The sequence below is a fragment of the Streptomyces sp. Y7 genome (genome assembly GCF_043195415.1).
Taxonomy (GTDB): Bacteria; Actinomycetota; Actinomycetes; order Streptomycetales; family Streptomycetaceae; genus Streptomyces.
Genome location: NZ_JBIDDQ010000029.1, coordinates 1 through 105,444 on the forward strand (window position 1 = coordinate 1; position 105,444 = coordinate 105,444).

93 protein-coding genes, 2 tRNA genes and 2 pseudogenes are annotated in these 105,444 nt (G+C 71.6%); 48 read left to right on the forward strand and 49 right to left on the reverse strand.

What is annotated here, in order from left to right:
• Positions 1–298 precede the first annotated feature (298 nt).
• The 7 genes from ACGFW6_RS38540 to ACGFW6_RS38570 all read left to right on the forward strand — a co-directional run bounded on the left by ACGFW6_RS38540 (position 299) and on the right by ACGFW6_RS38570 (position 11,372).
• Entirely contained in the window at positions 299–1,780 is a 1,482-nt protein-coding gene (locus ACGFW6_RS38540; protein ID WP_393520850.1) for a hypothetical protein, read from the forward strand.
• A gap of 128 nt (positions 1,781–1,908) precedes the next feature.
• On the forward strand, positions 1,909–2,889 hold the full coding sequence (locus ACGFW6_RS38545) for a glutamate ABC transporter substrate-binding protein (RefSeq protein WP_393521020.1): 981 nt from the start codon (positions 1,909–1,911) through the stop codon (positions 2,887–2,889).
• Between the two features lie 64 nt (positions 2,890–2,953).
• The gene (locus ACGFW6_RS38550) at positions 2,954–4,279 is read left to right on the forward strand and encodes a hypothetical protein (protein WP_393520852.1); all 1,326 of its coding nucleotides are present in this window, start codon (positions 2,954–2,956) and stop codon (positions 4,277–4,279) included.
• Between the two features lie 22 nt (positions 4,280–4,301).
• Positions 4,302–6,848, forward strand: coding sequence for a tetratricopeptide repeat protein (locus tag ACGFW6_RS38555; protein WP_393520854.1), 2,547 nt, complete (start codon positions 4,302–4,304; stop codon positions 6,846–6,848).
• Between the two features lie 3 nt (positions 6,849–6,851).
• Positions 6,852–8,330 (forward strand): PP2C family serine/threonine-protein phosphatase, encoded by a 1,479-nt coding sequence (locus tag ACGFW6_RS38560; RefSeq protein ID WP_393520856.1) that lies wholly within the window; start codon positions 6,852–6,854, stop codon positions 8,328–8,330.
• 97 nt (positions 8,331–8,427) lie between these two features.
• Positions 8,428–9,777 (forward strand): VWA domain-containing protein, encoded by a 1,350-nt coding sequence (locus tag ACGFW6_RS38565; protein WP_393520858.1) that lies wholly within the window; start codon positions 8,428–8,430, stop codon positions 9,775–9,777.
• A gap of 92 nt (positions 9,778–9,869) precedes the next feature.
• Positions 9,870–11,372 (forward strand): FHA domain-containing protein, encoded by a 1,503-nt coding sequence (locus ACGFW6_RS38570; protein ID WP_393520860.1) that lies wholly within the window; start codon positions 9,870–9,872, stop codon positions 11,370–11,372.
• A gap of 69 nt (positions 11,373–11,441) precedes the next feature.
• Here ACGFW6_RS38570 and ACGFW6_RS38575 read toward each other — a convergent pair whose 3' ends face one another.
• The gene (locus tag ACGFW6_RS38575; RefSeq protein WP_393520862.1) at positions 11,442–12,428 is read right to left on the reverse strand and encodes a methyltransferase domain-containing protein; all 987 of its coding nucleotides are present in this window, start codon (positions 12,426–12,428) and stop codon (positions 11,442–11,444) included.
• Between the two features lie 183 nt (positions 12,429–12,611).
• On the opposite strand from ACGFW6_RS38575, the gene ACGFW6_RS38580 reads away from it, so the two are divergent.
• Entirely contained in the window at positions 12,612–13,025 is a 414-nt protein-coding gene (locus tag ACGFW6_RS38580; RefSeq protein ID WP_393520864.1) for a globin, read from the forward strand.
• 67 nt (positions 13,026–13,092) lie between these two features.
• On the opposite strand, the gene ACGFW6_RS38585 is transcribed toward ACGFW6_RS38580, so the two are convergent.
• The 3 genes from ACGFW6_RS38585 to ettA are packed head-to-tail and all read right to left on the reverse strand — an operon-like array spanning position 13,093 to position 15,875.
• Positions 13,093–13,761 (reverse strand): hypothetical protein, encoded by a 669-nt coding sequence (locus tag ACGFW6_RS38585; protein ID WP_393520866.1) that lies wholly within the window; start codon positions 13,759–13,761, stop codon positions 13,093–13,095.
• Positions 13,758–14,204, reverse strand: coding sequence for an acyl-CoA thioesterase (locus ACGFW6_RS38590; protein ID WP_393520868.1), 447 nt, complete (start codon positions 14,202–14,204; stop codon positions 13,758–13,760). The genes ACGFW6_RS38585 and ACGFW6_RS38590 overlap by 4 nt, the downstream gene beginning before the upstream one ends.
• 6 nt (positions 14,205–14,210) lie before the next feature.
• On the reverse strand, positions 14,211–15,875 hold the full coding sequence (gene ettA, locus ACGFW6_RS38595) for an energy-dependent translational throttle protein EttA (protein WP_393520870.1): 1,665 nt from the start codon (positions 15,873–15,875) through the stop codon (positions 14,211–14,213).
• A 346-nt stretch (positions 15,876–16,221) separates the two neighbouring features.
• Here ettA and ACGFW6_RS38600 point away from each other — a divergent pair, with 346 nt between their 5' ends.
• Together ACGFW6_RS38600 and ACGFW6_RS38605 are read left to right on the forward strand one after the other, a co-directional pair.
• Positions 16,222–16,662 carry a VOC family protein gene (locus tag ACGFW6_RS38600; protein ID WP_393520872.1) on the forward strand — a complete coding sequence of 147 codons (441 nt, stop codon included), beginning with the start codon at positions 16,222–16,224 and terminating at the stop codon, positions 16,660–16,662.
• A gap of 267 nt (positions 16,663–16,929) precedes the next feature.
• Positions 16,930–17,223 (forward strand): hypothetical protein, encoded by a 294-nt coding sequence (locus tag ACGFW6_RS38605; RefSeq protein WP_393520874.1) that lies wholly within the window; start codon positions 16,930–16,932, stop codon positions 17,221–17,223.
• A 244-nt stretch (positions 17,224–17,467) separates the two neighbouring features.
• On the opposite strand, the gene ACGFW6_RS38610 is transcribed toward ACGFW6_RS38605, so the two are convergent.
• From ACGFW6_RS38610 to ACGFW6_RS38625, 4 genes are all read right to left on the reverse strand, one after another.
• Entirely contained in the window at positions 17,468–18,892 is a 1,425-nt protein-coding gene (locus ACGFW6_RS38610) for a Cys-Gln thioester bond-forming surface protein (protein WP_393520876.1), read from the reverse strand.
• A gap of 259 nt (positions 18,893–19,151) precedes the next feature.
• Positions 19,152–19,619: a single-stranded DNA-binding protein gene (locus tag ACGFW6_RS38615; protein WP_393520878.1), complete on the reverse strand. Its 468-nt coding sequence runs from the start codon at positions 19,617–19,619 to the stop codon at positions 19,152–19,154.
• Positions 19,620–19,894: 275 nt separating this feature from the next.
• The gene (locus tag ACGFW6_RS38620; RefSeq protein ID WP_393521022.1) at positions 19,895–22,048 is read right to left on the reverse strand and encodes a GTPase; all 2,154 of its coding nucleotides are present in this window, start codon (positions 22,046–22,048) and stop codon (positions 19,895–19,897) included.
• A gap of 363 nt (positions 22,049–22,411) precedes the next feature.
• Positions 22,412–24,019 (reverse strand): dynamin family protein, encoded by a 1,608-nt coding sequence (locus ACGFW6_RS38625; RefSeq protein WP_393520880.1) that lies wholly within the window; start codon positions 24,017–24,019, stop codon positions 22,412–22,414.
• A gap of 321 nt (positions 24,020–24,340) precedes the next feature.
• On the opposite strand from ACGFW6_RS38625, the gene ACGFW6_RS38630 reads away from it, so the two are divergent.
• Positions 24,341–24,413: transfer RNA gene (locus ACGFW6_RS38630), tRNA-Arg, on the forward strand.
• Positions 24,414–24,594: 181 nt separating this feature from the next.
• On the opposite strand, the gene ACGFW6_RS38635 is transcribed toward ACGFW6_RS38630, so the two are convergent.
• Both ACGFW6_RS38635 and ACGFW6_RS38640 read right to left on the reverse strand, forming a co-directional pair.
• On the reverse strand, positions 24,595–24,921 hold the full coding sequence (locus ACGFW6_RS38635) for a hypothetical protein (protein ID WP_393520882.1): 327 nt from the start codon (positions 24,919–24,921) through the stop codon (positions 24,595–24,597).
• A 169-nt stretch (positions 24,922–25,090) separates the two neighbouring features.
• Complete coding sequence (locus ACGFW6_RS38640; RefSeq protein WP_393520884.1) at positions 25,091–25,696, reverse strand: hypothetical protein; 606 nt, start codon at positions 25,694–25,696, stop codon at positions 25,091–25,093.
• Between the two features lie 768 nt (positions 25,697–26,464).
• Here ACGFW6_RS38640 and ACGFW6_RS38645 point away from each other — a divergent pair.
• Positions 26,465–27,358 (forward strand): hypothetical protein, encoded by an 894-nt coding sequence (locus ACGFW6_RS38645; RefSeq protein ID WP_393520886.1) that lies wholly within the window; start codon positions 26,465–26,467, stop codon positions 27,356–27,358.
• A gap of 183 nt (positions 27,359–27,541) precedes the next feature.
• On the opposite strand, the gene ACGFW6_RS38650 is transcribed toward ACGFW6_RS38645, so the two are convergent.
• The 4 genes and pseudogenes from ACGFW6_RS38650 to ACGFW6_RS38665 form a co-directional block, all read right to left on the reverse strand.
• On the reverse strand, positions 27,542–27,844 hold the full coding sequence (locus ACGFW6_RS38650; RefSeq protein ID WP_393520888.1) for a hypothetical protein: 303 nt from the start codon (positions 27,842–27,844) through the stop codon (positions 27,542–27,544).
• Positions 27,841–28,125 (reverse strand): annotated as a pseudogene (locus ACGFW6_RS38655) (UTRA domain-containing protein); the annotation flags it as partial. The gene ACGFW6_RS38650 and the pseudogene ACGFW6_RS38655, both read right to left, overlap by 4 nt.
• Entirely contained in the window at positions 28,071–28,280 is a 210-nt protein-coding gene (locus ACGFW6_RS38660; RefSeq protein WP_393520890.1) for a hypothetical protein, read from the reverse strand. The gene ACGFW6_RS38660 and the pseudogene ACGFW6_RS38655, both read right to left, overlap by 55 nt.
• A gap of 523 nt (positions 28,281–28,803) precedes the next feature.
• Positions 28,804–29,082 (reverse strand): hypothetical protein, encoded by a 279-nt coding sequence (locus tag ACGFW6_RS38665; protein WP_393520892.1) that lies wholly within the window; start codon positions 29,080–29,082, stop codon positions 28,804–28,806.
• 79 nt (positions 29,083–29,161) lie between these two features.
• Here ACGFW6_RS38665 and ACGFW6_RS38670 point away from each other — a divergent pair, with 79 nt between their 5' ends.
• Positions 29,162–29,917 (forward strand): GntR family transcriptional regulator, encoded by a 756-nt coding sequence (locus ACGFW6_RS38670; RefSeq protein WP_393520894.1) that lies wholly within the window; start codon positions 29,162–29,164, stop codon positions 29,915–29,917.
• Positions 29,918–29,968: 51 nt separating this feature from the next.
• Here the strand turns inward: ACGFW6_RS38670 and ACGFW6_RS38675 are convergent, their stop codons facing one another.
• Complete coding sequence (locus ACGFW6_RS38675; protein ID WP_393520896.1) at positions 29,969–30,247, reverse strand: hypothetical protein; 279 nt, start codon at positions 30,245–30,247, stop codon at positions 29,969–29,971.
• A 345-nt stretch (positions 30,248–30,592) separates the two neighbouring features.
• On the opposite strand from ACGFW6_RS38675, the gene ACGFW6_RS38680 reads away from it, so the two are divergent.
• From ACGFW6_RS38680 to ACGFW6_RS38690, 3 genes are all read left to right on the forward strand, one after another.
• Complete coding sequence (locus ACGFW6_RS38680; RefSeq protein WP_393520898.1) at positions 30,593–31,045, forward strand: hypothetical protein; 453 nt, start codon at positions 30,593–30,595, stop codon at positions 31,043–31,045.
• A 513-nt stretch (positions 31,046–31,558) separates the two neighbouring features.
• Positions 31,559–31,634, forward strand: a tRNA-Gly gene (locus tag ACGFW6_RS38685).
• 96 nt (positions 31,635–31,730) lie between these two features.
• On the forward strand, positions 31,731–32,588 hold the full coding sequence (locus tag ACGFW6_RS38690) for a hypothetical protein (RefSeq protein ID WP_393520900.1): 858 nt from the start codon (positions 31,731–31,733) through the stop codon (positions 32,586–32,588).
• Between the two features lie 14 nt (positions 32,589–32,602).
• Here ACGFW6_RS38690 and ACGFW6_RS38695 read toward each other — a convergent pair whose 3' ends face one another.
• The gene (locus tag ACGFW6_RS38695) at positions 32,603–33,391 is read right to left on the reverse strand and encodes an SDR family oxidoreductase (RefSeq protein WP_393520902.1); all 789 of its coding nucleotides are present in this window, start codon (positions 33,389–33,391) and stop codon (positions 32,603–32,605) included.
• 86 nt (positions 33,392–33,477) lie between these two features.
• Positions 33,478–34,443 carry an NAD-dependent epimerase/dehydratase family protein gene (locus tag ACGFW6_RS38700; RefSeq protein ID WP_393520904.1) on the reverse strand — a complete coding sequence of 322 codons (966 nt, stop codon included), beginning with the start codon at positions 34,441–34,443 and terminating at the stop codon, positions 33,478–33,480.
• A 439-nt stretch (positions 34,444–34,882) separates the two neighbouring features.
• On the opposite strand from ACGFW6_RS38700, the gene ACGFW6_RS38705 reads away from it, so the two are divergent.
• A complete protein-coding gene (locus ACGFW6_RS38705) occupies positions 34,883–35,842 on the forward strand; it encodes a D-2-hydroxyacid dehydrogenase family protein (protein WP_393520905.1) in 960 nt (319 codons plus the stop codon).
• A gap of 8 nt (positions 35,843–35,850) precedes the next feature.
• On the opposite strand, the gene ACGFW6_RS38710 is transcribed toward ACGFW6_RS38705, so the two are convergent.
• The 5 genes from ACGFW6_RS38710 to ACGFW6_RS38730 all read right to left on the reverse strand — a co-directional run bounded on the left by ACGFW6_RS38710 (position 35,851) and on the right by ACGFW6_RS38730 (position 39,371).
• A complete protein-coding gene (locus tag ACGFW6_RS38710) occupies positions 35,851–36,438 on the reverse strand; it encodes a DUF2087 domain-containing protein (RefSeq protein WP_393520907.1) in 588 nt (195 codons plus the stop codon).
• Between the two features lie 48 nt (positions 36,439–36,486).
• Entirely contained in the window at positions 36,487–37,347 is an 861-nt protein-coding gene (locus ACGFW6_RS38715) for a tyrosinase family protein (protein WP_393520909.1), read from the reverse strand.
• Positions 37,331–37,822, reverse strand: a complete 492-nt coding sequence (locus ACGFW6_RS38720; protein ID WP_393520911.1) for a tyrosinase family oxidase copper chaperone — start codon at positions 37,820–37,822, stop codon at positions 37,331–37,333. The genes ACGFW6_RS38715 and ACGFW6_RS38720 overlap by 17 nt, the downstream gene beginning before the upstream one ends.
• A gap of 107 nt (positions 37,823–37,929) precedes the next feature.
• Positions 37,930–38,520, reverse strand: a complete 591-nt coding sequence (locus ACGFW6_RS38725; RefSeq protein ID WP_393520912.1) for a vitamin K epoxide reductase family protein — start codon at positions 38,518–38,520, stop codon at positions 37,930–37,932.
• Positions 38,521–38,624: 104 nt separating this feature from the next.
• Positions 38,625–39,371: a beta-glucanase gene (locus ACGFW6_RS38730; RefSeq protein ID WP_393520914.1), complete on the reverse strand. Its 747-nt coding sequence runs from the start codon at positions 39,369–39,371 to the stop codon at positions 38,625–38,627.
• 215 nt (positions 39,372–39,586) lie between these two features.
• On the opposite strand from ACGFW6_RS38730, the gene ACGFW6_RS38735 reads away from it, so the two are divergent.
• The 4 genes from ACGFW6_RS38735 to ACGFW6_RS38750 all read left to right on the forward strand — a co-directional run bounded on the left by ACGFW6_RS38735 (position 39,587) and on the right by ACGFW6_RS38750 (position 41,542).
• On the forward strand, positions 39,587–39,979 hold the full coding sequence (locus ACGFW6_RS38735) for a hypothetical protein (RefSeq protein WP_393520916.1): 393 nt from the start codon (positions 39,587–39,589) through the stop codon (positions 39,977–39,979).
• Positions 39,980–40,422: 443 nt separating this feature from the next.
• Positions 40,423–40,779, forward strand: a complete 357-nt coding sequence (locus ACGFW6_RS38740; protein ID WP_393520918.1) for a hypothetical protein — start codon at positions 40,423–40,425, stop codon at positions 40,777–40,779.
• Between the two features lie 58 nt (positions 40,780–40,837).
• The gene (locus ACGFW6_RS38745; protein WP_393520920.1) at positions 40,838–41,158 is read left to right on the forward strand and encodes a hypothetical protein; all 321 of its coding nucleotides are present in this window, start codon (positions 40,838–40,840) and stop codon (positions 41,156–41,158) included.
• Between the two features lie 63 nt (positions 41,159–41,221).
• The gene (locus ACGFW6_RS38750) at positions 41,222–41,542 is read left to right on the forward strand and encodes a hypothetical protein (RefSeq protein WP_393520922.1); all 321 of its coding nucleotides are present in this window, start codon (positions 41,222–41,224) and stop codon (positions 41,540–41,542) included.
• 346 nt (positions 41,543–41,888) lie between these two features.
• On the opposite strand, the gene ACGFW6_RS38755 is transcribed toward ACGFW6_RS38750, so the two are convergent.
• Entirely contained in the window at positions 41,889–42,194 is a 306-nt protein-coding gene (locus ACGFW6_RS38755) for a hypothetical protein (protein WP_393520924.1), read from the reverse strand.
• Between the two features lie 146 nt (positions 42,195–42,340).
• Positions 42,341–43,045 (reverse strand): hypothetical protein, encoded by a 705-nt coding sequence (locus ACGFW6_RS38760; protein WP_393520926.1) that lies wholly within the window; start codon positions 43,043–43,045, stop codon positions 42,341–42,343.
• 350 nt (positions 43,046–43,395) lie between these two features.
• On the opposite strand from ACGFW6_RS38760, the gene ACGFW6_RS38765 reads away from it, so the two are divergent.
• The 8 genes from ACGFW6_RS38765 to ACGFW6_RS38800 are packed head-to-tail and all read left to right on the forward strand — an operon-like array spanning position 43,396 to position 53,105.
• A complete protein-coding gene (locus ACGFW6_RS38765; protein ID WP_393520928.1) occupies positions 43,396–44,535 on the forward strand; it encodes a glycosyltransferase in 1,140 nt (379 codons plus the stop codon).
• The gene (locus tag ACGFW6_RS38770; RefSeq protein ID WP_393520930.1) at positions 44,532–46,004 is read left to right on the forward strand and encodes an exopolysaccharide biosynthesis polyprenyl glycosylphosphotransferase; all 1,473 of its coding nucleotides are present in this window, start codon (positions 44,532–44,534) and stop codon (positions 46,002–46,004) included. The genes ACGFW6_RS38765 and ACGFW6_RS38770 overlap by 4 nt, the downstream gene beginning before the upstream one ends.
• Before the next feature lie 6 nt (positions 46,005–46,010).
• A complete protein-coding gene (locus tag ACGFW6_RS38775; RefSeq protein WP_393520932.1) occupies positions 46,011–47,408 on the forward strand; it encodes an O-antigen ligase family protein in 1,398 nt (465 codons plus the stop codon).
• Complete coding sequence (locus ACGFW6_RS38780; protein WP_393520934.1) at positions 47,405–49,390, forward strand: lipid II flippase MurJ; 1,986 nt, start codon at positions 47,405–47,407, stop codon at positions 49,388–49,390. The genes ACGFW6_RS38775 and ACGFW6_RS38780 overlap by 4 nt, the downstream gene beginning before the upstream one ends.
• A complete protein-coding gene (locus ACGFW6_RS38785; protein WP_393520936.1) occupies positions 49,380–50,171 on the forward strand; it encodes a polysaccharide deacetylase family protein in 792 nt (263 codons plus the stop codon). Before ACGFW6_RS38780 ends, ACGFW6_RS38785 begins: the two co-directional genes overlap by 11 nt.
• Complete coding sequence (locus tag ACGFW6_RS38790; protein ID WP_393520938.1) at positions 50,168–51,310, forward strand: glycosyltransferase; 1,143 nt, start codon at positions 50,168–50,170, stop codon at positions 51,308–51,310. The genes ACGFW6_RS38785 and ACGFW6_RS38790 overlap by 4 nt, the downstream gene beginning before the upstream one ends.
• A complete protein-coding gene (locus tag ACGFW6_RS38795; RefSeq protein WP_393520940.1) occupies positions 51,307–51,972 on the forward strand; it encodes a lipopolysaccharide biosynthesis protein in 666 nt (221 codons plus the stop codon). Before ACGFW6_RS38790 ends, ACGFW6_RS38795 begins: the two co-directional genes overlap by 4 nt.
• Complete coding sequence (locus ACGFW6_RS38800; protein ID WP_393520942.1) at positions 51,969–53,105, forward strand: GNAT family N-acetyltransferase; 1,137 nt, start codon at positions 51,969–51,971, stop codon at positions 53,103–53,105. The genes ACGFW6_RS38795 and ACGFW6_RS38800 overlap by 4 nt, the downstream gene beginning before the upstream one ends.
• Here the strand turns inward: ACGFW6_RS38800 and ACGFW6_RS38805 are convergent.
• The 5 genes from ACGFW6_RS38805 to ACGFW6_RS38825 form a co-directional block, all read right to left on the reverse strand.
• On the reverse strand, positions 53,068–54,336 hold the full coding sequence (locus tag ACGFW6_RS38805; protein ID WP_393520944.1) for a glycoside hydrolase family 26 protein: 1,269 nt from the start codon (positions 54,334–54,336) through the stop codon (positions 53,068–53,070). The two genes, ACGFW6_RS38800 and ACGFW6_RS38805, sit on opposite strands and share 38 nt — an antisense overlap.
• A gap of 106 nt (positions 54,337–54,442) precedes the next feature.
• Positions 54,443–56,365, reverse strand: a complete 1,923-nt coding sequence (locus ACGFW6_RS38810) for an AMP-dependent synthetase/ligase (protein ID WP_393520946.1) — start codon at positions 56,363–56,365, stop codon at positions 54,443–54,445.
• 80 nt (positions 56,366–56,445) lie between these two features.
• Positions 56,446–58,011 (reverse strand): von Willebrand factor type A domain-containing protein, encoded by a 1,566-nt coding sequence (locus ACGFW6_RS38815; RefSeq protein WP_393520948.1) that lies wholly within the window; start codon positions 58,009–58,011, stop codon positions 56,446–56,448.
• 148 nt (positions 58,012–58,159) lie between these two features.
• Positions 58,160–59,023 (reverse strand): ABC transporter permease, encoded by an 864-nt coding sequence (locus ACGFW6_RS38820; RefSeq protein WP_393520950.1) that lies wholly within the window; start codon positions 59,021–59,023, stop codon positions 58,160–58,162.
• Entirely contained in the window at positions 59,020–61,671 is a 2,652-nt protein-coding gene (locus ACGFW6_RS38825; RefSeq protein WP_393520952.1) for a CocE/NonD family hydrolase, read from the reverse strand. The genes ACGFW6_RS38820 and ACGFW6_RS38825 overlap by 4 nt, the downstream gene beginning before the upstream one ends.
• A gap of 35 nt (positions 61,672–61,706) precedes the next feature.
• Here ACGFW6_RS38825 and ACGFW6_RS38830 point away from each other — a divergent pair, with 35 nt between their 5' ends.
• Complete coding sequence (locus tag ACGFW6_RS38830) at positions 61,707–62,198, forward strand: GNAT family N-acetyltransferase (protein WP_393521024.1); 492 nt, start codon at positions 61,707–61,709, stop codon at positions 62,196–62,198.
• A gap of 3 nt (positions 62,199–62,201) precedes the next feature.
• Here the strand turns inward: ACGFW6_RS38830 and ACGFW6_RS38835 are convergent, their stop codons facing one another.
• The 6 genes and pseudogenes from ACGFW6_RS38835 to iolC form a co-directional block, all read right to left on the reverse strand.
• Positions 62,202–63,599, reverse strand: a complete 1,398-nt coding sequence (locus tag ACGFW6_RS38835; RefSeq protein WP_393520954.1) for an APC family permease — start codon at positions 63,597–63,599, stop codon at positions 62,202–62,204.
• Between the two features lie 199 nt (positions 63,600–63,798).
• Complete coding sequence (gene mmsA, locus ACGFW6_RS38840; protein ID WP_393520956.1) at positions 63,799–65,301, reverse strand: CoA-acylating methylmalonate-semialdehyde dehydrogenase; 1,503 nt, start codon at positions 65,299–65,301, stop codon at positions 63,799–63,801.
• A gap of 102 nt (positions 65,302–65,403) precedes the next feature.
• A complete protein-coding gene (gene iolD, locus ACGFW6_RS38845; RefSeq protein WP_393520958.1) occupies positions 65,404–67,290 on the reverse strand; it encodes a 3D-(3,5/4)-trihydroxycyclohexane-1,2-dione acylhydrolase (decyclizing) in 1,887 nt (628 codons plus the stop codon).
• Between the two features lie 26 nt (positions 67,291–67,316).
• Positions 67,317–67,628, reverse strand: a pseudogene (locus tag ACGFW6_RS38850) (5-deoxy-glucuronate isomerase); the annotation flags it as partial.
• 64 nt (positions 67,629–67,692) lie between these two features.
• Positions 67,693–68,616 carry a deoxyribose-phosphate aldolase gene (locus ACGFW6_RS38855; protein WP_393520960.1) on the reverse strand — a complete coding sequence of 308 codons (924 nt, stop codon included), beginning with the start codon at positions 68,614–68,616 and terminating at the stop codon, positions 67,693–67,695.
• Positions 68,613–69,563, reverse strand: coding sequence for a 5-dehydro-2-deoxygluconokinase (gene iolC, locus ACGFW6_RS38860; protein WP_393520962.1), 951 nt, complete (start codon positions 69,561–69,563; stop codon positions 68,613–68,615). Before iolC ends, ACGFW6_RS38855 begins: the two co-directional genes overlap by 4 nt.
• 484 nt (positions 69,564–70,047) lie before the next feature.
• On the opposite strand from iolC, the gene ACGFW6_RS38865 reads away from it, so the two are divergent.
• Entirely contained in the window at positions 70,048–70,248 is a 201-nt protein-coding gene (locus ACGFW6_RS38865; RefSeq protein ID WP_030959066.1) for an AlpA family transcriptional regulator, read from the forward strand.
• Between the two features lie 52 nt (positions 70,249–70,300).
• Positions 70,301–70,897: a GNAT family N-acetyltransferase gene (locus tag ACGFW6_RS38870; RefSeq protein WP_393520964.1), complete on the forward strand. Its 597-nt coding sequence runs from the start codon at positions 70,301–70,303 to the stop codon at positions 70,895–70,897.
• Here ACGFW6_RS38870 and ACGFW6_RS38875 read toward each other — a convergent pair.
• A complete protein-coding gene (locus ACGFW6_RS38875) occupies positions 70,878–71,921 on the reverse strand; it encodes a zinc-dependent alcohol dehydrogenase family protein (protein WP_393520966.1) in 1,044 nt (347 codons plus the stop codon). The genes ACGFW6_RS38870 and ACGFW6_RS38875 overlap by 20 nt on opposite strands.
• A gap of 104 nt (positions 71,922–72,025) precedes the next feature.
• Positions 72,026–74,281, reverse strand: a complete 2,256-nt coding sequence (locus ACGFW6_RS38880; RefSeq protein ID WP_393520968.1) for an MMPL family transporter — start codon at positions 74,279–74,281, stop codon at positions 72,026–72,028.
• A gap of 160 nt (positions 74,282–74,441) precedes the next feature.
• On the opposite strand from ACGFW6_RS38880, the gene ACGFW6_RS38885 reads away from it, so the two are divergent.
• From ACGFW6_RS38885 to ACGFW6_RS38895, 3 genes are all read left to right on the forward strand, one after another.
• Positions 74,442–75,125: a TetR/AcrR family transcriptional regulator gene (locus tag ACGFW6_RS38885; protein WP_393520970.1), complete on the forward strand. Its 684-nt coding sequence runs from the start codon at positions 74,442–74,444 to the stop codon at positions 75,123–75,125.
• Positions 75,126–75,367: 242 nt separating this feature from the next.
• Positions 75,368–75,607 carry a heavy-metal-associated domain-containing protein gene (locus ACGFW6_RS38890; protein WP_393520972.1) on the forward strand — a complete coding sequence of 80 codons (240 nt, stop codon included), beginning with the start codon at positions 75,368–75,370 and terminating at the stop codon, positions 75,605–75,607.
• 8 nt (positions 75,608–75,615) lie between these two features.
• On the forward strand, positions 75,616–77,934 hold the full coding sequence (locus ACGFW6_RS38895; protein WP_393520974.1) for a heavy metal translocating P-type ATPase: 2,319 nt from the start codon (positions 75,616–75,618) through the stop codon (positions 77,932–77,934).
• A 637-nt stretch (positions 77,935–78,571) separates the two neighbouring features.
• Here ACGFW6_RS38895 and ACGFW6_RS38900 read toward each other — a convergent pair.
• The 3 genes from ACGFW6_RS38900 to ACGFW6_RS38910 all read right to left on the reverse strand — a co-directional run bounded on the left by ACGFW6_RS38900 (position 78,572) and on the right by ACGFW6_RS38910 (position 82,814).
• Positions 78,572–79,861, reverse strand: a complete 1,290-nt coding sequence (locus tag ACGFW6_RS38900; RefSeq protein ID WP_393520976.1) for a citrate synthase — start codon at positions 79,859–79,861, stop codon at positions 78,572–78,574.
• A gap of 265 nt (positions 79,862–80,126) precedes the next feature.
• The gene (locus tag ACGFW6_RS38905; protein WP_393520978.1) at positions 80,127–82,382 is read right to left on the reverse strand and encodes an ATP-dependent RecD-like DNA helicase; all 2,256 of its coding nucleotides are present in this window, start codon (positions 82,380–82,382) and stop codon (positions 80,127–80,129) included.
• Positions 82,383–82,448: 66 nt separating this feature from the next.
• Positions 82,449–82,814 (reverse strand): hypothetical protein, encoded by a 366-nt coding sequence (locus ACGFW6_RS38910; RefSeq protein WP_393520980.1) that lies wholly within the window; start codon positions 82,812–82,814, stop codon positions 82,449–82,451.
• Positions 82,815–83,019: 205 nt separating this feature from the next.
• On the opposite strand from ACGFW6_RS38910, the gene ACGFW6_RS38915 reads away from it, so the two are divergent.
• From ACGFW6_RS38915 to rbsD, 5 genes are all read left to right on the forward strand, one after another.
• On the forward strand, positions 83,020–84,039 hold the full coding sequence (locus ACGFW6_RS38915) for a LacI family DNA-binding transcriptional regulator (protein WP_393520982.1): 1,020 nt from the start codon (positions 83,020–83,022) through the stop codon (positions 84,037–84,039).
• On the forward strand, positions 84,036–85,556 hold the full coding sequence (locus tag ACGFW6_RS38920) for a sugar ABC transporter ATP-binding protein (RefSeq protein ID WP_393520984.1): 1,521 nt from the start codon (positions 84,036–84,038) through the stop codon (positions 85,554–85,556). Before ACGFW6_RS38915 ends, ACGFW6_RS38920 begins: the two co-directional genes overlap by 4 nt.
• Complete coding sequence (locus tag ACGFW6_RS38925; protein WP_393520986.1) at positions 85,546–87,501, forward strand: substrate-binding domain-containing protein; 1,956 nt, start codon at positions 85,546–85,548, stop codon at positions 87,499–87,501. Before ACGFW6_RS38920 ends, ACGFW6_RS38925 begins: the two co-directional genes overlap by 11 nt.
• Positions 87,502–87,606: 105 nt before the next feature.
• Positions 87,607–88,509: a ribokinase gene (gene rbsK / locus ACGFW6_RS38930; RefSeq protein ID WP_393520988.1), complete on the forward strand. Its 903-nt coding sequence runs from the start codon at positions 87,607–87,609 to the stop codon at positions 88,507–88,509.
• Positions 88,506–88,895 (forward strand): D-ribose pyranase, encoded by a 390-nt coding sequence (gene rbsD, locus ACGFW6_RS38935; protein ID WP_393520990.1) that lies wholly within the window; start codon positions 88,506–88,508, stop codon positions 88,893–88,895. The genes rbsK and rbsD overlap by 4 nt, the downstream gene beginning before the upstream one ends.
• A gap of 178 nt (positions 88,896–89,073) precedes the next feature.
• Here the strand turns inward: rbsD and ACGFW6_RS38940 are convergent, their stop codons facing one another.
• Genes ACGFW6_RS38940 through ACGFW6_RS38950 form a run of 3 tightly spaced genes read right to left on the reverse strand, consistent with a single transcriptional unit; the run spans position 89,074 to position 92,215 of the window.
• On the reverse strand, positions 89,074–89,913 hold the full coding sequence (locus ACGFW6_RS38940) for a sugar phosphate isomerase/epimerase family protein (RefSeq protein WP_393520992.1): 840 nt from the start codon (positions 89,911–89,913) through the stop codon (positions 89,074–89,076).
• Entirely contained in the window at positions 89,910–91,061 is a 1,152-nt protein-coding gene (locus ACGFW6_RS38945; RefSeq protein WP_393520994.1) for a dihydrodipicolinate synthase family protein, read from the reverse strand. Before ACGFW6_RS38945 ends, ACGFW6_RS38940 begins: the two co-directional genes overlap by 4 nt.
• A complete protein-coding gene (locus ACGFW6_RS38950) occupies positions 91,058–92,215 on the reverse strand; it encodes a Gfo/Idh/MocA family protein (protein WP_393520996.1) in 1,158 nt (385 codons plus the stop codon). The genes ACGFW6_RS38945 and ACGFW6_RS38950 overlap by 4 nt, the downstream gene beginning before the upstream one ends.
• A gap of 335 nt (positions 92,216–92,550) precedes the next feature.
• Between ACGFW6_RS38950 and ACGFW6_RS38955 the strand changes: the two genes are divergently transcribed.
• From ACGFW6_RS38955 to ACGFW6_RS38970, 4 genes are all read left to right on the forward strand, one after another.
• The gene (locus tag ACGFW6_RS38955; protein ID WP_393520998.1) at positions 92,551–93,597 is read left to right on the forward strand and encodes a LacI family DNA-binding transcriptional regulator; all 1,047 of its coding nucleotides are present in this window, start codon (positions 92,551–92,553) and stop codon (positions 93,595–93,597) included.
• Between the two features lie 301 nt (positions 93,598–93,898).
• Positions 93,899–94,495 (forward strand): dihydrofolate reductase family protein, encoded by a 597-nt coding sequence (locus ACGFW6_RS38960; RefSeq protein WP_393521000.1) that lies wholly within the window; start codon positions 93,899–93,901, stop codon positions 94,493–94,495.
• Positions 94,496–94,647: 152 nt separating this feature from the next.
• Positions 94,648–95,580: a GNAT family N-acetyltransferase gene (locus ACGFW6_RS38965; RefSeq protein WP_393521002.1), complete on the forward strand. Its 933-nt coding sequence runs from the start codon at positions 94,648–94,650 to the stop codon at positions 95,578–95,580.
• A gap of 77 nt (positions 95,581–95,657) precedes the next feature.
• Positions 95,658–96,458 (forward strand): sugar phosphate isomerase/epimerase family protein, encoded by an 801-nt coding sequence (locus tag ACGFW6_RS38970; protein WP_393521004.1) that lies wholly within the window; start codon positions 95,658–95,660, stop codon positions 96,456–96,458.
• 69 nt (positions 96,459–96,527) lie between these two features.
• On the opposite strand, the gene ACGFW6_RS38975 is transcribed toward ACGFW6_RS38970, so the two are convergent.
• Complete coding sequence (locus tag ACGFW6_RS38975; RefSeq protein ID WP_393521006.1) at positions 96,528–96,929, reverse strand: hypothetical protein; 402 nt, start codon at positions 96,927–96,929, stop codon at positions 96,528–96,530.
• Positions 96,919–97,386, reverse strand: coding sequence for a copper-binding protein (locus ACGFW6_RS38980; RefSeq protein ID WP_393521008.1), 468 nt, complete (start codon positions 97,384–97,386; stop codon positions 96,919–96,921). The genes ACGFW6_RS38975 and ACGFW6_RS38980 overlap by 11 nt, the downstream gene beginning before the upstream one ends.
• A gap of 118 nt (positions 97,387–97,504) precedes the next feature.
• Here ACGFW6_RS38980 and ACGFW6_RS38985 point away from each other — a divergent pair, with 118 nt between their 5' ends.
• Together ACGFW6_RS38985 and ACGFW6_RS38990 are read left to right on the forward strand one after the other, a co-directional pair.
• The gene (locus ACGFW6_RS38985) at positions 97,505–98,080 is read left to right on the forward strand and encodes an RNA polymerase sigma factor (protein WP_393521010.1); all 576 of its coding nucleotides are present in this window, start codon (positions 97,505–97,507) and stop codon (positions 98,078–98,080) included.
• Between the two features lie 5 nt (positions 98,081–98,085).
• Entirely contained in the window at positions 98,086–98,748 is a 663-nt protein-coding gene (locus ACGFW6_RS38990) for an anti-sigma factor family protein (protein WP_393521026.1), read from the forward strand.
• Here ACGFW6_RS38990 and aroA read toward each other — a convergent pair.
• The gene (gene aroA / locus ACGFW6_RS38995) at positions 98,745–99,992 is read right to left on the reverse strand and encodes a 3-phosphoshikimate 1-carboxyvinyltransferase (RefSeq protein ID WP_393521012.1); all 1,248 of its coding nucleotides are present in this window, start codon (positions 99,990–99,992) and stop codon (positions 98,745–98,747) included. The genes ACGFW6_RS38990 and aroA overlap by 4 nt on opposite strands.
• Positions 99,993–100,430: 438 nt before the next feature.
• On the opposite strand from aroA, the gene ACGFW6_RS39000 reads away from it, so the two are divergent.
• On the forward strand, positions 100,431–102,284 hold the full coding sequence (locus ACGFW6_RS39000) for a glycoside hydrolase family 3 protein (RefSeq protein WP_393521014.1): 1,854 nt from the start codon (positions 100,431–100,433) through the stop codon (positions 102,282–102,284).
• Positions 102,285–102,426: 142 nt separating this feature from the next.
• Complete coding sequence (locus ACGFW6_RS39005; RefSeq protein WP_393521016.1) at positions 102,427–103,086, forward strand: hypothetical protein; 660 nt, start codon at positions 102,427–102,429, stop codon at positions 103,084–103,086.
• A 4-nt stretch (positions 103,087–103,090) separates the two neighbouring features.
• On the opposite strand, the gene ACGFW6_RS39010 is transcribed toward ACGFW6_RS39005, so the two are convergent.
• The 3 genes from ACGFW6_RS39010 to ACGFW6_RS39020 form a co-directional block, all read right to left on the reverse strand.
• Positions 103,091–104,503 carry an aminopeptidase gene (locus ACGFW6_RS39010; protein ID WP_393521018.1) on the reverse strand — a complete coding sequence of 471 codons (1,413 nt, stop codon included), beginning with the start codon at positions 104,501–104,503 and terminating at the stop codon, positions 103,091–103,093.
• Between the two features lie 115 nt (positions 104,504–104,618).
• On the reverse strand, positions 104,619–105,008 hold the full coding sequence (locus ACGFW6_RS39015) for a hypothetical protein (RefSeq protein WP_393521028.1): 390 nt from the start codon (positions 105,006–105,008) through the stop codon (positions 104,619–104,621).
• 102 nt (positions 105,009–105,110) lie between these two features.
• A complete protein-coding gene (locus ACGFW6_RS39020; RefSeq protein WP_393521030.1) occupies positions 105,111–105,299 on the reverse strand; it encodes a hypothetical protein in 189 nt (62 codons plus the stop codon).
• Positions 105,300–105,444: the final 145 nt, after the last annotated feature.

Here is a 105,444-nt window from a genome sequence, read left to right on the forward strand (position 1 = left end):
CCCCCCCCCCCCCCCCCCCCCCCCCCCGACCCACCCCCCACCCCGCAGGCGCTACACAAGCCCCCACCGCCCCCGCACAGGCGCCGCAGGCAAAGACGCACACCCCCGAACCCCGAACCTGGAACCGAACAGATTCCCACGGCGTATTCATGGGCAGGGGGTGGTGCGGGGCGTGCTTCAGGGGTGCCGACGTCCCGCACCCACACTGCGATCCGATCAAGATCCAGCCAAGCCCGGTGCGAATGTCAGCCCCGGCAGCGATACTTGCGGCGACGGATGACCACGGGGGAGGTCAGCAGTGACACAGACGCCGAACAGCAGCGCACCACCGGGAAACACCCCGGCACCAGGCGCACCCACCATGCCGTCCGTCCCCCCACAACAGCACCACCCCACACACTCCCCCACGCCCACACCACCCGCAACACCCACACCACCCCCGGCACCCCCCACCACCCCCCGCCGCACCGCCTTCGCCGAGGGCTTCGACCAACTCCGCGCCGCCGCCACCACCGAACCCGGCCGCCTGCGCATCATCGGCGCCCTCCTCGCCCTCCTCGTCGTGGCCTTCGGCTCCATCGCCGCCTGGCAGATGACCGATCGCGCCGCCGCCGCCGACGACGTCCTCAACCGCAGCCAGCCCCTCACCTCCGACGCGGCCGACATCTACCGCTCCCTGGCGGACGCCAACACCGCGGCGGCCAGCGGCTACCTCGCCGGCCTCCAGGAGAAGCCGGCCATGCGCGAGGGCTACGAGCGCGACATCCGCACGGCCGCCGCCAAACTCGTCACCGCGGCGGCCAACTCCGAGTCCGGCTCCACCTCGGCGAAGACGATCGCCGAACTGAGCAGACTCCTCCCGGAGTACAAGGGCCTGGTGGAGACGGCACGGGCCAACAACCGCCAGGGCTTCCCCGTCGGCGGCGCCTACCTGCGCGCCGCGAACGAGATGATGCAGCAGCGCATGCTCCCGGCGGCGCAGAAGCTCCACGAGACGGAGAACGAACGCCTGCGCGAGGACTACGCGGACGCGAAGTCCTTCCCGTGGGCGGCGGCCGGCCTGGGCGTCCTGGCCCTCGCGGCGCTCGTCTGGGCCCAGCGCCGCAACTACCGCCGTACGAACAGGGTCCTGAACCACGGCCTGGTCACCGCCACGGCCGCCTCCACGATCGTCCTGCTGTGGCTCGCCGTGGGACACGTCGTCGCCCGCTCGGGACTGACCGACTCCTACGACCACGGCGTCCGCTCCCTGAACGTCCTGCACGAGGCCCGTATCGCCTCCCTCACGGCCCGCAGCGACGAGAACCTCACGCTGGTCCGCCGCGGCGCGGACACCAGGACGCTCCCCGACGACAAGGTCGTCGACGCGTACGAGTGGGGTTACGACAAGGAGATCGACGCCCTCGCCAAGGCACTCGTCCGGGCCGAGGACCTGGCCGACGACACGGCGGGCAGGAAGCCGGTGCGGGACGCGAACGGCTTCATGAAGGTCTGGAAGGACCGCCACGGCCTGGCCCGCGAGGACAACGACTCGGGCAACTACCAGGCCGCCCGCGACCGCGTCATCGGCGCCGCGAAGGAGCCGACGAGCGTGTGCTTCGACAACGTGGACAAGGCCCTGGCGACGGCGCTCACGCACGAGCAGACCGAGTTCAGACAGGCCGCGAGCGACGGTCGTGACTCGCTGACCGGCCTGCCGACCGGCGCGGCGGTCCTCGCGGTCCTGGGCGCGGCCGGCGCGGTCCTCGGCATCGGCCGCAGGCTTTCGGAGTACCGGTGAGAGGGGGCACGACGATGAACGCACGCGGCACGACGAACGCAGGCGGCACCCCGGTCCACCCCCGGGGCGCGGCCGGCGTATGGCGCCGTCTGCGGGCCGGCGTGCGCGGCTGGGGCGGAGTGGGCGCGATGGCCGTCGTCTGCGCGCTGGCGCTGGCCTTCGCGCTGCTGCTCCCGCTGTCCCAGCAGCAGGGCGGCCCCGGGGGCGCCTCGGGCGCGGGCCGGGGCCTCGCCCACGGCAGCCAGGTGAGGGCCGAGGAGTGCGAGAACCCCGAGGACCAGTCCCTGTCACCGTCGGGCGGCGACGGCAAGTCCCCGGTCCTGGACGCCATCAAGGACCGCGAGGACCGGCGTCTGATCGTCGGCGTCGACACCAACAGCTACCGCTGGGGCTACCTCGACCCGAACAACCCCTCCGGCGAGCTGGAGGGCTTCGACATCGACCTGGTCCACCGCATCGCCGAGGACATCCTCGGCGACCGTGACGCCGTGCAGTTCAAGGCGATCCCGACCAGCCGCCGTATCGAGGCGATCCAGAAGGGCGAGGTCGACATGGTGGTGCGCACCATGACGATCAACTGCGACCGCATCGGCCAAGTCGCCTTCTCCGCCCCGTACTTCGTCACCGGCCAGCAGGTCCTGGCCCCCAAGACCTCGACGATCACCGGGTTCGACAAGTCCCTGGCGGGCCGCGAGGTGTGCTCGGCGGAGGGCTCCACCGCGTACGACAACCTCGAGGCGGGCCGGAAGAACGGCGATCTTCCGGCGTCCACCGACATCAGCACCACCGTCCCCAACCAGCTCGACTGCCTGGTGAAGTTGCAGCTCGGCGACGTCGACGCGGTCGTCACGGACGGCGCGCTCGCGGCGAGTCAGGCGGCACAGGATCCGACGGTGGAGCTCAAGGGCAGCCTGTTCACGGACGAGTACTACGGCGTGGCGATGAAACTGGGCTCGGACGATCTGGTACGCCAGGTCAACCGGACCCTGGAGAACTACGTCAAGGACGGTGGCTGGGAGGCGTCGTACGAGAAGTGGCTCCACCCGACCATGGACCAGGGCGACAAGAAGTCGGCGTCGGCGACCCCTCCCGAGGCGGAGTACAAGTAGCCGATCATCAACTGACGGACATACGGCAGCAGACGACGAACCACAACGCAGCGAGAGGTGATCGATGGGCGTCACGGACCCCGCCGGGCCGGTGATGGACCGGGACGAGGTGGACCGTGCGCTGGCGCGGCTCGGCGCGGAGCACGAGGCGATCGAGACCTCGCTGCTCGCCCTTCAGGACCACGCGGGCCGCAGACTTCTGGAGGGCGCCGAACTCACGGGCGTGACCAGGGAGCGCTGGAGCGCGGCGGAGGCGTCGATCACGCTGCTGTGGGCGTACTTCGACGCGTACACCGACGCGTTGCGCTCCGCCCGCGACATCCGCTCCCGTCGCCGCTGGTCCAGCCGGGAGGACCTGGTGGAGCTGACGGAGCTGCTGCGGGGCGAGTCGGTGACCGTCGCGGGTTCGGCGGCGGCGACGGCGGCCGCCCCGACGCTCCAGGGTTCCGCGAGCAAGCTCAGCGAGCAGTTCTCGCTGGTCACGCTGGTGGACCGGATGAACGAGCTGTACGCGACCTCGCTGGACATGGTGGTCGCGGCGGACGCGGTGTGGTCGGCGCTGCCGGCCCGGATCGATTTACTCGCCGCGGAGCTCCAGCGCACCCGCCGGCTCGCCCACTCCGTGGGGGTGCGGCCGGGCGAGCACCCGGCGGGCGACGACCTGGAACGCATCACGCGCACGCTCACCCATCTGCGCGCGCAGGTGGTGTCCGACCCGCTCGCGTACTGGGTCCGGGCGCAGGGGAGTTCGGCGCCGGGCGGCGGCAGGCCGGACACCACGGTCTACGACCGCGAGGCGCGAGCCCTGGAGGACGTACGGCGTGAGATCGACGCCGTACTGACGGTCCGCCAGGATGCCGAGCAGCGGCTGGTCAAGCTGCGCGACGTGCTCTCGCGCGCGGACCGTACGCTCGCCGAGGCCCGCACCGCGCGCGGCGAGGTGCTGGCGAAGATCGCCGCCACGGAGGTGCCGGTCGTCAGCGGCCCGCCGACCGTGCTCCAGGAGCAGCTGGCGACGGCCGCCGAGTACCGCAGACAGGCCCAGTGGCACCGCCTGTCCCCGCTCCTGGAGTCCCTGGAGCAGAAGGCGGAGGACGAACTGCTGCGCGCCCGCGAGTCGTTGACCGCGGTCACCGCGCCCCTGGCGGTCCGCGCGGAACTGCGCGGCCGCCTCGACGCGTACAAGGCGAAGGTCGCCCGGCACGGCCTCGCGGAGGACCCGTTCCTCATCGAGCGGTACGACGCGGCCCGCCGCATGCTGTGGAGCGCCCCCTGCGACCTGCGGGTCGCGGAACAGGCGGTCCTGCGCTACCAGCACGCGGCGGCCGACCTGCTCGGCGGCGGCCGGGTACCGGGACCGCGCGAGCCCGAGGATCGCGGGGGGTCATGAAGGACAGGGGGGAGTCGTCGTCATGAGTCAGGCACAGCGCAGCTGTCAGCGGCCGGACTGCGACGGTACGTACGAGGACATGGGCGGCGGCGAGCTGTACTGCGACACCTGCGGCCTGGCCCCGGTCGTGTCCGCGTCCGGCATGGTCGGTTCGCCGCCCACCGGGATGACCGGCGGCAAGGGGGCGCGCGGCTCGGCGGGCAGCGGCAGCTCCCGCTCCACCGGCCGCGGCAGTTCCCGTACGTCGTCGCAGTCGTCGAAGTCCCGGCGCTCGGTGTCGGGACGGCTGTCGCGCTCGCTGTCGGGCCGTTCCACGGGCCGCTCGGTGTCGGTGCGCAGCTCCGGTTCGAGCACGGGCTCCAGCGGGCGCGGCCGGCTCGGCGTCGGCCTGGTCCAGGTCCCCGACGTGCCGCGGCCCGATCCGCGCGCGATGGTGCTGGAGAACCCGGAGGTGCCCGAGCGCAAGCGGTTCTGCTCGCGTTCGGACTGCGGCGGGCCCGTCGGCAGGGCCCGCGGGGAACGCCCGGGGCGCACCGAGGGCTTCTGCACGAAGTGCGGGCACCCGTATTCGTTCGTCCCGAAGCTGAAGTCCGGCGACATCGTGCACGGCCAGTACGAGGTCGTGGGCTGTCTGGCGCACGGCGGGCTCGGCTGGGTCTATCTCGCCGTGGACCGCGCGGTCTCCGACCGCTGGGTGGTCCTCAAGGGCCTGCTGGACACCGGCGACCAGGACGCGATGGCGGCGGCGATCTCCGAGCGGCGCTTCCTCGCGGAGATCGAGCACGCCAACATCGTGCGGATCTACAACTTCGTCGAGCACCTGGACCAGCGCACCGGCTCCCTGGACGGCTACATCGTCATGGAGTACGTCGGCGGCAAGTCCCTGAAGGAGATCGCGAACGCCCGCCGCACGGAGACGGGCCGGCGTGATCCGCTGCCCGTGGAGCAGGCGTGCGCGTACGGCATCGAGGCCCTGGAGGCGCTCGGCCATCTGCACAACCGCAACCTCCTGTACTGCGACTTCAAGGTCGACAACGCCATCCAGACCGAGGACCAGCTCAAGCTCATAGACATGGGCGCGGTGCGCAGGATGGACGACGACGAGTCGGCCATCTACGGCACGGTGGGCTACCAGGCTCCGGAGGTCGCCGACGTCGGCCCCTCGGTCGCCTCCGACCTCTACACGGTCGCGCGCACCCTGGCCGTGCTGTCCTTCGACTTCCAGGGCTACACGAACGTCTACGTCGACTCGCTGCCCGACCCCGACCACATCGAGGTCTTCCGCCAGTACGAGTCCTTCTACCGCCTCCTGGTCCGTGCCACCGACCCCGACCCGGCCCGCCGTTTCGCGTCCGCGCAGGAGATGACGGAGCAGCTGACGGGCGTGCTGCGCGAGGTCGTGTCGTTGCAGACGGGCCGGGCGAGGCCGTCGCTGTCGACGCTGTTCGGGCCCGAAGTGCGGGTGACGGACACGGAGTTGTTCCCGAAGCTGGACGGGGAGGTCTCGCGGCTCGGGGCACGTGTGGCGCCCGCCGGCGAGGAGCTCACGGCCGGCTCGTCCGCGGTGGCGGGCAACGGACGGCCGGGGGCCGCGAGCGCCGTGCACACTGCCGGTTCCTCCGGCATCGTCAAGCCCGTCGGCGCTCCCGTGGCGGCCCTCGCGCTGCCCGTCCCGCACGTCGACGCCTCCGATCCCAACGCCGGTTTCCTCGCGGGTCTGATGACCACCGCGGCGGCCGAGCTGCTGGGTGCCCTCGCCGCCGCCCCCGCGCCGTCGACCGAGACCCGGCTGAGGCAGGTGCGGGCCTGGCTGGAGAACGGCGACACCGGCACGGCGCACGAGGCACTGCTGAAGCTGGAGGACGAGCGGCCCGACGACTGGCGGGTGGTCTGGTACCGGGGCGTGGCCGCCCTCGTCACCGGCGACCACGAGGGCGCCGCGCTCGCCTTCGACGCGATCTACGACGCCTTCCCCGGCGAGCCCGCCCCGAAGCTGGCCCTCGGCCTGTGCGCGGAGGTGCTGGGCCAGCTGGACAACGCCGCCGAGTACTACCGCCTGGTGTGGTCCACCGACCCCAGCTATGTGAGCGCCGCCTTCGGTCTGGCGCGCGTCCAGCTGGCGACCGGTGACCGCCGCAGCGCCGTGCGGACTCTGGAGTCGGTGCCGGAGAGTTCCATCCACTACACGGCCGCACGGGTGGCGGCGGTCCGCGCCCGGCTGCGTCAACGCACGGCGGTCGCCTCCGACGTACCGTTCCTGGACGACCTGACCGCCGCCGCGGGGCAGGTCGAGGCGCTCGACGCGTACGGCCTGGACCCGGCGCGCCGGGAGCAGTTGTCGACGGAAGTCCTCGGCTGCGCGCTGGACTGGATACTCTCCGGGGGCCAGGGTTCCGCCCCTGGCGCCGCCGGAGGACGGACGCTGCTCGGCAGCGGCCTGGACGAGCGGGGACTGCGTTTCGGTCTGGAGCGTTCGTACCGCATGCTGGCCCGTCTCGCGCGGGGCGGCGAGGAGAGGATCGACCTGGTGGAACGTGCCAACCGTTACCGCCCCCGGACGTGGGTGTAGTTGATGTCGCAGATGCCCCAGTTGTCCGCCTGCCCGAGCTGCGAATGGCCGCTCGAGTCGGGTGACCGTTTCTGCGGTGCGTGTGGATACGACCTGTCCACCGTGCCCGTACGGCCGGACGACCACCCCACCATCGCCCTGAACGGCTCGGTGCCGCCCCCCGCGCCGGGTGCGGCCGGCGCGGACTGGCCCGCGGCTCCCGCCCCGGAGGGCCCCGCCGTCCCGGCGCCCGCGCATCTGCCGGCGGACCCGACGGGCACGGACCACGGCGGCCCCGCGCTGCCCCCGGGCACTCCCCCGCCCCCGCAGGCACCGCCGCCGCCCGGACCGGTGCCGCCACCCGCGAGCGCTCCCGAGGCGCCGCAGGGCCACCCCGGCATCCCTGCCCCGGGCGGCCACGCGGGACCGTTGCCCCCGCAGGCCCCCGCCGCCGTCCCCGCCCCGACCGGCTCCCCCGTGTCCACGGCCTCCGGCGTGCGGTTCGACCGGCCGCCGGAGCCCGACGACTACCCCTTGCAGGCGCCCGACCCGCGGGTCTCGGCCGACCTGCCGACCCCGCCGGAGGGCACCAAGGTGTGTGTGGCGTGCCGTGCGGGCCGTGTCGACCACGACGGCTACTGCGAGAACTGCGGGCACGCGCAGCCGCGCGAGCGCGACCACATGGAGCAGGACGCGGGCCCCGTCGCCGCCGTCAGCGACCGGGGTCTGCGCCACCACCGCAACGAGGACGCGTTCGCCGTCGGCTGCACCGCGCTGCCCGACGGCCGGCCCGCGGTCGTGGCGATCGTCTGTGACGGCGTCTCCTCGGCGACCCGCCCGGACGACGCCTCGTTGGCCGCGTCCCGGGCCGCGAGCGAGTCGCTGCTGGCCGCCCTGCCGCGCGGCACCCACCCCCAGCAGGCCATGCACGACGCGATCGTCGCCGCCTCCAACGCGGTCAACGCGCTGGCCGCCGAGCCCGCCACGGCCCGTGAGCAGGCCCCGCACCAGAACGCACCCGCCTGCACGTTCGTCGGCTCCGTGGTGACGCCCGAGCTGCTGATCGTCGGCTGGGTCGGCGACAGCCGCGCATACTGGGTCCCGGTGGACCGCGGCACTCCGCCGGCCCGGCTCACCGAGGACGACTCCTGGGCCGCGCAGATGGTCGCCGCGGGCCTGATGAACGAGGCCGAGGCGTACGCCGACGAGCGCGCCCACGCGATCACCGGCTGGCTCGGCGCGGACGCCTACGAACTGGAGCCGCACACCGCTTCCTTCAAGCCGGACCGGCCTGGTGTGGTGGTGGTGTGCACGGACGGCCTGTGGAACTACGCGGAGGCGGCCGAGCACATGGCCGAGGTCGTCCCCCTCGACGCCGCCGCGCGCCCCCTGCACAGCGCCCAGGTGCTCGTCGGGCACGCACTCGACGGTGGGGGCCACGACAACGTAACAGTGGCCGTCCTGCCGTTCCCGGCACCCCCGATGGGGGCAGGATCGGCCTGAGGCCCTGCTGCGGGGACGGCCTCATCGGACCGGAGGGGACCGGTCCGTCGACAGCCATGGCCCCACCACGGGGTTCTTTAGGGGGATTTGAGAACGTATGGCCAATTTCTCGAAATCGAATGTGCCGCAGTTCTCGGTGGACGTGTACCAGAACGAGTACCTGCCGGAGGGCGGCCGGGACGTCAACGCGATCGTCACGGTGACCGCGACCGGAGGCGGCACGGTGGGCAGCGCGGTCGCCGCGCCCCATCTCTACACGCCGGGGCAGGGCCCGTCCGCCGCCGTGGCGATCATGGTGGACTGCTCGGGGTCGATGGACTATCCCCCGACCAAGATGCGCAACGCCCGCGACGCCACGGCCGCGGCGATCGACACCCTGCGCGACGGTGTGCACTTCGCCGTGATCGGCGGCACCCACGTGGCCAAGGAGGTGTATCCCGGCGGCGGACGCCTCGCCGTGGCCGACGCCACCACCCGCGACCAGGCCAAACAGGCACTACGGCGGCTCAGCGCGGGCGGCGGCACGGCGATCGGCACCTGGCTGCGCCTCGCCGACCGGCTGCTGTCCTCCGCCGACGTCGCCATCCGGCACGGCATCCTGCTCACCGACGGCCGCAACGAACACGAGTCGCCGGAGGACCTGAAGGCGGCTCTGGACTCCTGCGCCGGACGGTTCACCTGTGACGCCCGTGGCGTGGGCACGGACTGGGAAGTGAAAGAAGTCACAGCAATCGCCTCGGCACTGCTCGGCAGCGCCGACATCGTCGCCGATCCGGCCGGTCTCGCCGCCGACTTCACGCAGATGATGGAGACGGCGATGGGCAAGGAGGTCGCGGACGTCGCCCTGCGGCTGTGGACACCGGTCGGCACGACCATCAAGTTCGTCAAGCAGGTCGCGCCCACGGTCGAGGAGTTGACCGACCGCCGCACCGAGGCCGGCCCGCGCGCCGGGGACTACCCCACGGGTTCCTGGGGCGACGAGTCCCGTGATTACCACGTCTGCGTCGAGGTCCCGGCTGCCGGCCTGGGCCAGGAGATGCTCGCCGCCCGGGTCTCGCTGGTCGTCCCGCAACCCGGGGGAGGCAGCGCGCACAACCTGGGCGCCCAGGGTCTGGTACGGGCCGTATGGACCGACGACATGGTCGCCTCGACGTCGATCAACCCTCAAGTCGCCCACTACACCGGCCAGGCCGAACTGGCACAAGCCATCCAACAAGGTCTCGATCTTCGCAAAGCGGGCGATATGGATGGAGCAACGGCCAAACTCGGCCGCGCCGTTCAGCTCGCCAGCGCCTCCGGAAATGCCGATACGGCGAAACTCCTTGCGAAGGTGGTGGACGTGGTCGACGCCGCGGCGGGTACTGTGCGACTGAAGGCGAAGGTCGCGGAGGCCGACGAGATGACTCTCGAGACACGGTCCACAAAGACTGTTCGTGTAAAGAAGTGACCTAGCAGGACCCGGAAAAGATCGAGCCTGGCCCCTCGGGGTTGGAGAAATCCGGTCGAGAGCGACCGGAAAGGAGAGGGGGAAGCGCCGACATGCCGACCTGCCCGAACGGACACCAGTCGGGTTCCGACGACTGGTGCGAGGTCTGCGGTCACCGCATGGCCGGTGCCGTACCTCCGCCCCCTCCGCCTCCGCCCCCGCCCAGCGGTGGCTACGGCTTCCCGCCGCCCGGCGGACCCGGTGGTCCCGGACCCGGCGGTCCGTCCGGTGGTCCGAACATCGGTCAGCAGGGCGGCCCGCCGCCCATGCCCGGTGGCCGGGAGCCGGAGCTCTGCCCGCAGTGCCGTACGCCCCGTGAGGGCGGTGCGCCGTTCTGTGAGGAGTGCCGGTGGAACTTCCTGACCAACACGGCGACGTCGTACACGCCCGCGTCCCCGCGTCCGCCGGCGCCCGGCGGCCCGGGTCTGCCGTCCCACTTCCAGCAGCAGTCGGGTCCCCCGCCGTCGTTCGGCGGCGGTGACTCCTACGAGTACCAGGGCTCGCGCCCGTCCCAGGTGAACCGGCCGGCGGAGCCGATCCCGCCGTTCGGCGGGGACCCGCACGCTCCGGGTGGCCCGGGCCAGGGACCTGGCGGTCCCGGCGGCCAGGGCGGTCCCGGCCCCTTCGGTGGCCCCGGCGGTCCGGGCGGCACCAACCCCGGCGCACCGGGCGGTCCGGGTGGCCCCGGCGCTCCCGGCGGCCCGGGTTTCCCGGGTCAGGGCCCAGGCGGCCCCGGTGGTCAGGGCGCTCCCGGCGGCCAAGGTTTCCCGGGTCAGGGCCCAGGCGGCCCCGGTGGCCCTGGTGGCCCCGGCATGAACGCCCCCTCCGCCTTCGGCGGCGACCCCTCGCGGCCCATGCCGCCCCCGCCCGGTGGTCCCGGTGCGACCGGCGGCGCCCCGCAGGCGTTCCAGCCGGCCGGCCCCGGCCCGTCCGCCCCGCCGGCCCCGCCCGGGTTCGGACAGGACCCGAACCGTCCGCCGCAGGGCGGCCCGTCCTTCGGCGGCGGTGACGACGACTGGGTGATCTCCCCGCCGTCCTCCGGCCCCGGCGGCCCGGGTGCCCCCGGCGCTCCCCCGCAGGGCGGCTACGGCTATCCGCAGCCCGGCGCGCACCAGGCCCCGCCGCCCGGCCCCGGCTACCAGCAGCAGCCGGCGACCTGGCTGGCGACCATCGGCCCGGACCGTGACTACTTCATGGCGATGATGCAGCGCTCCGGCCCCGAGGCCGCGGGTCTGAACCTGCCCGCGTACTCGCCCGAGCAGCAGCGCACGCTCACCGGCAACCAGGTCACCATCGGCCGCCGCCGCCACTCCACCGGCGACACCCCCGACATCGACCTGGCGGTACCGCCGGAGGACCCGGGCGTCTCGCACCAGCACGCGGTCCTGGTCCAGCAGCCGGACGGCACCTGGGCGGTCGTCGACCAGAACTCCACCAACGGCACGACGGTCAACGGCTCCGAGGAGCCCATCCAGCCCTTCGTGCCGGTACCGCTCCAGGACGGCGACCGGGTGCACGTGGGCGCCTGGACGACGATCACGATCCGGCGCGGCTAGTTCTCGATACCCGGGAGGGGTCGGTCGTAGGGCGATGACGGCCCGTACGACCGGCCCCTCCCGGCGTTCTCAGCCGGGCAGCGGCCACGCGTACGGTCCCTCGGGGTCGTCCAGCCACGCCCACTCGTGCTCACCGCGCACCGTGATCCCGTACCGCTCCCGCTGCGGCTGTCCCTCGTGCTCCCACAGCGTGTACGCCTCCTGCGGATCGAGGCTGCCGCGGGTGAGGGCGAGCAGGAAGCGGAACAGCTCGTGCTCCCTGGCCCGGCGCGGCAACCCGGCCACGTGCGGGAGCTCCGGTTCGCTCCGGCTGCCGCCGCGCAGCGGCACGAAGTAGGCGGGGGTGTGCAGAAAGCGCCCCTCGGCGTGCTCGGCGTCCCGTACGGCGAGGCTGACCAGGCCGGTGGCGAGCGGGGTCAGGATCCGGGCGTCCGGGCGGCACTGGGCGAGCCAGGCGCGCGGGATGGACGACAAGGTGCAGGTCGCGATGATGCGGTCGAAGGGCGCGCGCTGGGGGACGCCGCGTGCGCCGTCGCCGGTGACGACGGCGGGGCGGTACCCGGCCGCCGCCAGATGCCGTCGGGCCGACTCGGTGATCTCCGGTTCCAGGTCGATGGTGGTGACGAGGTCGTCGTCGCCGAGCCGGCGGGCCAGCAGGGCGGCGTTGTAGCCGGTGCCCGCGCCGATCTCCAGGACCCGGTCGCCCTCGGCCACCTCCAGGGCGACCAGCATCATCGCCATCAGGGAGGGCTGGCTGCTGGAGGAGAGCAGCTCGCCGTCGCGCAGTCTGGTGGCCAGCGGGGTGTCGTCGTAGGCGCCGCGCACCCAGCGCTCGCGGGCGGCGGGGTCCGGGCTCTGGCCCCAGCGCCGCTCGTAGCCGCCGACGGCCCCGACGTAGTAGTAGGGCACGAACAGATGCCGGGGGACGGCGGCGAAGACCTCCCGCCACACGGGGTCGCCGGCCCATGCCCCGCTCGTGTCGATCTCACGCACCAGTGCGGCCCGCGCCGAGGTGGCGAGGTCCTCCAGGTCCCTGTCGAGAGCGTGCGCGCTCATACGTCCACTGTCCTGCGGGAGCCGGTGCGAGGCGAGCACAGGACCGGACGATCCGGAACGAGTCGCTCAGCGGCGCCCGGGCACCGTGATCCCGCCGCTGCCATGATCGAACCGGCGCCGCGATCAGGCCGCCGCCGTCGGCAGGTCCTAAGCCTTGAGTCCTCGGTCCCCGCGTCTGAGACCATGGACGACGTGAATGAGATTCGGCGCGGCACACTGCAGGAGCAGACCTTCTACGAGCAGGTCGGCGGGGAGGAGACCTTCCGCCGCCTCGTCCACCGTTTCTACGAGGGTGTCGCCGAGGATCCGCTGCTGCGGCCCATGTACCCCGAGGAGGACCTGGGCCCGGCCGAGGAGCGCCTGACCTTCTTCCTGATCCAGTACTGGGGCGGCCCGACCACGTACAGCGAGAACCGCGGCCACCCCCGCCTCCGGATGCGTCACGCCCCCTTCACCGTCGATCGCGCGGCGCACGACGCCTGGCTGAAGCACATGCGGGTCGCCGTCGACGAGCTCGGCCTCTCCGAGGAGCACGAGCGGACGCTGTGGAACTACCTGACGTACGCGGCGGCGTCCATGGTGAACACGGCGACCTGAGCCGACGGGCCCGAGCGCCTGCTCGGCGAGACCTTCGGCGGACGGCTCGGCGGGCGCGACGTGGCCCTCAGCGGACGCTGACGTCGAGCGCGCCGAGGCCGGCCCGTCGTACCGCGATCGACCCGTACGGCGTCCGCAGCCGCAGCCACGCACCCGACGACAGCAGCGCCAACTCGCCGGTGGCGCGCAGGAATCCGAGCGACTGGGCCGCGTGGACGGCCCGCACCGGCAGATGGGTGTCACCGACGGTCCGGGACCAGATCTCCCGGCCGATCCGGTCGAGTTCGGCGCGGGTACGCCGCTCCTCCGCCAACTCCTGTGTGCGCGAGCGGAATTCCGCGACACCGGCGCCGATCATCGTCCGCAGGGCGTCCGGCGCGGGCAGTCCCGGCACCGGCCGCCATCCGCCGCGCGGCGGGAGCACTCCGGCCCACGGCGGCCCGGTCACCGCGTCCGGCACGCCGGCGGTGGCCGCCGACTCGTCGACGGACTCCAGGAGTTCACCGGCGGAGACGGTCACGTCCAGCGTGACGTCGAGGCCGTTCTCGTACGGCTTCGCGAGGCGCACCGCGCGGATGGCCAGTACCTCGAAGGAGGGCGGGCGCCCGAAGACGGCGAGCGCGGTGCCGGCCGCCTGGAGACGGACGGCGGCGCCGCGGTCGTAGTGGAGCAGCCGGGAGAGGAAGGCCGTGAGATCCGCCGCCTCCCCCTCGTCGGCGAGGTGGAGGACCGTCATGCGGCGACGGCCTCCTCCTCTTCGGTTCCGCCGGCTTTCCCGGCCGTGCCGGGCTCGTCGTCCGTGTACTCGCGGAGGAACTCCTTCTCCTCCGCGGTGAGGCGTCGCGGCCGCTCGGCCTCGAAGTCGAACGGGACGACCACCGTCGAGGCCCGCACGTAGACGACGTCCTCGTCCTTCACCTCACAGGTGATGGTGAAGGACGCGGCCCTGATCTCGGTGATCCACAGCTCGATGTCCACCGGGTGGTGCCGGTGGACGAGCTGCCTCTTGTAGTCGATCTCGTGGCGCGCCACCACCGACCCCTGCCGGAAGTCCTTCTCCGGACGGAACAGGAAGTCGATACGGGCTTCCTCCAGGTAGCGGACGAAGACCGCGTTGTTGACGTGTCCGTACGCGTCCATGTCGGACCAGCGCAGGGGGCAGCGGTAGATGTGGCGCAAGATCGATCAGCCCCGGGTCAGCTTCTTGTAGGTGGCGCGGTGCGGACGGGCGGCGTCCGGGCCGAGTCGCTCGATCTTGTTCTTCTCGTACGACTCGAAGTTGCCCTCGAACCAGAACCACTTCGAGTCACCCTCGTAGGCGAGGATGTGCGTGGCGACGCGGTCGAGGAACCACCGGTCGTGGGAGACGACCACAGCCGCGCCCGGGAACTCCAGCAGCGCGTTCTCCAGGGAGGACAGCGTCTCGACGTCGAGGTCGTTCGTCGGCTCGTCGAGGAGCAGGAGGTTGCCGCCCTGCTTGAGGGTGAGCGCCAGGTTCAGACGGTTGCGCTCACCACCGGAGAGGACGCCGGCCGGCTTCTGCTGGTCGGGGCCCTTGAAGCCGAAGGCGGAGACGTACGCCCGCGACGGCATCTCGACCTGACCCACGTTGATGTAGTCCAGCTCGTCGGAGACGACGGCCCACAGGGTCTTCTTCGGGTCGATGTTCTCGCGGCTCTGGTCGACGTACGAGATCTTGACGGTCTCGCCGACCTTGATGGCGCCGGAGTCCGGGGTCTCCAGACCCTGGATCATCTTGAACAGGGTGGTCTTGCCGGCGCCGTTGGGGCCGATGACGCCCACGATGCCGTTGCGCGGGAGGGTGAAGCTGAGGTCGTCGATGAGGACCTTGTCGCCGAAGCCCTTGGTGAGGTTGGAGACCTCGACGACGATGTTGCCGAGCCGCGGGCCCGGCGGGATCTGGATCTCCTCGAAGTCCAGCTTCCGCATCTTGTCGGCCTCGGCCGCCATCTCCTCGTAGCGGGCGAGACGGGCCTTGGACTTGGCCTGACGCCCCTTGGCGTTGGACCGCACCCACTCGAGTTCTTCCTTGAGGCGCTTGGCGCGCTTGGCATCCTTCTGGCCCTCGACCTTGAGACGGGTCTGCTTGGTCTCCAGGTACTTGGAGTAGTTGCCCTCGTAGCCGTGCAGACGGCCGCGGTCGACCTCGCAGATCCAGCCGGCGACGTTGTCGAGGAAGTACCGGTCGTGGGTCACGGCCACGATGGTGCCCTCGTACTTGGCGAGGTGCTGCTCCAGCCAGTTCACCGACTCGGCGTCGAGGTGGTTGGTGGGCTCGTCGAGGAGCAGCAGGTCGGGGGCCTCCAGCAGCAGCTTGCAGAGCGCGACGCGGCGCTTCTCACCGCCGGAGAGGTTGACGACGGGCCAGTCGCCGGGCGGGCACCCGAGCGCGTCCATGGCCTGCTCGAGCTGGGCGTCGAGGTCCCAGGCGTTCGCGTGGTCGAGCTCCTCCTGGAGCTTGCCCATCTCGTCGAGCAGCGCGTCCGAGTAGTCGGTGGCCATCAGCTCGGCGATCTCGTTGAACCGGTCGAGCTTGCCCTTGACCTCGGCGACACCCTCCTGGACGTTCTCCAGGACGGTCTTGTCCTCGTTGAGCTTGGGCTCCTGCATCAGGATGCCGACGGTGTACCCCGGCGACAGGAAGGCGTCACCGTTCGACGGCTGCTCCAGCCCCGCCATGATCTTCAGGATGGTCGACTTACCGGCACCGTTCGGGCCGACCACACCGATCTTCGCGCCGGGCAGGAAGTTCAGCGAGACGTCGTCAAGGATGACCTTGTCGCCGATTGCCTTGCGCGTCTTGCGCATGGTGTAGATGTACTCAGCCAAGAGAAACCGTCCGGCAGCTTGAAATCAGGCAGTGGGCAGATACACCCCATCTTGCCGGATCGCCACCCCTCGGGGGAAACGCGTATGACTGAGCGGCCCTGACCTGGGGTTTCCCGGTGGACGGCGACGGCTCCTCCGTCAACGCCGATCGCGCCGGCCCGCCTCGCCCTTCCTCGCGCGGCCCGCGGACGGCTGACCTCGTGCTTCACGGACGCCGAGCGCGACGGCGGATTCATCCGGGATCGGCGGTCCGGGGATGTCGAGAACGTGCCACCGGCTCCGTCCCAGGGACATCAGCGGCCACCACCGGCCGCAGGAGGAAGAAGAGGAAGAAGGAGAGATCGGCATGGCGATTCAGCGGATGGACAACGTCGGCATCGTCGTCGAGGACCTGGATGCCGCCATCGCGTTCTTCGTGGAACTCGGTATGGAGCTGGAGGGCCGGACGGAGGTCGAGGGCCGCGTCGCCGACGAGTGCACCGGGCTCGACGGCGTCCACTGCGACATCGCGATGGTCCGGACCCCGGACGGTCACAGCCGGCTCGAACTGGCGAAGTACCGCAGCCCCACGGCGATCGGCACCGGGCCGCGCAAACGGCCGCACAACATCCTGGGCACCCACCGCGTCATGTTCGCCGTCGACGACATCGAGGACACCGTCGCCCGCCTGCGCCCGCACGGAGCCGAACTCGTCGGCGAGATCGCCCGCTTCGAGGACAGCTACCTCCTCTGCTACGTCTACGGCCCGGAGGGCGTCATCGTCGGCCTGGCCGAGCAACTGCGCTGAGAAACGCGTTCTCCGACGAGAAGCGCGAGCGCGTGCGGCCGGGTTCGCTCTCGGGGCAGGGCAGCCCTGCACAAGCACCGACACGTCGGCTGACCGTCGCGCTCGGAGCCCGGGGCCGGGAGCGATACGTCGGCTTCGTCGCGCGTGGCAACGGAGTGGGCCTCGGCGCGTCGTGCGGACATATCGGAATTCTTCACATTAACCTCTCGTAACTGTACGGAGTCGATCTCTTACGGATCGCACCCACCTCACTCCATCGGAGATGACATGCACAAGCTTCAGAAGGCTGCCGTCGTGATCGTCGCCCTTGGCAGCGTCGGCCTGCTGAGCACCGGCACTGCCACCGCCCAGGGCATGGACGGGCACGGCGGCAAGGGCGGGGACAAGGTCAGCGTCCTGCAGAGCTCCAACTGCAAGTCGCACGACCTGAACGTCGACGTCCTCGGCCAGGTCGGCATCCTCAACGGCGCTCTGGGCAACGCGCTCAACGGCGAGGGCAACACGGGCGCGCAGGACACGCACATCGGCTCGACGATGGGCTGCGACAACAGCGCCTTCTGAGTCACGCCTCGGTACGGGGCCTCTGACCACGCCTCATGCCGTGCCGAACTCGGCATGCGGCGTGGACGGGTGCGGTCCGGTGCACCAGGCGCGACCTACCGGTGGAGTTCGGGCCGTGACAGTCGGCCCAAGGGTTGTTCCGCCGACGACAGTGCACCGGAGCCAGGAGGCACCGGAAAAGCGGCCAGGGGCCTGATCCGTTCATCGGATCAGGCCCCTGGCCGCGTGTCCCGCGTCCCAGGACTCAGTCCTGGGCCGACGCCTCCCGCTTCCTCACGACGAGCAGCGCCGCCCCGCCGAGCACCACGAAGCCGATCGCGATGCCGGCGATCAGGGGCGTCATGCCGGAGCCACCGGTCGCGGCGAGGTTGGTGTCGTCGGTCGTCGTGCCGACGGTGGCGGGGCTCGGCTCGTCGAGGGTCTGGGTGACGGTGCCGGCCTGATCGGCCTCGTTCACCTGCGTCATGCAGTCCAGCACGCCGGTGAACCGCTTCGCGAAGCCGTTCGGCCCCTCGATGGTGAAGTCGTACGCCTGGTCCTCCTGGAGCGGGACCGTCACCGTGCGGGACTCGCCCGCCGGGATGCTGTACTCGATGCCGAGCAGCTCGAAGGTGAACGGTGCGTCGCCCTCGTTGGCGGCGGTGATGTCGACGCCGCCCTTGTCGCAGTTCTCCACCGCGGACAGAGCCGGTATCGCGCCGGTCTCCGCCCAGCTCGCGCTCGCCGTCGCCGAGACGGTCGACTCGCTGGAGCCGGCCAGGATCTGGGTCTGGCTGCGGCTCTCGGCGGCGAAGGCCCGCCCCACCGGCACGGTCGTCGAGGCCTGCACGGTCAGTTCCGCCTGGCCGTCCGCGGTGTCCTCGGGCACGTCGAAGAACACCTGGGAGCCGTCGGCGGCGGTGGTGACGGCCTTGCCGTCCTTGTCGACGATGCGCACCCCGCTGGTCGCGGCGTCGGCGGGCGGCGTCAGCGTCACCCCGTCCGCGTTGGTGTGCACGGTCACCGGGCCGATCCGCTCACCGGCGTGGCCGGAGACCGCGGGCGGGTCCAGCGTCAGCGACGCCTCCGGCTCCGCCACGCTCCGCGCGCTCTTCTCCAGGTAGTCCGCGAGCTTCTCCGCCTGCGGGTCGACGGCCTCGACCTCCACCCCGTCCGAGTAGCGCCAGATCGCCACCTGGGTGCCGGCCGCCGCGTCCTGCTCGGTGAGGGGGTCCCGGAAGCCGGCCTTGGCGGCGAGTGCCGCGAGGTCGTTCACCTGCGGGTAGGAGTTCTGAAGAATCCAGCGGATCCTTCCCGCGTCCTTGTTGGAGCCCAGGGAGGTGCCGCTCCACGGCGTCTCGTGGTACTGGGCGTCGCGCTGGGTGGGGTTGTGGATGTCGACGCAGTACGTCTGGAGCATGCCGCCGCCCTCGACGGACATCTCGAACAGACCGGCCGAGATCTCCTGGTCGCCGGAGTCGGTGTGGACGACCGCGCCGCCGTACGTCTTCAGGCCGCCTATGGTGGCGGTCGCCCCGCCCTGGCTCGGCGCTGTCGCGTCGGCGGCGGGCGCGGCCGACGCGGTGCCGGCCAGCACCGTGGCGGCGACGAGCCCGGACGCCACGGTCGCGGCGGCGACCCGTGCCGCACCTCGCCCGCGCCCCGACAGCGCTGAGAACGCAGCAAACACAGAATTCCCCTTCGAGCAGGACCCGTTGACGTGGGGGACGGTCCCACCAGCAGACTCATAAGCCCCGAGAGCTATGCCCGGCATCCTAGGTACGCCGCGCATCGCGCTTCCCGGAGATCCCGTCGCCGGGCCGATCCGACTCGGAATCGTTATCGCCAAGATCCCTTACGAGCAGGGCTTATCGACAAATCCACCGGGTCCGTTCGGTGCGCATTCATCGATAAGCCGCAGTTCGGTCAGGTCTCATCAGTGACTGACGTCACGTCACCACTGCTGGTTCCAGCGCCTGTTGGGAGTCGACGTCCGCAGGAGCAGCTGTCTCCCAGTCCGGCTCGGGTTGCGCGGGCTGCGCGGCGGCCGCCGTCTCCGGCCTCGATGCGCGCCGGAAGGCAGAGGTGCCGCGCGCCAGGTCGTGGCCGATGGCCAGCGCGTCGATGTCCGCCGAGGTCCGGTTCTGCCCCTCGCGCACGTCCGAGCGCACCTTCAGCCGGCCCTGCACCACCACGGGATCGCCGACGTTCAGCGAGGCGGCGGTGTTCGTGGCGAGCTGGCGATTGGCCCACACCGTGAAGAAGTTGGTGTGGCCGTCGATCCACTCGTTCTTCCCGCGGTCCAGGTAGCGCGAGGTCACCGCCAGCCGGAAGCGGGCGGACGGTCCCGTCGCCAGCTCCCGGTACACCGGCTGCGTCGCCACGTTCCCCACCGCGCAGATGATCGTCTCGTTCATCTCGGTCCCCTCCCGTGCCCGGCCGCTTCCGCCGGGCGGATACGCCGACGGGCCCGTCCCGTACGGCTGCGTCCGACCTGACGGCCGCGCACCCGGCCACTTCCGGGTGTGCCGCCGTCACCGCGAATCGACCGCTTCCGTCGCGATCGCCGCGAAGCCAGACTGCCTCCGCCGGGCCGAGCCCGCTGAGCCCTGTGGATCACCGCCCGCCTGTGGACATCTCCGTCACCCACACGGGTTCCGGTCCCCACGCCCACGCCCGGCGGCGCCCCGGGTCACCTCCCCGTGGCTCCCACCCCCATGACCCGCCCGTACTGCTCCCGGACCTCCCGGTACCGCAGCAGCTCGGCCGCCACCGGATCCAGCACCCGGGCCCGCCCGCACCCGGCCGCCGCCTCCCTGAGCCGTCGTTCCGCGTCCGTGCCGTACCGTCGCGCCGGTCCTCGTGCCGCCATCCGGCAGGCCCACTCGACGAGCGGTCCGCCGACGATGCCGGCCACCATCAGCAGCACCGGCACACCCAGGTTGGGCTCCATGACGCCGACGATCTGGGCCACCAGCCAGAGTCCGCCGACGATCTGAAGGATCGTCATCGAGGCCTGCACCAGGACCGCGGCCGGCCACCAGCCCGGCCGCGGCGGCCGACCCGGCGGGAGTCCGGCCCGCGCGGCCAGCTCGTCCAGCGCCTCGGGCAGGCCCTGGGCGCCCCGGACGGCCGCCTCGCGCACCGCCTGCGCCCACGGCGTGGGCAGCCCGGCGGACGCCCGGTCGGCGACCGTGCGCACCGCCTGTTCGACCCGCTGGCGGGCGGTGGCCTCCTCGTCCGTCTGGGTCCGCAGGGAGAGCCGTCCCGTCGGCGGTTCGCTCCGGTCCTGGTACCAGCGGTACAGCCGCAGCCACGGCGTCCCGCACGCGCGGTTGGCGTTGCGCAGCCACGCCCGCTCGGCTGCCTCGCCCGCCGCGACGGCGCCGATCGCGTCCGCGAGCCGGGCCGAGAACTCGTCCCGCGCCTCCTCGCTGAGCCCGGTCCGGCGCCGCGCGGCGTACACCGGCCGCAGTCCCAGCCCGGCGGAGTCCACGTCGGCCGAGATCCGGCGTGCCGCGGCCCCGCGTTCGGCCACGAACTCGCCGAGCGCCTCCCGCAGATCGCCGACGCCGTCCCCGGTCAGCGCGGACAGCGCGAGCACGACGGCGCCCGGTTCGCCGTGCTCGCCCAGCGCGATGCCGTCCTCGTCGAGGAGCCGTCGCAGGTCGTCGAGGACCTGGTCGGTGGCCTCCCCGGGGAGCCGGTCGATCTGGTTGAGGACGACGAACATGACCTCGGCGTGTCCGGCCATGGGCCGCAGATAGCGCTCGTGCAGGACGGCGTCGGCGTACTTCTCGGGGTCGACGACCCAGATGACCGCGTCGACGAGCGCCAGGACCCGGTCGACCTGCTCCCGGTGCTGCACGGCCGCGGAGTCGTGGTCGGGCAGGTCGACCAGGACGAGTCCGCGCAGCGCCCCGTCGGAGGCCGCGTTCTGCGCGGGGCGCCGCCGCAGCCGGGGCGGGATGCCGAGCCGGTCGATGAGGCCGGCCGCGCCGTCGCTCCAACTGCACGCGAGGGGCGAGGCGGTCGTGGGGCGCCGTACTCCCGTCTCCGAGATGGTCACTCCGGCGAGCGCGTTGAACAGCTGCGACTTTCCGCTGCCCGTGGCGCCCGCGATGGCGACGACCGTGTGCTGCCCGGAGAGCCTGCGCCGCGCGGCGGCCTCGTCGAGCACCCGGCCCGCCTCGGCGAGCGTCTTGTTGTCGAGCCGCGTGCGCGAGAGCCCGACCAGTTCACGCAGCGCGTCGAGCCGCGACCGCAGCGCCCCGTCGTAGGCGAGCGGCGTCACGGACTGCTGCGGCCCGGAGGAGGCCCGTGCCTCGACGACGGGCGGCTGCTCCACGGGCACTCCCTCGGCGACCCGCCGGGCGATCAGACCGTCGTCCCAGGGCGTCGAGGAGTCCGCGCCGGAGGACGGGTCCGGGTGGGAGGAGGACTCCGCGCGGGCGGCCGACTCGGACCGGGCGGAGGTGTCGTTGCGGGACGAGGAGCTCCTGCGCGGGGCGGGTTCGGTACGGGGTGCCGGTTCGGTACGAGGCACCGGTTCGGTACGAGGCGCCGGTTCCGTACGACGGGCGGGACCGCTGTCCCTGCGGGCCTCTTTGCCGGCCTCATTGCGGGCGCCGGCGCCGGCGGCGGACCCACGCGCGGGCGTATCGCGGTCGGCCTTGGAACCGTCGGTCCGGGAACCGTCGGTCCTGGAACCGTCGGTCCTGGAACTGTCCGTCCTGGAACCGTCAGCCTTGGCGCGGTCGGGCCTGGAACCGTCGGCCTTGGAACTGTCGGCTCTGGATCTGTCGGTCCTGGAACTCTCCGCCCTGCGGCCGCCGGGCTCGGGCACGGCCCGGCGCACGGCGGCGTCGGCGTCGGCTTCGGCTTCGCTCCTACGGCCGTCGCCCGAGTCGGGGGTCTCCCCGCGCGCGGGCGGGTCGTCGGCCTCCACGCGTGCGTGGACGTCGCTCGGCCGGCCCTCCCGCTTCGCCAGCTTGCGCCAGAGGTTGCGCTTGTCCTGCTCGTCGGCGGCCACGGAGCCCTCGCTCTCGACAGGCTGGTCCGCCTCCGTGCGGGGGGCCCGCACGGGGAGGAGGTTCTCGGCAGCGCCTTCCATGGGCATGTCGTTCACGCGCTCGTCGTCCTTGGTGAAGCCGTCCCCCTGCTGATCGGCGTGTTCCGTGTGGTCCTGGTCAGTGACGGCGGTCACCGGTCACCTCTCCTTCTGCAGTACGGACAGCGCAGCGATGAGTTCGGCCTGGGGGTCCGGGTGGACCTCCAGGGAGTCGAGCGGGGCGAGCCGTCGCTCGCGTTCGTTGTGCATGACCCGGTCCAGATGCTCGGTGAGCAGCCGCCCGGCGCGGTCGCGCAGCCGCAGCGCCCCGTGCGCCCCGATCCGCTCGGCGAGCCCCTCCCCCGCGGACCGCGCCCGCCGGCTGCCCAGCAGGGCGGTGGCGACGAGGGCGGTGACCACCTCGGAGTCCGGAGCGACGCTGCGGTCGAGGTAGCTCACCTCGTCCTCGGCGTACTCCTCCAGCTCGCGGCGCCAGCGCCGTACCGCCATGCCGATGCGGTGTTCGACGCTGGTGGGCTTCGGGTCACGCTCCGTCAGCTCGGGCGCGGCGGCCGCCGGTTCGCGCCGCCAGGCGTCGTCGACACGCTCGTCGGCGGCGGTGACCGCGCACAGCAGGAGCGTGCTCAGACTCTCCACCAGCGAGTCGAGGAGCTCTCCGGCGGTGCAGTCGAGCGGGAAGGCGCGCCAGCGCTTCAGGGCGTCCCCGGCGAGCACGGCGCCGGCCTGGAGGCGGCTACGCACGCGTGCGTACTCGCTGTCGTAGGCGCTGTCCACGGCGGCGGTGAGCCGCAGTGCCGCCGAGTACTGGGCGGCGGCCGCGCTGGCGAGTTCGGGCATGCGGGACTTGAGGGAGTCCAGGAGGCCGTACGCCGTGCGGGCCATGACGTGATCGCGGGACGCCGAATCCTGGGCCTGGTGGACGAGCCAGGTGCGCAGCCCCGCCACCGCCGTGGCCGGCAGCAGCCCGCCGCCCCAGGCCGACTCGGGCAGCTCGGGCACGGTGAAGCGGGGCACCTCGCCGAGGCCGGCCTTGGTGAGGAGGGCGCCGTACTGGCGCGAGACCTCGGAGACGACCTGGTGGGGGACCCGGTCGAGGACGGTCACGAGGGTGGCGTCGTACTCCTTGGCGGTGCGCAGCAGATGCCAGGGGACGGCGTCGGCGTAGCGGGCCGCCGTGGTGACCATCACCCAGATGTCGGCGGCGCAGATCAGTTCGGCGGCGAGGGCACGGTTGTCGGCGATGAGGGAGTCGATGTCGGGCGCGTCGAGGAGGGCGAGGCCGGCCGGCAGCGTGTCGGCGGTCTCGATCCGCAGCACGCGTTCGCTGTCCTCGCCGGGCAGCATGAGTTCCTCGGCCGGGTCGGTTTCGGGCACCCACACGCGTGTGAGGTCGGGCAGTACGCGCATCCCGCTGAACCAGTGATGGTCCTCCGGATGGCAGACCAGCACCGGGTTCCGCGTCGTCGGGCGCAGTACGCCCGCCTCGGTCACGCGCCTGCCCACCAGGGAGTTGACGAGCGTCGACTTGCCGGCGCCGGTGGATCCGCCCACCACGGCCAGCAAGGGTGCTTCGGGCTCCTTCAGGCGGGGCACCAAATAGTCGTCGAGCTGCGCGAGCAGTTCGTCGCGGTTGGCACGCGCGCGTGGCGCTCCCACGAGGGGCAGCGGGAAGCGTGCGGCCGCGACACGGTCGCGCAGGGCGGAAAGTGCGTCGAGCAGCTGAGGCCGTACGTCCAAGGTCACCACATGCGAAGAATGCCCAATTTTAGGGGAATTCTGAAGCATATGAGCATGTCTGCGCGCCGATAGGACACAAGGGACGGAAGGGGCGACTGGGACACAGGCACAGTCCAGGCATAACGAGTGCACAACACCCGGGGCGCGAGAGGCCAAAAGCGGTGCACGATTCGTACCTGCCTGCGATTATCAGGACCGCTTCACCGAACCTCCACATCGAGGCGCGGAGGCGAAGCAACAGGGACACGGACGCGGGAGCCCTATCCTTGTCCCCGGCAACGTGAGGGATCGGCCCACACCCGGGCACCACGAACGAGGCCACCACAACCGGCCCCCGTAGCTCAGTGGATAGAGCAGGCGCCTTCTAAGCGCTTGGCCGCAGGTTCGAGTCCTGCCGGGGGCGCCCAGTCTCCGCCCTCCTTCGGGAGGGCGTTTTTGCTGTTCAGAGCACATGCCAGGTGCTATGCCGGAGCCCCGGGCGCCCTCTTGATGATCAAGGGCAGACTCCGGGGCTGTCCGGCTGTCACCGGGTTTTCGCGGGTGGCTGTGTCGAATACGTGTCGAAGTTCTGGGCGGCCGAGGGGTCAGCCGGTGGACGGCCTCTCGGGGAGATCTCCGGCAGCTTCGAGCCGCCTCTTCAGGTCGGGCAGCTGGCCCTCGATACATCGGGCGTAGGTCGCCAGGAGCACGGCCACGCTGTTCCCGGCCCAGTCGGCGACCTGGGCGGGCGGGATCCCGTCGTTCAGCCACTTCGTCAGGCGCGTGTTCCGGTTGTCGTAGACGCGCCGTCCGGTGGGTGACTCGAAGACGTGCGGGGGCAGGACGGTCGAGAATCGCCGCCGCCTGCCACCAGCCCGGCCGCGGCGGCCGACCCGGCGGGCGAGCTGTCGCATTTTTGCTTCGGTGGGCACCGGTTGGACTCCTGGGCCGTCCCTGGGCCGTCCGACGCCCCCCCAAGGCCACTCGACAACGACCACAGTGACAGTCGACCCAGAGCCGCCAGCGGCGAACCCAGGTCAGCGCCCCCCGCCCATACGGGTTTCCCCCGAGGGGTAGCGATCCGGCAAGATGGGGTGGATCTCACTCCCTCCGTCCTCTGCCCAAGATTCTTCGCCGAGGCGGAGGCGCCGAGACGGTCATTCGTGGCGACTCAACCTCCAGCAGTCGCCGCCACAGAAGATCAGGGACTGTCGGCATGCGACCGACGCCCTTGCGTCGCCATTCGAGCAGAGCATTGACGACCTCTTCCAGGTACAGCGTTGTGTCCCCGAGGATCTCATCGGCATCCACAGCGGCCACAGGCGTCGGATCATCACCTGCCTGTCGCCTCAAGATCCAGAGAGCGTCGTAGACCATGTTGTAGATCTCCGCCACAGCGCGAAGGAGATGCACTTCCGACAACGCTGCGTTGCGGACCACACACACGTCGCCGAACTCATCGGCAGCCCTCCATAACGCCATCCAGTCGCCGCGCTCCCCGTTCCAGGGCGGTGGGCTGAGAGCCGCCTCCAGATCAAGCAAGGCTCGCGCGATGTCCTCTGCTGCCTGATAAGCCAACTGCTCTCGCGCGCTCTTCCGCTCGTGCCACCGCGTGGCGTAGAACGTTCCCACGGCGAGCAGGCCAGAGAGCGCAGAGCCAACCAGGGCTGACCCGCTGCCATCCCAGAAGGTCCCCGCCGCGTCCATAATCCCTCCCCCAGAGCTGGACACAGGCCTAAGAGTGTGACGCCCTCCAAGAGCGAACGGAAGTGGACTACTTGGGACCCGTGCTCGCGCATTGGTCGGCCACGAAGCCCTGACCAGCGCATACCTCTGGGACCGTAAGGCCCTCCGGAGCCGTGCGCACAGGTTCGAATGCCAGCCGGGGCACTCACCGCCAGCCAGCAGCTCCTTCGTTGCCTCTCAGCGTTCACGACCACCCTTCAGAACGCCCCGTCTGCAGGACGCCCCCCTGGCGGACGGAGACGCCGGCCTATCCGGTTCAGAGGATGTAGCGCCAGGGGGAGGGGCGCAGCCCCTGGTAGATGCCTCTGATCCTTGGCACCGCCGGCCATCAGGACGGACGCGCCAGCGTGAGCACCTGACAGGTCGTCCGCCCGGAGGGCGGCCTCGGTTACATCCCGAAGTTACATCTCGAATCTGGTCCCTCAATGCGGCTGAGACTGGCACGATGCACAGGTTAGGGACAACGCAATGGGTGGGATGATGAGTTTTTGGAACTGGTTGCAATTTATATCAAGCTGTGCAGTTCTCGCGGTAGGGTCTTTAATCGCAGCAAGAGCATTGAGTAGAACAATTACCATACTCTCTCGTTCCAGCACCATCCCTAAGGGGAAAATCTCCTCCCTCCCCTTCAAGCCATTGCTGTGGAGCCTGCATCTACCTTCCAGGGTCCGGCTCGCTAGCCGATCCTTCGGAATTCGCTTTTCCATTCCCGGGAAAAAACTCACGACAATGGAACGCGACGGCGCGACGGCGCGCAACGGGCTCGTTATGCTCTTCGTGACTAGCGCCTTCTATGTCCCCATGATCCTGTGCGCATGGGCGATAGGGAAGGCTTCTCCTTTCATTCAGAACGCCTACGAAAATGAATTCCACAAGATAGGAGATCGCTCCGGCTTTTATGTGGCAATAGCCTTGCTTTCCTTTTCGTTCCAGTGGTGGCTAAGCGAACTCAGGAGGGCCAGGAGTGCAATCGGGGAGGAAAGTTTCCGAATAGCCTTCCATGAATGCTGTTTTGCGATAAGTAGGTGCCTGCGTGCGTACGAGGGTGAAGTGTCACTCCTTACTCTAGACAGGAGGAATCAAAGACTAATCCGAGCACTCACTCGCTTCGGCGAAACTGGCACCGCGGGTTTCAGTAATCACCGCAAGAAGCAAATGCTCGAACATACTGCCAGAGTTGGCGCCGCCTTGGATGCCCATAATGAACGTATTCTTAGAGAAGGGACTCAAGCTGTACCTCACCTAGCTAGGCACCTGTTCATAATCCTCGAACGAATGGCTGCCGAACGCTGGCTTGACCTACTAGACGAAGGCGACCTCCCCACTTACACTCCTCCGTCCGCCGAGGAACTTGAGTCCGAGACTCGAAGAGCGGATGCAACGATCATCTTCGGGGGTGCAACCATCGCAGCCCTGTTCACTGGTGTCGCCATATCTTTGGGCGCCCCGGCTAGTGCCGTAGTCCCAGCAGCACTGATTTTCCTGTTGGGCCCCGCTGCAATGTGGGGTAGTAAGAAGCTGAGCACCCCTAGAGAGACTCTTGACGCAATGCGACAGGGGATGGCTCCGACTACTGAGCCTCCGCAGCAATCAGCCGCAACAACTAACACGCCGAGGCCGTAGGATCGTGTCGTCCCGAAAGTAGGTGCGCCGGGGACCGACGCGGAAGTGCTAGTTACCCCGGGACCAAGGAGTTTGTGTTCAATACCGCGTCAGCGATGGAGAAGAAACCCAAGTCAGGCCCGATGCTACGGGATCAGTATCGGGCCTGAGGGGCGAGAACTGTCGGGTGGGAGAGCGTTCCTGTCAAGAGTGATGAGACCCGCTCACTGCCAGGAGGTGACCGCGGCTGGTAGCAACGCGAAGCACGTCCCGCAACGCCCCGGTCAATTCCTTCGCCAGCCGTCGCAGGTCCTCCGAGTCCGCGCCCTGGTCGTCGAGCTTGTTCGAGGCTTGCTCCAGCAGTTCGGCGGCCGTCCCCAGTTGCACCGCCTCGATGTTGTCCGCCAGGCGGGACATGTAGCCCTCCCTGTCGTCGGTGCTCAGGTAGCAGGGCTTGCCCTCTGGCCCCGGCCATGGGAGGAGTCGCAGTTCATTCGGTGCCGTCATCCTTGCGTCTGCCTCTCATCGGTCATGTGGTAGGTGGTGAAGACCGCGTCGACGCGGTCCCCCGGAAACACCAGAAGTGCGGCCTCGACGACTTGCCCGGTGGCGTCGGTCGCGACGCGTGTGATGGCGAGGACTGCCACGGCGGAGCGGAGCCGGAGGTCTGATGCTTCGTCCGGTGTCGGTGGGCGGGCACAGACCGTCTCCCGGACAGTTGCCGGCGGCGAGCTCAGGACGGCAAATCGCGTTGCTGTCTCCCGCCGCGAGGACTCATCGGCCAGCACTCAAAGAGGAGTTGCTTGCCGCCTTGAGGGAGCTGGAAGAGGTCGCTCACCCGGCATGCCTGGCCGCCGAGTTGGATGATGTCGCCACGCTGCACGGTGGTCGCGGTGACCTCGACGTTGGATGCGAGCGCGCCTCCGGGTGCCCAGCCGCTCACCGCTCCCCCTCCACCAGTGTGCAGTGGTGGGACGCCGAGTGACACGGGCAGGCGCATGCCTCGTAGACAATCGGCACGTCCACCGGTGCTGGGACCGGGGAGGACTCCGCGCAAGCAGGGTGCGTGCCGATACGGCAGGCGGTCGACCGGTAGGAAACGGCCGAGACCTCGACGGTGTAGGGCTGTGGGCGAGCCGGCATCAGCGCACCCCCGCGAGCGACGACCAGGCCTCAGCGGGCAGGTGAGAAACGACTACCACCGCGCGCGGCCGTACTCGACGCTCCCAATCCAGCAGGTACGGGCGGACGAGCGCGTTTTCCTCCCCCGCTAGCGGGTGACGGTGGTTCGCGGTATCGGGGGCCCGGCCCAGGACGGCCGTCGAAGCGTGAGCGGACGCTGGGACAACGAGGGCGGTTGCCGGCCGGGAGGGCCGTAAGGGACGGCGGTGCCTGCCCTTGGGGAAGTACCGCGCTCTGGTGAGCGAGGCGGCGCGGCGGATACGGTTGAGCACGCTGTTCAGCTCCTATCGCTGATAGCTCGGTCCCCCGACATCGCCCGTCGTGGGGACCGCTTTGTTTACGACCGCCCAGAGGATTCGGTCGTTCAGGCTGGTGGCGAGGAACCCGAACCGGTCGGCCTCGGCCACCACTTCCAGGACCTCCCGCCATAAGTCGGCGGAGAGCGAGTCCGGCACCTCCACTTCGACCGACGTGTACTGGTCGTGCTCCTCCACCCGCGCCGGAAGCCCGACGTCGGACAGCCGGGCAGCGATGGCCGCCGCGCTAACTCCCGAAGCGGGCACAGGGCAGCCTCCGTTAACCGGCGATCACTTTGAGTAAAGCTAGTTAACTAGATTAGAGCTAGTGGACTAGATTTTCCATATGCCTGAGCAGCCGCCTTATCTCCGCATCGCTGACGAACTCCGGCGGCGGATCGCGGAGCACGTGTGGGAACCCGGGGACCGCCTGCCTTCCCGCGCCCAGATCGGCCAGGAGTGTGGCGTGGGCGAGAACGTGGTCCGTCGGGCGCAGGAGCTGCTGATCTCGCAGGGCGTGCTGGAGGGCCGCGCCGGATCGGGCACCTACGTCGCCGAACCCCGGCAGCGGGTCCGGGTCGTCCGGTCTTCGGCGCGGGAGCGGCCCGATGCGTCACCGTTCCGGGCGGACATGAAGGCCGTGGGTAGGCAAGGAGATTGGGAGAGCCGGACCGAGGCCAAGGTGCCGGCTCCGGCAGACATCGCTGCGCGGCTCGGCATCGCCGAGGGCGACCTGTGCGTCCGTACGGCGTACGAGTTCCTGGCCGACGGCAGGCCGGTGCAGCTGTCGACGAGTTGGGAGCCCTACGACCTCACCGGCGGCACACTCGTAGTCCTCCCCGAGGGAGGGCCGCACGCCGGGGCGGGCGTCGTGAACCGCATGGCCGCAATCGGCGTCACCGTCAGCCACGCCGTGGAACAGCCGGAGCCGAGGCAAGCGACCGCCGAGGAGGCGTCATTCCTCGGCATCCAGAAGGCCGCACTCGTCACGCACATCCGCCGGACGTACTACAGCGACCAGGGGCGGCCCGTGGAGACGGCGGACATCGTTGTGCCCGCCGCCCACTGCGAGATCGTCTACGAGATCCCGATCAACCGATAGCCGACGCACGCTCGACGAAGCCGAGCCGGCGCCTACCGCACGGCCCCGCCTTCAGCTCTCCTGGTCGTCGACCAAACCGATGGCAAAGGGGAACGACTTCAGGAACTCGCGGCGCGCAGGCTCTTGCTCCGCTTCGGCCATATCCACGAGCACCTGCACGAGCCGCTCGCGTTGGCCGGAAGGCAGGCGCAGCAGTCCCCCGCCGACGCTCTCCATCATCTTCACCGCGGAATCGGGATCTACTTCTTCATCCCCGCAGCTCTCCAGCCACCACACGACATCGACGAGTACGCCGGTGACTGCCGGCACGAGCGGATCTCTGTCAGTCATGCGTTGCAAGGTAGCCGAGCCCTACGACAACGCCCCTTGAGTCCGTGAGTCCGACCACTCCGTCAGGACACAGCGGTCACTCCGCTAGGGTCCGCCAACGACGCCCCGACCTGATGTGACTGCGGCCAGCCCATGGAGTCCGGTGACTTCGTACTTTCCAGGCGGGAGGACGAAGGTCGAAGGGTCTGCTGAGCAACTGCAGGATCGGCGCTAAGCAGTACATGGACGTCTGGGCTCCGTACCGCGAGGGCTGGCGCATTCACAGCTGACCCGTACGCCACGATTGAGCGTCTCGTCGTGATCGTTGGCGCCCGGGCGCATCTCACTACCTCAAGGAGTCATCGCATGCGCCGACATGTTGCCGCGCCGGTCCTGCTGGCCCTCCTGCTCTCGGCATGCTCCGCCGGCAAGAGCGACGTCGGCTCTCAGGCCCCGGCGTCTTCATCGCCGAGCGCTACGGCGGCGAACCCCAGCAAGGCCCCCGGCGACCCCCTGGCCCTGCCGGAGAAGCCTGATTTCCTGCTTCCGGTGACCAAGGGCACGGGCAGTCGCACGTTGCCCGTGTTCACGCCGGGCGAGAAGGTCTACACCATCCACGCCCTCTGCACGGGTGAAGGCACCATGACGATTCTGCACGGGCCCAAGGATTCAGACCCCTCCAAGATCACGTGCGATGACCCGGTCACCGTCGGCCGCGTCTACACCGCGCCCGACGAACAGAAGCACCTGTCCGTGAAGGTCAACGGCACCGATGTGCACTGGTCCATGGCCGTCCTGTCCGGCACTCACGCCATGTGACGACCGGAAAGGAAGGACGACCTGCAGTCCATCCGCTCACCGCTCAGGAGGATTGATCGGTCGAGCAAGGTTCCTGGCCGGTGACCCCGCGGTGGTCAAGGACAGAGAGGCAGGGCCTCTTGGTAGCTCAGGGCTGCGACCCGAGTCGAGCGATACCAGGAGGCCTTGCCGTCTGCGTCCTGCATAGCCACGCCTGCATGGACTGGTCACGTCCGGACGGATTCTCGGGTAGCACTAACACTTGCCTCATGACTCCCCGGGACGTCAGCTGCAGTGGTAGCCGCCCGGACGGCAAGTGCGCGCACGTGAACATCTGTTGCAGTTGAGTGCACCTCTCTACGGTCGTAAAGGCGCGAGTAAGCCACGAGCTTGCCCGGTCCGTGTCCTTCAGCAGGACGCCAGATGCAGGGGTCGATCCCTCGGCCTACCGGCGACCGTGAACCGGTGGCCCGGGGCATGTCGAATGCGTGTCGACTGCAGGTGACAGACCGCCATCGGAAGGGGTAACTTCCCAGGTCAGTGGCGGATCCCTGGTGGACATGCCAGGCGTTTTCCAAGCGCTTGGCCGCAGGTTCGAGTCCTGCCGGGGGCGCCCCGTCTCCGCCCTCCTTCGGGAGGGCGTTTTTGCTGTTCAGGGTGGGTGCCGTCGGCCGTACGAGCGCGCCGGGCCGGGGAGGGGGTGAGGGTGGCGGAGACCTCGGGCCACAAGGCGGTGCGGCTGTGGATGTGGCTGCTGATCGGTGTCGTGGCGCTCGTCGTCGGAGTGGCGATGAGCTTTCAGGTCGGCGGGGCGCTGGAACGGGAGCGCGCGTTCCGCGCGGCTCCGGCGTGCGCGTCCGTCCCCGTGAAGGCGTCGGGGTGCCTGTGGGAGCAGGAGTTCACGGTCCGGAGTGCTGAGAAGAACCGCCGTGGCAAGCACAGGTCGCCGGAAGCCGTACTGGTACCGCCCGTCGGCGAGCCCTGGTACGTGACGTTCCGCAACAGCGGCCCCGTGTTCTCCGAGATGGAGCGGGACGACAAGGTCGTCGGCGTGATCTGGCACGGGCAGCTCGTCGAGGTACGGGACACCGGCGGCCGTGTGCAGCAGACCTCCGTCGGCCCGGTGGGCTGGTCCGCGGACCGGCTGGGCGGCGCGCTCGCCTGCATCCCGATCGGCCTGACTGCCGTCGCGGGCGGCGTGTGGGCCCTTGTCGCCCGGCGGAACCGGCGTCACGCGGCCGCCGCGACCGTGGTGCGGTGGCACGGCCTGGCCATCGGCGGCGCCGCCCTGCTGACACTCTGGGCGCAGTCGGGGAACGACTGGCCGATGTGGGCGATACCGGCGATCTGGGGCCCGATCGCGCTGATCCTCCTCGCCTGTATGACCGGCTTCGTGATCGCCGCCCTGCGCGGTGAACTGGAGGACGACGACCCCGCCGGGCCGCAGGGCCGGACGACCCCGCCTCCCCCTCCCCCGCCACCCGTGCCGCGGCCGGCACAGCCCTCCGCGCCAGGCCCGCGCACGGGCCACGTCGCACCGCCCGGCAGCCCATCGGCACCCTGAGGCCCAGGACACCGTCACAGATCGGTGCCGCCGCTGACGTCGAGGTACTGGCCGGTGATCCACCGGGAGGCGTCGGAGGCGAGGAACGCGACCACGTCCGCCACGTCGGAAGGGTGGCCGATGCGGTCGAAGACGGAGCGCGCGGCCAGCGCGGCCCGCGCCTCGGGGGTCGCCCGGCGGCGGGCGTTCATGTCCGTCTCGATGAACCCGGGCCCGACGGTGTTCACGGTGATCCCGCGGCCGGCGAGTTCCTTCGCCAGACACAGGGTCATCGTGTCCAGCGCCCCCTTGGACATGGCGTACGCGACGGACTCCGGGAAAGCGCGTCGTGAGGCGAGCGACGAGATGTTGACGACCCGTCCGCCGTCCCGCATCCGCGCCAGCGCTCCCTTCACCAGGAAGAAGGGCGCCTTGGCGTTCACGGCGATCATGCGGTCGAAGACCTCCGGGTCAGCCTGCCCGATCGGCCCCGAGCCGCTCACGCCCGCGTTGTTCACCAGGATGTCGAGCGGGCTCTCGGCATCGCCCGCCGCCCGTGTCTGTTCCCGCACCCCGGCGTCGAAGGCCGCGAAGACGGCGTCCACGTCACCGGGCACGCCGAGCTCCGCCCCGACCGGGAAGGCCCGGCCGCCTCTGTCGCGTATGCCGGCGACGACGTCCACCGCGGCGGCCTCACTGCACCCGTAGTGCACGCCGACCAGCGCCCCGTCGGCGGCGAGCCGCTCGGCGATGCCTCTGCCGATCCCCCGGCCGGCTCCGGTGACCAGTGCGATCTTGTCCGTCAGTGCGCATGGGGTGTTCACGTGTTCACGAAGACCTTGTGTGTCGAGAAAGGGGAAACCGAATCGAGTATGGAATCGGATGTCGGGTTGGACGGAGGAGCACCGGGTCAGCGCGCCAGGAACTGGCGGTACCACGCGGCGTGTTCGGCCAGAATCTCCGCGAACCCCGCTCCGGGATCGACGCCGGCGCCCGTCCAGAAGCCGTCGTCCGCGAACCAGTGATCCACGGCGACCACGCCGAGGTGGTGCAGTGCGCGCGGCTGTCCGGCGAGCCGGGCCCGCGCCTCGTCGATGTCCATGGCGGTACCCGGCAGGTGCAGGCCGAGCCGGCCGGCCACCGTGTCGAGCAGTTCCGAACAGTTCACCGGCCGGGGATGGTTGACGTGATGCACCCCCGCGAGGTCGCGCTCCGACAGCCCGGCGGCTACCACCGCGTGCCCCAACGCCCGTACGTCGACCACGGAATGCCGGGCCGCGCAGTCCTCGAGTCCCGCCGACAGCAGGCCCAGCAGCGCGGCGAGCCCCGGCACCACCCAGCGGTCGCCGACCCCGAGCACGAAGTGCGGGCGCAGCACGACCCCGCCGGCGTCGAGCACATGCCGCTCGGCGGCGGCCCGGGAACGGCTGGTCGGCGAGGTCGGCGCGAGCGGCAACTCCCCCGGCAGCGCTCCGGCGAAGGGCCCGCGGCCGTACACGGCGGCCGTGCTCACCTGCACGATCCGGCCGACACCGGCGCGTGCCGCCTCCTCGACCAGCGCCCGCGTGCCGTGGTCGTTGACGGTCTCGGTACGCCGCTCGTCGTCGCCGACGTGGGAGGCGCAGTGCAGGACGACGTCGACGCCGTCGCAGACCCCGCGCAGCGACTCCGGGTCGGCGAGGTCCCCCCGCACGACGTCCGCCCCCGAGGCCGCCCCCGCCGGCAGACGCGCGGGATCACGCAGCAGCAGCCGGACCCGGTACGGCGCGCCACTCCCCCGCTCCCGCAGAGCCGTGAGCACATGCCCGCCGATGAAGCCGCTTCCCCCGGTGACGAGGATGCGTGACGCCAAAGTGAGTCCCTCCGTCTCGGACAACTGCCGACGGTCCACGGCCGGTGGCCCACTGCCGACAGTCCACTGCCGACGGTTCGACGCGTCACGGTCAGCGCTCGGTGCCGGACACGCCGCGGGCGCTCTACAGGCCGTAAGGGTCGAAGGGGCCGTAGGAGCCGAAGGCGGAACGGCCCGGGCCCCGCCCCCGCGACCGTCACGGTACGCGGGTCGCGGGTCGCGGGTCGCGGGTCGCGGGTCGCGGGTCGCAGACGACCTCAGCGCCGTCCTGAAGACCGCACACTCGGACAGCGCACAAGGAGGGTCGGACACGCGGGCCCCCGGCACCCCGGTGACAACCCGTCCGACCCGGCCGGCCCGCCCTCCTCCCAAGCCACGCCCAGGCTGAATCAGCCCCACCCGCCCCGCCTCCGTACAGTCGTTCCCGTCCGGTCGTCCGACCCGGCCATGGAAAGGAACCACCGTGCGGCTGCGCTGTGCTGTGCTCGACGACTTCCAGAACGCGGCGACCACGTCCGCCGACTGGTCCCCGCTCGCGGACGACGTGGAGGTCGTCCCCTTCACCACGCACTTCCCCGACGAGGACGCGCTGGCCGCAGTGCTCGCCGACTTCGACATCGTCGTCACCTTGCGGGAACGCGTCGCCTTCCCCGCCTCACTGATGGCCCGGCTCCCCCGGCTGCGGCTGCTGATCGCCTCCGGCATGCGCAACTCGGTCATCGACTACGCCGCCGCCGAGGCGCACGGCGTCACCGTCTGCGGCACGGCGAGTTCCTCCACGCCGCCCGTCGAACTCACCTGGGCCCTGCTGCTGGGCCTCGCCCGCGGCCTCGTCCAGGAGAGCGACGCGCTGCGCTCCGGCGGCCCCTGGCAGAGCACGGTCGGTGCCGACCTGCACGGCCGCCGGCTGGGCCTGCTCGGCCTGGGCAAGATCGGCAGCCGGGTCGCCCATGTCGGCCTCGCCTTCGGCATGCACGTCAGCGCGTGGAGCCAGAACCTCACCAAGGAGTACGCCGACGAGGTGGGCGTCCGACTGGCGGCCTCCAAGGAGGAGTTGCTCGCCGAGAGCGACTTCGTCTCCGTCCACCTCGCCCTGAGCGACCGCACCCGCGGACTGCTCGGCGCCCCCGAACTGGCCCTGCTCAAACCGACGGCGTATCTGATCAACACCTCACGCGCCGCGATCGTCGACCAGGACGCGCTGCTGGCCGCCCTGCACGAGGGCCGTATCGCGGGCGCGGGAGTGGACGTCTTCGACGTCGAGCCGCTGCCCGTCGGCCATCCGATGCGCACGGCGCCCCGGCTGCTGGCCACCCCGCACCTCGGCTATGTCTCGCAGGACAACTACGCGACGTACTACGGCCAGGCGGTGGAGGACATCCAGGCCTACCTCGCGGGGAAACCGGTGCGCCGACTGCCCTGACGTCCGGGTCAGGCGCTCTCGCACCGCGCGGAGTCGGCGGGCCGGTGGTAGACGCCTTCGCTCCGGCGCAGATGGTGCAGGTCCACCAGGTAGCGCCGGAGCGTCACATGGTCGATCTCGTCGCTGTCCTCGCACCAGCCGCGCAGCCGCTCGTCGACGGTGCGCTCGGGGTACTCGACGCCCGGCTCGAAGGTCTGCTCGGCGATGTACCGCAGGACCAGCTTCTTACGGGTCCACCGTGCCGGGAGGCGGACCAGCCGCCCGTCCCGGACGAAGGTACGCAGCACGATGTCGGTCCGTGCGTCACCGGAGTCGGGGCCGTCGGCGGCGCGGGCGTCGGCCTCGCGCTGCGCCGCGGTGCGCGCGTACTGCCTGAACAGGCCGTAGGCGACGCCCAGTTCCCCGTCGTTCCCCGTGCTCACCACGCCCTGCTCGCCCAGCCGCAGCAGTGCCAGCGCCGTGTCCTTCGGGGACAGTCCCGCCGCCCGGGCGACCTCCTCGGCGCTTCCCGCGCCGAGCGCCACCGCGGCGAAGGCACGCACCCGGCTCTCCTCGGCGAACAGCCCGGCCAGTTGTTCCGTGGGATCGGTTGCCATGACGCGGAGGCTAATCGACCCGGGCGGTGGGCGCGGAACGATTTTTTCCTACGCGTACCGGTAGATCCGGGACACGTCCTCCAGATCGTCCGGGGTGACGTCCCACGGCGGCAGCCGCTCGTGCCGGGCGACGATCCGCCGGTACTGGTCGCTGCCGCGGCCGGGCGGCTTGTCCGGCAGGTAGCGGTGGTTGCGATGGCGCTGCTGCCAGCGGGTCCACTGCATGTCCAGGAAGGCGTGGTGCAGCCAGAAGACGGGGTCGTTGACGGAGGCACCGCCCAGCATGGCGCCCCCGACCCAGCGGTGCACCCGGTTGTGGTTGCGCCAGGAGTCGGGGCCGCGGCCCCACCCCTCCAGCTTGTTGCGGAAGCCCCTGCTCACCGTGGAGTTCCAGGGCGCGACGTCGTACACCGGGTCGTCCAGCGCCTGCTTCAGGTCGCCCTTGGTGGGCAGGCCGATCGGGCTGCGGGAGCGGCCCAGGTCCCGGGTGAGGAAGTTGCCCGCGGTGACGCTCGCCCTGATGGTCCAGTTGCCCGCCGCGTGGGCGAACGGCCCGGTCATCACCCGCCGGTCGCCGGGCCGACCGTTGCCGCCGAGCAGATCGTCGGTCCACGGCAGCGCGTTGGTCCTGCGGTCCTTCGTCCAGTCCCAGTACGGCACCGTCACCGAGTCGTCGACGCGGCGCAGGGCCTCCTCCAGGTCCAGCAGGAACCTGCGGTGCCAGGGCAGGAAGGAGGGCGTCATGTGGGCGGCGCGCAGGCCCCGGTCGCCGTCCCCGACGAAGTGCGCGATGTGCAGCCGTACGAACTCGTCGTACTCGCCCCGCCGTTTGACCGTCAGCAGCGCCTCGACGAACCGCCTGCGCTCGGTGCGCGTCAGCTTGCTCACGTTCTTACGCACGTACACCATGCTGTGCCTCCCTGTGCGGGTGTCCGCCGCCGAGCGGACCGGGAGCCAGATGACGCAACCGCTCACGGGGACCGAGCTCGTCGACGGCCGCACGGGTCGCCTCCAGCGGGGTCCCGTACCAGCTGTAGTGGTCGACCATGCTCAGCCAGGTGCCGTCGGCCCGGCGCATCAGGTGCAGCGGCTCTCCGTCCACGGTGACGTGCCAGGCGATGTCGAGGGCGCTGAGGCCGTGCGAGACCGGACTGCCCTGGATACGGCGGCCCCGATAGGTCTCGTCGAAGGGACCGCCGCCGGGGGGCCGGTCGGCGGACCGCGAGGGCCGGGAGGCGGTGATGACGGGGGCGAGCGCGACGGCGGAGGAGGCCAGCAGCAGCCGCGCCGCGTCCCGCCGTGTCCACGTCCGTGATCCGCTGCCCGCGGGGGCGCCCGAGCCCGGGACCCCGCCCACCGAAACCCCACCTGTGCTGACGGCCATCGCTCACTCCTCGTACGGTTCGGTGTTCGTACGAGTAGCAGTTCCGGGCGCCGAGCCGTCAGCACCGAGGCGTCCGTACGGCCGTGTCGCCCCGGGTGCAGCAATGGTCAGCTTGTCCAGAAGTCCCACCAACGGGTCAGGATCAGCATGCCGACGATGCCGATGTGCAGCACCGGCAGCACCCATGTGAACTCCTCGAAGAAGGACCGCACGAAACGCGGAGCGGGCAGGAAGCCGGCCCGCACGACGAGGGACGTCACGTACCAGAAGAGCGGGATCGTCCCGAGCCAGGCCAGACAGCACCACAGGCACAGGGCGTTGATCCGGTACAGCGACTCGAACTGGAGCCAGGAGACGAACCCGACCCCGAAGAGGCAGCCTGCCGCGAAGGTCAGCCAGTACCAGCGCGGGAAGGTGACCCCGGCCAGCAGGCTCACCCCGACGCAGATCACGATGCCGTAGGCCACCAGGCCGAGCATCGGGTTGGGGAACCCGAAGGCCTCGGCCTGGTCGCTCTCCATCACGCTGCCGCAGGACACCACCGGGTTCAGACTGCAGCCGGGGGTGAAGTCGGGGTCCTCCAGCAGCTTGAACTTGTCGAGGGTGATGACCCAGGAGGCCACCAGTCCGGCCGCCCCGCAGACCACCAGGAGCAGGGCGAACGCCCGGCTGCCGCCGGCACGTGAGTTAGGGACCACCGCGCGACCTTATCCGCGGCCCGAAGCACGTCCGGGCCCGCGCTCACCCGACCGGCCGAGGGCGCACGGGCCCTCCGCCCGAACGGGGGATCCGGGCGGCGCGGTCAGCGGTAGACGCGCAGATGGCCGACCTCGAAGGTGATCGGGTCCGGGCCGCAGGGCGCCGGGTGGTGCTCACCGGCGCTCAGCGACAGGTTCAGGATCAGATACGCCGACCAGTCGTGACCGACACCGGTGTCGTCGGCGAAGACGCGCTCGCCGTTGACGAACCACTCGACGCACCGTGCGCCGTAGCGGGTGCCGATGGTCACCCACCGGCCCGGGGCGATCGCGCCCTCGTCGGTGAAGCAGGTCGCCGCGCAGTTGACGTGGTTGGACAGCTCCAGCAGGTGCGGGTTGTCCGGGTGGTACTCGAAGGTGTCGACCTCATTGCCGCCGTCGCTCCAGGTCCACAGCGCCGGCCAGGCCCCCGTGCCGGAGGGCAGCCGGACCCGGGTCTCGACGAGGTCGCCGGTCCGCACCCGGAAGTCCTCGTCGGAGTACTCGGTGGTGAGCAGTCCGGTGCGCCAGGCCGGCCGGCCGTTCTCCAGGGTGCGGCCGTCGGGGGTCGCGGTGAAGGTGGCCACGCCGTCGGAGACGGTCACACAGCGGGGGTCGAGCCAGTCGAGCTTGTTGTCGTCGGGGTTGTGGTCGCAGTAGCGGAACGCGCTGGTGCGGTCGCCGACCCAGCGGGCGCCCCAGGCGAGGGGTGCGTCGAACTCCTCCGCCCAGATCAGCGATCCGGGCGGGGTCCGGAGTGCCGTGAATTTGTCGCCGCCGGTGAACAGGTCGAGGAGAGCGCTGAATTTCATATTTCCGATCATGCAGGTGGTCCAGTGGATCCGGAAGCACCATAGGATGAATTATTTCGCGGACCAGATGTCAATCCCTCCGAATGCCTCTGTACATTGCATTCTTCACCCCTGCGACTTTCATGCGTATGGAGTAACGCGTCGCTTTTACAGTGCCGATGGACTGCTATGTTCTCCAACCGTCGGATCAGAGGTACTTTCAAGTGAGGTGAATCATGAAGAAGGCAGTTTTCACCACTGCGGCGTTGGCGATCGGTGCGGGTCTTGTGGGCGGTTCCGCTGTCGCGGCGTCGGCCGCCGTCGGCGGTTCGGGGCTCCCCAGCAGCCCCCTCGGGCTCATGTCCCCGACCAAGGTGACCCCTGCGGTCGTGCCGGCCGCCGATGTCGTGACGCGGCTCGCCCGTGACGGCGGGGTCGCCAAGGGCAGCGCGTTCGACAAGAACAGCACGAGCCCGGTGTCCGGCATCTACCTGGACGGCATGGACCCGGACGCGGCCAAGAAGCCCACGATTCCGGTGAAGAACCCGGCCGGCAGCGGCTCCGTTCAGGTCCGCCCGCTGAAGGCGCCGACCGCCGCCGGTCTCGGCACCCTGCTCCCCAACAAGTGACGGCCCGGCATCCTTACGAGTCGGCCGTACCGGCGAAGGCCGGACCCGGAATTCCACATCTCTGATCCGGTTCTCGGCGGCCGGAATTCGTCGGCAGGCCCGGACGCTGGATCCGGACCCGCAGTTCCAGCTCCGCGCGTGGCGGGCCCACGAGCCCACCGGCACCTGTGAACCCTGTCCGGCCCACCGGCCCTCCCCTCACCGGTGGGCCGGACGCATGTCGGCCGACAGGGCCGCCCGGAATCTATTCGGCAGGACCGGACGGGCATTTCCCGGAGCCCGCTCAGGAATGAGCGGAAAGCTGCGTCCGCCGCATGGCACACCACGTTGCGCCATCCGATGGAATCTGCCCATGTTTGAATGTTCCCACCGTGACTTATGCGTGCATATACGGGTTTCCTTTTCGTAAGCGTGCGCAACCGTGAATTCAGGAAGGAACCGAGTTGCCCAAGAAGTTCGCGGTCATCACGGCCCTCGCCCTCAGCACCGTCGTCAGCACCGCCGGCATCGCCTCCGCGGGCGGCTACGGCAACGGCGGCAGCAGCAACGGCACCAGCGGAACCACCACGACGGTCAAGGGCGGCAGCGGCTTCTCCGCGTCCCCCGTCGTCGTGAACGAGCCGCAGCAAGGCGTCCTCGTCGTCAACGGCACCGTTGTCGACGGCCGCTGCATCGCCCCGTGGTCCAACGGAGCCGTCCTCGGTGGCGTCGCGGCGCCGAACTCGCACTACGCCGCCTGCAACACGGAGAAGGTCGACCAGCAGCAGAAGTCGCCGTACATCGGCGGCCTCCTGTTCTGAGCACCGCTCCGAGCATGAGCAGGTGAATCCCCCAAAGCAGCCCCGAAAGGCGCATCCCATGCGTAACAAGGTTACGGCCATTTCCGCCCTCGCGGCGGGCATCGCCCTCGCGGCCGGCGGCACCGCCGCGGCCGACACCAACGTCACCCGGGTCGAGGGTGGCAGCGGCTTCTCGGCGTCCCCGGTCGTCGTGAACGCCCCGCAGCAGGGCCTTGTGATCGTCAATGGCACCGTGGCCGACCTCCGCTGTGTCGCCCCGTGGTCCAACGGAGCCGTCCTCGGTGGCGTCGCGGCGCCGAACTCGCACTACGCCGCCTGCAACACGGCGACGGTCGACCAGCAGCAGAAGGCCGTCTACAAGGGCGGACTGCTGTTCTGACTCCTGCTCCGAGTAATGCGGAGCAGGTAAACCCCCCCATCGCAGCCCGGAAAGGCTCAACTCATGCGCAATAAGGTTATGGCTGTTTCCGCCATTGCCGCAGGCATTGTCCTCGCGACCGGTGGCGCCGCCGCGGCCGACACCGAGACCACCACCGTCAAGGGCGGCAGCGGCTTCTCCGCTTCCCCGGTCGTCGTGAACGACCCGCAGCAGGGGCTTGCCATCGTGAACGGCACGCTCATCGACGGCCGTTGCATCGCGCCGTGGTCGAACGGTGCCGTCCTGGCCGCCACCATCGCGCCCAACTCGCACTACGCCGCGTGCAACACGGGCAAGGTCGACCAGCAGCAGAAGTCCCCGTACGTCGCGGGCCTCCTGTTCTGATCACCTCTTCGCCCGATGGCGGTCCGCCGGAGTCCCGGTGGGCCGCCATCGGCGTTCCCGGGTAGGTCCGGTCCCCGGGGTGCACCGGGCAAAAGCCATGGGCCCTGTCCGCCTCGGAGAGCGGACAGGGCCCACAGTCTTTTCGAGAGCGCCGGCAAGGAGGAAAGAGCGCCCATTCATAGGGACCAACGCGACCACCACCCCGCGGTCACCCTGAGTCGTCCGTTCGGCCCAATACGGCCGCCGAAAATCACACTCCGTCATCTCCGCGGGGCCGGACATGCCGAAGGGCCGGCTCCGAAGAATACGGAGCCGGCCCCGAGCACCGAGCCGATGAGCCGCGAACTCACCTGTTGAGCGGCAGTCCGCCGAGCAGCTGGCCGTCGACGGGGTTGGGCAGCGTCCCACCGAAGACGGGGGTCTTCACCATGCCCGAGTCCTGCACGCCGGTCTTCACCTTGTCCGCCGTGCGCTTCACGTTGTTGCCCACGTAGCCGGTCGGCAGCTTGGCGGCGGTGGGGAGGCTACGGGCGACCGTCTTACCGTTGTCGACGAGGCCCTGCCCCGACATGTCCACCGCGGAGGCGGGGACAGCGGCGCCGGCAATGGCAATCGAGCCGGCGACAACGGCAGCAGCCTTCAGGTTCTTCATCGTGTTCCTTTCCAGGTAAAACCGGTCCTCGTTCTCCCGGGCTAACGAGAGGGGGACCTCCCGGGAAACTCTGCCGCCTCAAGTTCCAGGAACTCATACGAAAAGACCCGTTGTGCCGACGGGGGCCGGCACAACGGGTCGGGAGTTCACGCGGCGGGCAGTTCGCGGTCGAGTTGCGTGGCGACCGAGACGTTCACGAGGGACTTGAGGACGTCGTCGGCGGCGGTCGCCGTGGCGGTGTCCGTCTCCTCCTGGGCCCCGAGGGACGTGAGCGCGCTCAGCAGGTCGCTGAGCGTCTTGCCGAGAGCCCCGAGGGCGTCCGACGTGAAGTTCGTGGTCTGAGAGGTCTCCTCAGTGGTCTCCACGGTCGACGTTCCGGCCGTGGCCTCGGCCGTGGCTTCAGCCGTGGTCCCGGTCGTGGCCTCCGAGGTTGCCGCCGCCGCCTCGGCGAGCGCCTCCTTCTTGGCCTCCGCCACCTCCTTCAGGGCCGCGTCGATCTCCTTCTGCGCCTCGGCCAAGGCGTCCTTCCTGGCCTGATCGGCCTCCTTGCGGGCCTGTTCGGCCTCCTTCATGGCCGCGTCGATCTCCTTCTGCGCCTCGGCGACGGCGTCCGCGAGTTCCTTCTCCTCCGCCTTCGTGAGCGGATCGTCGTCGGCGTCGAGCGCCCTGTTCAACAGCTGGGTCACGGGGGTCAGTACGGTGCCGAGGCCGGTCAGCGCCGGGGCCTGGTGCTCGGCCGCGGAGCGTGGGGAGTCGGGCGGGGCGGCGAGCGCGGGTGCGGCCGCCGTGCCCAGCAGGAGTGCCGCGCACAGGGCGGAGGTGGCCAGGTGCCGGGGGGTCGTCGAAAGCATGGAGTTCACCTCGAAGCGAGTTTTCGGATCGTGCGATCACCGTTAAACCCGCACGGCGCGCCCGCAACCGCTCGACGCTCCGAACAGACCATTCTGAAAACCACACCGGACGACGACTCCGAATGGGTGGTCCCTCGCGCGAAACAACCCGGCGAACGCCGCCGCTCCAACACTGTTGACCGGATTGAAGATAAATATGGATAAGTGGCTGGTACTGCTTATCTGCTGAACCCACGAAGCCGGTTGAAGCGCAGACCCTCTCGAACAGGCGCGGGATCTTATATCGGGAACGCGAGCCACACATCGTGTTACTGGTTCGGACTCATTTCTTCGGAAGGGCAGCCTCGGTCATGCGCATCGCGCCGCACATCCTGCATGTCGCCCAGCCCGTCGAGGGAGGTGTCGCGCGGGTCGTGACGGACCTGGCCGCGGCACAACTCACCGCGGGGCTGCGGGTGACCGTGGCCTGTCCGAGAGGCGGCACGCTGGCGTACGACGTACGCGCGCTGGGCTGCCGGGTCGTGCGCTGGGACGCCACCCGCTCGCCGGGGCTCCGCCTCCCGGGTGAGGTGCGGCGGCTGGCGCGGCTGGTGCACAACGTGCGGCCGGACCTGGTGCACGCGCACAGCGCGAAGGCCGGACTCGCCGCCCGGCTCGCGGTGCGCGGCGCCCTGCCCACCGTGTTCCAGCCGCACGCCTGGTCGTTCGAGGCCGCCGACGGGTCCGTCGCCCGGCTGGCGCTGGCCTGGGAGCGGTTCGGGGCGCGCTGGGCGAAGCGGGTGCTGTGCGTGAGCGAGGCCGAGCGGCGCACCGGATACCGGGCCGGCATCTCCGCCCGCTGGCAGGTGGTCCCCAACGGCGTCGACACCGACCGGTTCCGGCCGGAGGGCGACAGCGCACGGTCCGGGGCCGGGCCGCTCGTGGTGTGCGTGGGACGGCTGTGCCGCCAGAAGGGTCAGGACGTGCTGCTGCGGGCCTGGCCCGAGGTGGAGCGGCAGGTGCCCGGGGCACGGCTGGTGCTCGTCGGTGACGGGCCGGACGCGGGGCGGCTGCGCGCTTCGGCGCCCGCGTCGGTCCGGTTCGCCGGCGGTACGCCGGACGTCGCCGGCTGGTACCGGACCGCCGATGTCGTGGTCCTGCCGTCCCGCTGGGAGGGCATGGCGCTCGCGCCGCTGGAGGCCATGGCGTGCGGCCGGCCGGTCGTCGTCACGGACGTGGACGGGGCCGCCGAGAGCCTGCCGCCCGCCCTTCGGCCGGACTGTCTGGTGCCGGCGGAGGACCACGGGGCGCTGGCGCGGGCGCTCACGGCACTGCTGCGGGACGAGCCGCTGCGCTCGGCACTCGGCGCGCAGGGCCGCTCCCACGTGCTCCACGCGCACGATCTGCGGCAGACCACGGACGCGGTGACCGACGTGTACCGCGAGTTGCTCGGTCTCACCACCGCGCAGATCTCCGGATCCGACGAGGGCAGAAAGTGCATCACCACATGACCGCGGAAAGTACTGTCGCCTCGCCCGCGGGGCCGCAGGCCCCCCGGGGCGCCGTGTCCGTCTTCGCCCCGCGCGGCCAGGCCGCCGGACGCCGGGGCGGCGCCGGGCGGGGCCCGCGCCGTCCGCGCCCGGCCGCCCGCAGCTTCCGTACCCCGCTGTGGCCGGCCGACGGCGGCGCGGCCCTGCTGGGAGTTCTGGTCCTGCCGGCGCCGCACAGATACCCGCTGGTCGTCGCCCTGCTCGTGCTCGGTGTGCTGTGGCTGAACCGGCGGGGCTCCCTGTACGACACCTCCGCCGTCACCGGCGTACTCGACGAACTGCCCGCGGTCTGCGGCCGGATCGCCGTCGGCTGGGCCGCCGTGGTGGCGCTGTCCCCGCTGCGGTCGGCCCCGGTGGCCGTGCTGGCCGGCGCCGTCGCCGTGCACTGCGCGGCCGCCTGCGCCGGGCGCGGGGCGGTGCACGCGCTGCGGCGGCGGGCGATGCGGCTGCGGCCCAGTCCGGCCCTGGTGGTCGGCCCGCTCCCGGCGGCACGGCGGGTCTCGGCGGCGCTGCTGCGCCAACCGGCGTGCGGGGTACGGCCGGTGGGCCTCGTCGACGACGACCCGGAGGTCCTCGGCGACGCCGACGAGGAGCTGGGGCTGCCGGTGCTGACGACCGCGCTGGAGGCGCGGCGGGCGCTCGTGCGGAACGGGGTGCGCACGGTCCTGGTGGTGGGGGCCGCGACCCGGGTGGAGAAGGCGGCCGTACTGCGGGCGCTGGCCGCGCACGGCTGCGCGCTGTGGGAGCTGGACGCGGACGGACCGTCGTACGGCACGGGCGGCCAGCGGCCGGGGGCCGGTCATCTGGCCGGGTTCTCCCGGAGGTTGCTGCGGCCGCAGGGCGCGCGGCGGCACGGCAGCCTGGGCAAGCGGGCGCTCGACGTGCTGTTCTCCGGCGCGCTGCTGGTGCTGGCCGCGCCGGTCCTGCTGACCTGCGCGCTGGTGCTGCGGGTCATGGACGGGCCGGGCGTGGTGTTCCGGCAGGAGCGGATCGGCAAGGACGGGCGGCCGTTCACGATGCTGAAGCTGCGCACCCACCGGCCGGCCAGCGCGCACGAGGCGGCGACCCGCTGGAGCGTGGCGAACGAGCAGGACATGAGCCGCTTCTGCCACTTCCTGCGCCGCACCTCGCTGGACGAGCTGCTCCAGCTGTGGAACGTCTTCCGCGGCGACATGAGCCTGGTCGGCCCCCGGCCCGAACGGCCCTTCTTCGTCGCCGAGTTCAGCCAGGCCCACCCCGGCTACCCGGCCCGCCACCGGATGCGGACCGGGATCACCGGACTTGCGCAGATCAACGGGCTGCGTGGTGACACCTCGATCGAGGACCGGTGCCGCTACGACAACGCCTACATCGACAACTGGTCGCTGTGGCAGGACATCTGCATCCTGCTGCGCACGGCGGCCCAGTTCGTACGGCCGACGGGGAGCTGAGCACCGGTGAGCACGTCCACAACGCCCCCCGCCCGTACGGCGCTCGAGCTGTCGCCGTCCGTGCGGCGCGCGGTCCGCTCGCTGCGGCCGGTTCAGTCCGTGCTGCCGGTCGTGGCGGTCGTCGCCCTGCTGGGGCTGTCGGTCGTGCCGGGCAGTTCCGCCACTCCGGCCGACGCCGCCTCCGCGCTCGTCGTGCTGTGGGCCGTCGTCGACACCGTGCTGCGGGCGCGGCGACCGCTGACGCGCACGGCGGCCCTCGTGTTCGGGCTGCCGGTCCTGGGCATCACGGTCGCCGCGGCGGGCGCGGTGACCGCCGCCGACGCGGTCACCGGACTGGCCCGGTATCTCCAGGTGTTCGTGCTCTTTCCGGTCGCCGTGATGCTGCTGGTGCGCGACCGGCGGGGGGCCCGGCTGCTGCTGTGGTCGCTGGTCGGACTCGCCCTGTGGCAGGGGGCGATCGGCGTGAAGCAGTACCTCACCGGGACCGGGGCGTCGTATCAGGGGGCCTTCATCCGGGCGGTGGGCACGTTCGGGCCGTCCGACGTGATGGGCATGGCCACCGTCGTCGCGCTCGGCGCGGTGGCCGCGACCGGGCTCGCGCTCGCGGCGCGGGAGTGGCGGCAGCAGCTGGTGGCGACCGCGTGCGCGCTGGTCCTGCTGGTGCCGCTCGCGCTGTCCTTCAGCCGGGGCGCCTGGATCGCGACGGCGCTGACCTGCGGGGTCCAGCTGCTGATGGCGGGGGTGCGGCGGGCGGCGAAGGTGCTCGCGGCGGCCGTCGCGGCGTCGGTGCTGCTGGTCGGCGGGCTCGGCGTGGGCGCGACGGCGTTGCAGGAGCGGCTGACCAGCATCACGCAGGTCACCGACGCGCCGGACCAGTCGGTGGTCGACCGGTACACCATGTGGGCGGCGGCGGCCGGGATGTGGCGCGAGCACCCGGTGGCCGGCGTGGGCCTGAAGGCGTTCCCGGCGTACCGGGACGGCCATGCCTCGCTCGCGCTGTCCTCGGGCAGCGACACGGAGGGGGCGGGCCAGGCCTACCGGCGTCAGCCGCTGCTTTCCCCGCACAACATGTATCTGCTGATCCTGAGCGAGCAGGGCATGCTGGGCCTGGTCACGGTCGCGGGCAGCTGGCTGGCGCTGCTCGTGTGCGTGCTGCGCCGGCTGCGGCGCGGGGGCGGGCGGGCCCGGGACTGCGCGCTGCCGGTCTGCGGGCTGCTGCTGTGGCAGCTCGTCAACTTCCTGTACGCCGACATCGGCGGCCCCTCCACGGTCCTGACGGCCATCAGCTTCGGCCTCGCCGCCTGGTGGGGGCTGGCCCGCAGCGAGCCCGCGGTCCCGGTCCCGACGCCGGTCCCGGACACGGCCCCGGAAGCGACGCCGGCCGCGGCGGCGGGAGCGCGATGAGCCCCGGCCCGGCGACACCCGGCGACGCCCTCGCCCACGCGCCCGACCCGACCGCTGACGTCAGGCCCGACGGCACCGCCACCACACACCCGACCGACGACGTCAGGACCCACAGCACCGCCACCACACACCCGACCGCTGACGCGAGGGCCCACCGCACCGCTGTCACACTCCTGACCGACGACGTGAGGGCCCGGGTCCGCGCCCCCCGACCCGCCGAGGAGGTTCCCGACCTCACCGCCGCCGCGAACGGGCTGCCCGCCCTTCAGGGCGGATCCGATCGGACGGCCGCCGCTCTCCCGGCCACCGCCGGGACGTCCCGGGCGCGCTCCGTCACGTCCCCTCGCCCGCCCGCCGCTTCGCCCCGGCCCCCGAGGCCCCGTCGGCCCGGTGCCCCCACCCGGCGCTTCCTCGCCCGGGCGACCCTGCTGTCCGCCGCGCTGTCGATGGCCGGGGCCCTGCTCGGGCTCGGGCGGGACCAGGCGCTGGCGCATCTCTTCGGTGCCGGTGCGGAGAGCGACGCGTTCCTGGTGGCCTGGACGGTGCCGGAGATGGCGTCCACGCTGCTGATCGAGGACGGCATGGCGTTCGTGCTGGTGCCGGCGTTCAGCGTGGCGCTGGCGCGCCGGGCGGCGCAGGGGCCGGACACCCCCGACCCCGTCCGGGCGCTGGTCGCCTCCTCACTGCCGCGCCTGTGCCTGACCCTCGCCGGTGCCGCTGCCCTGCTCGCGGCGGGCGCCCCGCTGCTGGTCTCCCTCCTCGCGCCCGGCCTCGCCGACCCGGCGCTGGCCGTGTCCTGCACCCGGCTCACCGCGACCTGCGCGCTGAGCTTCGGACTGGCCGGCTACTTCAGCGCCGCCCTGCGCGCCCACCGCAGCTATCTCGCGCCGGGCGCCATCTACATCGCCTACAACCTCGCGATCATCACCGCGATGTTCGCCCTCGGCGCGCGCTGGGGCGTCCAGGCCGCCGCGCTTGGTGTCGCGCTCGGCGGGTGCCTCATGGCGGTCGTCCAGGTGCCGCCGCTGTGGCGGCGTCTCGCGCGGCGGCCGGACCGGGTGGACGTACAGGCGTCCCCGCCCGAGGGGGACGGCGGCCGGGCCGTGGCGTTCGGACTGGTCTGCGCGGTGCTGCTGTTCGCGCTGTGCCGGCAGTCGCAGGTCCTCATCGAGCGGTACTTCGCCTCCGGGCTGCCCGCCGGGTCGATCTCGCATCTCAACTACGCCCAGAAGGTCGCCCAGTTGCCGATGTCGCTGTCGATGATGGTGTGCGTCGTCACCTTCCCGGTGGTGGCGCGGGCCCTCGCCGAGGGCGACACCCGGCGGGCGACGGAGCGGGTGGAGCGGGATCTGGCGCTGATGGCCTGCCTGGTGCTGGCCGGCGCCGCCGTCGTCGTGGCCGGGGCGCCGCAGATCGTCCAACTGCTGTTCCAGCGCGGCGCGTTCACCGCGCAGGACACCGCCGCCACCGCGGCCGTCATGCGGGTGTACGCACTCGGGCTGCTCGGGCAGACGCTGGTGGGGGCGCTCGTGCGGTCGTACTTCTCCACGGGCCGCACCACCTGGTACCCGCTGGGCGCGATGAGCGCGGGCGCGCTTGTGACCGCCGGGGCCGGCCTGTGGGCCGTGCACCCCTGGGGCGCGCGCGGCATCGCCGCCGCCAACGCCGCCGGCATCACCCTCACCGCCCTGCTCCTGCTGCTCGGGCTGGGGCCGCGTGCCGTGCCCGTGAGCGTGCGGCGGGTCGTCGCCGAACTGTCCCGGCCGGTGCGCGCCGCCGTCTGCGCCACCGGCGCCGGGCTGCTGTGCGCGCGGCAGTTCGACTCCCCCGCGGCCGCCGTCGCCGCCTGCTGTCTGAGCGTGACCGTCGTCTTCCTGCTGCTGGCCCGGGTCCTCGACGCGTCCGGCGCCCGCTCCCTCCTGCTGCCCGTCACGCAATCCGTCCGTAGCTCCGTCACACGAAGGCTCCGCCATGGTCGCTGACATCACGGCCGCGCCACCCGCGGCCGAACCCCTCCCCGCCCCGGACACGGAGGGACGCCCGAACCGGCGGCCCGCCGCCTGGGTGGCCATGTACCACTCCGTCTCGAACTGCCCGGAGGACCCGTACGACATCACCGTCACCCCCGGGCGTCTGGAGCGGCAGTTCGCCTGGATGGCCGCCCGCGGCCTGCGCGGGGTGAGCGTGCGGGAACTGCTCGACGCGCGCTCCCTCGGCCTGGAGCGCGGCCTGGTGGGGCTCACCTTCGACGACGGGTACACCGACTTCGTCACCACCGCCCTGCCCGTGCTGCACCGCTGGGGCTTCACCGCGACCGTGTTCGCGCTGCCGGGGCTGCTCGGCGGCGAGAACTCCTGGGAGCAGAGCGGCCCGCGCAAGGCCCTGCTCGACGAGGACGGCATCCGCTTCGCCGTGGACGCGGGGATGGAGATCGCCTCGCACGGCCTGACCCACATCGACCTGACCCGGGCCCACGACGACGAACTGCACCTCGAGGTCGAGGAGAGCCGCTACCGGCTCGCGCACATCACCGGCGAGGACGTCGAGGGCTTCTGCTACCCGTACGGCCACCTCGACGAGCGGGCCGTCGACGCCGTACGCCGCGCCGGGTACCGCTACGGCTGCGCGATCACCCCCGGCCCCGCCGACGCCGGCGACTTCGCGCTGCCCCGCATCCACATCGGCGAGGCGGACTCCTCGATCCGGCTGGAGCTGAAGCGCCGGCTGGCCTGGGTCTACGGCCGGGCACTGGAGTCGGTGTGAAGGCCCTGCACGTCATCACCGGCCTCGGTGTCGGCGGCGCCGAGCAGCAGCTGCGGCTGCTGCTGCGGCATCTGCCCGCGCAGTGCGACGTGGTGACCCTGACCAACCCGGGCCCGGTCGCCGAGGGGCTGGCCGCCGACGGGGTGAGCGTCACCCACCTCGGCATGACCGGCAACCGTGACCTGGCCGCGCTGCCCCGCCTGACCCGGCTGATCCGCGGCGGCGGCTACGACCTGGTGCACACGCACCTGTACCGGGCCTGTCTGTACGGCCGGATCGCGGCCCGGCTCGCGAAGGTCCGCACCGTCGTCGCCACCGAGCACTCGATCGGCGCGACCCGGCTGGAGGGCCGCCCGCACACCGCGGGCCTGCGCGGGCTCTACCTGGCCGGCGAACGCCTCGGCCACACCACGGTGGCCGTCTCCCCGACGGTGGCCGAACGGCTGCGGCACTGGGGCGTGCCCGGGCAGCGCATCCGTGTCATCCCGAACGGCATCGACGCGGCCCGCTTCCGCTACGACGCGGCGCGCCGCACCGAGGCCCGGACGTTCCTCGGGCTGCCCGAGGGCGCGTTCGTGGTCGGCGGGGTGGGGCGCATGGCGCCGGGCAAGCGTTTCGACCTGCTGGTGCGGGCGCTGGCGCTGCTGCCCGGCGACGTATGGCTGTTGCTGGTCGGCGGCGGGCCGGAGGAGGACGTGCTGCGGCGCACCGCGCGGGACCTGGGCGTCTCGAACCGGGTCCTGATGACGGGTGAGCGGCCCTGTCTGCCCGACCCGCGCGACGAGGCGCCCGACCTGGTCGACCTGCTGTCCGCGATGGACGTGCTCGCCTCGCCGTCACCGGAGGAGTCCTTCGGGCTGGCCGTGGTGGAGGCGCTGGCGGCCGGTCTGCCCGTGCTGTACGCGAGCTGCCCGGCCGTGGAGGACCTGCCGCCGGGCGCGGCGCCCGGGGCGCGGCGGATCACGGGCGGCGCCGGGGCGTACGCGCGCGAACTGCTGCGGCTGCGGGCGGCGGGACCGGGCGAACGCCGTGCCCCGGACGCCGTGCGCCACTACGACATCGCGGCCACCGCACGACAGCTGATGGATCTGTACACGGCCGCTCTGTCCGGCTCGAACCTGGAAGTGAGTTCCTCATGACAGACAACCCCGCTGGGCGTGACCAGCTCTTCGACCGTACGCGGATGCGGCGGCTGCCGTCGTGGTGGTGGCTGCCGGCCGGCGCGCTGATCGGTGTCGTCGCCGGTGGCGCCTACGGCCAGCTGCGGCCGCCGCAGTACACGGCGACGAGTTCCGTCGTCGCCGTGCCCAACGGCAGGACCGACGCCGACTGCACCGACGCGCTCGGTTTCGCGCAGGCGTACGGCCGGGTGGCCAAGCAGCTCGCGGTGCTCGGCGACGCGCAGGTGTGGGCGGGTGTGCCGGCCTCCACGCTGCGCGAGAGCGTCGACGTCGCGACCTCCCCGGACGCGCCGATGGTCGCGGTCTCGGCGACCTCGACGAGCCCCGGTCAGGCGGTGGACATGGCCAACGCCGTGTCGCGTGCGCTGCTGACGCAGGCGGACCACACCAAGGAGGACACCGGCATCAAGCTGGAGCGCCTGTCCCGTGCCGCGCGGCCCACCGAGCCGTCGTCCGCCTCGCCCGCGCTGACCGCGCTCGTGGGCGCGAGCGCCGGCGGTCTGCTGGGCGGCCTCTCGCTGCTGGTCCGGCCGCGGCGGACCGAGGACGACGACGACCCGGGCCGGGCGTCGGTGCCCGGTCCGGCCAACGCCGCCGACGCCCACGGAACGCTCGGGTGACGCCGTCCGGCCGCGCGCTCTCGGTGGAGGTGTGCACCGAGGAGCGCGCGTTCGCGGAGCTGGCCGGGGAGTGGACGCGGCTGTACCGGGCGTGCCCGTCGGCGACGCCGTTCCAGAGCCATGCCTGGCTGCACTCGTGGTGGCTGTCGTACGGCACTGCGGGCCGGCTGCGGCTGGTCCTGGTGCGCAGGGGCGGTGAGCTGGTGGCGGCGGCTCCGATGATGCGGGTGCACCATCCGCTGCCGGCGCTGGTGCCGATCGGCGGGGCCATCACCGACCTGTGCGATGTGCTCATCGACGAGGCGGTGGCCGCGCCGGCCGCCGGGGCGCTCGCCGGCGCGCTGGGTGAGCTGGCCCGTACGGCACTGGTCGACTTCCGTGAGGTGCGGCCGGGCGGCGCGATGGAGAAGGTCTACCTGTGCTGGCGCGGTCCGCGGCACCGGGTGCGCGACTCCCTGTGCCTGGAGCTGCCCGCGATGCCCATGGCGGAGCTGGTCGGACGGTTGCCGACGGGACGTGCCCGGCGGATCCGCAGCAAGATCAACCAGCTCGGCCGGATCGGTGTCGAGTCGCGTTTCGTGGAGCCCGAGGAGACCGGGGCCGCGCTCAACCGGCTCCTCGCACTGCACCGGCTCCAGTGGGAGGGCCGGCAGGTGTCGACCGAGCACCTGCGGCCGCGGTTCCTGGAGCATCTGGTGCGGGCGGCGGCTCCGCTCACCCGGACCGGTGAGGCCGCGACGTCGGAGTTCCGGCTCGACGGCTCGGTGGTGGCGGTCAACATCACGCTGCTGTCGGGGGCGTTGGCGGGGATGTACATGTACGGCTTCCATCCGCAGCTGCGGCAGCGCCGGGTGGACGTGGCGACGATGCTGCTGCAGGCGTCCGCCGACCATGCGGCCACCGACGGGCGCCGGTCGCTGAGCCTGCTGCGCGGCGACGAGCCCTACAAGTACCGCTGGTGCCCCGAGACGGTCGTCAACCAGCGTTTCCTGCTGGCGCGGCGGCGCACCCTGCCGCTGCTGGCGGCGGCGGCCGCCGAGGACGCCGCCCGGCGCCGGGCGAAGAAGGTCCTGCGCGGGGACTCCGCGGCAGCGGTCACCGACGGCGCTCCGCCGGCCGAGGACACACGGTGAGCGAGTCGCCGATCCGGTGCTTCAGCCACTTCTCCAGGTCCACCGGTGTGCACTGCGGCAGCTCGGAGGGCAGGGCTGCCGGGGTCGCCTGCTTCGCCGGTTGGCGTGCCGGCTTCGCGTCCGTGTCCGGCTCGGCGGGGACCGACGGTCCCGGCTTCGGCCGCGGCAGATAGGGGGTGGACAGCAGCACGCGGTACAGGGCGGAGGCACGGGGGTTGTCGGAGCACAGCCAGACGCCGTGCGGGCAGTAGTCGGTGATGGTGTTGTACAGCGGCTTGTGCTCGTCCATCCAGGCGAGCATGCGCAGCATGTACCTGATGTTGTCGCCGTTGCGGAACAGGCCCCACTCGGGATACGAGATCGGCTTGCCGTGCTTGCGCGCGAAGTCCACGTGGTGCCGCAGGCCGTAGGGCTCGGAGACCTGCTCGTCGAAGCCGAGCCCCTGCGGCTGGTCGTAGGCGTCCATGCCGATGATGTCGACGACGTCGTCGCCGGGGTAGCACTCGGGCCAGGGGATCGCGTCCATGCCGCGGCTCGGGGCGAAGTCGAAGCGGAACCTCTGCCCCTCGACCGAGCGCATGACCTTCACGACGCGCCGCCAGTACTGCTTCCAGCTGTCCGGGTCGGGGCCGCAGCGGTGGGTGTAGGTGATGCCGTTCATCTCCCAGCCGAGCACGATGACGGTGTCCGGAACGCCGAGGGCGACCAGCCGCTCGGCCAGCACGTCGAAGTGCTCGTCGAAGGCGCCGGCCGCGGCCCGCCGCAGCAGTCTGCGTACGGTCCTGTCCGGGAGGTGCGCCTCGTTGCGTTCCATCATCGGCACGTTCAGCACGAGCATCCGGTCGGCCTTGGCGCGCCGCCACTTCGCCCAGCTGTCGAGGAAGCCGTGCGCGCCCTCGATGTTGTCCCACAGGTCGCCCGGCAGGTAGGTGTGCCCCACGCGCGGCTCCTGGCCGCCCAGCCAGCGGCTGAGCTCCTGCATGCGCCGGACGCCGGTGGGGCCGTAGTGCAGGAAGGCGCCGAAGGCGGGGCTGCGCGGGGGCGCTCCCTGGGGTGAGTGGGCGCCGCCGGGGGGTGCCGGGGACGCGGTGGGCGCGGGGCGGCGCGGTTCGGGCCGGGAGGTGGCGTCGGCCGCGAGGGCGGTGCCGGGCGCGAGGGCCGCCGAGGCGACCACGGAGGCGGTGAGGAACGCCAGCCCTCTGGGGGCGGACCTGCGACGGTCGGGGGCCATACGTCCTCCTCGGGCGCTCGGGTGCGCTCCGGTGCGCTCCTCTCACTTAGTGATAGGTAGTCACATCCACGTCGGCCGCACCATCGGAGTGCGGCCGAACGGGCCGTCAGCTGCCGTACAGCGTCTCGATCTCGGCGGCGTACGCCGTGGTCACCGCGTGCCGTCTGACCTTCAGGGACGGGGTGAGCATGCCGTTGTCCTCGCTGAACTCGCCCTCGACCAGGACGAACGCGCGGATCGACTCGGCCCGGGAGACGGCCTTGTTGGCGTAGTCGACGGCCTTCTGGACGTCGGCGCGCATCCGGGGGTCGCCGATCACCTGGGACAGCGGGGTGTCCGCGGGCATCTTGCGGACGGCGAGCCAGTGTGTGAGGGCTTCCGGGTCGAGGGTGATGAGGGCGCCGATGAAGGGCCGGTTGTCGCCGACGACGAGGCACTGCCCGACCGGCGCGCGGCTGCGCAGCCGGTCCTCCAGCACGGCCGGGGAGACGTTCTTGCCGCCGGAGGTGACGAGGATGTCCTTCTTGCGTCCGGTGATGGTGAGGTAGCCGTCCTCGTCGAGGGCGCCGAGGTCGCCGGTGGCGAACCAGTCGTCCCGCAGGACGGCGTCGGTGGCGGCGGGGTTGTTCCAGTACGAGCCGAAGACGATGCCGCCCTTGATGAGGACCTCCCCGTCGTCGGCGATCCGCACGGCCGTGCCGGGCACGGGCCGGCCGACGGTGCCCGGGCGGGGCTTCAGGGGCGGGACGATGGTGGCGGCGGCCGTCGTCTCGGTCAGGCCGTAGCCCTCGTAGACGAGGATGCCGGCGGCGTAGAAGAACAGGTTGAGGTTGCGGTCCAGCGGGGAGCCGCCGCTGATGGCGTAGCTCATACGGCCGCCGAGCTCCTTGCGGACGCGGCGGTAGACCAGCAGGTCGTACAGGGCCCAGGCGGCGTACAGGCCGGGGCCCTTGCCGGTGCCGAGGAACTTGTGCAGGTAGGCCTCGCCGAAGCGGACGGCGACGCGGTCGGCGCGGTCGAAGGAGGCGGCGCGGCCCAGCTTCTCGGCGGTGGCGCGGCCGGTGTCGTGGATCTTCTCGAAGAGGTACGGGACACCGACGAGGAAGGTGGGGCGGAACTCCTTCAGCGCCGGGCGGAGTTCGTCGGGCTTGATGCTCGGGCAGTGGCCGATCTCGATGCGGGCCATCAGGCAGGCGATCTGGAGGCTGCGGCCGAGGATGTGGGCGAGGGGCAGGAACAGCAGGGTGGAGGCGGTCCGGCGGGTGACCTCCTTGAAGATCGGGTGCAGCAGTTCGACGGTGTTGGCGGCCTCCGCGTGGAGGTTGGCGTGGGTGAGGACGCAGCCCTTGGGCCGCCCGGTGGTCCCGGAGGTGTAGCAGACGGTCGCGACGGTGTCGGGGGTGAGAGCGGCACGGCGTGCGGTGACCTCCTCGTCGGGCAGGTTCCGTCCGAGGGCGGTGAGGGCGCCGAGGGCGTCCTCACCGTCCAACTGCCATACCCGCGGCCGCTGTTCATGGCCCGCCGTGCCGGCCGCGACCGTCTCGGTGTTCTCCTTCGTCTCCGTGACGACATGGCGTGCGCCCGAGTCGCGGACGATCCACTCGACCTGGTCGGCGGAGGAGGTGGCGTAGACGGGGACGGTCTGGCCGCCGGCGGCCCAGATGGCGAAGTCCAGGACCGTCCACTCGTAGCGGGTGCGTGACATCACGGCCACCCGGCCGCCGGGTTCGAGCCCGGCGGCGATCAGTCCCTTGGCGACGGCGGTGACGTCCCGGGCGAAGGCCGTGGCGGTGACGGGACGCCAGGTCGGGTCACCGTCCTGCCTGCGGCGCAGGACGACGGCGTCGGGGGCCTCGGCGGCGTTGACGTACGGGAGGTCGGCGGTGGTGCCGGAGCCCGGCGGCGGGGCGAGCGGCGGGGTACGGGCCTCCCTGACGACGCCCTGCTCGTCCTTGACGATCTCGACCCCGGCGCGCGCCATCAGATCGCTCCGCCGCTTCGCCCGCTTCAGATCCTTGCGTACGCCCATGCCGGCTCCCGGTGCCCGTCGTACTTACTGGGGAGTCAACTTACTCATGCGTAGCTGAAGGTCAATGCTTGTGACGGCGCTCAGTCACGGCCCGTGAGGTCGCCGGCCCGGCGGATCGCGTCGGCCAGGTCGCGTACGTCCCTGTCCTCGGTGGTGTCCGCCAACTCGTCCGCGTGTTCGGCCAGTTCACCGAAGTGCGGGGAGCCGGGCAGCGCGCTCCAGCGGTCGTCCCCGAGTCGCAGCGCGTCGGCGAAGTACGCGGCCGTGGCCGTGACCTGGAAGCGAGAGCTCGCGCTCCAGACGGAGTCCCCGAGCGACCCGCTCTCCAGCCGCCCGGACTCCTCGTGCGGTGCCCGCGTGCTCGGGTCCAGCCAGCGGACGCTCGCCGTGGCGAGGTGCCCCTCGGCGCCGGGCTCGGTGCGCACGGCGTACAGGGCCGTCACCGTGTGGCCGGGGCCGATCTCGCCGCCGTCGACACTGTCGTCGCGGAAGTCCTCGTCGGCGACCTGCCGGTTGTCGTAGCCGATGAGCCGGAACTCGGAGACCGTCGCCGGGTCGAAGGCGACCTGGGCCTTGGCGTCGCGGGCGGTGAGGTCGATGTTGCGCGGGAGGTCCTCGCAGAAGACCTCGCGGCCGTCCTCGGAGGACGAGACGTAGGCCGTGTGCCCGTCGCCCTTGTCGGCGAGGCGTTCCATCAGGGCGTCGCCGTAGTCGCTGCCGACGCCCACGCCGAACAGGGTGATGCCGTGCTCGCGGCGCTCGGAGCCGATGCGTTCGAGGATGGTGTCCGCGTCGGTGTCGCCGGTGTTGGCCAGGGCGTCGGAGACCAGCACCACCCGGTTCGTGGCGCCCTCCCGCAGTCCGTCCACGGCCGTCTCGTAGCCCGTCTCCACGCCCGCGCCGAGGTTGGTGGAGTCCGTGGGTTCCAGGCCGTCGATCGCGTCGTGGACCTCGCCCCGGCCCTCGCCGAGACGCGTCATCGGCAGCACCCGCTCCGCCTCGTCGCTGAAGGTGACGATCGCGACCGAGTCGTCGTCGCGCAGCCGGTCCGTCATCACGCCGAGGGACTCCTTGGCGAGGTCGAGGCGGCCGGGCTCGGCCATGGAGCCGGAGATGTCGATGACGAAGGTCAGGGCGGCCGGCGGGCGCTCGCCGGGGTCGGCGGCGGGCCGGGTGGCGAGCCCCACGCGGACCAGGGACCAGTCCTCGCGGTCGGTGCGGGCGCCGTCGACGGTGACCGAGAAGCCGTTGCCGTCGGGACGGTCGTAGTCCTGGCGGAAGCTGTTGACGAACTCCTCGGGGCGGACCGTCGTGGGGTCGGGCAGCCGGCCGTCGGCGAGGGTGCGGCGGGCGTAGCCGTAGGAGGCCGTGTCGACGTCCAGGGCGAAGGTGGAGAGGTGGTCGGGGGCCGGCGCGAACTCCCGGGACTCCGCGCCGGAGTCGTCGCCGTTCTTCTGCTCGCCGGTGCCACCGGTACTGCCGCCGTCGGTGTGGCCGGGGGCGGGGGCCGGGCGGCCGCTGGGGTAGCTGCTGTTGTCGGCGGAGGAGTGGTCGCCGTCGCCCGCACCGCAGCCGGTGAGCAGCAGACCGGCTGCCGCGGTCAGCGCGAGGATTCCCCGCAGGCTTCGTATCCGGTGTTGCTGCATCTTCCGTGCCCCCTGGGTCCGTTGACGTCGACTTTCTGTGACTGTGACGGGCCAGGGGGCCGGAACGTGCGCTACGGAGCGTTGCGGATGAGTCTCGAATGAGGCACGGGGGACGCCTGTCGAGACCGGTGGGTGATCTTCCGTTGACCTAGGACACGACGTCCTTGCGCGCGAAACCGCGGAAGGCCAGCGCGAACAGGACCAGGGCGTACGTTATGGAAATCGCCGTCCCCTGGATCATGCCGGACCACTCGGGAGTGGGCTGGACCGCGTCCGCCCAGGCGAACTGCCAGTGCGCGGGCAGGAAGTGACGCCAGTCGCCGAGCGCGGTCACCGCGTCCAGGACGTTGCCGACGATGGTCAGGCCGACGGCGCCGCCGACCGCGCCGAGCGGGGCGTCCGTCTTGGTGGACAGCCAGAACGCCAGCCCCGCGGTGACCAGTTGCGACACGAAGATGAACGCCACGATCACCACCAGGCGCTGCGCGGCCGTCCCGGGGTCGATCGAGCCGCCGGTGGGGATCTGGAGGGGACCCCAGCCGTAGGCGGCCGTGCCCACGGCCAGCGCGACCACGGGCAGCAGGATCATCGCCGCGAGGCTGAGCCCGAGGCCCACCACGAGCTTGGACCACAGCAGCCGGGCCCGGGGCACGGGCGCCGCCAGCAGATAGCGCAGGGAGGACCAGCTGGCCTCCGAGGCCACGGTGTCCCCGCAGAACAGGGCGACGGGGATGACCAGCAGGAAGCCCGCGGAGACGAACAGGTTCACGGCGGCGAAGTTGGCGCCGGACGCGGTGGCCGTGTCCATCAGGGTGATCCGGTTGCCGCCGCCGTCCGGCTCGCCGCCGATCGCGAACGCGGCGACCAGCACGAACGGCAGCACGGCCAGGATGCCGAACATGACCAGCGTGCGGCGCCGCTTCAGCTGGCGGATCAGCTCGACCCGCAGCGGCAGCGTACGGCCCGCCCGGTAGCCGGAGGCGACCTCGGTGCGCTCGGTGAGCGTGCTCATGCGGAGCCTCCGATCAGGGTGAGGAAGGCGTCTTCCAGTCGGCGGTGCGGGCCGACCGACTGGACGGGCACTTCGAGGCGGACGAGTTCGGCGACCAGGCGGGCGGCGCTGCCGTCGGCGTCGAGCCGGACGAGCAGCCCGTCGTCGGTGCGCACGGCCGAGGCCACGCCCGGCAGGGCGGCGACCTTGTCGACGACCGGCTCCTCCACGGCCGCGGGCGTGCCCACGAGCAGCGTGTCGCCGGAGCCGACGATCTCGCCGACCGGACCGGCCTGCACGAGCCGGCCGCGGTCCATCACCACGAGGTGGGTGCAGGACTGCTCGACCTCCGCCAGGAGATGGCTGGAGACGATGACCGTGCGGCCGGCCGCCGCGTAGCGGATCATCACCTGGCGCATCTCGCGGATCTGCGGCGGGTCGAGACCGTTGGTCGGCTCGTCCAGGATCAGCAGGTCCGGCAGGCCCAGCATGGCCTGCGCGATGGCCAGTCGCTGGCGCATGCCCTGGGAGTACGTGCGTACCGCGCGGGCCAGCGCGTCACCGAGGCCGGCGATCTCCAGGGCCTCGTCGAGGTGCGCGTCCTCGGTCGGGCGGCCGGTGGCCTGCCAGTACAGCTCCAGGTTCTCCCGGCCCGACAGGTGCGGCAGGAAGCCCGCGCCCTCGACGAAGGCGCCGACCCGGGACAGGACAGGCGCGCCGGGGCGGATGGCGTGGCCGAAGACCCGGATCTCACCGGCGTCCGGCTTGATCAGGCCCATCAGCATGCGCAGGGTCGTCGTCTTGCCCGCGCCGTTCGGGCCGAGCAGTCCGAGGACCTGGCCCTTCTCCACGCGGAAGGCCAGATCCCGTACCGCGTACCGGTCCGGCGAGCCCGCGTACCGCTTGCTCAGGTCGGTGATCTGCAGCGGGACCTCGGCCAGCCCGGGGTCGGGCGGCGGCGTGGCGGTGCGGCGGCGGGCCGTCAGCAGCAGGGCCAGGGCGACGCCCGCGCCGGCGAGCGGCAGCCACCACACCCAGGACGGGAGCGGGGCGGCGGCGGTGCCCACGCCGGGTGCCGTCGGAACCGTCAGATCGCTCTTCAGGGAGACGGTGTACGTCGCCGGGGAGACCGGTGAGGCGTAGCCGAGGTCCGTGGAGGAGACGACCAGGCGCAGCCGGTGGCCGCTCTCGATGTCGTGGTCGATGGCCGGGAGCGTGATCGTCACGTCCTTGCCGGCCTTGGCGTCCTCGACGCGCAGGGGTGTGACGAGCTGGGACGGCAGCACCTGCTGCCGGCCGTCCGGGCCGACGTCGTAGACCTTGGCGAAGACGACGGCGTCCTCGCTGCTCGACTTCACGTGCACGGTGGCCTTCGGGGAGCCGGTGACGCGCAGGACGCCGGGGACCGGCGCCGACTCGAAGGCGGCGAACTGGCCCGGGAAGTCCAGGGACACCCCGACGCCGAGCGAGGAGAGCTGGGCGAGGCCGCCGGACCCGCCGAGTCCGGGCAGGGCGGAGACGGCGGGCGGGCTGGCGCCGGCCGGGTTGGCGAAGCTCTGCTCGCCGCCGGTGAGGCGGAAGGACTTCGGGCCGCTCTCCAGGCCGGGGTAGGAGTCGGCGCTCGCGCCCCGCAGCAGGGCCTGCCCGTCGGTGGAGTCGACGCCTCCGGTGCGGGTGACGCGGAAGGCCGGGCCGGTGTCGGCGCCCTGGTCGCCCTTGAGGTAGCGGTCGAACCAGGACTGGACGCGGGCCTGGATGCGGTCCGTCTCCATGTCGCCGCCGTCGTGGCCGCCGGAGATCCAGTCGACGTCGACGGGGGCGCCGTTGGCCTTGATCGCCTTGGCTGCCTGGTCGGCCTGGCCGAGCGGGAAGAGGGAGTCGGACTGTCCCTGCATCAGCAGGGTCGGCACCTTGATGCGGTCGCCGACGGCCGACGGCGAGCGCTCCTCCAGCATGCTGCGGGCCTGCGCGTCGGGGACGCCGGACTCGGCGACCCGGTCGTACATCGCGCAGATCTGCTTCTCGAACTTCTCGCAGCCGCCCGCGGAGTTGACGAAGATGCCCGCCCAGAGCTTCTTGAACACGCCGTTCGGGAACAGCGCGTCGGCGAGGTTCCAGTAGGTGATCGCCGGGGCGATGGCGTCCACGCGGTCGTCGTGGCCGGCGGCCAGCAGGGAGATCGCGCCGCCGTAGGAGCCGCCCGCCATGCCGACGCGCGGGTCACCGGTCTTGTCGAGTTCGACCTGGGGCTGCTTCGCGAGCCAGTCGAGCAGCCGGGAGACGTCGGCGACCTCGCCCTTCGGATCGTTGAGCCCGACCTCGCCGGTCGACTTCCCGAAGCCGCGGGCCGACCAGGTCAGGACGGCGTATCCGTCCCGGGCCAGGTCCTCGGCCTGCTGCCGTACGTCGTCCTTGCTGCCGCCGAAGCCGTGCGCGAGGAGGACGGCCGGGCGGCGGCCGCTGTCGGCGGCCGTGAAGTACGAGGTGTCGACGCGCACCCCGTCGCCCATGTCCATGACCCGGTCGGCGCGGCGCACGGTGGGCCCGTCGTCGTCGGCCGACGCGACCGTCCACGTACCGGCACCGGCTATGACGACGACAGCGGCCGCGGCGGCCAGCAGCCGCCGCGGTCCCCGTAGTGCGCGGAGCCCGGGCAATCGAAGATCCATGGTTCAACGGTACGGGGCGAACCTGTCGGCAGGTTATCTACCGGAGGCCGAACCGCCACCCCTCCCACGGAAGTACGAGCCGCCTCCCGCGTACACCAGCCGTGGTACGAAGGCACATGGACATCCGCCGGGCCACGACCCCTGCCGAAGTCGCCGCCGCAGAGCACCTCTTCGATCACCCGGTGCGCCCCGCATGGGCCGAGCGGTTCCTCGGGACCACGGGTCACCACCTCCTGGTGGCCTACGTCGACGGCGAGCCGGTGGGTTTTGTCAGCGGCGTCGAGACCGTGCACCCCGACAAGGGCGCGGAGATGTTCCTGTACGAGCTGGGCGTGGGCGAGCCCTACCGGCGGCGGGGCATCGGGCGGGCGCTGGTGCGGCAGCTCGACGCGCTGGGCCGGGGGCTCGGGTGCTACGGGATGTGGGTGCTGATCGAGGCCGGGGACGAGGTCGCCCTCGCCACCTACCGGAGTGCGGGTGGCAAGGGCGACGGGGCGTGCTCGGTCATCACGTGGGACTTCCACTGACGGTCAGGTGCGCGCGTCCTCCGGGAGCGTCACCAGCCAGCGGGTGTCGCGGCGCGGGCGCAGGTACAGGGCCCAGTAGAGGGTGGCGGCGGCCGTGATGCCGCCGGTCCACAGCAGATGCGCGGTCTCCTGCTGGGTGAGGATGTAGCCGAGGACCACGATCAGCAGGACGGGCATCGCGGGCCACAGCGGCATCCGCCAGGCGCGGGTGTGCCGGTGCGCGCCGCGCCGGGCGAGCAGGGCCGCGACCGCGACGAGCAGGTACATGCCGGTCACGGAGACGCCCGTGACGCCGTACAGGGTGTCGAGGTTGACGAAGCACAGGGCGGCGCCGGGCACGCCGACCGCGAGGGTGGCGACCCACGGGGAGCCGAAGCGGCCGAGCTTGGCGAGCACGTCGTTGACCGGTCGGGGCCAGGCCTTGTCGCGGGCGGAGGCGAACAGCACGCGGGAGTTCTGGATGACCATGACGATGCCCGCGTTGATGATCGCGAGGGCCACGCAGAGGCTGACGAAGGTGCCGACCGCGGTGTTGGACCAGGCGGTGACCATGGCGGAGAGGTCGCCGCCGGTCAGCTCCTGGAGGTCCGAGGCGCCGAGGGTGACCGCGACGACCGGCACCAGGATGATCACGGCGGAGATGCCGAGGGTGGCCAGCACGGTGCGGGCGACGTTGCGGCGCGGGTTCTCCAGCTCCTCGGAGAGGTAGACGGCGGTGGAGAAGCCCTGGGTGACGAAGAGGGCGATGGCGAGCCCGGAGACGACCAGCAGGCCCGTCACGGCATCGGCACGGCCGTCGGCGCCGGCCACCTCCATCGAGACCAGGCTCGCGGGGCCGCGCTCGGCGTGGGCGAAGCCCAGCACCGCCACGACGGCCGCGGCGATGACCTCCAGGACCAGGAAGACGCCGGTGATCCAGGCGTTCGCGCGCAGGTCCAGCAGGCCGGCGAGGGTGGCGAGGAGCATCACGCCGGCGCCGGTCATCGCGGGGTCGAGGTGCACGATCGGGGCGAGGTAGTCGGCGGTGCCCATCGCGATCACCGGCGGGACGACCATGACGACCAGCAGGGAGAGCACGAACACGAGCCAGCCCGCGAGCCGTCCGGCGAGCGTGGAGACCATCGCGTACTCGCCGCCCGCGCTGGGGATGAGGGTGCCCAGCTCCGAGTAGCAGAACGCCACGGCGACGCACAGCAGCGAGCCGATGGCGATGGTGAGGGCGGTGGCGGTGCCGAGCGAGCCGAACAGGTCGGGGACGACCACGAACAGGGTGGAGGCGGGGGTCACGCAGGAGAGCGTGAGCAGGGTGCCGCCGACCACGCCGATGGAGCGCTTGAGCTTGCGGGGGCCGTCCGACGCCTCGACTGCGGCGCCCTCGACGGGGGTGAGGGTGTCGGTCACGAGGGGGATGCAACATCGACGGAAACCATCGCGTCAATGGGTGTTCACCTACGGAATCCGTGGCCGAAGACCCTCCTTTCGCGCGTTAACGTCGCGTCAAGGCCGCTTCCAGGGCGGCTCGGCACGGGTGCGGGAACCGCAGCGCGGGCGCACAAAAAAATGGGGCCGTCCGCGATGCGGACGGCCCCGGAAGCCGGCGTCAGTGGTTGCGCGGGAAGCCCAGGTCGACGCCGGAGGGGGCGTCGGCCGGGTCGGGCCAGCGGGTGGTGACGACCTTGCCGCGGGTGTAGAAGTGCGTGCCGTCGTTGCCGTAGATGTGGTGGTCGCCGAAGAGCGAGTCCTTCCAGCCGCCGAAGCTGTGGTAGCCGACGGGGACCGGGATCGGGACGTTCACGCCGACCATGCCGGCCTCGATCTCCAGCTGGAAGCGGCGGGCGGCGCCGCCGTCCCGGGTGAAGATCGCGGTGCCGTTGCCGAACGGCGAGGCGTTGATGAGGGCCACGCCGTCCTCGTACGTCTCGGCGCGCAGCACGCACAGCACCGGGCCGAAGATCTCGTCCTGGTACGCCTTCGCGGACGTCGGCACCTTGTCGAGCAGCGAGATGCCGATCCAGTGGCCGTCCTCGAAGCCGTCGACGGTGTAGCCGGTGCCGTCGAGGACCACCTCGGCGCCCTCGGCCGCGGCGCCGGTGACGTAGGAGGCCACCTTGTCGCGGTGGACGGCGGTGATCAGCGGGCCCATCTCGGAGGTCGGGTCGTTGCCGGGACCGATCTTGATCTTCTCGGCGCGCTCGCGGATCTTCTCCACCAGCTCGTCACCGATCGCCCCGACCGCGACGACCGCGGAGATGGCCATGCAGCGCTCGCCCGCGGAGCCGTAGGCGGCCGACACGGCGGCGTCGGCGGCCGCGTCCAGGTCGGCGTCCGGCAGGACCAGCATGTGGTTCTTGGCGCCGCCGAGGGCCTGGACGCGCTTGTGGTTGGCGGAGGCGGTGGTGTGGATGTAGCGGGCGATCGGCGTCGAGCCGACGAACGACACCGCCTTGACGTCGGGGTGCTCCAGGAGCCGGTCGACGGCCACCTTGTCGCCGTGCACGACGTTGAAGACGCCGTCCGGCAGGCCGGCCTCGGCGAGCAGCTCGGCGATCTTGATCGACGCCGACGGGTCCTTCTCGGACGGCTTGAGCACGAAGGTGTTGCCGCATGCGATGGCCATCGGGAACATCCACATCGGCACCATCGCCGGGAAGTTGAACGGCGTGATGCCCGCGACGACACCGAGCGGCTGCCGGATCGACGAGACGTCGACGCGGCTCGCGACCTGCGTCGACAGCTCGCCCTTCAGCTGCACGCTGATGCCGCACGCCAGGTCGACGATCTCCAGACCGCGGGCGACCTCGCCGAGGGCGTCGGAGTGCACCTTGCCGTGCTCGGCGGTGATCAGCTCGGCGATGGCGTCCCGGTTGGCGTCCAGCAGCGCGCGGAACTTGAACAGGATCGAGGTGCGCTGGGCCAGCGAGGACTGGCCCCAGGTCAGGTACGCCTCCTTGGCGGCCGCGACCGCCGCGTCCACCTCGTCGACCGAGGCGAAGGCGACCTTCGTGGTGACGGCGCCGGTGGCCGGGTCGGTGACCGGCCCGTACGTGCCCGACGCGCCTTCGGCGGTCTTGCCGCCGATCCAGTGGTTGACGATCTTCGTCATGACCGGTTACTCCTTCGTTCAGGTCCGCCTCACGATGTCCCGCCGGTCATGCGGGCCGACCTGCTTTTCTGCCGGGGGTCCGGGGGTTGTCCCCCGGGAGATTCAGCACAGATGGCGGCGTCGGGTCGAGACGTGCCGTTCGTACAGCTCACGTGCCTTGACCGCCGACGGTCGGGTCGCGGTCTCGGCCACGGGAACATCCCACCAGGCCTGTGCGGGCGGCGGGCCCGACACTGTGTCTGCCGTTTGGGTCTCGACGTAGACACATGTGGGAGTGTCGGCCTCGCGGGCCTCGGCGAGCGCCTCCCGCAGATCGCTGACGGTCTTCGCGCGCAGCACCCGCATGCCCAGGCTCGCGGCGTTGGCGGCCAGGTCGACGGGGAGCGGGGCACCGGTGAAGGTGCCGTCGTCCGCGCGGTGGCGGTAGGCGGTGCCGAAGCGCTCGGCGCCCGTCTCCTCCGACAGTCCGCCGATGGACGCGTACCCGTGGTTCTGCACGAGCACCACCTTGATCGCGACGCCCTCCTGCACGGCGGTCACGATCTCCGTCGGCATCATCAGATAGGTGCCGTCACCGACCAGCGCCCACACGTGGCGCTCGGGCGCGGCCAGTTTCACGCCGATCGCGGCCGGGATCTCGTAGCCCATGCAGGAGTAGCCGTACTCCAGGTGGTACTGGTCCCGTGAGCGGGCCCGCCACAGTTTGTGCAGGTCGCCGGGGAGGGAGCCGGCCGCGTTGATGATCACGTCCGACTCGTCGACGAGCGCGTCCAGGGCGCCGAGCACCTGCGGCTGCGTCGGCCGGACATCGGGTTCGTCGGCCTCGTAGCAGGCGTCGACGCGCTGCTCCCAGCGTTCCTTGTCCTCGGTGTACTCGGCGATGTACGAGGCGGCCGCCCGGTGGGCGTGCAGGTCCAGGGCCGCGGTCAGTTCCATCAGGCCGCTGCGGGCGTCCGCGATCAGCGGCATCCCGGCGAGCTTGTGGCCGTCGTGGGGCGCGATGTTGAGGTTGAGGAAGCGGACGTCCGGGTTCGCGAAGAGGGTGCCGGAGGCGGTGGTGAAGTCGGTGTAGCGGGTGCCGACGCCGATCACCAGGTCCGCGGTGCGGGCGAGTTCGTCGGCGGTGGCGGTGCCGGTGTGGCCGATGCCGCCGACGTCCTGGGGGTGGTCGAAGCGCAGGGAGCCCTTGCCGGCCTGGGTGGAGGCGACGGGGATGCGGGTGACCTCCGCGAACTCGGCGAGGGCCGCCTCGGCGCGGCTGTGGTGGACGCCGCCGCCCGCGACGACCAGGGGCCTGCGGGCGGACCGGACGGCCCGGACGGCCTCGGCGAGTTCGGTGGGGTCGGCGCCCGGCCTGCGGACCACCCAGGTGCGCTCGGCGAAGAACGCGTCGGGCCAGTCGTACGCCTCGGCCTGCACGTCCTGCGGGAGCGCCAGCGTCACCGCGCCGGTCTCGACGGGGTCGGTGAGCACCCGCATCGCATTGAGGGCGGACGGGATCAGGGCCTCGGGGCGGGTGATCCGGTCGAAGTACCTCGACACCGGGCGCAGACAGTCGTTGACCGACACATCGCCCGCGTAGGGCACTTCGAGCTGCTGGAGGACGGGGTCGGCGGGGCGGGCGGCGAAGACGTCGCCCGGCAGCAGCAGGACCGGGAGGTGATTGATGGTCGCGAGGGCGGCGCCGGTGACGAGGTTGGTCGCGCCGGGGCCGATGGAGGTGGTGACGGCGTGGGTGGACAGGCGGTTCGACTGGCGGGCGTAGCCGACCGCCGCGTGCACCATCGCCTGTTCGTTGCGGCCCTGGTGGTACGGCATGTCGTCGCCGTACTCGACCAGCGCCTGGCCGATCCCGGCGACGTTGCCGTGGCCGAAGATGCCCCAGGTGGCGCCGATCAGGCGGTGGCGTGCCCCGTCGCGCTCGGTGTACTGGGCGGACAGGAAGCGGACAAGCGCCTGTGCGACCGTCAGCCTCGTCGTTGAGGTCATCGGTAACCCCCTGTGCTTTCTGGGTGGGCCGAGGAGAAGCGGATCCGCCTCTGTCTTACGGCTCCGCGGCCCCGTCCGACTCGATGGTGCAGGTGGGGGACCTCCGGCGCGGGGCCGTAGCGGGCGGGGAGTCTTCGCTCGCACTTCGCTCCTGCCAAAGCAAAGCGGCCTCCCGCGCCGGAGGCGTTCTGGGCCCGGGCGTCACGGGGTGCGTGGGTGAAGTCGGCGACTCCACTGAATACGCTGTCCGTGCCCGGGAGTCGGTACTTCTCGTTCCCGATGTCCACGGTGCACCCGCCGTTCAGCGGAGGCACGATCCATTCACTGTCGCCGGTGGTGCCCTTCGGGACGCAGGGTCCGCTGCCCGTCCCGGCGTACGGTTCGCGGTGTGTCATCAGGTCCTCACAGGAGTCCTACGGCGGTGTCGACGGCGGCGGCCACGTCCCCGTCCGCCGGGTAGAGCAACGACCGTCCCACCACCAGACCCCGCACGGTGGGCAGTTGCAGGGCCCCCCGCCACTTCTCGTATGCCCCGTCCTGGTCGTCGCCGACCTCGCCGCCGAGGAGGACGGCCGGGAGGGTGGAGGTCCGCATGACCTCGGCCATGTCGTCGGGGTTCTCGGTGACCGGGAGTTTGAGCCAGGTGTAGGCCGAGGTGCCGCCGAGCCCGGAGGCGATGGCGATGGACTTGGTGACGGCCTCGGCGGACAGGTCGTTGGCGACCTTGCCCTCGGGGGTGCGGTGGCTGAGGAACGGCTCGACGAAGACGGGGAGCCGGCGGGCCGCCATCGCGTCGATCGCGCGGGCGGTGGACTCCAGCGTGGTGAGGGAGCCGGGGTCGTCGTAGTCGACGCGCAGCAGCAGCTTGCCCGCGTCGAAGCGGAGCCGTTCGATGTCCTCGGCGCGGTGGCCGGTGAAGCGGTCGTCGAGCTCGAAGCTCGCGCCCTGGAGGCCGCCGCGGTTCATCGAGCCCATGACGACCTTGCCGTCGAGGGCGCCGAGCAGCAGCAGGTCGTCGAGGATGTCGGCGGTGGCGAGGACCCCGTCGACGCCGGGCCGCTCCAGCGCCAGACAGAGGCGTTCGAGCAGGTCTCCCCGGTGGGCCATGGCGAGTTTGCGGTCGCCGACCCCGAGGGCGCCGCGGGCCGGGTGGTCGGCGGCGACGATCATCAGCCGGCCGCTGTCGCCGAGCAGCGGCCGCCGCGTACGCCGGGCGGCGGCCTCGGCGACGGCTTCCGGGCGCTGGGCGCGCAGGCGGACCAGTTCCGAGATGTCGACGGCGACGGGGCGGCCGGACCGGCGGGGCCCGCGGGCTTCGGGGGTCACTTGACTGCCCCCGCTGCGATCGCGGCCTCGATCTCGGCGGGTGCCGGCATCGCGGAGGAGCACTCCAGCCGGGAGGCGACGATGGCGCCGGCCGCGTTGGCGTGCCGCATGGTCTTCTCCAGGTCCCAGCCTTCGAGCAGGCCGTGGCAGAGGGAACCGCCGAACGCGTCGCCGGCACCGAGGCCGTTGAGGACGGTGACGGGCAACGGCGGTACCTCGGCCTGGTCGCCGTCGGCGTTGACGGCGAGGACACCCTTGGGGCCCTGCTTGACGACCGCGACCTGTACGCCCGCGTCCAGCAGCGCGCGGGCGGCGGCGTGCGGTTCGCGGACGCCGGTGGCGACCTCCACCTCGTCGAGGTTGCCGACAGCGACGGTGGTGTGCTTGAGCGCCTCCGCGTAGAAGGGGCGGGCGGCCTCGGGGTCCTGCCAGAACATGGGGCGCCAGTCGAGGTCGAAGACCGTGATGCCGGCCTTGGCGCGATGGGCGAGGGCCGCGAGCGTCGCCGTACGGCTGGGCTCCTCGCTCAGGCCGGTGCCGGTGACCCAGAAGATCCGGGCGTCGCGGATGGCGTCGAGGTCCAGCTCGTGGGCGTCGATCTCCAGGTCGGGGGCCTTGGGCTGCCGGTAGAAGTACAGCGGGAAGTCGTCCGGCGGGAACACTTCGCAGAAGGTGACCGGGGTGGGCAGTCCGGGGACCGGGGTGACCCAGCGGTCGTCGACTCCGAAGCCCCGCAGGGCCTCGTGGAGATAGGTGCCGAAGGGGTCGTCCCCGGTGCGGGTGATCACCGCGGTACGGCGGCCGAGGCGGGCGGCGGCGACCGCGACGTTCGTCGCCGAGCCGCCGAGGAACTTGCCGAAGGAGGTGACCTGCGGCAGCGGGACGCCGGTCTGCAAGGGGTAGAGGTCCACTCCGATCCGCCCCATGGTGATCAGGTCGTACGCCATCGGCTTCCCTCGGTCTCCCTTGTCGACGCTCGCGTCCCGACACCGGCGCGCGCGTTCGCGGTGCGTCGGGTCTCTTCGGTTTTGTAGCCCTGGTCGGGGAGGCCTGTCAATGTTTTGTCCAGACATTCGAACGATACGCTTGGGGTGGACCGGGCGCCTTTGCGTCTGCGGGGTTGCGGGAGGGGGCGGGTGCGGCTCGTGGGGGCTTGTCGCGCCCCTTGGGTGGTGCGGGACGGGCAGTTGTCAACGCGCCACGCCCTTGCGCCCGCGTGCGCCTTTGCGTCACCTGTGTCACAAAGGCCCCTCCCTTGTCACACATGTCTCGTGTACGCGGGCCCTGCGTCACACCCGGCGCACAGGCCCTTCCGCCGCTCACTCAGCGTCGTTGACCGGACACAGGCTTTGTGATCACCAGCGCAGCGCACGGTACCCCCGACGACCAGCCCCCGGTCGCCGCCGCGGCGCGCGCGGGGAGGTGCAACTGATGACCGACCGAAGGCTCTGGTCCTACAAGGAGATCGCCGCGCACATCAAGGTGCAGCCGGACACCGTACGGTCGTACCGCAAGCACGGGCTGCTTCCGCCGCCGGACCACGTGGAGGGCGGCAAGCCCTTCTGGTACGCGGACACCGTGCGGCTGTGGGTGGCCTCCCGCCCCGGAAACCGCGGCCGCAGGCCGGACTGACCTCCCGGAAAACCAGCTGTGCCCCACCCGGCGCGTGGGGCACAGTCGTGCCATGAGCGACTTCTCCGTCAAGCCCGTACTCACCGGCGAGCGGACCGTGCTGCGCCCCTTCACCGAGGCCGACGCCGCTGTCATGGCGGAGATCATCGAGGACCCCGAGGTCCTCCGCTTCACCGACGAGACCTCCGAGGAGTTCCCCCTGGAGCGGCTGCGCTCCTGGTACGGCTCCCGCTCCGCACAGCCCGACCGCCTCGACCTCGCCGTCACCGACCGCGCCACCGGCGAACTCGTCGGCGAGGTCGTCCTGTACGAGTGGGATCCCAAGGCCCGCAGCTGTACGTTCCGCACGCTCGTCGGCCCCCGGGGGCGCGGCCGGGGCATCGGCACCGAGGCCACCCGGCTCATCGCCGCCCATGGTTTCGAGCAACTCGGGCTGCGCCGGATCCAGTTGGAGGTCTACGGCCACAACGCCCGTGCTCTGCGGGCCTACGAGAAGGCCGGGTTCGTGGTGGAGGGTGTCCGGCGGGAGGCCGATCTGCGGGACGGTGAGTGGCGGGACTGGGTGATGATGGCGATCCTCGACCGCGAGTGGGCGGCCCACCGCGGCCGCCCCGATCTCTCCGCCGCCGTCAGCTCCACGGATCGATGACGGTCACGCCGGCCCCCGGCGCCGTCCCCGCCTCCGCCAGCGCCGCCGGGACCGCGTCCAGCGGGATCGTCGACGTCACCAGCAGATCCGGCCGCAGCACGCCGGCCCGCACCAGTTCCAGCATCGGCGGATAGGTGTGCGCCGCCATGCCGTGGCTGCCGAGGAGTTCGAGCTCCAGGGCGATGGCGCGGGCCATGGGGACCGGGGTCGTCCCGGACTCCGAGGGCAGCAGGCCGACCTGGAGGTGCCGGCCCCGGCGGCGCAGGCCGTTGACGGAGGCGGCGCAGGTGGCGGGCGAGCCGAGGGCGTCCAGGGAGAGATGGGCACCGCCACCGGTCACGGCGTGGATCGCCGCCGCCGTGTCGGGCACCTCCGAGGCGTCCACGCACTCCGCCGCCCCGAACGTCCGCGCCAGGTCCAGGGCCCGCGCCGAGACGTCCACCGCGACGACCCGCGCGCCCGAGGCCGCCGCGATCATCACCGCGGACAGGCCCACCCCTCCGCAGCCGTGCACCGCGACCCACTCCCCCGCGGCCACCCGGCCCTGCTGCACGACCGCCCGGAACGCGGTGGCGAACCGGCAGCCCAGCGAGGCAGCCGTCGCGAAGGACATCCCCTCCGGCACGGCGACGAGATTGACGTCGGCGTGGTCCAGCGCCACGTACTGGGCGAAGGAGCCCCATTGCGTGAAGCCGGGCTGGGTCTGGCGCTCGCACACCTGCTGGTCGCCCGCCGCGCAGGCCGCGCAGCTTCCGCAGGCGCACACGAAGGGCACGGTGACCCGGTCGCCGGGCCGCCAGCCGGTGACCCGGTCGCCCACCGCCTCGACGACCCCGGCGAGTTCATGCCCGGGCACATGCGGCGTCGTGATGTCCGGGTCGTGTCCCTGCCAGCCGTGCCAGTCGCTGCGGCACAGTCCCGTCGCCTCGACCCGGACCACGACCCCGTGCTCCTTCGGCTCCGGATCGGGCACCTCCCGCACCTCGGCCGGCTCCCCGAACCGCTCGAACACGACGGCACGCATCCGCCCCACCTCGCCTTCCGTCCCTGCCCGGTGATCCCCGTGACACCTCCCGGAAGCGGCTCCCGGAACGGTCCGGCGCGGAGATCACCCCGTCCGGCGGAACGCTAGCCGGGCACCGCCACCTTGTCCCGCTCCTCGGTGTCGGCCTGCTCGGGCGCCCCCTCCGACTCGCTGAGCCCGAACCTGTCGTGCAGCCGCCTGAGCGGTCCCGGCGCCCACCAGGTCGCCCGCCCCGTCAGGCGCATGACGGCCGGGACCAGCAGGCTGCGGACGATCATCGCGTCCATGAGCACCGCCAGCGCGATACCCAGGCCGAGCATCTTGGTGTTGGTCACCCGGGAGGTGCCGATCGCCACCATCACCACCGCGAGGATGACGGCGGCCGCGGTGATCAGGCCGCCCGTGCGCTGAAGGCCGTGCCGTACCGCCTCGTCGTGGTCGCCCGTCGTGTCGTACTCCTCCTTGATGCGGGAGAGCAGGAACACGCCGTAGTCCATCGACAGTCCGAAGGCGACGCAGAACATCAGCACCGGGAGGGTCGTCTCGATCGAGCCGGGGCTGGTGAAGCCGAGCAGGCCGGAGAGATGCCCGTCCTGGAAGACCCAGACCACCGCGCCGAACATCGCCGTCAGGCTGAGCGCGTTGAGCACCACCGCCTGGATCGGGATCAGCACGCTGCCCGTCAGCAGGAACACCAGCAGCAGGGTGACGATCGCGATGAAGGCGGCCGCCAGCGGCAGGCGTTCGCCTATCGCGTCCTTGGAGTCGACCAGGACGGCGGCCGCGCCGGTCACCTTGGTGTCGAACGGGGCCTCGGTGGCGCGCAGGTCGTCGACCAGCCGCTGGGCCGGATCGTCCACCGCCTCGCCCTTCGGCTGCACCGTGAAGTACGCCGAGTCGCCCTTCACCAGTGGCCCGTCGACCCGCAGCACCTCGGGGAGCGCTCCGATGCGCTCCTTGTAGTCGGTGTACTGCGCCTGGGTGGCCCGCCCCTCGGCGAGCACTTCCAGGCCGCCGCCGGGACTGCCCGGGAAGCCGTCGCGGATGTGCTGCTGCACGACATGGGACTCGGCGCTCGACGGCAGCTGGCGGTCGTCGGCGGTGCCGAACTTCACGCCCAGGAAGGGCAGTCCGAGCAGGACCAGGACGGCGGTGGTGCCGAGGGCGAAGAAGGGGGCACGGCGCATGACGAGGTTCGCCGTACGGGCCCAGGCCCTGCCCTCCGTCGCTCCGGTCGCCTGTTCGGCGTCCTTCGCCCGCCCGCGCCGCAGCAGCTTGCGCAGGTCCAGGGCGTTGACCCGGTGACCGAGCAGCACCAGGGCCGCCGGGAGCAGGATCAGGGCGGCCCCGGCGGCCAGCAGCACCACCGCGACGCCGGCGTAGGCGAAGGACCGCAGGAAGTACTGCGGGAAGAGCAGCATCGCCGCCAGGGACACCGCGACCGTGAGGGCCGAGAAGAGGACCGTGCGTCCGGCGGTGCGCAGGGTGGTGCCGACGGCTCCCAGGGGTTCGGCGCCGTTGGCGAGTTCCTCGCGGAAGCGGCGGACGATGAACAGGGCGTAGTCGACGGCGAGGCCCAGGCCGAGGGCCGTGGTGAGGTTCATCGCGAAGACCGAGACGTCGGTGAACTCGGTCAGGCCGCGCAGCACCGCGTTCGTGCCGAGGATGGCGACGATGCCGATGCCGAGCGGCAGCAGGGCGGCGACGGCGCTGCCGAAGACCATCACCAGCAGCACGAGGGTGACCGGCAGGGCGATCACCTCGGCGCGCAGCAGGTCCTCCTGGATGGTCGTCTGCATCTCGTGCCGCACCGCGACCGGGCCGCCGACGCGCACCTCCACCGGGCCGTGCGCGCCGCGGAACTCGGGCGCGATGCGGTCCAGGGTCTCCCCCATCCGCTTCTCGTCGCCGGTGATCCGGGCCGCTATCAGCGCCTCGTGGCCGTCCTCGGCGCGCAGGGCCGGCGCTGTGGTCTGCCAGTAGGAACCGACACCCACGACGCCCTTCTCGCCGGTCAGCCGGGTCACGAGGCGCTGTGCCTCCGCGGTGACCGCGGGGTCGTCCACGGAGGCGTCGCCCGCGTCCACGAGGAGCAGGAGGTTGGGCTGGGAAGCGGGGAACTCACGCTCCAGCGCCTTGGTCGCGTAGGTCGACTCGGCGTCCGGGTCCTCCCAGCCGCCGCTGCCCAGCCGGTCGGCCACGCCGCTGCCGGCCAGCACCGCGAGCGCGGTGATCACCAGGGCCACGAGCAGCGACAACCGGGGGCGTGCCGTCACGATGCGGGTCCACCCGCGCGAGCGACGTTCGAGCGTGGGGGAGGGTCCAGCCCCGACTCGGGGTGGCCTGTTGACTTCGTTCATGGTGCGGTGTCCCCTTCACCCTGATCCATGCTGTGCACGGCAGGCAGCATGGAGCTGTCACTGCCATAGACTGGCAAACACGAGACATCGCTCGCGTTTCTCAAGAATGCGAGCGACCGCTCGCGTTTGTCAATCGCGTTCGGAGAGCTGGGGATAACGCGTGTCCGCCAACCGGGACAAGGACGACCAGGTCCACCAGGAGAAGGAGCAGCCGCGCCGCCGCCAGGCGCGCGGCGAGCGCCGCATCGCCCAGCTGCTGGAAGCGGCGGCCACCGTCTTCACCACCACCGGTTACACGGCCGCCAGTACCAACGCCATCGCCCGCGAGGCCGGCGTCTCACCCGGCACGCTCTACCAGTTCTTCCCGAACAAGGAAGCGATCGCGATAGAGCTGGGCGACCGCCTGATGCACGAGATGCGCGAGATGTACGGCGAGGCACTGGCCCCGGTCGATCCCGCTACGCCACTGGAGGAGGCCGTCGCCTCCGCCGTCGACCGGTTCATCGCCTTCAACTGCGCCCATCCGGCGTTCTTCGCGCTGATGCACGGCCCCGACATCCCCGGCCGCATGGCCGAGGAGCACGACGCCCTGCACGCGACGCTGCTGTCCCGGATCGAGGGCCTGCTCTCCTCGTTCCTGCCCGACGCCGCCCCGGCCGACCTCGCCCGGACCGCCCACATGTGCCTGGGCATGTACAAGGCCGGCCTGGAGCTGGTGCTCGCCCACGAGGGCGGCGAACGCGACGCCTACGTCCAGGAGCTGAAGAACGCCCTGATCCGCTACCTCGACCCGCTGGTGGGCGACAGACTCGGCCATGCCGAGGAGGCCCGTACCGCGACGTGATGGGCCGGTACCGATAGGTGTGCATGGATCAGCTCCCGTATGCGGGCGGGGACCCCGCGACCCACTGTCTCCCGCCCCGGGCACACCCGCATCCCGGAGCGGGAACGCGGTACACGCCGAACGTGCGTGCTGTGGCGACAGCGGCCACCCCTCTTTGAGCAGTACCCCGTAGGGGTATACCTTGGAGGAGAAGGGGCCCCGTGGGTCCCCTCAGCCCCACATGTCTCGACGAGGAGAACCACATGACCGCCCAGACCGACACCTCCGGCTCCGTCACCGCCGTCTACAAGGTGAGCGGCATGAGCTGCGGACACTGCGAGGGGGCCGTCTCCGGCGAGATCTCCGAACTCCCCGGCGTCAGCTCGGTGAAGGCCGTCGCCTCGACCGGCGAGGTCACCGTCGTCTCGGCGGCCGCACTGGACGAGGAGGCCGTGCGCGCGGCCGTCGACGAGGCCGGCTTTGAACTGGTCGGCAGGGCCTGAGTCCGGCCATGACCCGCACCACCGGTGAACCGCCGATAGCCGGGCCGGCCACGGCGACCGCCACGGCCGGACGGACGCCCGCGCCCGCCGCGGGCGCGACGACGCCTGCGCCCGGCCCGGCCGACGGCGTCGGCGGCTCGGACGTCGAGCTGCTGATCGGCGGCATGACCTGCGCCTCCTGTGCGGCGCGCGTCGAGAAGAAGCTCAACCGCATGGACGGCGTGACCGCCACGGTGAACTACGCGACCGAGAAGGCCAGGGTCAGCTGTCCCGCGGGCATCGAGGTCGCCGACCTGATCGCGGTGGTGGAGAAGACGGGGTACACCGCGCAGGAGCCCGCCCCCGCGCGGCCCGCGCCGCAGGAGGCTCCGCAAGACCCGGAACCGGCCTCCTACCGTCAGCGCCTCGTCGTCTCCGCACTGCTCGCCGTCCCGGTCATCGCGCTGTCGATGATCCCGGCCCTCCAGTTCGACAACTGGCAGTGGCTCGCGCTCACCCTCGCCTCGCCGGTCGTCGTCTGGGGCGGACTGCCCTTCCACCGGGCCGCGTTGACGGGCGCCCGGCACGGCGCGGCCACCATGGACACGCTGATCTCGATGGGCACGCTGGCGGCGTTCGGCTGGTCGCTGTGGGCGCTGTTCCTGGGGGACGCGGGCATGCCTGGCATGCACGACTCGTTCGAGTTCACCGTCTCGCGCGTGGACGGCGCCTCCCAGATCTACCTCGAAGTGGCTTCCGGCGTCGTCACGTTCCTCCTGCTCGGACGCTATCTGGAGGCCCGCTCCAAGCGCCGCGCGGGTGCGGCGCTGCGCGCCCTGATGGAGCTGGGGGCGAAGGACGTCGCCGTGCTGCGCGACGGGCGCGAGGTGCGGGTCCCGGTCGAGTCGCTGGCCGTCGGCGACCGGTTCGTCGTACGGCCCGGCGAGAAGATCGCCACCGACGGCACCGTCGTGGAGGGCACCTCCGCGGTGGACGCGGCCCTGCTGACCGGCGAGTCGGTGCCGGTGGACGTCACGGCCGGGGACACGGTCACCGGCGCCACCGTCAACGCGGGCGGGCGGCTCGTCGTCGAGGCGACCCGGGTCGGCGGGGACACGCAGCTGGCACGGATGGCGCGGATGGTGGAGGACGCGCAGAACGGCAAGGCCGAGGTGCAGCGGCTCGCCGACCGGATCTCCGCGGTGTTCGTACCGGCGGTCATCGTCCTCGCCGTGGCCACCTTCGGAGCCTGGCTCGGCCTCACCGACGACGCCGTCGCCGCCTTCACCGCGGCGGTCGCGGTCCTGATCATCGCCTGCCCGTGCGCGCTGGGCCTGGCCACCCCCACGGCCCTGATGGTCGGCACCGGACGCGGGGCACAGCTCGGCATCCTCCTGAAGGGCCCCGAGGTGCTGGAGTCCACGCGCCGGGTCGACACCGTCGTCCTGGACAAGACCGGCACGGTCACCACCGGCCGGATGACCCTGCAGCAGGTGTACGTCGCCGACGGCACCGACGAGGAGCGGCTGCTGCGACTCGCGGGCGCCGTGGAGCACGCCTCCGAGCATCCCGTGGCCCGGGCGGTCGCGGCCGGCGCCGAGTCGCTGGTCGGACGGCTGCCGGAGGTCGAGGGGTTCCGCAGCGTCCCCGGGCGAGGCGTGCGCGGACGCGTGGAGGGCCATGACGTGGCCGTGGGGCGCCTTTTCGACTCACTGCCCGGTGACCTGGCCCGCGCCCGGCAAGAGGCCGAGAGGGACGGCCGTACGGCTGTCGTCGTCGGGTGGGACGGAGCGGCGCGCGGCGTGATCGCCGTCGCGGACGCGGTGAAGGAGACCTCCGCCGAGGCGGTGCGCGAGCTGCGCGCGCTGGGGCTCACCCCGGTGCTGCTGACCGGGGACAACCGGGTGGTCGCCGAGGCGGTGGCGAAGAGGGTCGGTATCGATCAGGTCATCGCGGAGGTCCTGCCCGAGGACAAGGTCGAGGCGGTACGGCGGCTGCGGCGCGAGGGGCGCTGCGTGGCCATGGTGGGCGACGGCGTCAACGACGCGGCCGCGCTCGCCACCGCCGATCTGGGGCTCGCCATGGGCACGGGGACGGACGCGGCGATCGAGGCGAGCGATCTGACGCTGGTGCGCGGTGATCTGCGGGTGGCGGCGGACGCCATCCGGCTGTCCCGGCGGACGCTGGCGACGATCAGGGGCAACCTCGTGTGGGCCTTCGGGTACAACGTGGCCGCGTTGCCGCTGGCCGCGGCGGGGTTGCTGAACCCGATGATCGCGGGGGCCGCGATGGCGTTCTCGTCGGTGTTCGTGGTGTCGAACAGCCTGCGGCTGCGGACGTTCCGGTGAATTCGTAGTAAGAACCCCGCTGGGTCCCTCTGGAGTCCGACGCCCGGCTCACATAAGCTCTTCACAAGGCTCGCGCATCATCCTTACGCTTGGGTCTCGATCGCCATATCGGGGCTCTTGCGTATCTAACGGACATATGCAAGAGACGCAGATCACAGTGATGTGAACGTAACCATCGAAGGGGTTCGAAGGTCTAAGTTGACGATGTCAGGGAGCGTCTTGGGGGGCGCCAACTGGCATCTGAGGATGTCTTGGGGGACTTCCTCAGAGTTGCGTTGCCGGGGCACGTACGTCGGGAAGCTTTGAGCGGCCCTTCCGACCGTGCGCTGTCCCGGCAGATCGCACACCAAGGAGTACGACGAGTTCCACCCGTTCTACTCAAAGCAATACCGAAAGACAGCGATTCAGGCGCTGCTCTCTCAGACGCCCGGCCGGATCCCGTGGGGGGAATCCGCACCGGGACATGGGAAGGCGCCCTGGACGTCGGCCCGTGGGGGGACCGGCGCCAGGGCGCCTTCTTCATTTCACGCAATCAAAAAGGGCGCACAGCCCTTGAGGGGCGCGGGGAACTGCGCGAGACCGGCCACGACGAACCCGTATCCGGCCGACAACCCCCGTTCGCGCCCCGGTGGAGCGCCTAGCGCTGCTCGACCGGCACGAAGTCGCGCTCGACCACACCCGTGTAGATCTGGCGCGGGCGACCGATGCGGGAACCCGGCTCCTTGATCATCTCGTGCCACTGGGCGATCCAGCCCGGCAGCCGGCCGAGGGCGAACAGGACCGTGAACATCTCGGTCGGGAAGCCCATGGCCCGGTAGATCAGACCGGTGTAGAAGTCGACGTTCGGGTAGAGGTTGCGCGAGACGAAGTACTCGTCGGAGAGCGCGTGCTCCTCCAGCTTCAGGGCGATGTCCAGCAGCTCGTCGGACTTGCCGAGGGCGGAGAGGACGTCGTGCGCCGCAGCCTTGATGATCTTCGCGCGCGGGTCGAAGGACTTGTACACCCGGTGGCCGAAGCCCATCAGGCGGACGCCGTCCTCCTTGTTCTTCACCTTGCGGATGAAGGAGTCGACATCGCCGCCGTTGGCCTGGATGCCCTCGAGCATCTCCAGGACGGACTGGTTGGCGCCGCCGTGCAGCGGGCCCCACAGGGCGGAGATACCGGCCGAGATCGACGCGAACATGTTCGCCTGCGAGGAGCCCACCAGGCGGACCGTCGACGTGGAGCAGTTCTGCTCGTGGTCGGCGTGCAGGATGAGGAGCTTGTCGAGGGCGGAGACCACGACCGGGTCCAGCTCGAACTCCTGCGCGGGGACCGAGAAGGTCATGCGCAGGAAGTTCTCGACGTAACCGAGGTCGTTGCGCGGGTAGACGAACGGGTGACCGATCGACTTCTTGTACGCGTACGCCGCGATCGTCGGAAGCTTGGCGAGCAGACGGATCGTCGAGAGGTTGCGCTGCCGCTCGTCGAAGGGGTTGTGGCTGTCCTGGTAGAACGTGGACAGCGCCGAGACCACGGACGACAGCATGGCCATCGGGTGGGCGTCGCGCGGGAAGCCCTTGTAGAAGTTCTTGACGTCCTCGTGCAGCAGCGTGTGCTGGGTGATCTCGTTCTTGAACGTCGAGAGCTCGTCGACGGTCGGCAGCTCACCGTTGATCAGCAGGTAGGCCACCTCCAGGAAGGTGGAGCGCTCGGCCAGCTGCTCGATCGGGTAGCCGCGGTACCGGAGGATCCCCTGCTCGCCGTCGAGGTAGGTGATGGCGGATTTATAGGCGGCGGTGTTGCCATATCCGCTGTCCAGCGTCACCAGACCGGTCTGGGCGCGGAGTTTGCCGATGTCAAAGCCCTTGTCGCCGACGGTGCTGTCAATCACCGGGTAGGTGTACTCGCCGTCGCCGTACCGCAGTACTACAGAGTTGTCGCTCACGTCTTCCCTCACCGACGTTGTGCCTCATCTTCGAGGTTGCCCTGACTGTCTCTACCCTCCCCCATTCGGCTCAGGAGAGTGCACTCGGGGTCGACCATTGGGCCTATTGGCGGCACTGAGTGCCGCCAACCTGCCATCCTGCCCCCTGTTTTCCCCATCTGGAAGTGCTCTGTGACCTTCACGACTCGTTTGATCGATCATTTTTTTCACTGCCTCACGAAACGGCAGGTCAGAAGGGGGTCCGGCGGGGGCCGAAAAGCGGGGTTCAGGAGCCCGCGAGCCGGAAGTCGAGCGCGGTGCAGCGGCGTCCGGCCGAGACCGTGCGCACCGCCTGGCCGATGGCCTTGCGCGAACCGACGAGGACGACCAGCCGCTTGGCCCGGGTGACCGCCGTGTACAGCAGGTTCCGCTGCAGCATCATCCATGCTCCCGTGGTGACGGGGATCACCACCGCGGGATATTCACTTCCCTGTGAACGGTGGATCGTCACCGCGTACGCATGCGCCAGTTCGTCCAGTTCGTCGAATTCGTACGGAACCTCCTCGTCCTCGTCCGTCAGCACCGTCAGGCGCTGGTCGACCGGATCGAGCGAGGTGACCACGCCCACGGTGCCGTTGAAGACACCGTTCTCCCCCTTCTCGTAATTGTTGCGAATCTGGGTGACCTTGTCGCCGACCCGGAAGACGCGGCCGCCGAACCGCTTCTCCGCCAGATCGGGGCGTCCGGGCGTGATGGCCTGCTGGAGCAGGCCGTTCAGCGTGCCCGCGCCGGCCGGGCCGCGGTGCATGGGGGCCAGCACCTGGACGTCCCGGCGCGGGTCGAGCCCGAACTTGGCGGGAATCCGGCGGGCCGCCACGTCCACGGTGAGCCGGCCGGCCTCCTCGGTGTCGTCCTCGACGAAGAGGAAGAAGTCCTTCATGGCCTCGGTGACGGGGTGTTGTCCGGCGTTGATCCGGTGCGCGTTGGTCACCACGCCGGACTGCTGGGCCTGCCGGAACACGCGCGTGAGGCGCACGGCGGGGATGGGCCCGCCCTCGGCGAGCAGGTCCCGCAGGACCTCCCCCGCGCCGACGCTCGGCAACTGGTCCACGTCCCCGACGAAGAGCAGATGGGCCCCCGGCGGCACGGCCTTGACCAGCTTGTTGGCCAGCAGCAGGTCCAGCATGGACGCCTCGTCGACGACCACCAGGTCGGCCTGGAGCGGGCGGTCCTTGTCGTAGGCCGCGTCGCCGCCGGGCTTGAGCTCCAGCAGGCGGTGGACGGTGGAGGCCTCGGCGCCGGTCAGCTCGGCGAGACGCTTGGCGGCGCGGCCGGTGGGGGCGGCCAGCACGACGCGCGCCCTCTTCGCCCGCGCCAGTTCGACGATCGAGCGGACCGTGAAGGACTTGCCGCAGCCGGGTCCGCCGGTCAGCACGGCGACCTTCTCGGTCAGGGCCAGCTTGACGGCGGCCTCCTGCTCGGGCGCGAGGTCCGCGCCCGTGCGGTCCTTGAGCCAGCCCAGCGCCTTGTCCCAGGCGACGTCGCGGAACCCCGGCATCCGGTCCTCGCTCGTGCGCAGCAGCCGCAACAGCTGGGCGGAGAGGGAGAGTTCGGCCCGGTGGAAGGGGACGAGGTAGACGGCCGTCACGGGCTCCCGGTGGCCGTCGGGACCGGGCACCTTCTCCCGTACGACTCCCGGGTCCGAGCCGTCCTGCGGGACCTGGGCGAGCTCGGCGAGGCACTCGATGACCAGCCCGGTGTCGACCTGGAGGAGCTTGACCGCGTCGGCGATCAGCTGTTCCTCGGGGAGGTAGCAGTTGCCCTGGTCGGTGGCCTGCGACAGGGCGTACTGAAGGCCGGCCTTGACCCGCTCCGGGCTGTCGTGCGGGATGCCGACGGACTGGGCGATCTTGTCGGCGGTGAGGAAGCCGATGCCCCAGACGTCGGCGGCGAGGCGGTAGGGCTGGTTCTTCACGACGGAGATGGAGGCGTCGCCGTACTTCTTGTAGATCCGCACGGCGATGGAGGTCGACACCTCGACCGTCTGGAGGAAGAGCATGACCTCCTTGATCGCCTTCTGCTCCTCCCAGGCGTCGGCGATCTTCCTGGTGCGCTTGGGGCCGAGGCCGGGGACCTCGATGAGCCGCTTCGGCTCCTCCTCGATGATCCGCAGGGTGTCCAGCCCGAAGTGCTGGGTGATGCGGTCGGCGAAGACCGGGCCGATGCCCTTGACGAGCCCGGAGCCGAGATAGCGGCGGATGCCCTGGACGGTGGCCGGCAGGACGGTCGTGTAGTTCTCGACGGTGAACTGCTTGCCGTACTGCGGATGGGACCCCCAACGCCCCTCCATCCGCAGCGACTCGCCGACCTGCGCCCCGAGCAGCGCGCCGACCACGGTCAGCAGGTCACCGCCCCCTCTGCCGGTGTCGACGCGGGCGACCGTGTAGCCGTTCTCCTCGTTGGCGTACGTGATGCGCTCCAGTACGCCTTCGAGCACGGCGAGCCGCCGTTCGCCCGTGGAGGTCCCCGCCTGATTGGACATGATCTGACGCTACCGCCCGGGTCCGACAACGCGGGCGGCCTGTGGGAGAGGCGGTGCCCGCGGCCGTCACCCCGCCTGCGACTTCACGTGGTCGATGACCGCCTGGAAGTCCGCGGCCGGGGAGAACTCCACGAACTCGCAGTCCTCCAGGGCGACGGGGACATGGCCGGGGCCCCAGTAGTACGCCTGGCCCGCCTCGTAGTACTCCTCCCCCGTGGGCGTCAGCATCCGCAGCCGGCCCTTCAGCAGGTACCCCCAGTGCGGGCAGGGGCAGGCGTCGCCCTCCAGGCCCTTGAGGGCGGGGCCCATGTCCGTGCCCTCCGGCAGGGTGATGTAGCCGACGGACATGCCGCCGCCGATGGTCCGGGTGCGCACCTCCACGCCGTCGCCGCCGAGGGTGACGGGTACCTCGTCGCGCGTCGCTGCCGTCATGACTCCTCCGCTCCGGCCCCCGCAGAGGCCCTGGTGGGACGACCGCTCTCCCTTCAGCGTGGACCGCCCCGGAACGTGTCGCGACATCACGATGCGGTCTCGGGATGTGGTTGAGGGGTTGATTAATCGGCGTGTAATCGATTCCAATCCTTCGTACACGTCGATGTAATCGATTCCATGAGTTCCACGAGGAGGTGGAGCGGCGATGGCGAGCATCAAGGATGTCGCTGCCGAGGCGGGGGTTTCCGTCGCCACGGTCTCGCGCGTCCTGAACGACCATCCGTCGGTCAGCGCAGAGGCACGCGCACGCGTGCTGGCCGCCGTCGAGCGCCTGGGCTACCGCCCGAACGCCGTCGCCCGCTCTCTGCGCACCGACCAGACCCACACCCTCGGCCTGGTCATCAGTGACGTGATGAACCCCTACTTCACCGAACTGGCCCGCTCCGTGGAGGAGGAGGCCCGCGCGCTCGGCTACAGCGTCATCATCGGCAACGCCGACGAGCGGCCCGACCTGCAGGACCACCACGTACGCAACCTGCTGGACCGCCGGATCGACGGGCTCCTGGTCTCCCCCACCGACGGCGGATCCCCGCTGATGCTGGACGCGGTCCGCGCGGGCACGCCGATGGTGTTCGTGGACCGGTGGATCCCGGGCGTGGACGTGCCGGTCGTGCGGGCGGACGGACGGACCGCCGTGCGCGACCTCGTGGCGCACCTGCACGGGCTCGGGCACCGGCGGCTCGCGATCATCGCTGGGCCCGCCGCCACCACGACCGGACGCGAGCGCGTGGAGGCGTTCCGGGAGGCGCTCGGCTCGTACGGGCTCGAACTCCCCGACGTCTACATCGGGCAGGGCGACTTCCAGGCCGAGAGCGGCCGGCGCGTCACCGAGGGCTTCCTCGACCTGCCCGAGCCGCCCGAGGTCGTCTTCGCCGCCGACAACCTGATGGCGCTCGGCGCCCTGGACGCCGTACGCGCGCGTGGCCTGCGCATCCCGGACGACATCGCGCTCGCCGCGTTCGACGACATCCGCTGGTTCGTGCACACCGATCCGCCGATCACCGCGGTCGCCCAGCCGACGGGCGAGCTGGGCCGGGCCGCCGTACGGGCCCTGGTGGACCGCATCGAGGGCCGGCCCGGCGAGTCCGTCACCCTCCCCGCCCGTCTCGTCGTGCGCCGCTCCTGCGGCGCGAACCCCACATCAGTGCAAAGGAGCACGTCGTGAGCAACCAGGACGAGTTGCTGCGCATCGAGGGCATCCGGAAGACCTTCCCCGGCGTGGTCGCGCTGGACGGCGTGGACTTCGATCTGCGCCGCGGGGAGGTGCACGTCCTCCTCGGTGAGAACGGCGCCGGCAAGAGCACCCTCATCAAGATGCTCTCCGGCGCCTACACGCCGGACGCCGGCCGGATCCTGGTCGGCGGCGAGGAGCGGCGCATCCACGGTGCGCAGGACTCCGAGCGGCTCGGGATCGCCACCATCTACCAGGAGTTCAATCTCGTGCCCGACCTCACGGTCGCCGAGAACATCTTCCTGGGCCGCCAGCCGCGCCGCTTCGGGATGATCGACCGGGGGCGGATGGAGGCCGACGCCGAGGTCCTGCTGAAGCGGGTCGGCGTGCACGTGTCGCCCCGCGCCCGGGTGCGCGAACTCGGCATCGCGCGCCTGCAGATGGTCGAGATCGCCAAGGCGCTCAGCCTGGACGCGCGCGTGCTGATCATGGACGAGCCGACCGCCGTGCTCACCTCCGAGGAGGTGGAGAAGCTCTTCGCGATCGTGCGCACGCTGCGCGAGGACGGCGTCGGGATCGTCTTCATCACCCATCACCTGGAGGAGATCGCCGCCCTGGGCGACCGGGTCACGGTCATCCGGGACGGAAGGAGCGTCGGGCAGGTCCCCGCCGCCACACCGCAGGACGAGCTCGTGCGGCTGATGGTGGGCCGCTCGATCGATCAGCAGTACCCCCGTGAACGGGCCGACCGGGGCGCCGCGTTGCTCACGGTCGAGGGCCTGACCCGCGACGGCGTCTTCCACGACGTCGGCTTCGAGGTGCACGCCGGTGAGGTGGTCGGTATCGCCGGACTCGTCGGCGCCGGGCGCACCGAGGTCGTGCGGGCGGTGTTCGGGGCGGACCCGTACGACAAGGGCGCCGTCAAGGTCGCCGGTACCGCCGTGAAGGGGCACGACGTGGGCGCCGCCATGGCGGCCGGCATCGGACTGATCCCGGAGGACCGCAAGGGCCAGGGCCTGGTGCTGGACCAGTCCGTCGAGGAGAACCTCGGCCTGGTGACCATGCGGTCCGCCACCCGCGCGGGACTCGTCGACCTCAAGGGCCGGCGGGAGGCCGCCGCGAGGATCGCGGACCGCCTCGGCGTGCGGATGGCCGGGCTCGGCCAGCAGGTGCGCACCCTGTCCGGCGGCAACCAGCAGAAGGTCGTCATCGGCAAGTGGCTGCTCGCGAACACCAAGGTGCTCATCCTCGACGAGCCCACGCGCGGCATCGACGTCGGCGCCAAGGTCGAGATCTACGAGCTGATCAACGAACTCACCGCCGCCGGCGCGGCCGTACTGATGATCTCCAGCGATCTGCCGGAGGTGCTCGGTATGAGCGACCGGGTGCTGGTGATGGCCCAGGGCCGGATCGCGGGCGAACTGCCCGCCGACGAGGCCACCCAGGACTCCGTGATGGCACTCGCCGTCAGCAACCCCACGACCGACAAGGAGGCCGCTCGTGGCCACTGACACGCTCAAGAGGACGCCGGGCACCGGCGGCGCCGCCGGCGGACTGCGCCGCCTGCTGCTGGAGAACGGCGCGCTCACCGCGCTGATCGTCCTCGTCATCGCCATGTCGGCGCTGTCGGGCGACTTCCTGACCACCGACAACCTGCTCAACGTCGGCGTCCAGGCGGCCGTGACCGCGGTCCTCGCGTTCGGCGTCACCTTCGTCATCGTCTCGGCGGGCATCGACCTGTCGGTCGGCTCGGTGGCGGCCCTGTCGGCCACCGTCCTCGCCTGGACCGCGACCTCGCACGGCGTACCGGTCGTCATAGCGGTGCTGCTGGCCGTCGCGACGGGCATCGCGGCCGGACTCGTCAACGGTTTCCTCATCGCGTACGGCAAACTCCCGCCGTTCATCGCGACGCTCGCCATGCTCTCGGTGGCCCGCGGTCTGTCGCTGGTGATCTCCGAGGGCTCCCCGATTGCCTTCCCCGACTCCGTCTCGCACCTCGGTGACACGCTCGGCGGCTGGCTGCCGGTGCCGGTCCTCGTGATGATCGTGATGGGTCTGATCGCCGCCTTCGTGCTCGGCCGGACCTACATCGGCCGCTCGATGTACGCGATCGGCGGCAACGAGGAGGCCGCGCGCCTGTCGGGCCTGCGCGTGAAGAAGCAGAAGCTCGCCATCTACGCCCTGTCCGGCGTGTTCGCCGCCGTCGCGGGCATCGTGCTCGCCTCCCGGCTGTCCTCGGCGCAGCCCCAGGCCGCCGACGGCTACGAGCTGGACGCGATCGCCGCGGTCGTCATCGGCGGCGCCTCCCTGGCGGGCGGCACCGGCAAGGCGTCCGGCACCCTGATCGGCGCGCTGATCCTCGCGGTGCTGCGCAACGGCCTGAACCTGCTGAACGTGTCCGCCTTCTGGCAGCAGGTCGTCATCGGCGTCGTCATCGCGCTCGCGGTGCTCTTCGACACGCTGCGCCGCAAGGCCGGCGCGACCCCGGTGGCCGCCGGGACGGGCGCGGGCGGCGGCAAGGGCCGGCAGGCGGGGACGTACGCCCTCGCGGCGGTCGTCACCGTGGCGATCGTCGGGGCGACCTCCTTCCTGCATAACGGCTCCTCCTCGTCGTCCGACCGGAAGATGGGCCTGTCGCTGTCGACCCTCAACAACCCCTTCTTCGTGCAGATCCGGGCGGGTGCGGAGGCCGAGGCGAAGAAGCGGGGCGTGGACCTGACCGTCACGGACGCCCAGAACGACGCCTCGCAGCAGGCCAACCAGCTGCAGAACTTCACCAGTTCCGGGGTCGGCGCGATCATCGTCAACCCGGTGGACTCGGACGCCGCGAGCAACTCCGTGAAGACCGCCGGCAAGGCGGACATCCCGGTGATCGCCGTGGACCGCGGCGTCAACGACGCGAAGACGGCCGCGCTGGTCGCCTCCGACAACGTCGCCGGCGGTGAGCTCGCCGCCAAGTCGATCGCCGAGAAGCTCGGCGGCAAGGGCAAGATCGTGATCCTGCAGGGCCAGGCCGGCACCTCCGCCGCCCGTGAGCGCGCCCAGGGCTTCACGAACGGCCTCAAGGCCTTCCCCGGCATCCAGGTCGTCGCCCAGCAGCCCGCCGACTTCGACCGCACCAAGGGCCTGGACGTGATGTCGAACCTGCTCCAGGCGCACCCGGACGTGCGGGGCGTCATCGCCGCCAACGACGAGATGGCGCTCGGCGCGATCAAGGCGCTGGGCTCCAAGGCCGGCAAGTCGGTCTCGGTGGTCGGCTTCGACGGCACCCCGGACGGCCTGAAGGCGGTCGAGGGCGGCTCGCTGTACGCGTCCGTCGCGCAGCAGCCGACCCAGCTCGGCCGGATCGCCGTGGACAACGCCCTCAAGGCCCTGGAGGGCGAGCAGGTCGAGCAGACGGTGAAGGTGCCGGTGAAGGTGGTCACGAAGGAGAACGTGGCCGGATTCAGCGGCTGACATCGGTGAACGGCGAACGGGCGGGCGGTCGTTGCAGGAGCATGGAGCCGGGGGCGGCCGCCCGCCCGGACGTCACCACGGGGACCTGATCAGGGGAGCAACCTCATGTACGACTACGACCTTCTGGTCGTGGGGTCGGCCAACGCCGACCTGGTGATCGGCGTCGAGCGTCGGCCGGGTGCCGGCGAGACCGTGCTCGGCACCGATCTGGCCGTCCACCCGGGCGGCAAGGGCGCGAACCAGGCCGTCGCGGCCGCCCGGCTGGGGGCCCGCACGGCCCTGCTGGCCCGGGTCGGCGACGACGCGCACGGCCGGCTGCTGCTCGACTCGCAGCGGGAGTCCGGCGTCGACACGGTGGGTGTCCTGGTCGGCGGCGCGCCGACCGGCGTCGCGCTGATCACGGTGGACCCGTCCGGCGACAACAGCATCGTCGTCTCGCCGGGCGCGAACGGCCGGCTCACCCCGGGCGACGTCCGCGCCGCCGCGAGCCTCTTCCAGGCGTCGCGGGTGGTCTCGGCCCAGCTGGAGATCCCGCTGGAGACCGTCGTCGAGGTGGTCCGCAGCCTTGCGGAGGGCAGCCGGTTCGTGCTGAACCCGTCCCCGCCGCGCCCGCTGTCCACCGAGGTGCTGACGGCCTGCGACCCGCTGATCGTGAACGAGCACGAGGCGAAGGTGATCCTCGGCGACTCCGCGGTGGGCGACACCCCCGAGGACTGGGCGCGGATCCTGCTGGCCAAGGGCCCCCGTTCGGTGGTCGTGACGCTGGGCGCCGAGGGCGCGCTGGTGGCCTCCGCGCAGGGCACGGCCCGGATCCCGGCCGTGAAGGTGGACGCGGTGGACACCACCGGCGCGGGCGACGCGTTCACGGCCGCGCTGGCCTGGCGGCTCGGCACGGGCGCGTCCCTCGCGGAGGCGGCGGCGTACGCGGCCCGGGTCGGTGCGGTGGCCGTGACCCGGCAGGGCGCTCAGGCGTCCTTCCCGACGGCGGCGGAGGTCGATGCACCGTGAAACGCGCCGGAATCCTGAACCGTCATCTGGCCGGTGCCCTCGCCGAGCTGGGCCACGGCGACGGCGTCCTGGTCTGCGACGCGGGCATGCCGATACCCGACGGTCCCCGGGTCGTGGACCTGGCGTTCCGGGCGGGGGTGCCGTCGTTCGCCGAGGTGCTGGACGGTCTGCTGGCCGAGCTCGTGGTGGAGGGCGCGACGGCCGCGAAGGAGATCCGCGACGCCAACCCCGCGGCGGCGGCCCGGCTGGAGGGCGAGTTTCCCGGGCTGGAGCTGGTCCCGCACGAGCGGCTCAAGGAGCTGTCGGCCGGGGCCCGGCTGATCGTGCGGACCGGCGAGGCACGGCCGTACGCGAACGTGCTGCTGCGCTGCGGCGTGTTCTTCTGAGACCACGCTCCCGCACGGCCAGGGAACGTTTCGAGGGGCCCGGTCCGCGGACCGGGCCCCTCGGGTTTTCCCTCCCCATCAGAACCCCCGCGATCCCCCCAGATCCCCCTCCAAGAGTCCTGATGCCAAGTACGACCGCCGAGGTGGGGGGAGGGTTGTACGGTGTCCCGGATTTTTTTCAGCGGATCACGTGCTCCACGAAACGCCGGGCCGTCTGCGCCAGCACCTCCCGGCCGTCCCGGGCCCACAGCGCGTCGTTGAAGAGCTCGACCTCGATGGGCCCGTCGTACCCGGCGGCCTCGACGTACCCCTTCCACTCCCGCATGTCGATCGCCCCGTCCCCGATCTGTCCGCGCCCGGTGAGCACGCCCTCGGGCAGCGGGGTCGTCCAGTCGGCGAGCTGGAAGGTGTGGATACGGCCGCCCGCTCCCGCCCGGGCGATCTGCGCCGGGGCGGTGTCGTCCCACCAGAGGTGGTACGTGTCGACGGTGACGCCGACCTGCCGCGCCGGGAAGCGTTCCGCGAGGTCGAGGGCCTGGGCCAGGGTCGACACGACGCAGCGGTCGGCGGCGTACATCGGGTGCAGCGGCTCGATGGCCAGCTTCACGCCCCGCTCCTCGGCGTACGGGCCCAGCTCGCCGAGCGCGTCGGCGATCCGCTCCCGCGCCCCGCGCAGGTCCCGGGAGCCGGCGGGCAGCCCGCCGGAGACCAGCACCAGGACGTCCGTGCCCAGCGTGGCCGCCTCGTCGACGGCCCGCCTGTTGTCGTCCAGCGCCGTCGCCCGCTCGGCCGGTTCGATCGCCGTGAGGAAGCCGCCGCGGCACAGGGTGGTGACCGTCAGGCCCGCGTCGCGGACCAGCTTGGCGGTCGCCTCCAGGCCGTACGACCGCACGGGCTCGCGCCACAGGCCGACGTTGCCGATGCCCAGCCGGCCGCACTCCTCGGCCAGTTCGGGCATCGACAACTGCTTGACGGTCATCTGGTTGATGGAGAAACGGGAGAGTTCGGCGGTGCTCACTGGGCCACTCCGTACAGGGCGAGCAGGTTCTTCATCCGTTCCTCGGCGAGCTTGGGGTCCGGGAACAGGCCCAGTCGGTCGGCGAGTTCGTAGGCGCGGGCGAAGTGCGGGAGGGAACGGGCCGACTGCAGGCCGCCGACCATGGTGAAGTGCGACTGGTGGCCGGCCAGCCAGGCCAGGAGGACCACGCCCGTCTTGTAGTAGCGGGTGGGTGCCTGGAACAGGTGCCGGGACAGCTCGACCGTGGGGTCCAGCAGGCCGCGGAACCCGGCCACGTCCCCCGTGTCGAGCACCCGCACCGCCTCCGCCGCCAGCGGCCCCAGCGGGTCGAAGATGCCGAGCAGGGCGTGGCTGAAGCCCTTCTCGTCGCCCGCGATCAGCTCGGGGTAGTGGAAGTCGTCGCCGGTGTAGCAGCGCACCCCCTGCGGGAGCCGGCGGCGGATGTCGATCTCCCGCCCGGCGTCCAGCAGCGACACCTTGATGCCGTCCACCTTGTCGGGGTGCGCGGCGACGACCTCCAGGAAGGTGTCCGTGGCGGTGTCCAGGTCGGACGAGCCCCAGTAGCCCTCCAGCGCCGGATCGAACATCGGGCCGAGCCAGTGCAGGATCACCGGCTCGGCGGACTGGCGCAGCAGATGGCCGTAGGTCTCCAGGTAGTCCTCGGGGCCACGGGCGGCGGCGCACAGGGCGCGGGAGGCCATCAGGATCGCCCGGGCGCCCGACTCCTCCACGACCGCGAGCTGCTCCTCGTAGGCCGCGCGGACCTCGGCGAGGGACCCGGCGGCGAGCTGGTCGGTGCCCACCCCGCAGGCGATCCGCCCGCCGACCGCCTTCGCCTCGGCAGCGCTGCGGCGGATCAGCTCGGCCGCGCCCGCCCAGTCCAGGCCCATCCCGCGCTGGGCGGTGTCCATCGCCTCCGCGACGCCGAGCCCGTGGGACCACAGATGGCGGCGGAAGGCGAGCGTGGCGTCCCAGTCGACGGCGGCGGGCGCGTCGGGGCTCGTGTCGGCGTACGGGTCGGCGACGACGTGCGCCGCCGAGAAGACCGTACGGGAGGAGAAGGGCGCGCCCGGGGTGAGCGCGAGCGGCTCGGCGCGCGGTTCGTACGCCCGCAGCCGGCCCTGGGAGTCGGGCAGTTCGATGGTCACGGCTGGATCTCCGGTACGTCGATACGGCGGCCCTCGGCCGAGGACCTCAGGCCCAGCTCGGCGAGCTGGACGCCGCGGGCGCCGGCGAGGAGGTCCCAGTGGTAGGGGGCGTCGGCGTGGACGTGCCGCAGGAACAGCTCCCACTGGGCCTTGAAGCCGTTGTCGAACTCGTCGTTGTCCGGGATCTCCTGCCACTGGTCGCGGAAGGAGTAGGTGGCCGGGATGTCGGGGTTCCACACCGGCTTGGGTGTCGTGCTGCGGTGCTGGACACGGCAGTTGCGCAGCCCCGCGACGGCGGAGCCCTCGGTGCCGTCGACCTGGAACTCGACGAGTTCGTCGCGGTTGACGCGGACGGCCCAGGACGAGTTGATCTGCGCGATGGCGCCGCCGTCGAGCTCGAAGATGCCGTAGGCGGCGTCGTCGGCGGTGGCGTCGTAGGGCTTGTCGTTCTCGTCCCAGCGCTGCGGGATGTGGGTGGTGGCGATGGCCTGGACGGACTTCACCCGGCCGAACAGCTCGTGCAGCACGTACTCCCAGTGCGGGAACATGTCGACGACGATGCCGCCGCCGTCCTCGGCGCGGTAGTTCCAGGACGGGCGCTGCGCGCTCTGCCAGTCGCCCTCGAAGACCCAGTAGCCGAACTCGCCGCGCACGGACAGGATCCGGCCGAAGAAGCCGCCGTCGATGAGGCGCTTGAGCTTGAGCAGGCCCGGCAGGAAGAGCTTGTCCTGGACGACGCCGTGCTTGATGCCCTTGTCCTGGGCGAGACGCGCCAGCTCAAGGGCGCCTTCCAGGCCGGTGGCCGTGGGCTTCTCGGTGTAGATGTGCTTGCCGGCGGCGATCGCCTTCCTGATGGCCTCCTCGCGGGCGGAGGTGACCTGGGCGTCGAAGTAGATCTCGACGGACGGGTCGGCGAGGACGGTGTCCACGTCGGTGGAGATGTTCTGCGGATCCAGGCCGTGCTGCTCGGCGAGCGCCCGCAGGGCGTACTCGCGGCGGCCGACGAGGACCGGCTCCGGCCACAGCAGGGTGCCGTCGCCCAGGTCGAGGCCGCCCTGCTCGCGGATGGCCAGGATGGAGCGGACCAGGTGCTGGCGGTAGCCCATGCGTCCGGTCACACCGTTCATGGCGATACGCACCGTCTTGCGTGTCACGTCGTTCCCTTCCAGTCGTCGTGCGCAACGTTCGTGCGCGTCCCGTACGCGGTTGTGCGCGCCGCGTACGCCGTGCCCTGTCAAGCATCACAGCAAGCGCTTTCTATCTGATGAGAAGCTAGCCTCTGAGCAGCGGTGGAGACAAGACCGTGACGGGGTTGAGTTGTTCGAGGGGACGAACAACGGGGGTTGTTGGCCTTAAGGTCTGCTCGACATACACGGAACCGTGGCCGCGGATGGCCTGTCTACGAGGGGGCAGGCCTGTCTGTGAGCACGTGGTGAGCACGTACGTACGACAGGTGGTACGACGAGATGCGCGACCGGAGGACGACGAGATGACGGTGACCCTTGCGGACGTGGCGGCCCGCGCCCAGGTCTCGCCCGCGACGGTGTCGCGCGTACTGAACGGGAACTACCCCGTCGCGGCCTCCACCCGCGAGCGGGTGCTGCGCGCGGTGGACGAGCTGGACTACGTGCTGAACGGTCCCGCGAGCGCGCTCGCCGCCGCCACCTCCGACCTGGTCGGCATCCTGGTCAACGACATCGCCGACCCCTTCTTCGGGATCATGGCGAGCGCGATCCAGTCGGAGATCGGCGGTCCGGGCGGGCGCGCGGGCGGTGAGCGGCTGGCGGTCGTCTGCAACACCGGGGGGTCGCCGGAACGCGAACTGACGTATCTGACCCTGCTCCAGCGCCAGCGGGCCGCCGCGGTGGTCCTGACCGGCGGCGCCATGGAGAACGCCCCGCACGCGGCGGCGGTCGCGGCGAAGCTGCGCAAGCTGGCGGACGCCGGGACGCGGGTGGTGCTGTGCGGGCGGCCGCCGGCCCCGGACACCGGCGCGATCGCGCTGACCTTCGACAACCGCGGCGGCGGGCGCGAGCTGACCGAGCACCTGATCGGCCTGGGCCACCGGCGGCTGGGCTACATCGCGGGCCCGGAGGAGCGCACGACGACCCGGCACCGTCTGGAGGGCCACCGGGCCGCGCTGGAGGCGCACGGTATCGAGGAGGAAGCCGGCTGGACCGTCCACGGCCGCTACGACCGCCAGTCCGGCTACGAGGCGACGCTCGAACTGCTGCGCCGGGACCCGTCCCTGACGGCGGTCGTCGCCGCCAACGACTCGGTCGCCCTGGGCGCGTGCGCCGCCCTGCGGGACTCCGGCCTGCGCATCCCCGAGGACGTCTCGGTGGCCGGCTTCGACGACCTGCCGTTCAGCGTCGACGCGGTGCCGTCCCTCACGACGGTGCGGTTGCCGCTGTCGGAGGCGGGGACACGGGCGGGCCGGATCGCGATGGGCCGCGAGGAACCGCCGCCCGGGGGGATCGCGACGATCCGCGGCGAACTGATGGTCCGGGGGTCTTCCGGGGGGCCGCGGGCTTAGGGGGTTCTCTCGGCCCGACCACAGGGAAGCTCGGCCGGCCGGCGCACTACGGCTCTCGTCCGCAGGGCCGGAGGGACGCGGGGCCCCGCCCGGCCGGACGAGCGGACGGACGGACGCGGAGATGCCGCCCCGCCTGGCCGGACGGACGCTGGGGGTACCGCGCCGCGGAGGCCGGAAGGACGCGGAGATGCGTCCGCGTCCACCTCCCGACGCACCGATGAATTCCGGGACCCACCCCGGTCTTCTCTGCCGTAATCACCGAGGCAGCACACCGCGCGTCCGAACCTCAGGAGTGAGTCCCATGCGTATCGCGATCACCGAGTTCATCAGCCTCGACGGCGTCGTGCAGGCGCCCGGCGGTCCGCAGGAGGACACCGACGGCGGGTTCGCGCACGGCGGCTGGTCGCACCCGTACTTCGACGCCGAGGTTCTCGGCGGTGCCTTCGACGCGGGGATGCGGAACGCCGATGCGCTGCTGTTCGGGCGTCGCACCTGGCAGACGATGGCGGCGGCGTGGCCGGAGCGGGCGGGTGACCCCTTCGCCGACCGGATGAACTCGATCAAGAAGTACGTCGTCTCCAGCACCCTCACCGACGCCGATCTGACCTGGAACAACACCACGCTGATCCCCGGTGCCGACGCCGTCGCCCGGGTGCGGGAGCTGCGCGCGGCCGAGGGCGGCGACCTGGCGATGATGGGCAGCCCCACCCTCGTCCGCACCCTCATCCAGGAGGGTCTGGTCGACGAACTCCAGCTCATCGTCATGCCGCTGCTGCTCGGCGGGGGAAAGTCGATCTTCCCCGCCGACGGCGGCAAGCGCCCGCTGGAACTCGTCTCCACCACCACCGCCAAGACCGGCGCGCAGGTGTGCGTCTACCGGCCGGCCGCGGAGGGATGAGGGGTCGAGGGCAGCCGCGAAGGCGCGGAGGGATGAGGCGTCGAGGGGTAGCCGCGAAGGCTTGGACGTCCTACGCTCGGAACGACGGAACCTCTGACTGAGTCAGAGATCGACTGGCCGAGCCGCCACAGAGTCCACCGGGGTCGACGATCATGACCGTCCACGACATCCGCGCCTTCAACCGCTTCTACACGAACGTCATCGGCGCCCTCGACTACAGCCGCCACCTCTACGCCCCGTACACCCTCACCGAGTCCCGCGTCCTGTACGAGCTCGCGCACTCCCCGCGGACCGACGCGGCCGATCTGCGCACCGAGCTCTCGCTGGACGCGGGCTACCTGAGCCGGATCCTGAACAAGTTCGAGCAGGACGGGCTCATCGAGCGCACCGCCTCGCGGCAGGACCCGAGGCGCCGGCGCGTCACGCTCACCGCGCACGGCCGGGAGACCGGCAAGCTGCTGGAGGAGCGGGCGAACGAATCGGTCGGCTCATTGCTGTCGACCGTGCCGGCCGCCGAACGGCCCCGCCTCGCCGAGGCGATGACGACCGTCCGCACGATCCTGTCCGAGGGGCGCCCGCCCCGCCGCGAGGACGTCCTGCTGCGCGAGCCCGGCCCCGGCGACCTCGGCTGGATCGTGCAGCGCAACGCGGCCCTCTACGCCGCCGAGTACGGCTGGAACGCCGACTACGAGGGCCTGGTCGCGAGGATCGTCGCCGACTTCGCCGAGGACCACGACCCGCACCTGGAGCGGGTGTGGATCGCCGAACTGGACGGACGCCCCGTGGGCTGCGTGATGTGCGTCCGGGACGAGGCCCCCGCCACGGCCCGCCTGCGCCTGCTGCTGGTCGAGCCCGACGCCCGCGGCCTCGGCATCGGCGACCGCCTCGTCACGGCCGTCGTCGACTTCGCCCGCGGCGTCGGCTACCGCGACCTCGTCCTGTGGACCAACGACGTCCTGGCCGCCGCCCGCCACATCTACCGGCGCCACGGCTTCGTCCTGGCGGCCGAGAAACCCCACCGCTCCTTCGGCAAGGACCTCACGGGCCAGGACTGGCGCCTGGATCTGCACGGCATGACCGAGTGAGGCCGGGGCACCCGGCTTCTCCCTCGTGATCGCCCGGCCCGATGGGCGTCACCCCGATTCCCTGGCAAGGTGGGAGCATGAAACTGGCGTTCTCCACCCTCGGCGTCCCCGGTCTCCCGCTCTCCGACGTGCTGCGGCTCGCGAGTACGCACGGGTATCACGGGGTCGAGTTGCGTACGCATCCCGAGGAGCCGGTGCATCCTGGGCTCGGACCGGAGGAACGGGCCGATGTGGCGGCCGAGTTCAAGGCCGCCGGCGTCGAGCCGGTGGGGCTCGCCGGGTACGTCCGCATCGCCGCGCCGGGGGACGACGGGCCGGTGATCGAGGAGGTCCGCAGGCTCGTGGACCTCGCCCACGACCTCGGCGCGCCCTTCGTCCGTGTCTTCCCGGGCGCCGATCCCGAGCAGAGCCGCCAGTCGGCGGACGCGATCGCCGCGCGGCGGCTGGGCACGGCCGCGGAGTACGCCGCCGACATCGGCGTACGGATCCTGCTGGAGACCCACGACTCGCATCGCGCCGCGGCCGACTCGATCCGTGTCCTCGGCCTGGTCGGGCACCGGCACGTCGGCTCGCTCTGGGACGTCATGCACACCTGGCTGGCCGGCGAGCAGCCCACGGAGAGCTACGCAGCCCTGTCGCCGTACCTCGGCTATGTCCAGGTCAAGGACATCGCCTCCGCGGACGACACGAGCCCGCTGCCGCTCGGCGCCGGTGTGCTGCCGCTCGCGGACTGCGTGGAGGTGCTGTCCCGGCACGGGTGGGACGGGTGGCTGTGCTGGGAGTACGAGAAGCGGTGGTACGAGGACGCGACCCCGCTGCCCGAACTGCTCGACGCGGGACGGCGGCACCTGTCGCGGCTGCTGAACGAGTCGGCCTAGGTCCTGTCGTCAATTCCCGTCGTCCGCCCGGAGGGCGGGAATTTGACGACAGGACCTAGGCGCAGGCCGCTAACGCCGGTGGCCGTGTCCGAAGGCGGTCACGGCCAGGGCGGTCAGGACGGCCACGCCCGCCGTCTCGACGTACAGCGTCGGGCGGACCAGTTCCGCGTCGATCGACTCGCTGAACCCGAACAGGGTCGCGTTGAGGCTCAGGAACAGTGCGCCCAGCGTTCCGGCCGTGAACAGCGCGGTGACGACGGCCACCGGGCCGAGCAGACGGATCGGTGTGACCAGCAGCGCCAGGGCGAGCAGGGCGCCGACGACGCCGTTGAGCAGGAAGAGCGGCCCGATGGTGTCGAGGTCCCCGTAGCCCTCGGCCCACAGGCGCAGATGGATCGCGGCCATCGCCGCCGTCAGCCCGGCGCCGGCCAGCCGCAGGACGAGCCGGACGGCCCTGCCCTCAGTAGCCATTGCCCGGAGAGGTGTCGGTGTCGCCGGACGGTGCCGGGGCTCCGCCGACGGTGATCTCCGTCTTCATGCCGAGGTCCTTGTGCCCGTCGACGGGGCAGTAGACCTCGTACGAGCCGGACTTCAGATTCACCGTGAGGGTCGTGGAACGGCCCGGTTCCATCGTCTTGCTGCGGCTCTCGCCGCCGGGGCCCTCGATCTCCAGGGCGTGTTCGTGCCCGCCCATGTTCTTCACGGTGAAGGTGTACGGGCCGGGCTGGAACTTCTCGGTGGAGAGCTTGATGTGGAAGTCGGTCATCTCCGCCGTGACCTGGGTACCGCCCCCGGTGGCGGTACCGCCGTCGTTGCTGCTGTCGTTGCTGCTGCCGTTGCCGCCGCCTCCGCAGGCGGCGAGCACGGCGGTCAGGCCGCCGGCGGCCGCGCCGAGGAGCACGCGGTGGCGGATGTGCGCGATGGTCATGAGTCGGTCCTCCGGAAAGGTCCCCCGCAAGGGGTACGGCGGTGCCGGGCGGAGGGATTGCGGCGGCGGAGAATGGGGGTACGGCAATCCCTTCCGGGCGGCGGAACGTATCCCTGGTATGTGGCGCTTGGGCCTTTCCCGCGGACGGGTCCCCGACGAGGCACTGCTCACCGGCCTGACGACGGGCGATCCCGAGCTCGCCGTCGCCTTCGTACGCCGTTTCCAGCGCACGGTCTTCGGCGTGGCCCTGGCCGTCCTGGGCGATCCGCAGCTCGCCGAGGACGTCGCCCAGCAGACCTTCGAGCGGGCCTGGCGGCACGCACAGGTCTACGACCCCCGCCGCGGTTCGGTCCGGGCCTGGCTGACGGCCATCGCGCACAACCTGGCGATCGACGCGGTGCGGGCCCGGCGGGCGAGCCCTCTCGCCCCGGAGGACCTGGACGCGCTGCTCGGCGTCGTCACCGAGACGCCCGAGCGACGGGCGCTCGCCGACGACAGCGCGGAGCGGGTCCGGCGGGCGGTGGCGGAGCTGCCCCGGGAGCAGGCGCGGGCCCTGGTGATGGCCGGGATCTACGGGATGACGGCACGGGAGGTCGCGGACAGCGAGGGCGTGGCGCTGGGCACGGCGAAGACCCGGATCCGGACCGGGACGCTCAAGGTCCGGGCCCTGCTGGAGGCGGCGGAGAAGCGGTGAGCGGCATGGAGTGCGAGCGGCTGCGGGAACTGGACGCCGAGTTGGCGCTCGGGATCCTGCCCGCCCGTGAACGGGCCGGGGCGGTGGCCCATCTGGACCGCTGCCCGGACTGCCGGGAGCACATCGAGCACCTGACGGCGGTCGGCGACGGTCTGCTCGCGCTGCTGCCGGGCGCCGAGCCCCCGGTCGGTTTCGAGAGCCGGGTGCTGCGGGCGCTGGGCGCGGCACCCCCGCCGAAGCCCCGCAGGCACCGGCTCCGGGTGGCGGCGGCCGCCGTGGCGGCGGCCCTGGCCTGCGGCTTCGGCGGCTGGGCGGTCGGCACGGTGATCGAGGCCGCGCAGCCGCCGCCCGCGCAGCGCGCCCACGACAGCCTGCGGGAGGCGCCCCTGCTCTCCGACGGGCGCGAGGTGGGCCGCGTCTACGCGCACGCCGGTGACGAGGGCTGGGTGTACATGTCCGTCGACCTCGACGGGGCCGGCCGGGGCCCGGTGCGCTGTCTGCTCGTCCACGCCGACGGATCGACGACCCCGGCGGGTTCGTTCCCGCTCGAGAACGGCTACGGCTACTGGGCGACGCCGACCGGCACCGACCCGGCGACCCTGACCGGCGCCCGCCTGGTGGGCCCGGACGGAAGTGTCCTGGCCACGGCGTCCTTCCCGGCGGGCTAGGCGCTCTCCAGGCGTGCGCGCAGTGCCCCGAACTCCTCGTGGAACCCGGGGAAGGTCTTCCGTACGCATCCGGGGTCGTCGAAGGAGATGCCGGGCACCCGCAGACCGGCGACCGCGAAGGACATCACGATGCGGTGGTCGCCGTAGGACCTGATCTCCGACCCGGTGAGCGCGGCCTCGGCCGCCGGCCGGATCTCGATCCAGTCCGGGCCGGTGGCCACCTTCGCGCCCAGCCGGCGCAGGTTCCGCGCGCAGGCCTCCAGGCGGTCGCACTCCTTGACCCGGGTGTTCGCCACGTCCTCGATGCGCACCGGGCCCGACGCGAACGGCGCGATGGCCGCGAGGGTCGGCATGGTGTCGGAGATGTCGCGCATGTTGACCGTGACGCCGCGCAGCACGCCGGTGCCGCGGACGGTCGTGGCGTCGCGGCCGACGGTCACCCGTGCGCCCATCCGCCGCAGCACCTCGACGAAGCCCAGGTCGCCCTGGAGCGCGCCCTCGCCCAGGCCCGGCACCGTGACCTCGCCGCCCGTGACGGCCGCCGCCGCGAAGAAGTAGCTCGCCGTCGAGGCGTCCGGCTCCACCGCGTACGTCGTGGCCCGGTAGCCGCCGGGCGGGACCACGAAGGTGTCGCCCTCCCGGCGCACCCGCACGCCGAAGGCCCGCATCATCGCGATCGTGATCTCGACGTACGGCACCGACACCAGGTCGGTCACCGTGATCCGAAGGCCGGTGCGGGTCAGCGGGCCGAGCAGCAGCAGTGCGGTCAGGTACTGCGACGACTGCCCCGCGTCCAGGGTCACCTTTCCGCCCTCGACGCCGGCCGCCCGCACGGTGAGCGGGTGGTGGCCCTCCTGCTGCTCGTGCCGCAGGTCCACGCCCAGGTCGCGCAGGGCGCGGGTCAGCGGGAGCAGCGGGCGGCGGCGCATCTGGGGCGAGGCGTCGAAGCGGTAGGTGCCGTGGCCGGCGGCGGCCAGTGCGGGCAGGAAGCGGGCCGTGGTCGCGCCGTCGCGGCAGAAGACGTCCGCCTCCGCCGCCGCGGGGCCCTGCGGGCGGCCGTCGACCTGCCAGCTGTCCGGGGTCCGGCCGAGCCGGTAGCCGAGCCGGGTCAGCCCCTCGGCGAAGCCCTCGGTGTCGTCCGAGCGCAGCGGGCGCCGCAGGGTGGTGACACCGTCGGCCGCGGCCGCGAGGAAGAGGGCGCGGGCGGTGATGGACTTGGAACCGGGAAGGGCGACTTCGGGCATGCGCTCATGATCGCCCGGGTGCCGCCGGCCGCGCCCGCACGTCCAGGGGATGGACCCTTGCCGGTCGCCGGCCGTCGTCCTCGTGTCTGCCCGTCCGTCACGCCGGCCCCACGGTCACCGACTTCGTCGATTCCGGCCATCGCCGGGAACCCAGCCCCACGCCCGCTCGTCCAATCCGCAAGCTGCCGGAGAGTCACCGTGGTGCGGTGTCGGCCCTCGCTGCTGGCTGCGATCGCTGACCAACCCTCTCCGCCGTGCCGCGGCCGGCAGCATGCCGTCATCGGCGCGCCCCCCTCCAACTGCGCCGATGGCGGCCCCTTTACGGTCGGTCGCCGTTCGCCTTCCGGTACGGCCGATTCCCTTGACTGGCAGAAACTTCCCGGTTATTGGTGACTCCTGGAAGTTTCCTTCAGTGCACCACCTCCGGAAGGAGCGCACGTGCCCGACACCAGCACGGGAAGCAGAGGACGCACAGGAAGCACCGCACCACCGTCGAGACGTACGGTCCTCGCGGCCACCGCGGGCGTCACCACCGCGCTGGCCCTGGGCGGCACCGCCCACGCCGACGCCCCCGACGACCGGAAACTGCGCGCCCTCATCGCGCGGATGACCCTGCCGGAGAAGGTCGGCCAGCTCTTCGTCATGCGGGTCTACGGCCACTCCGCGACCGCCCCCGACCAGGCCGACATCGACGCCAACCTCAGGGAGATCGGCGTCCGCACGGCGGCCGAGCTGATCGCCAGGTACCGGGTGGGCGGCATCATCTACTTCACCTGGGCGCACAACACCCGCGACCCGCATCAGATGGCCGACCTGTCCAACGGTATCCAGCGGGCGTCCCTCACCCAGCCCCGCGGTCTGCCCGTGCTCATCTCCACCGACCAGGAGCACGGCATCGTCTGCCGGGTCGGCGAGCCCGCCACCCTCTTCCCGGGCGCCATGGCCATCGGCGCGGGAGGCTCGCGCGGCGACGCCCGCACCCTCGGCCGGATCGCCGGGCAGGAGCTGAGGGCGCTGGGCATCCGGCAGAACTACTCCCCCGTGGCCGACGTGAACGTCAACCCGGCCAACCCGGTGATCGGCGTGCGTTCCTTCGGCGCCGACCCGGCGGCGGTGGCCGGCATGGTCGCCGCCGAGGTGGCCGGATACCAGCACGGCCGGCAGGTCGCCTCGACCGCCAAGCACTTCCCGGGGCACGGCGACACCGCCGTCGACAGCCACTACGGCTTCCCCGTCATCACCCACACCCGTGAGCAGTGGGAGACCCTTGACGCGCCGCCCTTCCGGGCCGCGATCCGCGCCGGCATCGACTCGATCATGACCGCGCACATCATGGTCCCGGCCCTCGACGACTCCGGCGACCCGGCCACCCTCTCCCGCCCGATCCTCACCGGCATCCTGCGCGAGGAACTGGGCTACGACGGGCTGGTGGTGACGGACTCGCTGGGCATGGAGGGCGTACGGACGAAGTACGGCGACGACCGGGTCCCCGTCCTCGCGCTCAAGGCGGGCGTGGACCAGCTCCTCAACCCGCCGTCCCTCGACATCGCGTGGAACGCGGTCCTGAAGGCCGTCCAGGACGGCGAGCTGACGGAGGCCCGGCTGGACGAATCGATCCTGCGGGTTCTGCGGCTGAAGGCGAAGCTGCGGCTGTTCGACGCGCCGTACGTCAGCCAGGACGGGGTCGACCGGACCGTCGGCACGCCGTCCCACCTCAAGGCCGCCGATCGCATCGCCGAGCGCACGACGACCCTGCTGGTCAACGAGGGGGCGCTGCTGCCGCTGTCCCGCCGGACCCACCCCAAGGTCCTGGTGGTGGGCGCCGACCCGGCCTCCCCGTCCGGGACGACGGGTCCCCCGACCGGTGTGCTCGCCACCGCCCTCACCGAACTGGGCTTCACGGCGACCGCCCTGTCGACCGGCACGGCACCGTCCGCGGCGACCATCGCCCGGGCCGTCGCGGCGGCGGGCGATGCGGACGCGGTGGTGGTCGGGACGTACAACGTCACGGCGTCCAGTGCGCAGAAGGTGCTGGTCGAGCAGTTGCTCGCCACCGGACGGCCGGTGGTGGCGGTGGCGATCCGCAACCCGTACGACGTGGCACAACTGCCCGGTGTCCGCGCCGTCCTGGCGTCCTACTCCTGGACCGACGTCGAACTGCGGGCGGCGGCCCGGGTGATCGCCGGCCGGGTGGCGCCGCGCGGACGGCTCCCGGTGCCGGTACAGCGGGCGGACGACCCGGGCACGGTCCTGTACCCGGTCGGGCACGGACTCTCGTACGGGCACCGCTAGCGACTCGTAGCACTTTGGGCGTAGACCCCGTACGCCGCACAACGGTCACTCTCACCCCCAACCGACGCAAAGGACCCCAACCGCCTGGCGTGCGCCCGCTGCGACGGGCCACGCTGGACCGGGGGTACCCGGGGGGAGTGCGATGGGGAGAAGTGCTGTCGGGGTGGCGTGTGCGTTGGTGGTGCTGCTCGTCGGGCTGCTGACGGGATGTCAGGGCCAGTCGCGGGCGGCCGGGGAGGACGGGCTGCTCGCGGGGAGCGGGAGCGCGACCGCGACCGCGAGCGGGCGGCAGGTGACGCCGACGCGGCCCGCCGGGTACGGCACGGTGTTCCTCGGCGTCGACGAGTGCAGTTCCTTCGGCACGACGAGCTTCACCGAGGTGTCCTGCACCGGTGAGCGGGCCGCGGCGCGGGTCGTGGCGCGGCACGACGGCAAGGTGGGCGACGGCCCGCTGTGCCCCGCGACCACGGACTTCGTGCTGCACATCAGCGAACAGAGCCGCACCTCCGACGAGGACGGCGACGGCGCGATCCCCCAGGGCTACGCCTGTATGCGCAATCTCGCCCCGCCCCACCCCGGCGACCCCGGCGGCGGAGGCGGTCCGCGCACGATCGTCGGCGACTGCGTCTACGACTCCGGCGACGGCCAGGTCCGCGAGACGTCCTGCGACGGCAGGGCCGAGCAGAAGCCGGAGTACAAGGTGACGAAGGCCGTCGGCAGCCGGACGGACTGTCCGCTGTCGACGGCCCTCTACGTCCAGTTGGGCGGAGAGAAACCGGTGGGCTGCGCCCGCCCGGTGTGAGGGGTCACGGCCGCAGCCGGTGCTCCCGCTCCGGACCCCGCGCGTCCAGCTTCGCGTCGAACGTCGCCAGCGGCTTCGGCTCGGCCGTGCCGCCGGCCGCGACGCCGGCCCAGTCCAGGATGCGGGCCGTGGCCAGTGTGCGCTCCCGGTCCACCAGCCCGGCCACGAGGGCGCCGTGGTTGGCTCCCGGCGCGGCGAAGACGTACGCGTCACGCGCGCCCTTGTCGACGCGGAAGCGTTCCGCGCCCCACGGGTCGTTCTGGCCGTAGACGAAGATCATGTGCCGGGCGTCGCGGCGGACCCAGTCGTGCACGTCACGCATGACCCACGGCTGGAACTTCGTCGGGATCGCGCGCGGGACGAAGTCGCGGGGCGGGAGGTAGCCGTAGCGGATCAGCTTGCGCTCGATGTGCGGGAACCCGATCATCGGCGCGCCGAGCTGGGTGGCCGCCTGGTAGTAGTACGGCGTGTACGGCTCCAGCCCCTGGTCCGTGTAGAAGTCGAAGCCGCCGCTCGCGTCGATGGCGTCCCAGATCGCCTGGTCCGTGGCGTGCGCCGCGTCGGCCGGGACGGTCTCGCAGTCCTTGAGCAGGCTGTACTGCCAGAAGCCCCAGACATAGTCCAGGACGACCGCCTCGTACGCCTTGTCCAGGCTGCCGATCGTGCCGAAGGTGTAGCCGTGTTCGGCCGCGTGCGCCGCGAACCGTTCCTTCATCGGCTCCCGGCGCACCAGCGCCTCCCGCTGCACCGCGTTCACCCGGTCCCGGCACTCCTTGGTGCCGACGCGGGCGAAGAAGCGGTCGTAGGCCGAGTCCTCGGCGTCGACGACGTCGTTGGGGGCCACGTAGGCGACGACGCCGTCCATGTCACGGGGGTAGAAGCGCTCGTAGTACGTGGCGGTCATGCCGCCCTTGGAGACGCCGGTGGAGAGCCACTTGCGGTCGTAGACCGGCTCCAGCGCCTTGAAGATGCGGTGCTGGTCGGAGGCGGCCTGCCAGATGTCGAGCTTGGTCCAGTCGGCCGGTTCGGGCCGGGACGGCGTGAAGAAGCGGTACTCCATGGAGATCTGGTTGCCGTCGACGATCTGCGTCGGCTCGCGGCGGCTGGGCCGCGTGGAGACCTCGTAGCCGCTGGTGTAGAAGACGGTCGGGCGGGAGACGTCCCGGTGCAGCACCGTCAGGCGCTGCTGGAAGGTGCCCGCGGACGGGTTCCGGTGGTCGACCGGCTGGGTGTACGACAGGACGAAGAAGCGGTAGCCGGGGTACGGCTTCTCCCCGATGAGGCTCATGCCCGGTATGGACAGCAGCCGTTCCTCTATGTCCGGCTCGGCGGCGGTGGCCGCCCTTGCCGTGGCCGTGCCGAGCGCGCCGGTCAGCAGCGCGAGCGTCAGCAGCCATCTGAGGGTCTTGCGGACCATGCACCCTCCCCTGGGAAGCGGATGTCCGCCGCAAGCTAGCGAGCAACTACCAACCGCACCAGGGGAGATGAGGAATTCGCCACGGGGATGGCCGAACGGCGGCAGAGGGCACCGCTCAGCAGAGGATCCAGCCCTTGCTGACCGAGCCCCGTCCCACGCGGCCCTTCACCCACACACAGCGCTGGCCGGCGTGGACGGTGACGGGGCCGGCCCGGCGGGTGCGGCGGCCCTCGTCGGTGACCGCGTGCGCCCGGTACGCCTGGACGCTGGCCTTCATCCACTGCGAGCGGCCGGGGTCCTTGGGCAGGGTGATGACACAGACGTGACCGCCGCGCTTGTAGACGTAGAGGGTGCCGGTCGAGAACGGGTACGTCTTCACCTTGCGTCCCTCGCAGCGCGTGGGCGCGGCATGGGCCTGCGCCGGGACCGCGACCGCGAGCGCGCCGGACGCCGTCAGCAACGCCAGGCCGACCGCCAGTCGTCGGCGTATCGCACCTTTGTCCACCGTCTTGTCCTCCCCGTACACCGGCAATGAGCGTACTGATGTACGGACGCACGGCGTATGCCGGATGGTTGCACGACCGTCACGGCGCCACGGCGCCGCCCCTCACCGGCCCACCCCGACCGGCTCCTCCGGCTCGGCCTCGCCGAGGAACGTGCGCCACAGCTCCGCGTACCGCCCGCCCAGCGCCAGCAGCTCCTCATGCGTACCGTCCTCGGCGACCCGACCGTGGGCAGAACCTCCCTCGGTCGCCCTCGCACTCCTCGGCCCTGGCGGGCCTCCCAGGCTTCGCACGACTGGCCGGACTCCGCCCGGCGCCGCCCCTCACCGGCCCACCCCGACCGGCTCCTCCGGCTCGGCCTCGCCGAGGAACGTGCGCCACAGCTCCGCGTACCGCCCGCCCAGCGCCAGCAGCTCCTCATGCGTACCGTCCTCGGCG

Coding starts and splice junctions, on each gene's coding strand:
- ACGFW6_RS38545 (WP_393521020.1), top strand. CDS start 1,909: ATGGCCGTCGTCTGCGCGCTGGCGCTGGCCTTCGCGCTGCTGCTCCCG.
- ACGFW6_RS38550 (WP_393520852.1), top strand. CDS start 2,954: ATGGGCGTCACGGACCCCGCCGGGCCGGTGATGGACCGGGACGAGGTG.
- ACGFW6_RS38555 (WP_393520854.1), top strand. CDS start 4,302: ATGAGTCAGGCACAGCGCAGCTGTCAGCGGCCGGACTGCGACGGTACG.
- ACGFW6_RS38560 (WP_393520856.1), top strand. CDS start 6,852: ATGTCGCAGATGCCCCAGTTGTCCGCCTGCCCGAGCTGCGAATGGCCG.
- ACGFW6_RS38565 (WP_393520858.1), top strand. CDS start 8,428: ATGGCCAATTTCTCGAAATCGAATGTGCCGCAGTTCTCGGTGGACGTG.
- ACGFW6_RS38570 (WP_393520860.1), top strand. CDS start 9,870: ATGCCGACCTGCCCGAACGGACACCAGTCGGGTTCCGACGACTGGTGC.
- ACGFW6_RS38575 (WP_393520862.1), bottom strand. CDS start 12,428: ATGAGCGCGCACGCTCTCGACAGGGACCTGGAGGACCTCGCCACCTCG.
- ACGFW6_RS38580 (WP_393520864.1), top strand. CDS start 12,612: ATGGACGACGTGAATGAGATTCGGCGCGGCACACTGCAGGAGCAGACC.
- ACGFW6_RS38585 (WP_393520866.1), bottom strand. CDS start 13,761: ATGACGGTCCTCCACCTCGCCGACGAGGGGGAGGCGGCGGATCTCACG.
- ACGFW6_RS38600 (WP_393520872.1), top strand. CDS start 16,222: ATGGCGATTCAGCGGATGGACAACGTCGGCATCGTCGTCGAGGACCTG.
- ACGFW6_RS38605 (WP_393520874.1), top strand. CDS start 16,930: ATGCACAAGCTTCAGAAGGCTGCCGTCGTGATCGTCGCCCTTGGCAGC.
- ACGFW6_RS38615 (WP_393520878.1), bottom strand. CDS start 19,619: ATGAACGAGACGATCATCTGCGCGGTGGGGAACGTGGCGACGCAGCCG.
- ACGFW6_RS38640 (WP_393520884.1), bottom strand. CDS start 25,696: ATGGACGCGGCGGGGACCTTCTGGGATGGCAGCGGGTCAGCCCTGGTT.
- ACGFW6_RS38645 (WP_393520886.1), top strand. CDS start 26,465: ATGGAACGCGACGGCGCGACGGCGCGCAACGGGCTCGTTATGCTCTTC.
- ACGFW6_RS38650 (WP_393520888.1), bottom strand. CDS start 27,844: ATGACGGCACCGAATGAACTGCGACTCCTCCCATGGCCGGGGCCAGAG.
- ACGFW6_RS38670 (WP_393520894.1), top strand. CDS start 29,162: ATGCCTGAGCAGCCGCCTTATCTCCGCATCGCTGACGAACTCCGGCGG.
- ACGFW6_RS38675 (WP_393520896.1), bottom strand. CDS start 30,247: ATGACTGACAGAGATCCGCTCGTGCCGGCAGTCACCGGCGTACTCGTC.
- ACGFW6_RS38680 (WP_393520898.1), top strand. CDS start 30,593: ATGCGCCGACATGTTGCCGCGCCGGTCCTGCTGGCCCTCCTGCTCTCG.
- ACGFW6_RS38710 (WP_393520907.1), bottom strand. CDS start 36,438: ATGGCAACCGATCCCACGGAACAACTGGCCGGGCTGTTCGCCGAGGAG.
- ACGFW6_RS38715 (WP_393520909.1), bottom strand. CDS start 37,347: ATGGTGTACGTGCGTAAGAACGTGAGCAAGCTGACGCGCACCGAGCGC.
- ACGFW6_RS38720 (WP_393520911.1), bottom strand. CDS start 37,822: ATGGCCGTCAGCACAGGTGGGGTTTCGGTGGGCGGGGTCCCGGGCTCG.
- ACGFW6_RS38730 (WP_393520914.1), bottom strand. CDS start 39,371: ATGAAATTCAGCGCTCTCCTCGACCTGTTCACCGGCGGCGACAAATTC.
- ACGFW6_RS38735 (WP_393520916.1), top strand. CDS start 39,587: ATGAAGAAGGCAGTTTTCACCACTGCGGCGTTGGCGATCGGTGCGGGT.
- ACGFW6_RS38745 (WP_393520920.1), top strand. CDS start 40,838: ATGCGTAACAAGGTTACGGCCATTTCCGCCCTCGCGGCGGGCATCGCC.
- ACGFW6_RS38750 (WP_393520922.1), top strand. CDS start 41,222: ATGCGCAATAAGGTTATGGCTGTTTCCGCCATTGCCGCAGGCATTGTC.
- ACGFW6_RS38755 (WP_393520924.1), bottom strand. CDS start 42,194: ATGAAGAACCTGAAGGCTGCTGCCGTTGTCGCCGGCTCGATTGCCATT.
- ACGFW6_RS38760 (WP_393520926.1), bottom strand. CDS start 43,045: ATGCTTTCGACGACCCCCCGGCACCTGGCCACCTCCGCCCTGTGCGCG.
- ACGFW6_RS38765 (WP_393520928.1), top strand. CDS start 43,396: ATGCGCATCGCGCCGCACATCCTGCATGTCGCCCAGCCCGTCGAGGGA.
- ACGFW6_RS38770 (WP_393520930.1), top strand. CDS start 44,532: ATGACCGCGGAAAGTACTGTCGCCTCGCCCGCGGGGCCGCAGGCCCCC.
- ACGFW6_RS38780 (WP_393520934.1), top strand. CDS start 47,405: ATGAGCCCCGGCCCGGCGACACCCGGCGACGCCCTCGCCCACGCGCCC.
- ACGFW6_RS38785 (WP_393520936.1), top strand. CDS start 49,380: ATGGTCGCTGACATCACGGCCGCGCCACCCGCGGCCGAACCCCTCCCC.
- ACGFW6_RS38795 (WP_393520940.1), top strand. CDS start 51,307: ATGACAGACAACCCCGCTGGGCGTGACCAGCTCTTCGACCGTACGCGG.
- ACGFW6_RS38805 (WP_393520944.1), bottom strand. CDS start 54,336: ATGGCCCCCGACCGTCGCAGGTCCGCCCCCAGAGGGCTGGCGTTCCTC.
- ACGFW6_RS38810 (WP_393520946.1), bottom strand. CDS start 56,365: ATGGGCGTACGCAAGGATCTGAAGCGGGCGAAGCGGCGGAGCGATCTG.
- ACGFW6_RS38815 (WP_393520948.1), bottom strand. CDS start 58,011: ATGCAGCAACACCGGATACGAAGCCTGCGGGGAATCCTCGCGCTGACC.
- ACGFW6_RS38820 (WP_393520950.1), bottom strand. CDS start 59,023: ATGAGCACGCTCACCGAGCGCACCGAGGTCGCCTCCGGCTACCGGGCG.
- ACGFW6_RS38825 (WP_393520952.1), bottom strand. CDS start 61,671: ATGGATCTTCGATTGCCCGGGCTCCGCGCACTACGGGGACCGCGGCGG.
- mmsA (WP_393520956.1), bottom strand. CDS start 65,301: ATGACGAAGATCGTCAACCACTGGATCGGCGGCAAGACCGCCGAAGGC.
- iolD (WP_393520958.1), bottom strand. CDS start 67,290: ATGACCTCAACGACGAGGCTGACGGTCGCACAGGCGCTTGTCCGCTTC.
- iolC (WP_393520962.1), bottom strand. CDS start 69,563: ATGGCGTACGACCTGATCACCATGGGGCGGATCGGAGTGGACCTCTAC.
- ACGFW6_RS38865 (WP_030959066.1), top strand. CDS start 70,048: ATGACCGACCGAAGGCTCTGGTCCTACAAGGAGATCGCCGCGCACATC.
- ACGFW6_RS38870 (WP_393520964.1), top strand. CDS start 70,301: ATGAGCGACTTCTCCGTCAAGCCCGTACTCACCGGCGAGCGGACCGTG.
- ACGFW6_RS38875 (WP_393520966.1), bottom strand. CDS start 71,921: ATGCGTGCCGTCGTGTTCGAGCGGTTCGGGGAGCCGGCCGAGGTGCGG.
- ACGFW6_RS38880 (WP_393520968.1), bottom strand. CDS start 74,281: ATGAACGAAGTCAACAGGCCACCCCGAGTCGGGGCTGGACCCTCCCCC.
- ACGFW6_RS38890 (WP_393520972.1), top strand. CDS start 75,368: ATGACCGCCCAGACCGACACCTCCGGCTCCGTCACCGCCGTCTACAAG.
- ACGFW6_RS38895 (WP_393520974.1), top strand. CDS start 75,616: ATGACCCGCACCACCGGTGAACCGCCGATAGCCGGGCCGGCCACGGCG.
- ACGFW6_RS38905 (WP_393520978.1), bottom strand. CDS start 82,382: ATGTCCAATCAGGCGGGGACCTCCACGGGCGAACGGCGGCTCGCCGTG.
- ACGFW6_RS38910 (WP_393520980.1), bottom strand. CDS start 82,814: ATGACGGCAGCGACGCGCGACGAGGTACCCGTCACCCTCGGCGGCGAC.
- ACGFW6_RS38915 (WP_393520982.1), top strand. CDS start 83,020: ATGGCGAGCATCAAGGATGTCGCTGCCGAGGCGGGGGTTTCCGTCGCC.
- rbsK (WP_393520988.1), top strand. CDS start 87,607: ATGTACGACTACGACCTTCTGGTCGTGGGGTCGGCCAACGCCGACCTG.
- ACGFW6_RS38955 (WP_393520998.1), top strand. CDS start 92,551: ATGACGGTGACCCTTGCGGACGTGGCGGCCCGCGCCCAGGTCTCGCCC.
- ACGFW6_RS38960 (WP_393521000.1), top strand. CDS start 93,899: ATGCGTATCGCGATCACCGAGTTCATCAGCCTCGACGGCGTCGTGCAG.
- ACGFW6_RS38965 (WP_393521002.1), top strand. CDS start 94,648: ATGACCGTCCACGACATCCGCGCCTTCAACCGCTTCTACACGAACGTC.
- ACGFW6_RS38970 (WP_393521004.1), top strand. CDS start 95,658: ATGAAACTGGCGTTCTCCACCCTCGGCGTCCCCGGTCTCCCGCTCTCC.
- ACGFW6_RS38975 (WP_393521006.1), bottom strand. CDS start 96,929: ATGGCTACTGAGGGCAGGGCCGTCCGGCTCGTCCTGCGGCTGGCCGGC.
- ACGFW6_RS38980 (WP_393521008.1), bottom strand. CDS start 97,386: ATGACCATCGCGCACATCCGCCACCGCGTGCTCCTCGGCGCGGCCGCC.
- ACGFW6_RS38985 (WP_393521010.1), top strand. CDS start 97,505: ATGTGGCGCTTGGGCCTTTCCCGCGGACGGGTCCCCGACGAGGCACTG.
- ACGFW6_RS38990 (WP_393521026.1), top strand. CDS start 98,086: ATGGAGTGCGAGCGGCTGCGGGAACTGGACGCCGAGTTGGCGCTCGGG.
- aroA (WP_393521012.1), bottom strand. CDS start 99,992: ATGCCCGAAGTCGCCCTTCCCGGTTCCAAGTCCATCACCGCCCGCGCC.
- ACGFW6_RS39005 (WP_393521016.1), top strand. CDS start 102,427: ATGGGGAGAAGTGCTGTCGGGGTGGCGTGTGCGTTGGTGGTGCTGCTC.
- ACGFW6_RS39010 (WP_393521018.1), bottom strand. CDS start 104,503: ATGGTCCGCAAGACCCTCAGATGGCTGCTGACGCTCGCGCTGCTGACC.